This window comes from Ensifer sp. CCNWLY38 (assembly GCF_037120565.1).
Lineage (GTDB): Bacteria > Pseudomonadota > Alphaproteobacteria > Rhizobiales > Rhizobiaceae > Ensifer > Ensifer adhaerens_H.
The window spans coordinates 1-113,108 of the sequence record NZ_JBBBBO010000016.1 but is presented as its reverse complement, the minus strand read 5'-3'; the positions used below and the strand labels follow the sequence as shown (position 1 = coordinate 113,108).

110 protein-coding genes (1 of these 110 running past the window's edge) are annotated in these 113,108 nt (G+C 62.5%); 42 read left to right on the top strand and 68 right to left on the bottom strand.

Features of this window, described 5'->3' with window-relative positions; genetic code table 11:
• On the top strand, positions 1-395 hold the 3' portion of the coding sequence (locus V7S54_RS28660) for a hypothetical protein (protein WP_065374361.1). The gene continues 37 nt to the left of window position 1, outside the view; only the last 395 of its 432 coding nucleotides appear in the window; the start codon falls outside the window, past its left edge; it ends in the stop codon at positions 393-395.
• A 43-nt stretch (positions 396-438) separates the two neighbouring features.
• Here the strand turns inward: V7S54_RS28660 and V7S54_RS28655 are convergent, their stop codons facing one another.
• From V7S54_RS28655 to V7S54_RS28645, 3 genes are all read right to left on the bottom strand, one after another.
• Positions 439-1,941 carry a sensor histidine kinase gene (locus V7S54_RS28655; RefSeq protein ID WP_065374362.1) on the bottom strand — a complete coding sequence of 501 codons (1,503 nt, stop codon included), beginning with the start codon at positions 1,939-1,941 and terminating at the stop codon, positions 439-441.
• 213 nt (positions 1,942-2,154) lie between these two features.
• Positions 2,155-2,709, bottom strand: a complete 555-nt coding sequence (locus V7S54_RS28650) for an RNA polymerase sigma factor (RefSeq protein ID WP_065374363.1) — start codon at positions 2,707-2,709, stop codon at positions 2,155-2,157.
• A gap of 8 nt (positions 2,710-2,717) precedes the next feature.
• The gene (locus tag V7S54_RS28645) at positions 2,718-2,912 is read right to left on the bottom strand and encodes a NepR family anti-sigma factor (RefSeq protein ID WP_058320782.1); all 195 of its coding nucleotides are present in this window, start codon (positions 2,910-2,912) and stop codon (positions 2,718-2,720) included.
• A 135-nt stretch (positions 2,913-3,047) separates the two neighbouring features.
• On the opposite strand from V7S54_RS28645, the gene V7S54_RS28640 reads away from it, so the two are divergent.
• Positions 3,048-3,842, top strand: coding sequence for a response regulator (locus V7S54_RS28640; protein ID WP_057249067.1), 795 nt, complete (start codon positions 3,048-3,050; stop codon positions 3,840-3,842).
• 477 nt (positions 3,843-4,319) lie between these two features.
• On the opposite strand, the gene V7S54_RS28635 is transcribed toward V7S54_RS28640, so the two are convergent.
• The 9 genes from V7S54_RS28635 to V7S54_RS28595 all read right to left on the bottom strand — a co-directional run bounded on the left by V7S54_RS28635 (position 4,320) and on the right by V7S54_RS28595 (position 14,351).
• Complete coding sequence (locus V7S54_RS28635; RefSeq protein WP_065374364.1) at positions 4,320-5,903, bottom strand: FGGY-family carbohydrate kinase; 1,584 nt, start codon at positions 5,901-5,903, stop codon at positions 4,320-4,322.
• Positions 5,904-5,932: 29 nt separating this feature from the next.
• Entirely contained in the window at positions 5,933-6,601 is a 669-nt protein-coding gene (locus V7S54_RS28630; protein WP_058320780.1) for an HAD family hydrolase, read from the bottom strand.
• Positions 6,602-6,710: 109 nt separating this feature from the next.
• On the bottom strand, positions 6,711-8,195 hold the full coding sequence (locus V7S54_RS28625; RefSeq protein WP_065374365.1) for a mannitol dehydrogenase family protein: 1,485 nt from the start codon (positions 8,193-8,195) through the stop codon (positions 6,711-6,713).
• 39 nt (positions 8,196-8,234) lie between these two features.
• Positions 8,235-9,008 carry an L-iditol 2-dehydrogenase gene (locus V7S54_RS28620; protein ID WP_058320778.1) on the bottom strand — a complete coding sequence of 258 codons (774 nt, stop codon included), beginning with the start codon at positions 9,006-9,008 and terminating at the stop codon, positions 8,235-8,237.
• Positions 9,005-10,006, bottom strand: a complete 1,002-nt coding sequence (locus V7S54_RS28615; protein ID WP_065374366.1) for an ABC transporter ATP-binding protein — start codon at positions 10,004-10,006, stop codon at positions 9,005-9,007. The genes V7S54_RS28620 and V7S54_RS28615 overlap by 4 nt, the downstream gene beginning before the upstream one ends.
• 11 nt (positions 10,007-10,017) lie before the next feature.
• A complete protein-coding gene (locus V7S54_RS28610; protein WP_065374367.1) occupies positions 10,018-10,848 on the bottom strand; it encodes a carbohydrate ABC transporter permease in 831 nt (276 codons plus the stop codon).
• A 5-nt stretch (positions 10,849-10,853) separates the two neighbouring features.
• Positions 10,854-11,726 (bottom strand): carbohydrate ABC transporter permease, encoded by an 873-nt coding sequence (locus tag V7S54_RS28605; RefSeq protein ID WP_065374368.1) that lies wholly within the window; start codon positions 11,724-11,726, stop codon positions 10,854-10,856.
• 162 nt (positions 11,727-11,888) lie between these two features.
• Positions 11,889-13,199, bottom strand: coding sequence for an ABC transporter substrate-binding protein (locus V7S54_RS28600; RefSeq protein ID WP_065374369.1), 1,311 nt, complete (start codon positions 13,197-13,199; stop codon positions 11,889-11,891).
• Between the two features lie 198 nt (positions 13,200-13,397).
• Positions 13,398-14,351, bottom strand: coding sequence for a sugar-binding transcriptional regulator (locus V7S54_RS28595; protein ID WP_065374370.1), 954 nt, complete (start codon positions 14,349-14,351; stop codon positions 13,398-13,400).
• A 313-nt stretch (positions 14,352-14,664) separates the two neighbouring features.
• Between V7S54_RS28595 and V7S54_RS28590 the strand changes: the two genes are divergently transcribed.
• Positions 14,665-16,026: an NAD(P)-dependent oxidoreductase gene (locus V7S54_RS28590; RefSeq protein ID WP_065374371.1), complete on the top strand. Its 1,362-nt coding sequence runs from the start codon at positions 14,665-14,667 to the stop codon at positions 16,024-16,026.
• Positions 16,027-16,046: 20 nt separating this feature from the next.
• Positions 16,047-17,360, top strand: a complete 1,314-nt coding sequence (gene preA, locus V7S54_RS28585) for an NAD-dependent dihydropyrimidine dehydrogenase subunit PreA (RefSeq protein WP_065374372.1) — start codon at positions 16,047-16,049, stop codon at positions 17,358-17,360.
• Positions 17,361-17,439: 79 nt separating this feature from the next.
• Here preA and V7S54_RS28580 read toward each other — a convergent pair whose 3' ends face one another.
• On the bottom strand, positions 17,440-18,462 hold the full coding sequence (locus tag V7S54_RS28580; protein ID WP_065374373.1) for a zinc-dependent alcohol dehydrogenase family protein: 1,023 nt from the start codon (positions 18,460-18,462) through the stop codon (positions 17,440-17,442).
• Between the two features lie 106 nt (positions 18,463-18,568).
• Here V7S54_RS28580 and V7S54_RS28575 point away from each other — a divergent pair, with 106 nt between their 5' ends.
• The 3 genes from V7S54_RS28575 (at position 18,569) to V7S54_RS28565 (ending at position 22,507) form a co-directional block, all read left to right on the top strand.
• Complete coding sequence (locus V7S54_RS28575) at positions 18,569-19,468, top strand: LysR family transcriptional regulator (RefSeq protein WP_065374374.1); 900 nt, start codon at positions 18,569-18,571, stop codon at positions 19,466-19,468.
• 306 nt (positions 19,469-19,774) lie between these two features.
• On the top strand, positions 19,775-21,451 hold the full coding sequence (locus V7S54_RS28570; protein WP_065374465.1) for an adenylate/guanylate cyclase domain-containing protein: 1,677 nt from the start codon (positions 19,775-19,777) through the stop codon (positions 21,449-21,451).
• Between the two features lie 126 nt (positions 21,452-21,577).
• Complete coding sequence (locus V7S54_RS28565) at positions 21,578-22,507, top strand: DMT family transporter (RefSeq protein WP_065374375.1); 930 nt, start codon at positions 21,578-21,580, stop codon at positions 22,505-22,507.
• Positions 22,508-22,522: 15 nt separating this feature from the next.
• Here V7S54_RS28565 and rutR read toward each other — a convergent pair whose 3' ends face one another.
• Positions 22,523-23,176, bottom strand: coding sequence for an HTH-type transcriptional regulator RutR (gene rutR / locus V7S54_RS28560; protein ID WP_065374376.1), 654 nt, complete (start codon positions 23,174-23,176; stop codon positions 22,523-22,525).
• Positions 23,177-23,459: 283 nt separating this feature from the next.
• Between rutR and V7S54_RS28555 the strand changes: the two genes are divergently transcribed.
• Positions 23,460-24,710, top strand: coding sequence for a Zn-dependent hydrolase (locus tag V7S54_RS28555; RefSeq protein ID WP_141679393.1), 1,251 nt, complete (start codon positions 23,460-23,462; stop codon positions 24,708-24,710).
• A 185-nt stretch (positions 24,711-24,895) separates the two neighbouring features.
• Positions 24,896-26,350 (top strand): dihydropyrimidinase, encoded by a 1,455-nt coding sequence (hydA, locus tag V7S54_RS28550; protein ID WP_065374377.1) that lies wholly within the window; start codon positions 24,896-24,898, stop codon positions 26,348-26,350.
• A 93-nt stretch (positions 26,351-26,443) separates the two neighbouring features.
• Here the strand turns inward: hydA and V7S54_RS28545 are convergent, their stop codons facing one another.
• Complete coding sequence (locus V7S54_RS28545; RefSeq protein ID WP_065374378.1) at positions 26,444-26,857, bottom strand: cupin domain-containing protein; 414 nt, start codon at positions 26,855-26,857, stop codon at positions 26,444-26,446.
• 121 nt (positions 26,858-26,978) lie between these two features.
• Here V7S54_RS28545 and V7S54_RS28540 point away from each other — a divergent pair, with 121 nt between their 5' ends.
• The 9 genes from V7S54_RS28540 to V7S54_RS28500 all read left to right on the top strand — a co-directional run bounded on the left by V7S54_RS28540 (position 26,979) and on the right by V7S54_RS28500 (position 37,279).
• The gene (locus tag V7S54_RS28540; protein WP_065374467.1) at positions 26,979-27,770 is read left to right on the top strand and encodes an ABC transporter ATP-binding protein; all 792 of its coding nucleotides are present in this window, start codon (positions 26,979-26,981) and stop codon (positions 27,768-27,770) included.
• A complete protein-coding gene (locus V7S54_RS28535; protein WP_065374379.1) occupies positions 27,760-28,224 on the top strand; it encodes a GNAT family N-acetyltransferase in 465 nt (154 codons plus the stop codon). The genes V7S54_RS28540 and V7S54_RS28535 overlap by 11 nt, the downstream gene beginning before the upstream one ends.
• Positions 28,221-28,556, top strand: a complete 336-nt coding sequence (locus V7S54_RS28530; RefSeq protein WP_065374380.1) for a hypothetical protein — start codon at positions 28,221-28,223, stop codon at positions 28,554-28,556. Before V7S54_RS28535 ends, V7S54_RS28530 begins: the two co-directional genes overlap by 4 nt.
• 2 nt (positions 28,557-28,558) lie before the next feature.
• Positions 28,559-29,443: an ABC transporter permease gene (locus V7S54_RS28525; protein WP_065374381.1), complete on the top strand. Its 885-nt coding sequence runs from the start codon at positions 28,559-28,561 to the stop codon at positions 29,441-29,443.
• Positions 29,440-30,309, top strand: a complete 870-nt coding sequence (locus V7S54_RS28520; RefSeq protein WP_065374382.1) for an ABC transporter permease — start codon at positions 29,440-29,442, stop codon at positions 30,307-30,309. Before V7S54_RS28525 ends, V7S54_RS28520 begins: the two co-directional genes overlap by 4 nt.
• Positions 30,310-30,408: 99 nt before the next feature.
• Positions 30,409-31,401 carry an ABC transporter substrate-binding protein gene (locus V7S54_RS28515; RefSeq protein WP_057249043.1) on the top strand — a complete coding sequence of 331 codons (993 nt, stop codon included), beginning with the start codon at positions 30,409-30,411 and terminating at the stop codon, positions 31,399-31,401.
• Between the two features lie 517 nt (positions 31,402-31,918).
• The gene (locus V7S54_RS28510; protein ID WP_065374468.1) at positions 31,919-33,106 is read left to right on the top strand and encodes an efflux RND transporter periplasmic adaptor subunit; all 1,188 of its coding nucleotides are present in this window, start codon (positions 31,919-31,921) and stop codon (positions 33,104-33,106) included.
• A 14-nt stretch (positions 33,107-33,120) separates the two neighbouring features.
• A complete protein-coding gene (locus V7S54_RS28505; RefSeq protein ID WP_065374383.1) occupies positions 33,121-36,438 on the top strand; it encodes an efflux RND transporter permease subunit in 3,318 nt (1,105 codons plus the stop codon).
• A gap of 160 nt (positions 36,439-36,598) precedes the next feature.
• Positions 36,599-37,279 carry a Crp/Fnr family transcriptional regulator gene (locus tag V7S54_RS28500; RefSeq protein ID WP_065374384.1) on the top strand — a complete coding sequence of 227 codons (681 nt, stop codon included), beginning with the start codon at positions 36,599-36,601 and terminating at the stop codon, positions 37,277-37,279.
• Positions 37,280-37,318: 39 nt separating this feature from the next.
• Here the strand turns inward: V7S54_RS28500 and ureG are convergent, their stop codons facing one another.
• The 15 genes from ureG to V7S54_RS28425 all read right to left on the bottom strand — a co-directional run bounded on the left by ureG (position 37,319) and on the right by V7S54_RS28425 (position 48,061).
• Positions 37,319-37,930 (bottom strand): urease accessory protein UreG, encoded by a 612-nt coding sequence (gene ureG, locus V7S54_RS28495; protein WP_065374385.1) that lies wholly within the window; start codon positions 37,928-37,930, stop codon positions 37,319-37,321.
• Positions 37,931-37,958: 28 nt separating this feature from the next.
• A complete protein-coding gene (locus tag V7S54_RS28490) occupies positions 37,959-38,630 on the bottom strand; it encodes an urease accessory protein UreF (RefSeq protein ID WP_065374469.1) in 672 nt (223 codons plus the stop codon).
• Positions 38,623-39,093, bottom strand: coding sequence for an urease accessory protein UreE (ureE, locus tag V7S54_RS28485; protein WP_065374386.1), 471 nt, complete (start codon positions 39,091-39,093; stop codon positions 38,623-38,625). The genes V7S54_RS28490 and ureE overlap by 8 nt, the downstream gene beginning before the upstream one ends.
• Positions 39,094-39,095: 2 nt before the next feature.
• Positions 39,096-39,392, bottom strand: a complete 297-nt coding sequence (locus V7S54_RS28480; RefSeq protein WP_065374387.1) for a putative quinol monooxygenase — start codon at positions 39,390-39,392, stop codon at positions 39,096-39,098.
• A 169-nt stretch (positions 39,393-39,561) separates the two neighbouring features.
• Complete coding sequence (locus tag V7S54_RS28475; protein ID WP_065374388.1) at positions 39,562-40,101, bottom strand: peroxiredoxin; 540 nt, start codon at positions 40,099-40,101, stop codon at positions 39,562-39,564.
• Positions 40,102-40,393: 292 nt separating this feature from the next.
• Positions 40,394-41,065, bottom strand: coding sequence for a TIGR02117 family protein (locus tag V7S54_RS28470; RefSeq protein ID WP_065374389.1), 672 nt, complete (start codon positions 41,063-41,065; stop codon positions 40,394-40,396).
• Positions 41,066-41,082: 17 nt separating this feature from the next.
• Complete coding sequence (gene ureC / locus V7S54_RS28465; protein ID WP_065374390.1) at positions 41,083-42,795, bottom strand: urease subunit alpha; 1,713 nt, start codon at positions 42,793-42,795, stop codon at positions 41,083-41,085.
• Between the two features lie 3 nt (positions 42,796-42,798).
• Positions 42,799-43,443: a Urease operon accessory protein gene (locus V7S54_RS28460; protein WP_141679394.1), complete on the bottom strand. Its 645-nt coding sequence runs from the start codon at positions 43,441-43,443 to the stop codon at positions 42,799-42,801.
• 3 nt (positions 43,444-43,446) lie between these two features.
• A complete protein-coding gene (locus tag V7S54_RS28455) occupies positions 43,447-43,866 on the bottom strand; it encodes a lysozyme inhibitor LprI family protein (protein WP_065374391.1) in 420 nt (139 codons plus the stop codon).
• Positions 43,863-44,168, bottom strand: coding sequence for an urease subunit beta (locus V7S54_RS28450; RefSeq protein WP_065374392.1), 306 nt, complete (start codon positions 44,166-44,168; stop codon positions 43,863-43,865). The genes V7S54_RS28455 and V7S54_RS28450 overlap by 4 nt, the downstream gene beginning before the upstream one ends.
• A 10-nt stretch (positions 44,169-44,178) precedes the next feature.
• On the bottom strand, positions 44,179-44,433 hold the full coding sequence (locus V7S54_RS28445) for a DUF1272 domain-containing protein (protein ID WP_065374393.1): 255 nt from the start codon (positions 44,431-44,433) through the stop codon (positions 44,179-44,181).
• Positions 44,434-44,493: 60 nt separating this feature from the next.
• Complete coding sequence (locus V7S54_RS28440; RefSeq protein ID WP_057249031.1) at positions 44,494-44,796, bottom strand: urease subunit gamma; 303 nt, start codon at positions 44,794-44,796, stop codon at positions 44,494-44,496.
• A gap of 122 nt (positions 44,797-44,918) precedes the next feature.
• A complete protein-coding gene (locus V7S54_RS28435) occupies positions 44,919-45,752 on the bottom strand; it encodes an urease accessory protein UreD (RefSeq protein ID WP_065374394.1) in 834 nt (277 codons plus the stop codon).
• A gap of 176 nt (positions 45,753-45,928) precedes the next feature.
• Positions 45,929-46,903 (bottom strand): 2-hydroxyacid dehydrogenase, encoded by a 975-nt coding sequence (locus V7S54_RS28430; protein WP_065374395.1) that lies wholly within the window; start codon positions 46,901-46,903, stop codon positions 45,929-45,931.
• Between the two features lie 141 nt (positions 46,904-47,044).
• A complete protein-coding gene (locus tag V7S54_RS28425) occupies positions 47,045-48,061 on the bottom strand; it encodes an alpha/beta fold hydrolase (RefSeq protein ID WP_065374396.1) in 1,017 nt (338 codons plus the stop codon).
• 196 nt (positions 48,062-48,257) lie between these two features.
• On the opposite strand from V7S54_RS28425, the gene V7S54_RS28420 reads away from it, so the two are divergent.
• Entirely contained in the window at positions 48,258-48,710 is a 453-nt protein-coding gene (locus V7S54_RS28420; protein WP_057249027.1) for a MarR family winged helix-turn-helix transcriptional regulator, read from the top strand.
• Positions 48,711-49,059: 349 nt separating this feature from the next.
• Here the strand turns inward: V7S54_RS28420 and V7S54_RS28415 are convergent, their stop codons facing one another.
• The 11 genes from V7S54_RS28415 to V7S54_RS28365 all read right to left on the bottom strand — a co-directional run bounded on the left by V7S54_RS28415 (position 49,060) and on the right by V7S54_RS28365 (position 62,660).
• The gene (locus tag V7S54_RS28415; protein WP_057249026.1) at positions 49,060-50,178 is read right to left on the bottom strand and encodes a branched-chain amino acid ABC transporter substrate-binding protein; all 1,119 of its coding nucleotides are present in this window, start codon (positions 50,176-50,178) and stop codon (positions 49,060-49,062) included.
• A 116-nt stretch (positions 50,179-50,294) separates the two neighbouring features.
• Positions 50,295-50,639, bottom strand: a complete 345-nt coding sequence (locus V7S54_RS28410; RefSeq protein WP_065374397.1) for a DUF6867 family protein — start codon at positions 50,637-50,639, stop codon at positions 50,295-50,297.
• A gap of 24 nt (positions 50,640-50,663) precedes the next feature.
• Entirely contained in the window at positions 50,664-51,389 is a 726-nt protein-coding gene (locus tag V7S54_RS28405) for an ABC transporter ATP-binding protein (RefSeq protein ID WP_057249024.1), read from the bottom strand.
• Positions 51,386-52,279: an ABC transporter ATP-binding protein gene (locus V7S54_RS28400; protein ID WP_065374398.1), complete on the bottom strand. Its 894-nt coding sequence runs from the start codon at positions 52,277-52,279 to the stop codon at positions 51,386-51,388. Before V7S54_RS28400 ends, V7S54_RS28405 begins: the two co-directional genes overlap by 4 nt.
• Complete coding sequence (gene livM, locus V7S54_RS28395; protein ID WP_057249022.1) at positions 52,279-53,664, bottom strand: high-affinity branched-chain amino acid ABC transporter permease LivM; 1,386 nt, start codon at positions 53,662-53,664, stop codon at positions 52,279-52,281. The genes V7S54_RS28400 and livM overlap by 1 nt, the downstream gene beginning before the upstream one ends.
• A 4-nt stretch (positions 53,665-53,668) precedes the next feature.
• Positions 53,669-54,571, bottom strand: a complete 903-nt coding sequence (locus V7S54_RS28390) for a branched-chain amino acid ABC transporter permease (protein ID WP_065374399.1) — start codon at positions 54,569-54,571, stop codon at positions 53,669-53,671.
• Positions 54,572-54,860: 289 nt separating this feature from the next.
• Positions 54,861-57,287, bottom strand: a complete 2,427-nt coding sequence (locus V7S54_RS28385; RefSeq protein WP_336409428.1) for a GcvT family protein — start codon at positions 57,285-57,287, stop codon at positions 54,861-54,863.
• 252 nt (positions 57,288-57,539) lie between these two features.
• Positions 57,540-58,094: a sarcosine oxidase subunit gamma gene (locus V7S54_RS28380; protein ID WP_065374401.1), complete on the bottom strand. Its 555-nt coding sequence runs from the start codon at positions 58,092-58,094 to the stop codon at positions 57,540-57,542.
• A gap of 10 nt (positions 58,095-58,104) precedes the next feature.
• A complete protein-coding gene (locus V7S54_RS28375; RefSeq protein WP_065374402.1) occupies positions 58,105-61,062 on the bottom strand; it encodes a sarcosine oxidase subunit alpha family protein in 2,958 nt (985 codons plus the stop codon).
• Positions 61,059-61,337 (bottom strand): sarcosine oxidase subunit delta, encoded by a 279-nt coding sequence (locus V7S54_RS28370; protein WP_065374403.1) that lies wholly within the window; start codon positions 61,335-61,337, stop codon positions 61,059-61,061. The genes V7S54_RS28375 and V7S54_RS28370 overlap by 4 nt, the downstream gene beginning before the upstream one ends.
• Before the next feature lie 72 nt (positions 61,338-61,409).
• Positions 61,410-62,660 (bottom strand): sarcosine oxidase subunit beta family protein, encoded by a 1,251-nt coding sequence (locus tag V7S54_RS28365; RefSeq protein WP_065374404.1) that lies wholly within the window; start codon positions 62,658-62,660, stop codon positions 61,410-61,412.
• A 231-nt stretch (positions 62,661-62,891) separates the two neighbouring features.
• Here V7S54_RS28365 and cysQ point away from each other — a divergent pair, with 231 nt between their 5' ends.
• Complete coding sequence (cysQ, locus tag V7S54_RS28360) at positions 62,892-63,668, top strand: 3'(2'),5'-bisphosphate nucleotidase CysQ (RefSeq protein ID WP_065374405.1); 777 nt, start codon at positions 62,892-62,894, stop codon at positions 63,666-63,668.
• Between the two features lie 19 nt (positions 63,669-63,687).
• Here the strand turns inward: cysQ and V7S54_RS28355 are convergent, their stop codons facing one another.
• Together V7S54_RS28355 and V7S54_RS28350 are read right to left on the bottom strand one after the other, a co-directional pair.
• The gene (locus V7S54_RS28355; protein WP_065374406.1) at positions 63,688-64,062 is read right to left on the bottom strand and encodes a response regulator; all 375 of its coding nucleotides are present in this window, start codon (positions 64,060-64,062) and stop codon (positions 63,688-63,690) included.
• 191 nt (positions 64,063-64,253) lie between these two features.
• Entirely contained in the window at positions 64,254-65,000 is a 747-nt protein-coding gene (locus V7S54_RS28350; protein WP_065374407.1) for a Crp/Fnr family transcriptional regulator, read from the bottom strand.
• Positions 65,001-65,201: 201 nt separating this feature from the next.
• Here V7S54_RS28350 and V7S54_RS28345 point away from each other — a divergent pair, with 201 nt between their 5' ends.
• The gene (locus V7S54_RS28345; protein ID WP_065374408.1) at positions 65,202-66,059 is read left to right on the top strand and encodes an SDR family NAD(P)-dependent oxidoreductase; all 858 of its coding nucleotides are present in this window, start codon (positions 65,202-65,204) and stop codon (positions 66,057-66,059) included.
• A gap of 92 nt (positions 66,060-66,151) precedes the next feature.
• Entirely contained in the window at positions 66,152-67,708 is a 1,557-nt protein-coding gene (locus tag V7S54_RS28340; protein WP_065374409.1) for a VOC family protein, read from the top strand.
• A gap of 148 nt (positions 67,709-67,856) precedes the next feature.
• Here the strand turns inward: V7S54_RS28340 and V7S54_RS28335 are convergent, their stop codons facing one another.
• The 11 genes from V7S54_RS28335 to speB form a co-directional block, all read right to left on the bottom strand.
• Positions 67,857-68,420 (bottom strand): NADPH-dependent FMN reductase, encoded by a 564-nt coding sequence (locus tag V7S54_RS28335; RefSeq protein ID WP_336409427.1) that lies wholly within the window; start codon positions 68,418-68,420, stop codon positions 67,857-67,859.
• A 192-nt stretch (positions 68,421-68,612) separates the two neighbouring features.
• A complete protein-coding gene (locus V7S54_RS28330; RefSeq protein WP_065374411.1) occupies positions 68,613-69,566 on the bottom strand; it encodes a ring-cleaving dioxygenase in 954 nt (317 codons plus the stop codon).
• A 178-nt stretch (positions 69,567-69,744) separates the two neighbouring features.
• Positions 69,745-70,524: a carbon-nitrogen hydrolase family protein gene (locus V7S54_RS28325; RefSeq protein ID WP_065374412.1), complete on the bottom strand. Its 780-nt coding sequence runs from the start codon at positions 70,522-70,524 to the stop codon at positions 69,745-69,747.
• Positions 70,521-71,321 carry an ABC transporter permease gene (locus tag V7S54_RS28320; RefSeq protein ID WP_034798857.1) on the bottom strand — a complete coding sequence of 267 codons (801 nt, stop codon included), beginning with the start codon at positions 71,319-71,321 and terminating at the stop codon, positions 70,521-70,523. Before V7S54_RS28320 ends, V7S54_RS28325 begins: the two co-directional genes overlap by 4 nt.
• Complete coding sequence (locus V7S54_RS28315) at positions 71,318-72,172, bottom strand: ABC transporter permease (RefSeq protein ID WP_057249007.1); 855 nt, start codon at positions 72,170-72,172, stop codon at positions 71,318-71,320. The genes V7S54_RS28320 and V7S54_RS28315 overlap by 4 nt, the downstream gene beginning before the upstream one ends.
• On the bottom strand, positions 72,169-73,206 hold the full coding sequence (locus tag V7S54_RS28310) for an ABC transporter ATP-binding protein (RefSeq protein WP_065374413.1): 1,038 nt from the start codon (positions 73,204-73,206) through the stop codon (positions 72,169-72,171). The genes V7S54_RS28315 and V7S54_RS28310 overlap by 4 nt, the downstream gene beginning before the upstream one ends.
• A gap of 119 nt (positions 73,207-73,325) precedes the next feature.
• Positions 73,326-74,405, bottom strand: coding sequence for an ABC transporter substrate-binding protein (locus V7S54_RS28305; RefSeq protein ID WP_058326474.1), 1,080 nt, complete (start codon positions 74,403-74,405; stop codon positions 73,326-73,328).
• Between the two features lie 110 nt (positions 74,406-74,515).
• Positions 74,516-75,163, bottom strand: coding sequence for an amino acid ABC transporter permease (locus V7S54_RS28300; RefSeq protein WP_057249004.1), 648 nt, complete (start codon positions 75,161-75,163; stop codon positions 74,516-74,518).
• Entirely contained in the window at positions 75,160-75,828 is a 669-nt protein-coding gene (locus V7S54_RS28295; protein WP_065374414.1) for an amino acid ABC transporter permease, read from the bottom strand. The genes V7S54_RS28300 and V7S54_RS28295 overlap by 4 nt, the downstream gene beginning before the upstream one ends.
• 61 nt (positions 75,829-75,889) lie before the next feature.
• Complete coding sequence (locus V7S54_RS28290) at positions 75,890-76,684, bottom strand: transporter substrate-binding domain-containing protein (RefSeq protein ID WP_065374415.1); 795 nt, start codon at positions 76,682-76,684, stop codon at positions 75,890-75,892.
• Positions 76,685-76,770: 86 nt separating this feature from the next.
• A complete protein-coding gene (speB, locus tag V7S54_RS28285) occupies positions 76,771-77,832 on the bottom strand; it encodes an agmatinase (RefSeq protein WP_065374416.1) in 1,062 nt (353 codons plus the stop codon).
• Positions 77,833-78,054: 222 nt separating this feature from the next.
• Between speB and V7S54_RS28280 the strand changes: the two genes are divergently transcribed.
• Together V7S54_RS28280 and V7S54_RS28275 are read left to right on the top strand one after the other, a co-directional pair.
• Positions 78,055-79,101, top strand: coding sequence for a LysR substrate-binding domain-containing protein (locus V7S54_RS28280; RefSeq protein ID WP_065374471.1), 1,047 nt, complete (start codon positions 78,055-78,057; stop codon positions 79,099-79,101).
• An 81-nt stretch (positions 79,102-79,182) separates the two neighbouring features.
• Positions 79,183-80,361, top strand: coding sequence for an aminotransferase (locus V7S54_RS28275; protein WP_065374417.1), 1,179 nt, complete (start codon positions 79,183-79,185; stop codon positions 80,359-80,361).
• Between the two features lie 24 nt (positions 80,362-80,385).
• Here the strand turns inward: V7S54_RS28275 and V7S54_RS28270 are convergent, their stop codons facing one another.
• From V7S54_RS28270 to V7S54_RS28240, 7 genes are all read right to left on the bottom strand, one after another.
• Complete coding sequence (locus V7S54_RS28270) at positions 80,386-81,273, bottom strand: DMT family transporter (protein ID WP_065374418.1); 888 nt, start codon at positions 81,271-81,273, stop codon at positions 80,386-80,388.
• Between the two features lie 157 nt (positions 81,274-81,430).
• Positions 81,431-82,864, bottom strand: a complete 1,434-nt coding sequence (locus V7S54_RS28265; RefSeq protein ID WP_065374419.1) for an aldehyde dehydrogenase family protein — start codon at positions 82,862-82,864, stop codon at positions 81,431-81,433.
• A gap of 16 nt (positions 82,865-82,880) precedes the next feature.
• The gene (locus tag V7S54_RS28260; protein ID WP_065374420.1) at positions 82,881-83,615 is read right to left on the bottom strand and encodes an MBL fold metallo-hydrolase; all 735 of its coding nucleotides are present in this window, start codon (positions 83,613-83,615) and stop codon (positions 82,881-82,883) included.
• 4 nt (positions 83,616-83,619) lie between these two features.
• Positions 83,620-84,720 (bottom strand): ABC transporter ATP-binding protein, encoded by a 1,101-nt coding sequence (locus tag V7S54_RS28255; RefSeq protein WP_065374421.1) that lies wholly within the window; start codon positions 84,718-84,720, stop codon positions 83,620-83,622.
• Positions 84,717-85,508, bottom strand: a complete 792-nt coding sequence (locus V7S54_RS28250; protein ID WP_065374422.1) for an ABC transporter permease — start codon at positions 85,506-85,508, stop codon at positions 84,717-84,719. The genes V7S54_RS28255 and V7S54_RS28250 overlap by 4 nt, the downstream gene beginning before the upstream one ends.
• Before the next feature lie 2 nt (positions 85,509-85,510).
• Positions 85,511-86,395, bottom strand: coding sequence for an ABC transporter permease (locus V7S54_RS28245; RefSeq protein WP_065374423.1), 885 nt, complete (start codon positions 86,393-86,395; stop codon positions 85,511-85,513).
• A 104-nt stretch (positions 86,396-86,499) separates the two neighbouring features.
• Positions 86,500-87,594: an ABC transporter substrate-binding protein gene (locus tag V7S54_RS28240; protein ID WP_065374472.1), complete on the bottom strand. Its 1,095-nt coding sequence runs from the start codon at positions 87,592-87,594 to the stop codon at positions 86,500-86,502.
• A 119-nt stretch (positions 87,595-87,713) separates the two neighbouring features.
• Between V7S54_RS28240 and V7S54_RS28235 the strand changes: the two genes are divergently transcribed.
• Entirely contained in the window at positions 87,714-88,331 is a 618-nt protein-coding gene (locus tag V7S54_RS28235; protein ID WP_065374424.1) for a TetR/AcrR family transcriptional regulator, read from the top strand.
• A 55-nt stretch (positions 88,332-88,386) separates the two neighbouring features.
• Positions 88,387-88,779 carry a YybH family protein gene (locus tag V7S54_RS28230; RefSeq protein WP_065374425.1) on the top strand — a complete coding sequence of 131 codons (393 nt, stop codon included), beginning with the start codon at positions 88,387-88,389 and terminating at the stop codon, positions 88,777-88,779.
• A gap of 11 nt (positions 88,780-88,790) precedes the next feature.
• On the opposite strand, the gene V7S54_RS28225 is transcribed toward V7S54_RS28230, so the two are convergent.
• The 4 genes from V7S54_RS28225 to V7S54_RS28210 form a co-directional block, all read right to left on the bottom strand.
• Positions 88,791-88,940 carry a hypothetical protein gene (locus V7S54_RS28225; protein WP_034798890.1) on the bottom strand — a complete coding sequence of 50 codons (150 nt, stop codon included), beginning with the start codon at positions 88,938-88,940 and terminating at the stop codon, positions 88,791-88,793.
• Between the two features lie 134 nt (positions 88,941-89,074).
• Positions 89,075-89,989 carry a transglutaminase-like domain-containing protein gene (locus V7S54_RS28220; RefSeq protein ID WP_065374426.1) on the bottom strand — a complete coding sequence of 305 codons (915 nt, stop codon included), beginning with the start codon at positions 89,987-89,989 and terminating at the stop codon, positions 89,075-89,077.
• Between the two features lie 300 nt (positions 89,990-90,289).
• The gene (locus V7S54_RS28215) at positions 90,290-91,603 is read right to left on the bottom strand and encodes an NAD(P)/FAD-dependent oxidoreductase (RefSeq protein ID WP_065374427.1); all 1,314 of its coding nucleotides are present in this window, start codon (positions 91,601-91,603) and stop codon (positions 90,290-90,292) included.
• The gene (locus tag V7S54_RS28210; RefSeq protein WP_065374428.1) at positions 91,600-92,967 is read right to left on the bottom strand and encodes a glutamine synthetase family protein; all 1,368 of its coding nucleotides are present in this window, start codon (positions 92,965-92,967) and stop codon (positions 91,600-91,602) included. The genes V7S54_RS28215 and V7S54_RS28210 overlap by 4 nt, the downstream gene beginning before the upstream one ends.
• Before the next feature lie 222 nt (positions 92,968-93,189).
• Here V7S54_RS28210 and V7S54_RS28205 point away from each other — a divergent pair, with 222 nt between their 5' ends.
• Positions 93,190-93,882: a GntR family transcriptional regulator gene (locus tag V7S54_RS28205; protein WP_065374429.1), complete on the top strand. Its 693-nt coding sequence runs from the start codon at positions 93,190-93,192 to the stop codon at positions 93,880-93,882.
• A gap of 335 nt (positions 93,883-94,217) precedes the next feature.
• Complete coding sequence (locus tag V7S54_RS28200; RefSeq protein ID WP_065374430.1) at positions 94,218-95,321, top strand: M24 family metallopeptidase; 1,104 nt, start codon at positions 94,218-94,220, stop codon at positions 95,319-95,321.
• Positions 95,322-95,401: 80 nt separating this feature from the next.
• Here V7S54_RS28200 and V7S54_RS28195 read toward each other — a convergent pair whose 3' ends face one another.
• On the bottom strand, positions 95,402-95,662 hold the full coding sequence (locus V7S54_RS28195) for a hypothetical protein (RefSeq protein WP_141679396.1): 261 nt from the start codon (positions 95,660-95,662) through the stop codon (positions 95,402-95,404).
• Positions 95,663-95,807: 145 nt separating this feature from the next.
• On the opposite strand from V7S54_RS28195, the gene V7S54_RS28190 reads away from it, so the two are divergent.
• The 13 genes from V7S54_RS28190 (at position 95,808) to V7S54_RS28130 (ending at position 110,217) form a co-directional block, all read left to right on the top strand.
• Positions 95,808-96,524, top strand: a complete 717-nt coding sequence (locus tag V7S54_RS28190; protein ID WP_065374432.1) for a FadR/GntR family transcriptional regulator — start codon at positions 95,808-95,810, stop codon at positions 96,522-96,524.
• Complete coding sequence (locus V7S54_RS28185) at positions 96,521-97,693, top strand: PLP-dependent transferase (protein ID WP_065374433.1); 1,173 nt, start codon at positions 96,521-96,523, stop codon at positions 97,691-97,693. Before V7S54_RS28190 ends, V7S54_RS28185 begins: the two co-directional genes overlap by 4 nt.
• A 42-nt stretch (positions 97,694-97,735) precedes the next feature.
• Positions 97,736-98,998, top strand: coding sequence for an ABC transporter substrate-binding protein (locus tag V7S54_RS28180; RefSeq protein WP_065374434.1), 1,263 nt, complete (start codon positions 97,736-97,738; stop codon positions 98,996-98,998).
• 148 nt (positions 98,999-99,146) lie between these two features.
• Positions 99,147-100,082 carry a carbohydrate ABC transporter permease gene (locus V7S54_RS28175; protein WP_065374435.1) on the top strand — a complete coding sequence of 312 codons (936 nt, stop codon included), beginning with the start codon at positions 99,147-99,149 and terminating at the stop codon, positions 100,080-100,082.
• A 5-nt stretch (positions 100,083-100,087) separates the two neighbouring features.
• Positions 100,088-100,921 (top strand): carbohydrate ABC transporter permease, encoded by an 834-nt coding sequence (locus V7S54_RS28170; RefSeq protein ID WP_057248981.1) that lies wholly within the window; start codon positions 100,088-100,090, stop codon positions 100,919-100,921.
• Between the two features lie 11 nt (positions 100,922-100,932).
• Entirely contained in the window at positions 100,933-102,000 is a 1,068-nt protein-coding gene (locus V7S54_RS28165) for an ABC transporter ATP-binding protein (RefSeq protein ID WP_065374436.1), read from the top strand.
• 206 nt (positions 102,001-102,206) lie between these two features.
• Positions 102,207-102,593: a c-type cytochrome gene (locus V7S54_RS28160; RefSeq protein ID WP_065374437.1), complete on the top strand. Its 387-nt coding sequence runs from the start codon at positions 102,207-102,209 to the stop codon at positions 102,591-102,593.
• 139 nt (positions 102,594-102,732) lie between these two features.
• A complete protein-coding gene (locus V7S54_RS28155; RefSeq protein WP_065374438.1) occupies positions 102,733-103,575 on the top strand; it encodes a cytochrome c oxidase subunit II in 843 nt (280 codons plus the stop codon).
• 156 nt (positions 103,576-103,731) lie between these two features.
• Positions 103,732-105,507, top strand: a complete 1,776-nt coding sequence (gene ctaD, locus V7S54_RS28150) for a cytochrome c oxidase subunit I (protein WP_065374439.1) — start codon at positions 103,732-103,734, stop codon at positions 105,505-105,507.
• A complete protein-coding gene (locus V7S54_RS28145) occupies positions 105,504-106,208 on the top strand; it encodes a cytochrome c oxidase subunit 3 (protein ID WP_065374440.1) in 705 nt (234 codons plus the stop codon). The genes ctaD and V7S54_RS28145 overlap by 4 nt, the downstream gene beginning before the upstream one ends.
• Before the next feature lie 11 nt (positions 106,209-106,219).
• On the top strand, positions 106,220-106,942 hold the full coding sequence (locus V7S54_RS28140) for a heme-copper oxidase subunit III family protein (RefSeq protein WP_065374441.1): 723 nt from the start codon (positions 106,220-106,222) through the stop codon (positions 106,940-106,942).
• 9 nt (positions 106,943-106,951) lie between these two features.
• Positions 106,952-107,326, top strand: a complete 375-nt coding sequence (locus V7S54_RS28135; protein WP_065374442.1) for a cytochrome C oxidase subunit IV family protein — start codon at positions 106,952-106,954, stop codon at positions 107,324-107,326.
• Between the two features lie 329 nt (positions 107,327-107,655).
• Positions 107,656-110,217 carry a GcvT family protein gene (locus tag V7S54_RS28130; protein WP_065374443.1) on the top strand — a complete coding sequence of 854 codons (2,562 nt, stop codon included), beginning with the start codon at positions 107,656-107,658 and terminating at the stop codon, positions 110,215-110,217.
• 83 nt (positions 110,218-110,300) lie between these two features.
• Here V7S54_RS28130 and V7S54_RS28125 read toward each other — a convergent pair whose 3' ends face one another.
• Together V7S54_RS28125 and V7S54_RS28120 are read right to left on the bottom strand one after the other, a co-directional pair.
• A complete protein-coding gene (locus V7S54_RS28125; protein ID WP_065374444.1) occupies positions 110,301-111,230 on the bottom strand; it encodes an aldo/keto reductase in 930 nt (309 codons plus the stop codon).
• 253 nt (positions 111,231-111,483) lie between these two features.
• On the bottom strand, positions 111,484-112,272 hold the full coding sequence (locus tag V7S54_RS28120) for an SDR family NAD(P)-dependent oxidoreductase (RefSeq protein WP_065374445.1): 789 nt from the start codon (positions 112,270-112,272) through the stop codon (positions 111,484-111,486).
• 96 nt (positions 112,273-112,368) lie between these two features.
• Here V7S54_RS28120 and V7S54_RS28115 point away from each other — a divergent pair, with 96 nt between their 5' ends.
• Positions 112,369-112,944 (top strand): TetR/AcrR family transcriptional regulator, encoded by a 576-nt coding sequence (locus V7S54_RS28115; protein ID WP_065374446.1) that lies wholly within the window; start codon positions 112,369-112,371, stop codon positions 112,942-112,944.
• The last annotated feature ends 164 nt before the right edge of the window (positions 112,945-113,108 follow it).

Genomic DNA, 113,108 nt, shown 5'->3' with positions numbered 1-113,108 from the left:
CCGCCGATATCGGCGCCGCCGCCTCTCGTGTGAAGCGCAATGCAGCCCTATGGAGCGTCATAGGGCTGTTGCTCGTCACCGCCTATGTCTTCGCGCTCGCCGCCGCCTTTCTTTATCTCAGCGCGCGCTATTCCCCGGTCGCGGCCGCGGCTGCAATCGCCGGCGCCTTGGTCGTCACCGCGCTGGTGCTGGTTGGCATCCTCGTCTCTCTGCAGAATCGTGACCGGCGGCGCCAGGAAGAACGCCGCCGTCGCACGCAAATGCAGACCAATCTGACCCTGCTCGCAGCAGCCGGCATCCTGCGCAAACAGCCGCTTCTCGCCGTCGCGACGGCTGTTGCGATCGGCGCGCTTCTCGGCACCGGCAAGCGACGCCGACGCAAACACGACGACTGATGCACGCAGCAAGCCAGTCGTCTCGATGGCGGGTGAGGTCCCGTTAGAGCGGCAACCGGATCAGCGCCGTCACCCCGGCGGGGAGATACTCCACCTTCACCGAACTGCCCAGCACCTTGTCGAGGCTGCGCTCGATGAGGATGGAGCCGAAGCCGCGCCGCTTTGGCTCGCGCACCGGCGGCCCACCGACCTCGGTCCAGGTGAGATGAAGAACGGTGTCGCCGTCTTCGACGACGTTTCGCGCCGTCAATACGACCTTGCCTTTCGGCACCGACAGCGATCCGTACTTCACGGCGTTGGTTGCAAGCTCGTGCAGGACCAGCCCGAGACCGACGGCCTGGTCGGGACCGAGCGACACTTCGTCCTTGTGCAGTTCGATCTGGTCCGCATAGGCGCTCACATGCGGCAGCAGTTGCTTGGCGATCAGGTCGGCAAGACGGATGGTGCCCCACTCATGATCGGAGAGCAAACCATGCGCCTCGGAGATCGCCTGCAAGCGGCCGGCAAACGCCGTCATGAATTCGGCCGGGTCGCTCGTCTGGCGAAGCGTCTGGCGCGCAAGCGATTGCAGCATGGCCAATGTGTTCTTGACCCGGTGATTGAGCTCCTTGAGCAGGAGCCGGGTGCGCTGCGCCGAAGCCTGCTGGTCGGTAACATCGATCGTCACCCCGATGAAGGTAAGCGGATTGCCCTTGCCGTCCCGGTCGTGCACGCGGCCGCGGCCAAGCAGCCAGCGACCGGTATCGCCAATGCGGAACATGCCGTCATATTCATCGTCAGCCTTCATCGCCTGGCGAAGCTTGGCGAAAGTCGCGCCGCGATCGTCGACGTGGATCGCGCCGAAGATGTCCCGGGCACCGACCGAACGCTCGGCCGAAAGTCCGAACATGCGTTTCAATGCGCTGTTGCAGGCGATCGCACCTGAGCGGATATCCCAAAGCCAGCTGCCGATATTCGCCGCTTCGAGCGCCATCGCGTGCCGCTGCTCCTCACGCGACAACGCCGCCTCCTTTAGCGCGCGCCGACGGGCTTCGTCCTTCACCTTGAAGAGCGAGGCTGCGAGCGCGGCAAGCCGGCACAATTGGTGAATGAGCGGTTGCGACACCTCGGCACGCGGCTTGTCGTCGAACACACAAACCGTGCCCACCGCCTGCCCCTCGAGCACGATCGGCGCACCGGCATAGAAACGCAGAAATGGCGGCCCCTTGACCTGTCGATGGCGCGCGAACCGCGGATCGGTGGAAGCGTCGAGCACGACGAGGCTGGCGTCGGCCGCCGCGGTCACATGCGGACAAAACGCCTCTTCGGATGGGGCACGGGTCTCGGCGGTGCCGACGGCCGCCTTGAACCACTGCCATTCGCGGTCGATCAGCGTCACCAGTGCGATCTGAGCGTCGAAAAGCCCGGCAGCAATTTCGACGATCCCGTCGAAATCCCGGTCCGGAACGGCCATGTCGGGCACGGTCGCATGCAGAACGCCAAGACGCTCGGGCGCGTCGAGCAGCCTCGTCACGGGCGGGTCCGTTTTCTCTGTCCTCACGTGCATACGGTCTCAATTCTCAATCTGAACGAGATGAGGAAGCCCTGGCGATCTACCCGCATCCCGCTCGATTCTGAAGCGTCTCGCCCCAAAATCGTCATCACTGCGCATTCGTCAGTCGATGCCAGCCGTCACGGCATGTCCCCTGTGGGCTCAAGCCGCCAGTGAAAGCAGGACACCGCCACTTTTGCAACGGTGTCCTGCCCGAAATTCCTTCGCTCAGGAGATGAAGGCCCGCGACGTGATCGGAGCCGAGGTTTCATCCGGCCCGTAGTCGTTTTCACCCTTCACCTGCAGGATATCCTGCAGCCGCTGACGCGCGCGGTTGACCCGGCTCTTGATCGTGCCAAGGGCACAGCCGCAGATCGTCGCCGCCTCCTCGTAGGAGAAACCGGAAGCTCCGACCAGGATGATCGCTTCGCGCTGGTCCGGCGGCAGCATGTCGAGCGCGCGCCGGAAATCCTGCAGGTCGAGCGAGCCGTATTGCTCGGGATGATGGGCCAGCGACTCGGTGAAGTGGCCGTCGGTATCCTGCACCTCGCGCCCGCGCTTGCGCATCTGGCTGTAGAGCTCGTTGCGCAGGATCGTGAAGAGCCAGGCCTTCATATTGGTGCCCATCTCGAAATGGTCCTGCTTCGCCCAGGCCTTCATGATCGTGTCCTGCACCAGATCGTCGGCACGGTCGTGGCGACCGATCAACGACATGGCGAAGGCACGCAGGCTCGGCAAGGCGGCAAGCATCTCTCGCTTGAAATCATTTTTTTCGGACGACATTCTGGCACTTACTCCCTGCCCTGCAGCGCAGATTGCTGCTCGGCTGCGTCGAGCTTTTCCAGAAGATCGAGAAAACGCGCGGGTATCGCCTCTTCCTGCACGGACTGATAAAGCGCTTTCAGCTTTGCTGCGATCTGCGCATTTGGGTCTTCTGTCCATAAGGTCGTGCCGGTAGTCCGCCCTGCCCCTGTTTTATATTTCATTGTCAAACTGTCGCTTTCGAGTGTCCATAGCCGCCATAACGCAGCGGAAAATTGAAATGTTCCCTCGCGGAACCTTTTTTTACGTCCGGCGTTCTCGCAACGTCACCGTAGAAAGATACTCGAGGGAGTTCCCCTATGACATTGTCCACGCGGATCGCACCGCTTCTGCCGTATCTGCGCCGTTATTCGCGCGCGCTGACCGGCTCGCAGACATCAGGCGACGCCTATGTCGCTGCCGTTCTCGAAGCGCTGATCGCCGACACGTCGATTTTCCCGGAAGCGAGCAATGATCGCGTTGGCCTGTTCCGGCTCTTCACCTCACTTTTCGGTTCCTCGTCCGTGCTTGTGCCGGAACCGATCTCGCCTTTTGCCTGGGAACAGCGCGCATCGATCAATCTCGCAACCGTTTCGCCCCTTGCCCGCCAGGCCTTCCTGCTGGTCTCGGTCGAAGGTTTTCGTCCCGAGGAAGCCGCCGAGGTTCTCGACGTGTCCACCGATAAGGTCGGCAGCCTGCTCGACCGCGCCTCGCAGGAAATTTCGCGCCAGGTCGCGACCGATATCATGATCATCGAGGACGAACCGCTGATCGCCATCGATATCGAACAGATGGTCGAGAGCCTCGGCCATCGGGTCACCGGCATCGCCCGGACGCGCGACGAAGCGATCGCCCTCTACAAGAGGACGCGGCCAAGCATGGTGCTTGCCGATATCCAGCTCGCCGACGGCAGCTCGGGCATCGACGCGGTCAACGACATCCTGAAGACGAGCGCCATTCCGGTGATCTTCATCACCGCCTTCCCGGAACGGCTCCTGACCGGCGAGCGGCCGGAACCGACCTTCCTGGTCACCAAGCCGTTCAACCCGGATATGGTCAAGGCACTGATCAGCCAGGCGTTGTTCTTCAACGAATCGACCAAGGCGGCGGCCTGAGTGCAACCTGCATGTTTCCTTTGATCGCAGCCGGTCAAAGGCAAGAACATGCAGGTCATTCAAAGTGCTACAGCGTCGCGCGTCACAAAGGGCCGCGACGCCGTAGTCCATTTTGCCGTTTCGTCGAAGCGGCGAAATGACCGGGTTTCCCGAAATCAGCCATTCCTGACATTGCGCCAGCTCCCGATATTCGCGCGAAGGCACACTCGCCGGCACGACTTCATGTCAACCGGCCTCATCCCGCCGTTTCACATTTCCCGCAGCATCTCTTTGGCTTACCCCGGAAACACGACAGCCAGTGCCGAGGGAAGGCACTGGCTGGTATGTGCAACTCACTCGGGGAGTGTGAGTTGTAGGCCGGCGGTCTGCCTCCGGCGCGGCATTGGGGGCTATGCGCGCCACCGTCCGGTCGCAAGCAGAATGCGCGACGGGGCAAAAGGTTCCAAGCGCCCGCCCTGACCGTTTCGGCCTACCGCTTCACTGCATCTTGTCGAGTTCATCACGATGGCGGTAGAGCGCCAGGAAGCGGCGGTAATCGCGGTCATAGGTGCCGCGAACACTTGTATTCGGCAGGCGCTCGTGCCCCTCCGACGCCATTCCTGCCCCTGCGGCGGCGAGATCCCGGTGGATGCCGCCGGCAACCGCAGCCGCCATCGCCGTGCCGAGCAACACCGCGTCCGGCGCCTGCGGCGCAACCACACGGCATCCGGTGACATCGCAGTAGAGCTCCATCAGAAGCGCGTTGCGCACGTGGCCGCCGGTGACGTGGAGCGTGTCGAGCTGGTAGCCGACCTCCCGCATCATTTCCAGGATGTGACGGATGCCGAGCGCGATCGCGACGCAACTGCGCCAATAGAGACGGCAGAGCGCATCGAAGGAGGAATCGAGCGGCAAGCCGCTGATAACCCCGAGCCCATGCGGGTCGGCGAGCGGCGAACGGTTGCCATGGAAATCGGGAAGCACGTGCAGGCGATCGGCGAAAGCGGCGCCCTGCTCGGCGCGCAGTTCCTGCACCCGGGCGATGATCCGGCCGTGCGTCTCTGCCGTTGGTTCAAGGCCGCCGCCATGCAGCCGCACGATATGGTCGAGCAGCGCACCTGTCGCCGATTGCCCGCCCTCGATCAGCCAGGCGCCCGGAAGAACCGCTTCGTAATAGGGGCCCCACATGCCGAAGCCCGGCTTCATGTCCTTGGAAAAGGCGACGATGCAGCTCGATGTACCGGCGATCAGCGCGAGTTGTTTTTCAAGCTTCTCCGGCTTCCCGATGAACCCGCCGACGACGCCGAGCGCACCGGCATAGGCGTCGATCAGACCCGGCGCCACCTGGCAGGCTTCGTCGAGCCCAAGCTCTGCGGCGGCCGCAGCGCTCAAATGACCGATCGAGCCTCCGATCGGCAGCGTTTCTTCCGGCAGCCCGCCGCGTTCGATGAGATCTTCAAGCCCGATCTTTTCGAGATAGTCCGGCTGCCAGCCGCGCTTCTCATGCGCCAGATAATTCCACTTCGCCGTCAGCGTGCAGCGCGAACGCGCAGCGCTCCCCGTCGCCCGCCAGGAAAGATAGTCGGCCAGATCGAAGAAGAAACCCGCCTTCTGCCATTGTTGCGGCAGATTGCGCTTCAGCCACATCAGCTTCGGCATTTCCATTTCCGGCGACATCACGCGGCCGGAGAAGTCAAGCACCGGATGGCCGGTCGCCGTGCAGAAATCTGCCTCGGCGAGCGCCCGATGGTCGAGCCAGACGATCGTGTCCCACCGCGCCTCGCCCTTGCGGTTGACAGATAGCGGCTCGCCTTCGCGGTCGCGCACCACCAACGAGCAGGTGGCGTCGAAGCCGATCGCGGCAACGCTTACAGCGGCGATCCCGGCCTTGCTCTTGGCCGCCTGGACCGCGCCGCAGACGGCGCGCCAGATATCTTCGGAATCATGTTCGGCGTGGTTTTCTTCCGGCCGGTTCATAGTGATGGGCAAATCGGCACGCGCAAGCAGCGTGCCCTTCCGGTCAAAGATACCGGCGCGCGCACTGCCGGTGCCGACATCGACCGCAACGACGAATTCACGCATCAATGAAAGTCCCGCCCCTCTTGTCCCTGCTATCGGCGGACAAACTGTAACAATTCGCCCATGTCGTCAAACAGCACGTCGGGACCGAGATTCGCGAGACTTTGGCGGTGCCTGTCGGATCGGGCATGGCTGCCGCCGGCAAAGGCGAAGACCCGCATGCCCGCCGCCTTCGCCGCTTCTATACCCGCCGGACTATCCTCGACGACGACGCAATCCCTGGGCGCGAAACCCATTTCGCGGCTCGCATGCAGGAAGAGATCAGGCGCCGGCTTGCCGTGTTTCACCATGGTGGCGGAGAAGATATTGGGCTCGAAGAGATCAATGAGCCCGGTGACGGTCAGCGACAGGCGGATGCGTTCCGGCTGGCTGGACGAGGCGACGCAGCACGCGCCCTCGAGCCCTTCGACCGCTTCGCGAATACCTGCAATCGGCTGCAATTCGGTGCGAAAGCGCTGATAAAGACGAAGGCGCATGCCCTCGAGGAAGGCATCGTCGGTGGCGAGGCCATATTCGTCGTGGAGGATCGCCGACATGCTTTTCAGGCTGCGCCCGAGGAATCGTTCCGTCGCTTCCTCGGCGGTCATCGGGACCCCGGCGGCCGAGAGCACGTCCACCAGCACTTCCAGCGAGATCGGCTCGCTATCGACAAGCACGCCGTCGCAATCGAAAATCACCAGCCTGGACGCAGCGTCCGCCATCGCACCCTACCCCTTACAGCGCCACGCGACATTCAAGGCGCGCCAAGGTCGCTGTAACGCTTTGAATTGGCGCATAATCTCGTCCCTGGGTCGATTTGATCCAGGGGAATTATGCGGTGAGCTTGTCGTCCAGATAAAGCTGGAGCGTAGCGCGCGTACCCTTTTCCCAGAGGGTTTTCAATGCATGGCTGAAACGGCGGCGGAAGACATCGGAGCGCGCGACATCGCCGAAGATATCGCCGAGCTCCAGGAAGGCCACCGGATCGTTCTTGGCAGCAAGCGCCGCCTTGTTCAGCCGGTCGGCGCTCTGGTCGTTGAAGACAATCGCCTTGCCGCTGTCGGACGTGCCGGCGAAGTAGCGGCACCAGAGTGCCGAAACCAGCGACAGGCCGACGACATCCTCACCGCGCGCTAGGCGATCGGCCGTCGACGGCAGGATGAATTTCGGCTGCCGGTTGGAACCGTCCTGCGCCAGACGCGGGATCGTGTCGCCGATCTTCGGATTGGCAAAGCGCGTCTCGATCAGCTTGTAGTAATCACCGAGATCGGTGTTCGGCACGGGCGGAATGACCGGAATGATCTCGTCATGTTCAAGCTTGGCAAGGAAGGCCCGGATCAGCGGCTCTTCCATCGCCTCATGCACGAAATGAATGTCGAGCAGAGCCGCCGGATAGGCGATCGTCGCATGACCGCCGTTGAGGATGCGGATCTTCATGTGTTCGTACGGCGCGACGTCGGGCACGAACTGGACGCCGACCTTCTCCAGCGCCGGACGGCCGAGAGGGAAATGGTCTTCAAGCACCCATTGCTTGAATTCCTCGCAGAACACCGGCCAGGCGTCCTCTATGCCGTAGTCGTCGGCGACAATGCCGATTTCACGCGTGCCGGTTGCCGGCGTGATCCGGTCCACCATGCCGTTCGGGAAAGCGACATTGGCATCGATCCAATCGGCAAAAGCCGGATCGACGAGCCGCGCGAGACCCGCAACCGCCGCATGGGTGACTTCGCCATTGCCGGGGATGTTGTCGCAGGACATCACGGTGAAGGGCGGAACGTTCTTGTCGCGGCGCGCTTTCAGGCCGGCGACGATCAGTCCGAACACGGTCTTCGGAGCAGCCGGGTTCTGCGCGTCGGCGACGATTGCCGGATGGGTCGGGTTGAATACACCCGACGCCGGATCGATGAAATAACCGCCTTCGGTGATCGTCAGCGACACGATGCGGATCGCCGGATCGGTCAGCCTCGCGATGATCGCCGGGATGTCGCCTGGTTCCAGGTAGTCGATCATCGCGCCGGTGATATGGGCGCCGGTGCGGTTGTTGTCCTGCTCGACGACCGTCGTCAGGAAATCCTGCGCCGCGAGTTTCGCCCGCATCGTTGCATCGGAGGCAAGTACGCCGGCACCGATGATGGCCCAATCCCGGTCGTGGCCGGCATTGAAGAGATCGTCGAGATAGACGGCCTGGTGCGCCCTGTGGAAGTTGCCGACGCCGAAATGCACGATGCCCGCCGTCAATTGCGACCGGTCGTACTTCGGCACGCCGGCCTTGGCCTTGATCGTGTCGAGGGCGGCAAGTGAGAGTTTGGTCGTCATGATCCCGTATCCTTTCGAGGCTTCACCGGCTGCGCAGGCTCAGCTCATCCAGTTGCCGCCGTCGACGTTGTAGGTCTGCGAGACGACGTAGTCGCTCTCGGCTGACGCGAGGAAGATCGCCATTCCGGTCAGGTCCTCGGCCGTTCCCATGCGGCCGAAGGGCACCTCCGCGCCAACCAGCTTCTTCTTTTCGCCGAGCGGGCGGTTCTCGTATTTCGCAAACAGCGCATCGACGCCGTCCCAGTGCTCGCCGTCGACCACACCGGGCGCGATAGCGTTGACGTTGATGCCATGCTTGATGAGGTTGAGGCCGGCCGATTGGGTAAGGCTGATGACCGCCGCCTTGGTGGCGCAATAGATCGCGACCAACGCTTCGCCGCGGCGTCCCGCCTGGCTCGCCATGTTGATGATCTTGCCGCCCCTGCCCTGGGCGATCATCTGCTTTGCGGCCGCCTGCAGCGCGAACAGCGTGCCGGCAACATTGATCGAAAACAGCCGGTCATAGCTTTCGCGGGTGATTTCGACGATCGGCGCAAGGTCGAAGAGTGCTGCATTGTTGACGAGGATATCGAGGCCGCCCGCTTGCCTGACGACCGCCGCGATCGCAGCATCGATCGATGCCTGCTGCGTCACGTCCATCTCGACCGCGTAGGCGCCGGCACCGATCTCGGAGGCCGTCTGCCGTGCCCGTTCGATATTGATGTCGGCGATCGCGACCGTGGCGCCTTCGCGGATATAAGCCTCGGCGAAGGCACGACCGATCCCCCGCGCAGACCCGGTGATCAGCGCGCTTTTACCTTCGAGCCTTCTCATCGCACTGCCAGCCCCTTGTCGTCGAACCTGTGGACGCGCTGGGGGTCGGGAGTCAGGAACACCCGGTCGCCATGGGTGACAGCGAAATCACCACTGACGCGCGCGGTCATCGTTCCGATATTGTCGACATTGACATGCAGGAACGTGTCCGAGCCAAGGTGCTCTGCAACGCCGACCGTGCCGGCCCAGGTGCCGTTTTCCTTGGAGAGAACCAGGTGCTCGGGGCGGATGCCTACGGTGTGCGCCTGATAGGCGGCAGCGGGCGCACCGTTGACGAAGTTCATGCGTGGCGATCCAATGAAGCCCGCGACGAAGAGATTGTCCGGCTTATGATAGAGATCGAGCGGCGAGCCGACCTGTTCAATGCGGCCGCGATTGAGCACCACGATCTTGTCGGCCATGGTCATGGCCTCCACCTGGTCGTGGGTGACATAGACCATCGTCGTCTTCAGGTCCTGATGCAATTGGCTGATCTCCAGCCGCATGTTGACGCGCAAGGCGGCGTCGAGGTTCGACAGAGGCTCGTCGAACAGGAAGGCCTTCGGCTGGCGCACGATCGCCCGGCCGATCGCGACGCGCTGGCGCTGGCCACCCGAGAGCTGCCGGGGCTTGCGGTCGAGATAGTCGGTCAGGTTGAGCACGCGCGCTGCGTCCGCCACTTTCTTGTCGATGACCGCCTTGTCCTCGTTCGCCATCTTCAACGGAAAGCCGATGTTCGAGCGCACGCTCATATGCGGGTAGAGCGCATAGGACTGGAACACCATCGACAACCCGCGTTGTGCCGGAGGCAGCTCGGTGGCGTTCTTGCCGTCGATGACGATCTCGCCATCACTGACATCCTCAAGCCCGGCGATCAGCCTGAGCAGCGTCGACTTTCCGCAACCGGACGGCCCGACGAAGACGACGAACTCGCCATTGTTGATGTCGAGGTCGATCGAGGGGATGACGGCATGGGCGCCGAAGACCTTCGAAACCTTGCTGAGTGTAATGCTTCCCATTGTCGTATCCCTTATTTGACCGCGCCGAAGGTGAGGCCGCGTACGAGCTGTTTCTGCGAGAACCAGCCGAGTATGAGGATGGGGGCGATCGCCATGGTCGAGGCGGCCGAGAGCTTGGCGTAGAACAGGCCTTCGGGGCTCGAATAGGAGGCGATGAAGGCCGTCAGCGGCGCGGCTTTCGCGGCACTGAGGTTCAGCGTCCAGAACGCCTCGTTCCAGGCGAGGATGATGTTGAGCAGAAGCGTCGAGGCGATGCCGGGGATCGCCATCGGCGTCAGCACATAGATGATCTCCTTGGAGAGCGAGGCGCCGTCCATGCGGGCGGCCTCCAGGATCTCGCCAGGAATCTCCTTGAAGTAGGTGTAGAGCATCCAGATGATGATCGGCAGGTTGATCAGCGTCAGCACGATGACGAGGCCGGTGCGCGTATCGAGCAGGCCGGTGTTGCGGAACAACAGATACATCGGCACCAGCACACCGACCGAAGGCATCATCTTGGTGGAGAGCATCCACATCAGGACGTCCTTGGTGCGCTTGGTCGGCGAGAACGCCATCGCCCAGGCGGACGGAATGGCGATGATCAGGCCGATCAGCGTCGAGCCGAAGGAAACGACCACCGAGTTCATGAAGTGCAGGAAGTAGTTCGATCGGCTCTGCACCTCATGATAGTTCTCCGTCGTCCAGTCGAAGAACAACAGCGACGGCGGCGAAGCGATCGCCTCGGCCTCGGTCTTGAAGCTCGTCAGGAACGTCCAGAGGATCGGGAAGAAGATCAGGATGCCGATCGTCCAGGCGACGACGGTAACGACGATCTTTCTTTGGGTGGAGACGTTGCGTGCCATGGTTCTCAAGCCTCCAGCGTCTTGCCGATCATGCGCATCAGGAAGAATGCGACGATGTTGGCGAGGATGACCGCGATGATGCCGCCGGCGGATGCGCCGCCCACGTCGAATTGCAGCAGTGCCTGCGCATAGACGAGGAAGGTCAGGTTGGTGCTCTGCGTGCCCGGGCCGCCATTCGTCGTCACCAGGATTTCCGCGAAGACCGAGAGCAGGAAGATCGTTTGGATGAGGATGACCACGGTGATGGCGCGGGAAAGATGCGGCAGCACCAGATAGATGAAGCGGCTCCAGGCGCCGGCGCCGTCCATCTGCGCGGCTTCCTTCTGCTCCTCATCGAGCGACTGCAGGGCGGTCAGAAGGATCAGCGTCGCAAAGGGCAGCCATTGCCAGGCGACGATCAGGATCACCGACATCAGCGGTGCATTGGCGAGAAAGTCGAAAGGCTGCAGCCCGAACAGCTTGGCAATCCAGGCAAAGAGCCCGTTGACCGGGTTCATGAACATGTTCTTCCAGACGAGCGCTGCCACCGTCGGCATGATCAGGAAGGGCGCGATCACCAGGATGCGCACGATCCCCTGTCCGAACATCGGCTGATCAAGCAGCAGCGCCAGCGCGATGCCGCCGACGACGGTGATGAAGAGCACCCCGAGCACGATCGCCAGTGTGTTGAAGATCGCCTGGAAGAAGGCTGGATCGGTCAGGAAGTAACTGTAGTTCGAAAAGCCCGCGAACTCTTCCATTCCCGGCATCAAGAGATTGTAGCGCAGGAACGAGAAGTAGATCGTCATGGCCAGGGGAACGATCATCCAGGCCAGAAGCAAAAGCACCGAGGGCGCGATCATCAGCCGCGCGGCGGAGCGGGTGTGCAAGGTCGCCATGGCGTCCCCCTAAATGACGGAATTCAACGCTTTGTCGAGAGCTCGGACCGGGCGCGCACGGGTCACCGCGCGCGCCGCGGAACATCCTCCGGGAGAGCGACCCGGAGGAGAATTACCGGGGCGCCCGCCATTTGCGGCCGGCACCCCGGGCCCTTGGGAGCCTTACTTAATGTAGCCGGCCTTGGTCATTTCGCGTTCGGTCAGCTTCTGAGCGCTGGCAAGCGCATCGTCGACGCTCATCTGCCCGGCAAGAGCCGCCGAGAATTGCTGGCCGACCGCCGTGCCGAGGCCCTGGAACTCAGGGATCGCCACGAACTGCACGCCGACATAGGGCACCGGCTTGACCGCCGGGTTCTTCGGATCGGCCGCGTTGATCGAGTCCAGCGTCATCTTCGCGAACGGCGCCGCCTTCTGGTACTCGGGGTTGGCGTAGAGCGAGGTGCGCGTGCCCGGAGGTACGTTCGCCCAGCCTTCCTTGTCAGCCACGAGCTTCAGATAGTCCTTGCCGGTGGCCCAGGCGATGAACTTCTCGGCCGAGGCGACCTTCTGCGAGCCGGCGGGGATCGCGAGGTTCCAGGCCCAGAGCCAGTTGCCGCGCTTGCCGAGGCCGGTGTCCGGAGCGAGCGCGAAGCCGACCTTGTCGGCAACGGTCGATTCCTTCGGGTTGGTGACGAAGGAGGCCGCAACCGTCGCATCGATCCACATGCCGCACTTGCCGGTCTGGAACAGCGACAGGTTTTCGTTGAAGCCGTTCGAGGAAGCGCCGGGCGGTCCGGCGTCGTTCATCAGCTTGACGTAGAAGTCGAGCGCGTTCTTCCATTCCGGCTGATCGAACTGCGGCTTCCAGTTCTCGTCGAACCAGCGGGCGCCGAAGGCGTTCGCGGTCGCCGTCAGGAAGGCCATGTTCTCGCCCCAGCCGGCCTTGCCGCGCAGGCAGATGCCATAGATTTCGTTGTTCTTGTCGGTGATCTTGCGCGCCGCGTCGGCGATGAATTCCCAGGTCGGCGCGTCGGGCATGGTGAGCCCGGCCTTCTCGAACAGGTCCTTGCGGTACATCACCATCGAGCTTTCGCCGTAGAACGGCGCGGCATAGAGCTTGCCGTCGATGGTCAGACCGGAGCGGATTGCCGGCAGGAGGTCGTCGACATCGTAGTCGGCGCCGAGATTGTCGAGCGGCAGCAACCAGCCCTGCTTCGCCCAGATCGGCACTTCATAGGTGCCGATCGTCATGATGTCGTACTGGCCGCCCTTGGTGGCGATGTCGGTCGTCACGCGCTGGCGCAGCACGTTTTCCTCGAGCGTCACCCACTCGAGTTGAATGTCCGGATTCTTGGACGTGAAATCCTCCGTCAGCTTCTGCATCCGGATCATGTCGCCGTTGTTCACGGTCGCGATCGTCAGGGTTTCTGCTTGGGCCAGACCCGACAGCGCGACTGCCGAGCACGTGCCCAGCAGGATAGTTCTCAAGTTCATCGACTTCCTCCCAGAAGAAATGAGCATTTGCCTCGCTCATGGGCAATTACTCACTTCCCGTGACAAAATGTCAATGCGTAATCGTTGCTGCGCTGCACACAGGAACATTAGAGGATTGTTTTGATTGCCGTTTTTTTCCTTACGCAAATGCGAAAGGCCGGCACATCGGCCGGCCTTTTCAAACGTTTCGCATTGCGATCAGGCGTTGAGCAGATAGCTCGCCGTCGCCTCATCGGTGATAAGACCGTTGATGATTCCGCCCTTCACGGCCGCGCTCAGCGCTTCGTACTTGCGCCTGCCCTTGGCAAGACCGATGACCGACGCCTTGTCCCGCGAGGGAAGCGGCACCGAAGCGACGCGTTCGTTGAAGCTGCCGGAGAGCAATACGCCGTCATGGTCGAACATCCAGCCGCAGATCTCGCCGGCCGCGCCAGCTCTGGTAAGACCGGCCATCTCGTCCTGTGCCAGGAACCCGTCCTGGCAGAGCGGCGCGTCCGGGCCGAGCTCGCCGACGCCGACGAAGGCGACATTGGCTTCGGCCCCGAGTTTCAGCGCCACCTGCACCAAGCTCTGGCTGTGCAGCACCTCCCGCTCCTCCGGCGAGGCGGCGAGCACGGGCAGCGGCATCGGAAAATGCCGCGCCTTGACCGCATCCGCCATGCTGAAGATGACGTTGTAATAGGCGGCTGAGCCGTCGAGGCCGATATTGCCGGTCAGCGAAACGATGCGGTGCTGCGGACATTCCATCGGCGGCAACTGGTCGACCGCCGCTTTCAACGTGCGGCCGGTACCGATCGCCAGCACCTGCGGCTCCGGCAACTTCAACCAGCGCTCGATTTCGGCAGCACCCGCCTCGGCAATGCCGACGGTCGTCGAGGTCGAACCGGGATCGCTCGGCACGACCTCCACATGCTTCAGCCCGTATCTGTCGCGCAGGCCCGCCGCCGCCTCCAGACATGCGGCGATCGGATGGTCGAGCCGAACCTTGATCAGCCGCTCGGACATGGCGAGAGAAACGAGCCGCTGCGCCGATTGGCGCGAAATCCCCATGACGGTGGCGATCTCGTCCTGGGTGCGGCCGGCGACATAGTATAGCCAGCCCGCCCGGGCGGCATCATCAAGCCTGTTGTTCGCCTCGCCCCTGCGCGCCATGCCTGTTCTCCGTTCCCCCGGATCACGATGTTTTGGATCGAACTGCCCCAAAGACATCGTGATCGATTCTCGTAAGTTTAGAGCGGGGTGCGGCCGAAAAACCGCAAAAACTTTTCCTCATCCCGCTCTAATTTGCTGCCACTATTTGCCCTGCCCTGTCAAACATCGGCCAAGAACAATGGCTTGGCGCGCCGGCAGAAAAGCCCGGGATCACAAGGCTTTCCGGTCGTTTCGACTTCAAACTTTTACCGTTTGATAAAAAAATAAAGCGTGTTACCGTTCCACCATCCTGAGAAAACATTGGGAGCCAAAAATGGGAACGACACAATCTGGGATCCTCGGCGGCCGCCTGCCGCTCGGGGAGTACGAGAGCAATTTCTCCGACCTCCATCCGCCGCTCGACAAGCACGAGGCCCTCGTCGCTTCCGACCGCTGTTATTTCTGTCATGATGCGCCGTGCATGACGGCCTGTCCCACCTCCATCGATATCCCGCTGTTCATTCGGCAGATATCGACCGGAAACCCGATCGGATCGGCCAAGACGATCTTCGATCAGAACATCCTGGGCGGCATGTGTGCCCGCGTCTGTCCCACCGAAACGCTCTGCGAACAGGCCTGCGTTCGCAACACCGCCGAGGAACGGCCCGTCGAGATCGGCCGCCTGCAGCGCTATGCGACCGACGTGGCGATGATGGAGAACAAGCAGTTCTACACCCGCGCCGCTTCCTCCGGCCGTAAGGTCGCCGTCGTCGGCGCCGGACCGGCGGGACTGGCGGCGGCGCATCGGCTCGCCGTCAAGGGCCACGACGTCGTAATATACGACGCCCGTCCGAAGTCGGGCGGCCTCAACGAATACGGCATCGCCGCCTACAAGTCGGTCGACGACTTCGCCCAAAAGGAAGTCGACTATGTGCTGTCGATCGGCGGCATCGAGGTTCGCCACGGCCAGGCACTCGGCCGGGAGTTCAGCCTTGCCGATCTCTCCGAGCAGTATGACGCCGTCTTCCTCGGTCTCGGCCTCGTCGGCGTCAATGCCCTGCGCATGGAAGGCGAAAACGCCGAGGGCGTCGAGGATGCCGTCGACTTCATCGCAGCACTGCGTCAGTCGAAGACGAAGGCCGACATCGCCGTCGGGCGCCGTGTCGTCGTCCTCGGCGGCGGCATGACCGCGATCGACGCCGCCGTCCAGGCAAAGCTGCTCGGCGCCGAAGAGGTGACGATCTGTTATCGCCGCGGCAAGGAGCACATGAACGCCTCCGAGTTCGAGCAGGATCTCGCCACCTCCAAGGGCGTCACCATCCGCCATTGGCTGCAGCCGAAGCGCATTGCCGAAAAGGACGGCAAGGTCGCAGGCATCGAGCTGGAATACACCACGCTTGAAGACGGAAAGCTGACGGCGACCGGCGAAACGGGTATCATTGCCGCCGACCAGATCTTCAAGGCAATCGGCCAGAGCTTCCTCGGAAGCGGCCTTGGCGCGCTGCAGCTCGAAGGCGGCCGTATCGTCACCGATGCCGAAGGGCGAACCTCGATCGACAACGTCTGGGCCGGTGGCGACTGCGTGCTCGGCGGCGAAGACCTCACCGTCTCGGCCGTCGCCATGGGCCGCGATGCGGCTGAATCGATCAACCAGGCCCTCGCTGCGGCAGCTCCGCACGCGAGCGCAGTTGCCTAAAGGATCGGGAGGAGAAACCAATGGCTGATCTTCGCAATAATTTCGTCGGCATCAAATCCCCGAACCCGTTCTGGCTGGCATCCGCCCCGCCGACGGACAAGGCCTATAACGTCGAGCGCGCCTTCAAGGCTGGCTGGGGCGGCGTCGTCTGGAAAACGCTCGGCGAAGAAGGACCGCCGGTCGTCAACGTCAACGGACCGCGCTACGGCGCGATCTGGGGTGCCGACCGCCGGCTGCTGGGCTTCAACAATATCGAGCTCATCACCGACCGCGACCTTTATGTGAACCTGCGCGAAATGAAGCAGGTCAAGATGAACTGGCCGGACCGGGCCCTGATCGCCTCGATCATGGTGCCCTGCGAGGAAGAGGCGTGGAAGGCGATCCTGCCGCTGGTGGAAGAAACCGGCGCCGACGGCATCGAGCTCAACTTCGGCTGTCCGCACGGCATGTCCGAGCGCGGCATGGGCGCTGCGGTCGGCCAGGTGCCGGAATATATCGAGATGGTCGTGCGCTGGTGCAAGCAGTACACGCGCATGCCTGTCATCACCAAGCTGACGCCTAATATCACTGACATCCGCAAGCCGGCGCGCGCCGCCAAGGCCGGCGGCACCGACGCCGTGTCGCTGATCAACACGATCAACTCGATCGTGTCGGTCGATCTCGACAACTTCGCCCCGAACCCGACGGTCGGCGGCAAGGGCACCCATGGCGGCTATTGCGGCCCGGCGGTCAAGCCGATCGCGCTCAACATGGTCGCCGAAATCGCCCGCGATCCCGAAACCTACGGCCTGCCGATCTCCGGCATCGGTGGCATAACCACCTGGCGCGATGCGGCCGAGTTCCTGGTGCTTGGCGCCGGCAACGTGCAGGTCTGCACCGCGGCGATGACCTACGGCTTCAAGATTGTCCAGGAAATGATCTCGGGCCTTTCGGACTGGATGGATGCGAAGGGTCACCGTGACCTCGACGACATCACCGGCCGCGCAGTGCCGAATGTCACCGACTGGCAGTACCTCAACCTCAACTACATCGCCAAGGCCAAGATCGATCAGGATGCCTGCATCAAATGCGGCCGCTGTCACATCGTCTGCGAAGACACCTCGCACCAGGCGATCACCCAGTTCGTCAACGGCGTACGCCACTTCGAGGTAATGGAAGACGAGTGCGTCGGCTGCAATCTCTGCGTCAGCGTCTGTCCCGTCGAAAACTGCATCACCATGGAAGAACTGCCGGCCGGCACAATCGACCAGCGCACCGGCAAGCCTGTCGACCCGAACTACGCCAACTGGACGACCCATCCCAATAACCCGATGGCCCGCCAGGCCGCGGAGTAAGGGCGCCCACAGGGGTTCGCCCGTGATCGCATCAAGCAAAGCCGCCGGAAAATCCATCCGGCGGCTTTGTCTTTCAACCCTAGAACTCGACAACCACCTTGCCGAACGGCCCGCGATCGAGATGCGCCAGCGCCTCGGGCAACTCTGCGAACCGGTAGCGGGCATCGATGACCGGCTTGATCCCGGTCCGATCGATGGCACCGACCAGATCCTCCAGTGCCCGGCGATGGCCGACGCCGATGCCCTGGATGACCGGCGACTTCAACAGCACGAATGGCGCCGGCGCCGAAATCTCGCCGCCTTCGAGCACGCCGATGACAGAGATCCGCCCCTGCATTGCCACCGCCTGCAGCGACTTGCCGAGATTGGCGCCGCCGGCAAGCTCGAGGATATGGTCCGCACCATGATCGCCAGTAATCTCGAGAACACGCTCCGCCCAGTCTTCCGACAGCCGGTTTACGCCATGATCGGCTCCAAGCGCGCGCGCACGTTCGAGTTTTTCCTGACTGGCTGATGTCACGATCACTTCGGCTCCGTGCGCCTTGGCGATCTGCAGCCCGAACAGTGAAACACCGCCGGTGCCCTGCACGACGACGCGGTCGCCGGCCTTCGGATGCCCCTTCTCGACCAGCGCGAACCAGGCGGTCAGCCCGGCACAGGGCAAGGTGCTCGCCTCGCCATCGTCGAGGCTCTCGGGCGCCTTCACGAACCAGTTCTCGGGGAAGGCGACATATTCGGAAGCGACGCCTGGGTTGGGGCCGCCGAGTGCAAACGACGTCGGATGTCGGGCGGTCCCTGGTTTTTGACCGTCAACCCAGGTTGGGTCGAATACGGAGATGACGCGATCGCCCGGCTGAAACCGTGTGACGTCACGGCCGACCGTTTCGACCACGCCGGCCATGTCGGATCCCGGGACGAAGGGGAAGACGAGCGGCATGCCCATGCCGTTTTCCAGCACCAGCTTGTCGCGAAAGTTGAGCGACAAGGCGGTGGTGCGAACGAGCACCTCGCCCGCACCCGGCTCAGGAACGCGCCGCTCGGTGACCTTCAGGTTCGAGGCGCCGAATGTATCGATCGTCCATTCCTTCATCAGTCTTGCCATGATCTTTCCTTTCATCGGTTTGCTCTGATGAAGAAACCATAGCGTTGAATTTATCTCTCCAGTTGCGATATGATTTCGCCATATTGGTTCCACCAGGGATACAAATATGAGCTACCTGAACGGAGTTTCGGTGTTCGTGGAAGCGGCCGACGCCGGCGGCTTTTCTGCAGCGGCCGAAAGGCTCAACCTGTCGCGCTCGGCAGTCGGCAAAACGGTCGCCAAGCTGGAACAGAGGCTGGGCGTTCGCCTCTTCCATCGCACCACCCGCACCCAGAGCCTGACCGACGAAGGCCAGCTCTTCTACGAAAACTGCCTGAGGGCGCTCGGCGAAATCAGGGCCGGCGAGGCGCTGCTGGAATCGGGAAAACAGGAGATCCAGGGCCGCCTGCGCCTGTCGATGCCTGTGCATTTCGGCCGCCAATGCATCATGCCGCTGCTGTCGGAACTGCTGCGGCTGCACCCTCGCCTGGAATTCGACCTCAACTTCAGCGATCGCAACGTCGATCTCGTCGAGGACGGCTTCGATCTTGCCATCCGCACCGGTCCACTGCGCAGCGAACCCGAATTGATGACGCGAAAGATCGCCGACCAGCGGATGACCGTGTGCGCCTCACCTGCCTATCTTGAAGCAAACGGCACGCCTGAAACGATCGATGACCTGATGTCGCATCAGGCGATCCTCTATCGGCGCAGCGGACAGCCGCTCGCCTGGTCCTTTCCAGTAAAGACCGGTCAGGTACGGACCATCACGCCGCCGGCGCGGCTGCGGCTCGACGATCTGACGTCGATCGCCGATGCGGCAGCCGACGGCTTCGGCATCGCCTGGCTGCCATGCTGGCTCGTGGGCAATCGCATCACCTCAGGCTCGCTCGTGCGGATTCTCGCCGATGCGCCGGCGCTCTCCTATGGCACCTACGTCGTCTGGCCGAAAACCCAATACATGCCGCCAAAGCTGCGCCTGCTCATCGATACGCTTGCGGCGCGCCTGCCGGCCATGATGGAATGAAGCAAGCGGTAGCCGCTGTTTCCGGCGCTGCCATCACAAGCCAAAACCATGGAGAGTTCGACATGCAGGCCAACCCGATCGAACTCTGGCACCGAACCCCGCTGAATAGCGTTCCCCGCCGATAACGAACAGGACACGAAAACGAAACAGATTGTGTAAAAATGGTAAGTTGTCGGCCCGCGCGATCTGGATAATAAGGGAGAACTCACACGGGGGTGCGCGACGTTCGATCAGGGATCGGTGACGCAGCTTCCGACGGTTTTGAAACTGCGGCCGGACAAAGCTCCGGCAGAGCCGGACTTTTGCTTGACGATCATTTCGGCCAACCGACGCAAGCGAATGCACCTCGTCTCCGGGGCGATACTCGGTTCGTTCGTGCTGGCCCATTTCTTCAACCATTCGCTCGGTCTCATTTCCATCGAAGCGATGGAAACCGCCCGCAAGGCCTTCAATCTCATCTGGCACAGCGTTCCCGGCACGGTGCTCCTCTACGGCGCCCTTCTGCTGCATTTCGCCATGGCGCTCGAAAGCATCTACCGCCGGCAGACGCTCAGAATGCCGGCGCGGGAAGCGCTGAAGATCATCTTCGGTCTCAGCCTGCCGTTTCTGCTGATCGGCCATGTCACCGCCGCGCGCGTCGAACCGCTCTTCACAGGCGTCGATACGGATTACCCGGACATGCTCCGGATTCTCTGGTCGAATTCGGTCAATGCTATCCGGCAATCGGTCGCCCTCTTGCTCGTCTGGGGCCATGGCTGCCTCGGCGCCTGGTTCTGGATGCGCGGTCGCCCCTGGTTCCCGCGCTATGAAATCCTGCTCTACACGGCCGCGATCCTCGTGCCGATCTTCGCGCTGCTCGGCTTCGTCAGCGGCGCCCGCTCGATCGAGAGCAATTATGAAGAACACGGTGGCTACGGCGACAGGGCCTACACCAAGCCGGCGGTCGATCTCACACTTCTCGAGGACATCCGCCTCGGCCTCTATCTCGGTTTCGGCGGTCTGATCGGTGGCACCTTCCTGCTGCGGGCGATGCCGAAGGGCGGCCGCATTCGCGTCCGTTATCCCGATGGCCGGACCGCAACCGTCAATCTCGGCTTCAGCGTTCTGGAAGCAAGCCGCGCCGCCGGCATCCCGCATGTCTCGGTCTGCGGCGGCCGCGGGCGTTGCTCGACCTGCCGCGTCCGCGTCATCCAGGGATTGGAAGACCAGCCTGCCCCTGAGGACGCCGAGCTTGCGACGCTGACCCGTATCGGCGCGCCCGACAATGTCCGTCTCGCCTGCCAGTTCCGCCCTGTGCACAACGTGACCGTCGTGCCGATCCTCGACAGCGACAGCCTCGGCATCAAGAAACAGATCGGACGCGAGGGCGGCGAAGGTCGGGAGAGACGCATCGCCGTGCTCTTCTGCGACATGCGCGGTTTCACCAGCATTGCCGAACACAAGCTGCCCTTCGACACCGTGTTCCTGCTCAACCGCTACTTCGAGATGGTGGGCGAAGCGGTCGAGGATTCCGGCGGCGTCATCGACAAGTTCATCGGCGACGGCGCGCTCGCGATCTTCGGGCTCAAGAGCTCCTACACCGAGGCCTGCCGGCAGTCGCTCGCCGCCGCCATGCGGATCTCCAAGGGCATCGAGACGCTCAATCAGACCTTCCGCGGCGAACTCGACGAACCGCTGCGCATCGCGATGGGGCTGCACTCCGGCCCCGCCATCATCGGTGAGATCGGCTATGGCCAGGCGACGTCGCTGACGGCGGTCGGCGACACGATCAACACCGCCAGCCGCTTGGAGGGCCTCGCCAAAGAGCACGACGTGCAACTCGCGGTCTCCGCCGAACTCGTCAACCGGGCGGGTCTCGTGATCGAAGGACACGAGCGGCTGGACATCGGCCTGCGCGGCCGGCAGGCGACGCTCGAAACCTGGATCGTCGAGGACGCCTCGCGAATCTCCGCGGCCTTGCAACCAACGCCGTCAAACGCTTAGTCTACAGCACCGCGCGTCTTTCAGAATGCGCCAGATCGCTGTAACACCTTGAACTGCTGCATAACTTTGTCCTTGAATCGTAAGGATCGTGCAGCAGGCCCACCCTCGGACTCCCCGGAATCGTGAATGAAGCAGGACGTATCCCCGAAAACGCCCCACCAGGTTCACGCCATAGGCATCGAGAAGCTGAGGGCGCATCTGGCGATGCTGAGCTTTGCCATTTTGATCGCCGGTTCCTTCTCTTTCGGTGGCCTTGCGACCCAGCACATGGGCGCCGGACCGCTGACGCTCTGGCGCTATCTGCTGACCGTCGTCGTGCTGGGGCTGATGACCTTCGGCTATGCGCGCGTGCCTTTTCACTTCCCGAAGCAATGGTGGCGCTTCGTGATCCTCGGCGGCCTGATCGCCGTCTACATGCTGACGATGTTCAAGGCGCTGGAATTCACCAACCCGGTTTCGACCGGCGCGGTCTTCACCCTGATGCCGTTGCTCAGCGCCGGTTTCGCCTATCTGCTGCTCGGCCAGCGCACGCGCCCAGGCGTGCTCGCGGGCCTCATCATCGCAGCGCTCGGCGCCGTCTGGGTGATCTTCCGCGCCGATATCGGGGCGATCCTTGCCTTCGACATCGGCCAGGGCGAATTGATCTTCTTCGTCGGCGTCGTCTGCCACGCGGTCTATGTGCCGCTGATCCGCAAGTTCGGCCGCGAGGAAAGCCCTTTCGCCTTCGGCTTCTGGGTCGCCGTCTTCACCCTGCCCTGGCTGCTGGTGCCCGGCGGCATCGGCCTCGTCACCACCGATTTTGCGGCGCTTCCCGCGATCGTCTGGATCGCCGTCCTCTATCTCGCCGTCGTCACCACCGCGATCACCTTCCTGCTGCTGCAATATGCCTCGATGCGGCTGCCAGCATCCAAGGTGCTCGGCTATGGCTATCTGACGCCGAGCTTCATCATCCTGCTGGAAGGTCTGCTCGGCCACGGCTGGACCAGCCTGCCGGTTCTGGCGGGCGCGCTCACCACCGCCTGTGGTCTGCTCCTGATGGCGCTTTTGCCCGATTGAAGATGTGAGGGCGGCTCAGGCCGCCGGCTGCTCGCTGACCTGCAGCCCATCGACGAAGAGCCGTTCGAGAAAGCGCGCCGCGTCTTCGAAACGTCCCTCGCCGGCATTGCCCTGGCCAAGCACGGCGCGCACCTGCACGTCGAAGTCGGCATAATGCTGGGTGGTCGACCAGATCGCAAAGATCAGGTGGTAGGGGTCGCATTTGGCGATCTTGCCAGCTTTCGCCCAGGCGCGGATCACCTCGGCCTTCTCGTCGACGAGCGTCTTCAGGGGACCTTTGAGCTCGTCTTCGATATGCGGAGCACCCTGCAGCACCTCGTTGGCGAAGAGCCGGCTTTCGCGCGGATAGTCGCGGGCCATTTCGAGCTTGCGTCGGATATAGCTGCGAATCTCGGCGACCGGATTTCCCTCGGCATTGAACTCGCGCAGGGGATCGAGCCAGGTATCGAGCACCCGGTCGATCAGCGCCCGGTGCATTGCTTCCTTCGTGCGGAAATAATAGAGCAAATTGGGCTTCGACATGCCCGCCACTTCGGCGATCTGATCGACGGTCGCGCCGCGGAAACCATTGGCGGAGAAGACTTCAAGCGCAGCTTCCAGGATGCGCTCTTCCTTCTCCTCCTGGATGCGTGTCCGCCTCTGGGTCCTGGCCGCTCTCGGTAGTACCATCTGTCCCCCTGGCGATCCCCGCGCGCCTCGGCGCGCAAGAACCGATCTGCCCAATTTCCGGCCTCGCCATCTTCTTGGGCAACAACTTCGTTTTTTTGTTTTTCCGGCTTGAGTGCCGCAATGGAAGTTGTAATGTTTACCAACCGGTCAAATTATCAGCCAGTTCACCACCAAAGGCAACGGCTGATCGAAGGGCACCAGAAAAAACCAAGCCTGGATTTGACCACGGGAACAGGAGGGCTCGCCATCCAAGGCAAGGCCCTGAAAAGATGAGGAGACCGCCGTGGCTGCACCTGGCGAGAACATGCGCGTCAATGCCGACCGCCTGTGGGATTCACTTATGGAAATGGCCAAGATCGGCCCTGGTGTCGCGGGCGGCAACAACCGCCAGACGCTGACCGACGCGGACGCAGAAGGGCGCCGGTTGTTCGAGTCCTGGTGCGAGACGGCCGGCCTCACCATGGGCGTCGATAGTATGGGCAACATGTTCTTCACCCGCGCCGGCACCGACCCGGACGCTCTGCCCGTCTATGTCGGCTCGCATCTCGACACCCAGCCGACCGGCGGCAAATTCGACGGCGTGCTGGGCGTGCTCTCCGGCCTCGAAGTCGTTCGCTCGATGAACGACCTCGGCATCAAGACCAAGCACCCGGTCGTCGTCACCAACTGGACGAACGAGGAAGGCGCGCGCTTCGCGCCGGCCATGCTTGCCTCCGGCGTCTTTGCCGGCGTGCACAGCCAGGACTTCGCCTATGGCCGCAAGGATCCGGAAGGAAAGACCTTCGGCGATGAATTGCAACGCATCGGCTGGGTCGGCGACGAAGAGGTCGGCGCCCGCAGGATGCACGCCTATTTCGAATATCACATCGAGCAGGGCCCGATCCTCGAAGCCGAGGGCAAGGACATCGGCGTCGTCACCCATTGTCAGGGCCTCTGGTGGCTGGAGTTCACGCTGACAGGACGCGAAGCCCATACCGGCTCGACACCGATGAACATGCGCGTCAATGCCGGCCTTGCCATGGCCCGCATCCTGGAAATGGTGCAGGGCGTCGCCATGGAAAACCAGCCGGGCGCCGTCGGCGGTGTCGGCCAGGTGTTCTTCTCGCCCAATTCCCGCAACGTCCTGCCGGGCAAGGTGGTCTTCACCGTCGATATCCGCTCGCCCGACAAGGCCAAGCTCGACCGCATGCGCGCGAAGATCGAGGCCGAGGCGCCAAATATCACCGAACCGCTCGGCGTCGGCTGTTCCATCGAGGCTATCGGCCATTTCGAGCCGGTCACCTTCGATCCGAAGCTCGTCAACGCCGTGCGCAATGCCGCCGAACATCTCGGCTATAGCCACATGAACATCATTTCGGGCGCCGGCCACGACGCCTGCTGGGCCGCCAAGGTGGCGCCGACGACGATGATTATGTGCCCCTGCGTCGGTGGCCTCAGCCACAACGAGGCGGAGGATATCTCCAAGGAGTGGGCCAGCGCCGGCGCCGACGTCCTCTTCCACGCCGTCGTCGAAACGGCCGAAATCGTCGAATGAGTTTGCGGGCGGGACGAAAGTTCCGCCCTTTTTCGTGGCGGCCGCCTACTGCATAATTCCTTAAATCGGGATCGATTTAAGGGGAAATTATGCAGCAAATCTAAAATGCTACAGCGACCTTAGCGCGTATTAAGACACGCGCGGCGCTGTAGGCGCCGGAAGCGCAATCGCGAGGATCAAGAACCATGAGCACTGTCATCAAGGGTGGAACCATCGTCACGGCCGACCTGACCTACAAGGCGGACGTCAAGATCGAGGGCGACAGGATCGTCGAGATCGGCCCCAATCTTTCCGGTGACGAGACGCTGGATGCGAGCGGCTGTTTCATCATGCCGGGCGGCATCGACCCGCATACCCATCTCGAAATGCCCTTCATGGGCACCTATTCCTCGGACGATTTCGAAAGCGGCACGCGCGCGGCGCTCGCCGGCGGCACGACCATGGTGGTCGATTTCGCGCTGCCCTCCCCCAACCAGTCGCTGCTCGAAGCGCTCACCATGTGGGACAACAAGTCCACCCGCGCCAACTGCGACTATTCCTTCCACATGGCGATCACCTGGTGGAGCGAGCAGGTCTTCAACGAGATGGAGACCATCGTCAAGGACAAGGGGATCAACACTTTCAAGCACTTCATGGCCTATAAGGGCGCGCTGATGGTCGACGACGACGAGATGTTCTCGTCCTTCCAGCGCTGCGCCGCCCTTGGCGCTCTGCCGCTGGTGCACGCCGAAAACGGCGACGTCGTCGCCCAGCTGCAGGCAAAGCTGCTAGCCGAAGGCAACAACGGACCGGAAGCGCACGCCTATTCACGGCCCGCCGAAGTCGAGGGTGAAGCCACCAACCGCGCCATCATGATCGCCGACATGGCCGGCTGCCCCGTCTACATCGTGCACACCTCCTGCGAACAGGCACACGAGGCGATCCGCCGCGCCCGCTCCAAGGGCATGCGCGTCTTCGGCGAGCCGCTGATCCAGCATCTGACGCTCGACGAAACCGAGTATTTCAACAAGGACTGGGATCATGCGGCCCGCCGCGTGATGTCGCCACCCTTCCGCAACAAGCTGCATCAGGACTCACTCTGGGCGGGCCTCGCCTCGGGTTCGCTGCAGGTGGTGGCAACCGACCATTGCGCCTTCACCAGCGAACAGAAACGCTCCGGCCTCGGCGACTTCACCAAAATCCCGAACGGCACCGGCGGGCTCGAAGACCGCATGCCGATGCTGTGGACCCATGGCGTCAACACCGGCCGCATCACCATGAACGAGTTCGTGGCTGTGACCTCGACCAACATCGCCAAGATCCTCAACATCTATCCGAAGAAGGGCGCGATCCTCGTCGGCGCCGATGCCGATCTGGTCGTCTGGGACCCGAAGCGCACCAAGACGATCTCCGCGAAATCCCAGCAGTCGGCGATCGACTACAACGTCTTCGAGGGCAAGGAAGTGAAGGGCCTGCCACGCTTTACTCTGACCCGCGGCGTCGTCGCGATCGAGGAAAGCACGATCAAGACCCGCGAGGGCCACGGCGAATTCGTCCGCCGCGATCCCTTCCCGGCGGTCAGCTCAGCCCTTTCCACCTGGAAGGAAGTCACCGCCCCCCGCGCCGTTCAACGCACCGGCATTCCGGCGACCGGCGTCTGAGGTCTCATGTTTCGTGGCTTGCATTTCTTCGCGCCGCTCTGTCCCACCGGACATGTCCTGCCAGATCGGCGGGGCATTTCGGCGCGGGTAGCGTCAGGCAGGCACGAGCGCGTCGAGATCGGGCAGAAGCACGACGCTTTCCATCTGCTTCGGATCTGTGCGCGCAATGACGGCCGAACAGGGCGCGTCCGAACGGTTCTCCGGCAGGTGCGGCATGCCGGCGGGAATGTAGACCATGTCGCCGGCCCGCGCCACGACGTGCTCTTCAAGCCGCTCTCCGAACCAGGTCCAGGCCTCACCCGAAAGCACGTAGATCGCCGTCTCGTGGCTTTCGTGCAGATGCGCCTTGGCGCGTGCGCCGGGCGGGATCGTGACGATATGCATGCAGAGGCCAGTCGCCCCGACCGTCTCGGCCGCAATGCCCTCGAAATAGTTGAGCCCCTGCTGGCCGGCCTGCACGCCTTCAGGACGAACCACGCGACAGCCCGGATTGGATGATCGAGACATGACTGTTCTCCAGAATTCCCTGAAAAACCAGCAACAAACGGCTCCGCATCCAAATCCGCGATTGCATGTTGCCGGTCCGGATAGCAGTCTGACACAGACCAGCCAGAACGAGTATTCGCCGATGACGTCCAATACCGCATCCGTGGTTTCGGCCCGGGACCTCTGCCTGACTTTCGAAACCGCCGATGGACCGGTGCATGCGCTGACCGGCGTCAATCTGGACGTCGCCAAGGGTGACTTCGTTTCCTTCATCGGCCCATCCGGCTGCGGCAAGACGACGTTCCTCCGCGTCATCGCCGATCTCGAAAAGGCGAGCTCGGGCAAGATCAACGTCAACGGCATGACGCCCGAGGAAGCGCGCAAGCAACGCGCCTATGGCTACGTGTTTCAGGCGGCGGCGCTTTATCCCTGGCGCACGATCGAGAACAATATCGCCCTGCCGCTGGAGATCATGGGCTATTCCAAGGAAGAGAAGAAGGCGCGCATCGAGCGCACGCTCGACCTCGTCAACCTCACGGGCTTCGGCAAGAAATATCCCTGGCAGCTTTCGGGCGGCATGCAGCAGCGCGCCTCGATCGCCCGCGCACTCGCCTTCGATGCCGATCTGCTTTTGATGGACGAACCCTTCGGCGCGCTCGACGAGATCGTCCGCGATCACCTGAACGAACAGCTCCTTAAACTCTGGGCCCGCACCAACAAGACAATCTGTTTCGTCACCCATTCGATCCCCGAGGCCGTCTATCTCTCGACCAGGATCGTGGTGATGAGCCCACGCCCCGGCCGGGTCACCGACGTGATCGAATCGACGCTGCCGCGCGAGCGCCCACTCGGCATTCGCGAAACGCCGGAGTTCCTGGAGATCGCCCATCGCGTCCGCGAAGGCCTGCGCGCGGGACACAGCTATGACGAATAGCGCCGTGATCCGCCCGGCCGAACGGACCGACATGGCCGCCTGCGCCGGCATCCTCAACCGCTGGATCGACGCCACGCCGTGGATACCGCGCGTGCACAACCATGCCGATGTCGAGCGCTACTACGCCGATATAGTGTTTGCCGAACGCAGGGTAATCGTCGCGGAGCGGAAGAACGATGTCGCCGGCTTCCTTGCCCTTTCCGACGACCGCTATGTCACTGCGCTCTACATCGATGCGCCTCACCGCGGCACCGGCATCGGCTCGCAGCTCGTGGGGGCCGCCAAGGACTTGTCTCCGGAAGAGCTCAACCTCTGGACCTTCGAACACAATCGTGATGCCCAGCGCTTCTACCAGCACCAGGGCTTCGAAGTCGTGCGGCGTACGGACGGCGACAACGAGGAGCAGTTGCCGGATATTCTCTATCGCTGGCAGGCCAGGGAGATGCAGGCATGAACCTCGCCTATGGCCTCTGGATGCTGCTGGCAACGACGATCTTCCTCGGCGGCGCGACCGCCTCGCGCGCCTATGTTTCGAACAATCACCTCGGCATGCTCTTCCTCGCGCTTGGGCTCTACGTGATCGGCAATATCATCATGGTGAAGCTGATGCGCGAAGGTGGTCTCGGCCTTGCAATCTCGCTTTCGGCGATCGTACAGCTCGTGCTCGTCAACATCATCGCCTTTGCGGTCTTTGGTGAACGGTTGAGCCTCACACAGGCCGCCGGTGTCCTTCTCGGCATCCTGGCCATGGGCCTGATGTTGTTGCCCGCAAGCGGAAAGGCGTGACGATGCAGGAACCAAGCTTTCTCAGGGACAAGTTGCTGCCGGTCGGCACCGTCGTCGTGCTGCTGATCGCGCTCTGGTACGTCGCAGTCGTCTTCCTGAACGCGCCCTTCGAGCGCGACACGGCCGCGCGCAACGGCACCGAAATCACCTTCTCCGAGATCATGCGCAACACCATGGCGCAGGAGCGACCGGTGCTGCCGGCGCCGCACCAGGTGATCGCCGAGATCTGGGACACGACGTTCAACAAGGCAATCACGTCGAAACGCAGCCTCGTCTACCACGCCTGGATCACGCTCTCGGCAACCCTGCTCGGCTTCGGCATCGGCGCAGCGCTCGGCATCCTGCTCGCGGTCGGCATCGTGCACAACCGCGCCATGGACCGCTCGCTGATGCCGTGGGTGATCGCCAGCCAGACGATCCCGATCCTCGCCATCGCGCCGATGATCATCGTCGTCTTGAACGCCATCGGCATCTCCGGCCTGCTGCCTAAGGCGCTGATTTCCACTTACCTTTCCTTCTTCCCGGTCGTCGTCGGCATGGTGAAGGGGCTACGCAGCCCGGAAACGATCCAGCTCGATCTGATGCACACCTATTACGCCTCATCGGCGCAGACCTTCTGGAAGCTGCGCTGGCCGTCGTCGATGCCCTATCTCTTCACCTCGCTGAAGGTCGCCGTCGCCATCTCGCTGGTCGGCGCGATCGTCGGTGAGCTGCCGACCGGCGCCGTCGCGGGCCTCGGCGCCCGCCTGCTCGCCGGTTCCTATTACGGCCAGACCGTGCAGATCTGGGCGGCGCTCTTCATGGCGGCAGCACTCGCCGCGGTCCTCGTCATGATCGTCGGCTTTGCCCATACGGCCGTCCTGAAGCGCATGGGAGCCAAGCCATGAATCTTCCCGTCCTTGCCGCTGCGATCATCTTCTGGCTGGCTGCCTGGGCCTTCAACGAATGGCTGGTGCGCCAGAACTTCCAGAGCCAGGCCGCCAGGAGCGCCGCGCGCTTTGCCGTGCCGCTGATCTTCGGCATCACCATCCTGGTCCTCTGGGAAGGCATCGTCCGCGGCTTCCAGGTCCCCTCGGTGCTACTGCCAGCGCCGTCGATGATCTGGCAGAAGCTGATCAACTCGCTGCCGACGCTCGGCGCCGACTTCCGCCAGACCTTCCTGAAGGCGGTGCTGATCGGCTATGCGCTCGGCTGCGGCCTCGGCTTTGCCGTCGCGATCCTCATCGACCGCTCGCCCTTCCTGCAGAAGGGCCTCCTGCCGCTCGGCAACTTCGTCTCGGCCCTTCCTGTGATTGGCGTCGCACCAATCATGGTCATGTGGTTCGGCTTCGACTGGCAGTCGAAGGTTGCGGTTGTCGTCATCATGACCTTCTTCCCGATGCTGGTGAACACGGTCGCCGGCCTTGCCGCCGCCAGCCACATGGAGCGTGACCTGATGCGCACCTATGCGGCGTCCTGGTGGCAGACGCTCGTGAAGCTGCGCCTGCCGGCCGCCTGGCCGTTCATCTTCACCGCGCTCAAGATCAATTCGACGCTGGCGCTGATCGGCGCCATCGTCGCGGAGTTCTTCGGGACCCCCATCGTCGGCATGGGGTTCCGGATTTCCACGGAAGTGGGACGCATGAATGTCGACATGGTCTGGGCCGAGATCGCCGTCGCGGCGGTTGCAGGCTCCGCCTTCTACGGGGTGGTCGCGCTCATCGAGCGTGCTGTCACCTTCTGGCATCCTTCCATCCGCGGAGGGCGCGCCTGACGCATACTGCCTGAGCAATTCCAGGAAAAGTGTGAAACGGTTTTCCGTCCGGAATTGCGCAGTTGAAAGAAAATGAAACAAAAACAAGAGGGAACTGACATGAACAAAAGACTTGCATCGCTTCTCGCCGCAGGCGTCTTTTCGCTGGCAGCGTTCCAGGCTGAGGCCGCCGAGAAGGTGACACTGCAGCTGAAATGGGTGACCCAGGCGCAATTCGCCGGCTACTACGTCGCCAAGGACAAGGGCTATTACGAGGAGGAAGGTCTCGACGTCGACATCAAGCCCGGCGGTCCTGATATCGCACCGGCACAGGTGATCGCCGGCGGCGGCGCCGATGTGATCGTCGACTGGATGCCCTCAGCGCTCGCCACCCGCGAAAAGGGTGTAGCGCTCGTCAACATCGCCCAGCCCTTCAAGAAATCGGGCATGATGCTGACCTGCCTCAAGGAAACCGGCGTCACCAGCCCTGACAAGTTCAAGGGCCAGACCCTCGGCGTCTGGTTCTTCGGCAACGAGTATCCGTTCCTCTCCTGGATGGCGCATCTGAAGATCCCGACGGATGGCGGCCCGAACGGCGTCACGGTCCTGAAACAGGGCTTCAACGTCGACCCGTTGATCCAGAAGCAGGCCGCCTGCATCTCGACTATGACCTACAACGAGTATTGGCAGGTCATCGACGCCGGCATCAAGCCGGATGACCTCGTTACGTTCAAATATGAAGACCAGGGCGTGGCGACGCTCGAAGACGGTCTCTACGTGCTTGAAGACAAGCTCAAGGATGCAGCCTTCAAGGAAAAGATGGTCAAGTTCGTGCGCGCCTCGATGAAGGGCTGGAAATTCGCCGAAGAGAACCCGGACGAAGCCGCAGGCATCGTCCTTGAAAACGACTCTACCGGCGCGCAGACGGAAAAGCACCAGAAGCGTATGATGGGTGAAGTGGCCAAGCTCACCGCCGGCTCGAACGGCGCGCTTGACGAGGCCGACTACAAGCGCACGGTGCAATCGCTGCTCGCGGGCGGCTCCGATCCCGTGATCTCCAAGGAGCCGGAAGGCGCCTGGACGCACGAGATCACCGATGCCGCACTGAAGTAAACGATCGCCAAATCGTCAGAAGAGGGTCGCACGATCGTGCGGCCCTCTTCCGTTTTCTCGGCGGCCGTTCGCATCCGCCAAATTGCTGCCGGGTACCGGGCGTGGGGGTGGCAACCCTGCGAGCAACGGCGCTACCCTTGCTTGCCATTGTCAAGATCGTGTCAAGATCGCAACCATAACCGCAGAACGTGTCGAATATTGAGGCACCATCGCTTCATGCGCACTTGTAAGCGTCGAAGGCCGAGATTACATAGGCCCCGATGTTTGTTGGAGGCAGGCATGGTGGAGGGCACCCTTTTCCCGATGTCTTGCCTGCGGTAACCGGTCCCAGTTCCGCCCGCGTCTACGGTCTGATACCGTGCACGCGGAGCGCGAAATGAGGAAAGCGCAGTCTCCTGTCCCCGCGCAATCCGCCGGGGCGAGATGTCGGCGTGATAAAATCGCCTGATTGCCCGTGGATCCTGCATCGAGCGGTGATCCGCTCGATGTTGTTTCCATTGCCGGGACTGTGAAGCCGATGGCTCTAAAAGTACTGCCCGTTCTCAGCGTGTGCGCTGCGATGACCTTTGGTTCGCTTTCGTCCGCCTGGGCGGAGGAAGCGACGCAACCGAAGCCGACGCAAAACCTCCCCTCCATCGTTGTCACCACAGCGGTCGACCAGTCGATCAGCGACCGCGTCGTTGCGACCGGCACCATCCAGGCGGTCGAGCAGGTCTATGTCGCCCCCATGGTCGATGGCCTCTCCATCCGGACGCTCAATGTCGATGTCGGCGACAAGGTCGAAGCCGGCAGCGTGCTCGTGGTCCTAAACGACGACGCCCTTCGCCTGCAAAAGAGCGAACTCGAAGCGTCGCTTGCCAAGGCCGAGGCCGGGCTTGCTCAACTGAACGCGCAACTCAGCGAAACCAGGGCGAACGCAGACGAGGCCAAACGCGTCAGCGACCGCGCTGCGGGACTTTCGAAGAACGGCACGGTTTCGACGGCTGAGGCCGACCGGGTGCGGGCGCTCGCGATTGCGACGCAGGCACGCGTCCTTTCGGCGGAGCAGGCCGTCGCCGTCGCCAATGCCGACATCAAGGTGGCCGAAGCGCAGATCGACGACATCGACCTTCGCCTCGCCCGCACCGAGGTCAAGGCGCCCGTCGCCGGCGTGATCTCCGCCAAGAACGCCAAGGTCGGCGCGATCGCCACCGGCAATAGCGAACCGCTTTTCGCCATGATCCGCGATGGCGCGATCGAGATGAAGGCAGACGTCGCCGAAGCCGACATCATCAAGCTCGCTTTGGGCCAGCCGGCAACCGTGACGCTCGCCGGCGGCAACACCAAGGTCGAGGGCACCATCCGCCTGATCGCCCCGACCGTCGATCCTGTCAGCCGCCTCGGAACCGTCTTCATCAGCCTGGCGGATACCGAGAAGGCACGCGCCGGCATGTATGCAAGCGCGCTGATCACCGCCCAACAGAAGCAGACAGTGGTCCTGCCGCAAACGGCCGTTACCAATGAGAACGGCCGCACGATCGTCCGCAAGGTCGAAAACGGCGTCATCCGCATCCTGCCAGTCAAGACAGGGATTTCCGACGGCAAGTTCATCGAAGTCCTCGAAGGCTTGAAGGCTGGCGAGGAAGTGGTGGCGAGGGCCGGAGCCTATGTCCGCGACGGCGACCGCATCAACCCCGTCAAGTCCGCTGAACCAGCGACCAACTGACAGGAACCGTGACCATGAACTTCTCAGCCTGGTCCATACGCAATCCGATCGCACCGATCCTCTTCTTCGTCGTTCTGATGGTGCTCGGCTATCAGTCCTTCGTATCGCTGCCGATCACCCGTTTCCCCAACATCGATGTGCCGATCGTCTCGATCAACGTGACGCAGAGCGGCGCATCGCCGGCCGAGCTTGAAACGCAGGTCACCAAGGAAATCGAGGACGCGGTCGCGAGCGTCACCGGCGTCGACCATATCCAGTCGACGATCAATGACGGCACGTCGACGACCGCCGTCATCTTCCGCATGGAAGTGCCGACGACCCAGGCGGTGCAGGACGTCAAGGACGCGATCGACCGCATCCGCAGCGATCTCCCCACCTCGATCGAGGAGCCGATCGTCTCCAAGGTCGACGTCGAGGGCCAGGCAATCCAGACCTTCTCCGTCTCCGCCCCCGGCATGTCGCTGGAAGAGCTCTCCTGGTTCGTGGATGACGTCATCAAGCGCGAGATCCAGGGCAAGAAGGGCATCGGCCGTGTCGACCGCTATGGTGGCGCCGACCGCGAGGTTCGGGTCGAGCTCAACGAAGACAAGCTGAATTCGCTCGGCATCACTGCCGCCGACGTCAACGGCCAGCTCCGCCGCATGAACATGGACCTCGGCTCCGGCCGCGGCCAAGTCGGCGGCAGCGAGCAGGCCATCCGTACCCTCGGCGACACCCGCAACGTCGACCAGCTCGCCAACACGATGATCTCGGTGCCGAGCGGTCGCTTCGTGCGCCTTTCCGATCTCGGCACGGTCACCGACACCTATGAGGAGCCACGCTCCTTCTCGCGCTTCAACGGTAATCCCGGCGTGACCTTCGCGGTCTTCCGCGCCAAGGGCGCCAGCGAAGTGAGCGTCGCGGAGACCGTCGCCAAATCGCTCGAAAAGATCCGTGCTGCCAATCCCGATGTCACCATCGAGATGGTCGACGATTCCGTCTACTTCACCTACGGCAACTACGAAGCGGCGCTGCACACGCTGATGGAAGGCGCACTGCTCGCCGTCATCGTCGTCATGCTGTTCTTGCGCAATTGGCGCGCCACGCTGATCTCGGCGGTGGCGCTGCCGCTCTCGGCGATCCCGACCTTCTGGATCATGGATCTGCTCGGCTTCTCGCTGAACCTCGTCAGCTTCCTCGCGATGACGCTCGCAACCGGTATCCTCGTCGATGACGCGATCGTCGAGATCGAGAACATCGAGCGGCACATCCATATGGGCAAGTCGCCCTATCGCGCGTCGATCGAGGCGGCGGATGAGATCGGTCTGGCGGTTATCGCGACGACTTTCACGATCATCGCCGTCTTCGTGCCTGTGTCCTTCATGCCGGGCATTCCGGGCCAGTACTTCATCCAGTTCGGTCTGACGGTTGCCGTTGCGGTGTTCTTCTCGCTGCTCGTCGCCCGCCTGATCACGCCGGTCATGGCGGCCTACCTGATGCGTCCCTCGGACGCAGGCGGCGGTCACCACGACGAAGACGGCTTCATGATGCGCAACTACACGCGTCTCGTGCGCGCCACGACGCACTACTGGTACACGCGCTACTTGACGCTGCTTGCCGCGATCGCCTTCTCCGTTGGGTCGGTATTCGCGCTGATCCTCTATGTGCCCGGCAGTTTCCTGCCGCCGGAAGACGCCTCGCGCGTCAGCCTGTCGATCGAGCTGCCGCCGGACGCCATGCTCGAGGACACCGACCGCACGACCACGGAGATCTACAACCGGGTCAAGAATATCGAAGGGGTCGACAACGTATTCGTCCTTGGCGGCGCCTCGCCGAAGGGCGACCTGGAATTGCGCCGCGCGACCGTGACCGTGCTTCTGAAAAAGCTCGACCATTCGCTCCTGAACAAGATCGTCAACGACGTCATCGGCCGGACGCCGCTGATCGGCCCCTACCTGCCGAAGATGGCCCCCGCTGGTCGCATCATCCCGCAGTCACAGATCGAGAAGGAAATCTTCGCCCGCGTCCGTGACATACCGGACGTCCGGGTCATCAAGCTCAACGACCGCGGTGAGCGCGATCTCTCATTCAACCTGCTCTCCAACAACGAGGCCGATCTCGACCAGGCGGTGGCGACGTTGGAAGGCAAGCTGCGGAGCGACCCGCTGCTGGCCAATGTCAGCCCGGACGGGGCGCTTCCGCGCCCGGAACTGCAGATCCGCCCACGTGACGAGCAGATGTCGCGTCTCGGCATCACCACGGCGCAGATCTCCGAAGTGATCCGTGTGGCCACCATCGGCGATATCGATGCGGCTTTGACCAAGATCGCGCTCGACGGCCGCCTGATCCCGATCCGCGTTCAGATCAACCGCGATTTCCGCACGGATATCGCCGCCATCCGCAACCTGAAGATCACCACCGCTTCGGGCGCCACGGTGCCGCTCTCGAGTGTTGCCGACATCAACTATTCGGAGGGCCCGAGCTCGATCAAGCGATACGACCGCAACCGCGTCGTGACGCTTGGGGCGGACCTGCCGGTCGGCGTCGCACTGAATACCGCCTCGGACCGCTTCAAAGAGATCGCCGGCCAGGCCGGTTTGCCGAAGTCCGTCGAGTTCCTCGAAAGCGGTGACGCTGAGGTTCAGGCGGAGATGCAACAGAGCTTCGGCAATGCCATGCTGCTTGGCCTGATGCTGGTGCTGGTGGTGCTGATCCTGCTCTTCAAGGACGTGATCCAGCCGTTCACCATCCTGTTCTCGCTGCCACTCGCCATCGGCGGCGTTGCTGCGGCGCTGATCCTGACGCAGAACGCGCTGTCGATGCCGGTTCTGATCGGCATCCTGATGCTGATGGGCATCGTCACCAAGAATGCAATCCTGCTCGTCGATTTCGGCATCGAGATGATGCACCACGGCATGGACCGCCAGATGGCCATGATCGAGGCTGGCCGCAAGCGTGCCCGTCCGATCATCATGACCTCGATCGCCATGTCGGCGGGCATGCTGCCCTCAGCGCTCGGCGTCGGCGAAGGCGGCTCGTTCCGCGCGCCTATGGCGACCGCCGTGATCGGCGGCATCATCGTTTCGACGGTGCTGAGCCTGGTGATCGTGCCGTCGTTCTTCCTGATCATGGACGACCTCTCGCGGCTACTCGCCCGCATCTTCGGGAGCTTCGTCGGCCAGAAGGACGAGGAAAACCTTCCGCTCGATCGCGAAGCCCTGACGGGCCTGGTGCACGAGCAGAGCAAGACGATCGAAGGCCTGGAAGACCGGCTGAAGACGCTGGAATCGGACCAGAGCAAGGGACGACCCGGAGGCAAGGTCATCAACCATCCGGCACTCGCCGCCGAATAGGCCAGGTCCCGAAGCGGCGCTTCGCCCGGAACTGTCACAATCCAAGAACGAGCCCGCGCCCTGAAGCGCGGGCTTTTTGTCATTTTTATTTGATCGAGGTCAAACCACCTTCCGCCAAGCTTTATTACCTTGCGCTTGGATCTTACTCAGGACGGGTGTGATGAAGACGTTGCGATTGAACTCGAACGATAGGGCGGTGCTGCTCGGTTCTTGCTTCTTCGGGAAGCTGCCGATGGCGGCAACGAACGCAATACTGGACGATGTGGTCGTTTCAACCCACGAGGAGCACGACATCCTCTTTGGCCAGGGCGAGCCGCTCGATCACGTCTTTTTCGTTCTTTCCGGCCTGGTGCGTCTCTACCGGCTGGGCAAGGACGGGCGCGAGGCGGATATCGCCGTGTTTCCGAGAGGCGAGCTATTCGGTGAAAGCGCCATGTTCCTCGGCAACCGCGCCACAGCCAACGCCCAGACGATCGAGACGACGATGCTCGCCCGCATCGACAGCCGCAAGCTGCGCAAACTCGCCGAGCAAACGCCCGAAGTCGCCGACGCGTTGATGCAGCTCCTGTGCCGGCACGCGCAAATGGCGGAAGATTGCCTGGCGGAAGACCGGCTGCTGACGGCCCCGCAGCGGGTCGCCAGCTATATTCTCGGGAACTGCCCGGACGGCATCACGAACTTTTCCTTCCGCCTGCCCTTCCAGAAGAATGTGCTGGCCGGCAAGCTGGGCCTTGCACCGGAGGCCCTGTCGCGGGCTTTTTCGGCACTTCGCCGCTCGGGCGTCACGGTCAAGGGCCGCGTGATCGAGATCCACGACCGGCAGGCGCTCGAACGCTTCTGACGTGCCGACCAAGGTTCAGCCGTCAGAAGCCTGGCGGCATCACAGCCCGCCGTGCAGCGCCAGGAAATCGACTATCCGGTTGATGCCGTCGCCACGTTTCATGTCCGTGAACACGAAGGGCTTTTCCGCTCGCATCCGCGTCGCATCCCGCTGCATGACGTCGAGATCGGCCCCGACATAGGGAGCCAGATCCTTCTTGTTGATGACGAGCAGATCGGACTTCGTGATGCCCGGCCCGCCCTTGCGCGGGATCTCCTCGCCCTGGCAGACGGAAATGACATAGATCGTCAGATCGGCAAGGTCGGGCGAAAAGGTCGCCGCGAGATTGTCGCCGCCGGATTCGATGAAGACGACATCGAGGTCGGGAATGCGCCGGTTAAGGTCAGCGATTGCCTGCAGATTGATCGTGGCGTCCTCGCGGATCGCCGTATGCGGGCAGCCACCGGTTTCCACCCCGACGATGCGATCGGACGGCAGCGCCTGCATGCGCACGAGCGCCTCCGCATCCTCCTTGGTGTAAATGTCGTTGGTCACCACGGCGACCGAGTACTTCTCCCGCATCGCCTTGCAGAGCTTGTCGGTCAGGGCCGTTTTGCCTGAGCCTACCGGCCCGCCGATGCCGATGCGAAGGGGGCCGTTCTTCGATGCCATCTGGATGTCCTTTCAAAGGGGCCTCTTCCTAGGATCGGAAGAGCCGAGAATGCAGGGTTTCGTGTTTCAAAGCCGAAATATCCGCCATGATCGTGGCCGAGCCCAGATCGTCGAGCGAGGCGCTGGCCGCTTTGCCTGCCGCCGCCGCGATGATCGGTTCGAGCGCCGCGATCACGCCGACGCCATCCCGCTGGCCGGTGACGCCGCAGCGGATCGCCACTGAAACGGCGTTCGAGACCGTGGCGTTGAGATAGGCGGCAAGCGCCGGCTCGAGGCCCGTTTCGTGGGCGCCCGCCACGGCACCGACCGCCACCGAATAGGCGACAGTCTCCGGGAGAGCATCAAGAACCGGGTGCGGCCACGACCGCGCAGCCGCCAGAAACGCCTGGCCCTGCAGCATGGTTTCCGTATGCCGCTCGCGGCTTCCCGCCAGAGCTTCGGCAAGGTCTGCGACCGCAGCCAGCCGGACGCTGTCATTGACAGCACGATAGCTCTCGGCAAAAAGCAGCGCATCGTTCCAGCCGGAGCCGTGGCAGAGGACTGTCTCCAACCAGGAGCGAAGCTCCATCGCGTCGGTCACCAAGCGATCATGAACCGCCTGTTCAAGCCCGCTGGAATAGGAGAAGGCACCGACCGGGAAGGCCGGGGACATCCAGGTCACCAGGCGAAGCAGAGCCTGCGTATCGACCCGCTCAGCCATGATGGTGATGGCTATGGCCATGGTTGAGGCCGGCGGCATGGTAGGCACCGCGCAGCGGATGGAAGCGTTCCGAAACCTCGGTCACCTCCGCGCCCAGGCCTTCGAGCATCTGGCGGATGACCGGATCGCGGGTAATCAGGATGCGGTTCGGCTCGATCTGCGCAGGCAGATGGCGATTGCCGAGATGCCAGGCGAGTTCGATCAGATGCAGGGGATCGCGCGGCCGGATCTCGTAAAGCGCCTCGGGTGCAGCAACGATGCGGATATAGCCACCGCCTTCAAGAACCAGCAGGTCGCCATCGGCCAACATCACCGCTTCCTTGAGGTCGAGCATCACGACGTCGTCTTCGAGATGCAGCAACTTGCGGCGAAGATGACGGGCGTCGTGCGCAAGCGTCACGCTGTGAAGCGGAGTCGTGCCGGCTGGGCCCGGCGAAAGCACCTGGGTGGAGCGGTACGGCATCTTCAGAGCACCTCGACCTTTTCCGGCGACACAAGCTCTATGCGGGACTCGATGAGCAGGTCGGCCATCGCCGCCTGGAAGGCCTTCAGATGCGGTTCCGCGAAATGCGCTTCGACGGCCGCCTTGTCCTTCCAGGTCTCGACAAACACCAGCGTGTCGGGATCGGCCGGCTTGCAGAAAAGTTCATAGGCGATGCAGCCGGCCTCGCGCCGCGTGGCTTCGATCAGCGGTGCAGCCAGCGACACCACTTCGCTTCCCTTGCCCGGATGCGCGCTCAGATAGGCGATAATGTAAACCATTGAACCCTCGATATCTTTTGTATCCGCTAGTCTAACAAGAAATAGTCTCGGCGCCAGCCATGAGACCCGTTGTCAACCATCCGGCATGCACCGGCCAAACAACAAAAAGCCCGAAGACCGGATCCGATCTTCGGGCTCTTGAGTTACAAAGTCGAGCGTTGGGCGCGCATCAGGCAGCCAGCTTCTGAGACTTCAGCGCCTCGAGAATGTTCTGCGGCGAGGAAACGCCGTAGGGGTCGCTATCGCAATTGTCGGAATAGCCTTCTTCCTCGAACCACTGCTCCACCATGCCGTTGTTGACAACGGCGGCGTAGCGCCAGGAGCGCATGCCGAAGCCGAGATTGTCCTTGGCAACGAGCATGCCCATCTTGCGGGTGAATTCACCCGAACCGTCCGGGATCAGCTTGACGTTTTCGAGGCCCTGGGACTTGCCCCAGGCATTCATGACGAAGGCGTCGTTGACCGAGATGCAGTAGATTTCGTCAATGCCTTCGGCGCGGAAGTCGGCCGTCAGCTTTTCGAAATCAGGCAACTGGTAGGTCGAGCAGGTCGGCGTGAACGCGCCCGGCAGCGAGAACAGCACGACGCGCTTGCCGGCGAAGTAATCGTCGGAGGACACGTCCTCCCAGCGGAACGGATTCGGGCCGCCAACGGCCTCGTCGCGAACGCGGGTGCGGAACGTTACAGCGGGTACTTTTCTGCCAAGCATCGTCATCTCCTTTGGATCACGATAAATTTGGACCGGCTCGACCCAAAACCATGAACGTGATCAGATCCACTAAGTTGGAGCGGGATGCTGGCGGAAAACCGCAAGCACGTTTTCTCATCCCGCTCTCGTTCGGCTCTCGGTCGGCAGGTCTTGGGAGGATTTCTGACAACCGGGAACGATCAGCCACTTTCCTATCGGATATTGCGCTGCGGTGCAGCACGAAAGGCCTCGATTCACATGCAGGCATGGCAGCCATGCGATGACCGCATGGCTGCTGTTCACGGCGCGACACTCAATTGTGGATGCGCAAGGATAGTCCGAGGCTCGGCGGAACCGGGTTCCACAGGCCGGTTCTCAACCCCGCCTCACGCAACGCCCGCGCTGTCCATGTGTTGCAGCCGACGAGCGCGTTGAAACGGCCCTCGGCTTCGAAGAAGCGGTCATTGCCATTGTAGGAGAAGCCGTCGACCGGAACGACAGCCCCGGCGTCGCGTATGAAACTCTCGGCAATGAAGCCAAGCAGTCGTTCATATCCCGCCGCGTCCAGTTCGAAGCTGGCAACGGAGGGTTGCGGCTCGACGATCCGGCCGGCGATATCCACATGCATGACCGAGCGGTCGAGCGTCAGCGCCTTGAAGACCGGCATGGCCTTCAGCTCCGACCAGGTCGGCGTTTCCAGATAGAAGGAACGCCCGCCCCAGCCGAAGATCAGCCATTGTGCCTGCGGATGCGCCAGCGGCACGCCGGCCGCTTCGATGAAGCCGAACCGCGCCCTCGTTTCCTCCGTCAAGGGCACGGCGATATCCGTGTGGATGGGGCCCGAAAGCACCAGGATGCGCGTCGCCCCTGCCCCCGCCGCAGAGGCTGAAACCGGCAAGAGCGGCCGCGGCAGCAGTGTTCCGAGAACAACCGCAAGTACCGCAGCGAGCAGGCCGAAGAAAGCCCATTTCAGGCCGCGTTTCATCCTTTGCCTCTGCTTCCTCAGAACAGGAAATAGCGCTGCGCCATCGGCACGATCGTCGCCGGCTCGCATGTCAGGAGCTCGCCGTCGGCACGCACCTCGTAGGTCTCCGGATCGATCTCGATGTTGGGCGTCAGGCTGTTGTGGATCATCGACGCCTTGCCGATGCCGCCGCGGGTGTTCCGGACCGCCACGAGCTGCTTGGCGACGCCAAGCTTGGCGGCGAGTCCCGCGTCGAGCGAGGCCTGCGACACGAAGGTGACGGACGAGTTCGTGCGGTTCTTGCCATAGGCGGCAAACATCGGTCGGTAGTGCACCGGCTGCGGTGTCGGGATGGACGCGTTCGGATCACCCATCGGCGCCATGGCGATCGAACCGCCGAGCAGCACGAAGTCCGGCTTCACGCCGAAAAAGGCCGAGTTCCAGATGACGAGATCGGCGCGCTTGCCAACCTCCAGCGAACCGATCTCGTGGCTGAGCCCGTGGGCAATCGCCGGATTGATCGTGTACTTGGCGATATAGCGTTTCACCCGGAAATTGTCGTTGTCGCCGGTTTCCTGCGGCAGAGGCCCACGCTGGCGCTTCATCTTGTCGGCGGTCTGCCAGGTGCGGATCGCCACTTCGCCGACGCGGCCCATGGCCTGGCTGTCGGAGGAGATGATCGAGAAGGCACCAATGTCGTGCAAGATGTCTTCGGCGGCGATCGTTTCCTTGCGGATCCGGCTTTCGGCAAAGGCGATATCCTCGGGGATCGACGGCGACAGGTGGTGGCAGACCATCAGCATGTCCAGATGCTCGGCGAGCGTATTCTTGGTGTAGGGCCGCGTCGGATTGGTCGAGGACGGAATGACGTTCGGCTGGCCGCAGATCTGGATAATGTCGGGCGCGTGACCGCCGCCCGCCCCTTCCGTGTGGAAGGCATGGATCGTGCGGCCCTTGATCGCCGCGATCGTGTCCTCGACGAAACCGCTCTCGTTGAGCGTATCCGTATGGATCATCACCTGCACGTCGTATTCGTCGGCAACGCCGAGGCAGCAATCGATCGCCGCCGGTGTCGACCCCCAATCCTCGTGCAGCTTCAGCGCGGTGGCACCGGCGAGCACCATCTCGACAAGAGCGCCGGGCCGCGAGGCGTTGCCCTTGCCGGCGAATGCGATGTTCATCGGGAAACCATCGGCCGCCTCGATCATGCGGGCGAGATGCCACGGGCCCGAGGTGCAGGTGGTGGCAAGCGTGCCGTGCCCCGGGCCGGCGCCGCCGCCGAGCATGCAGGTCAGCCCGCTCACCAGCGCTTCTTCGATCTGCTGCGGGCAGATGTAGTGGATGTGGCTGTCCATGCCGCCGGCGGTGACGATCTTGCCCTCACCCGCGATCACTTCGGTCCCGGGACCGACGACGATGGTGACACCCGGCTGCGTATCCGGATTGCCGGCCTTGCCGATCCCCGCAATCCGCCCGTCCTTGAGGCCGATGTCCGCTTTCACGATGCCCCAGTGGTCGACGATCAGCGCATTGGTGATGACCGTGTCGACCGCACCTTCGGCGCGTGTCGCCTGGCTCTGCCCCATGCCGTCGCGAATGACTTTGCCGCCGCCGAACTTCACCTCCTCGCCATAGGTGGTGAAGTCCTTCTCCACCTCGATGAAGAGTTCCGTATCGGCGAGCCGCACCTTGTCGCCAACCGTCGGGCCGAACATGTTGGCATAGGCCGCGCGCGACATCTTGTAGGGCATGGTTCAGGCTCCTTGAGACGAAGAAGAAATGGGGTGGAGGCGGCGAAGGCGGCCGCTCGCTGCCAGCACGTCGACATAGCGGCGCTCGGCAGCGAAGGGATGCCATTGCCACCCGACATGGCCGAAGCCGGCAAGAACGACATCGTCATCGGCCATCGCGATATTGGACAGGATATCGGCAATGACGATCAGGCCGCTGGACGGAACGACGTAGGGATCGGGTGAGAAACCGGCGAGATCGTGATCCAGCTGGTCATGCACCGCGGCCGGAACCACGCGAAAACCGCGGTTGGTCGAGCGGCTGAAGCTCTCGAAACCGACGGTGTAGTCGTCACAGAAATCGTCGAGATCCGGATATGTTTCGGCGAGTCCGGCCCGCATCGCGGCGAACTTCGCGCCGGAGCGGACGCACCAGATTTCGCGCGCCTGGCGCACCGCCGAACTCGTCTTCCAGCGGCCGCCGCCGAGCATGGAGAGACCGGGGCGCCCGGTGTTGCAGACGGCGACGATGTCGGTCTTGTGGCCACCGGGGCCGACGGAGCGGCAATCGTTGAAACGCACGACGATATCGGCGGCATCGATCACCGTGCCAGCTCCGTCAGGCACTTCGCCGTTGCCCACGATCATGATGATGCGGCCGCCGCTCAAGGTCTAGTTTCCGTCAGGCTCGACAATGGCCTGGAGTTCCTTCGTCCGGGCCCTGGTCAACGCAGCGAGGCAACTGGAGACGAGCATCGGCTCCATCGAGCCCCCACGGGCTTCGAAGCCCGAAAGCTCGCATTGGCCGTCACGGTAACCGATCCAGGCGCGCTGCGCCTTCTTCAGTGCCTCTTCCGCGCCAACGTAGTTCGCATCGATCTCGGCAAGCTCCTTGTCCTGCGCCTTTGTCGCTGCCAGTGCCAGCTTGTAGACCTTGTTCAGTTCCGTGTCGGCCGCCTCGTAGTCCTTGTTGGCGCAGATGTTCATGTCCACCTGCGTCACCGCATTCTGGCAGTCGACCTTGTCTTCCTGCGCCAGAGCCGGCGCAAACGGCAAGACGAGAGCGATGGCAAGTACAGCAAGGCGGTTCATAGCTTGCCCATCACTTGCTGGCGGAAACCATAGACCTCGCGCTTGCCGGAAAGAGGGATCAGCGTCACCTGGCGCGTCTGCCCCGGCTCGAACCGCACGGCGGTGCCCGCGGGAATATCCAGACGCCGACCGTAGGCTGCCTTCCGGTCAAACTGCAGCCCGGCATTGGTTTCGGCGAAATGGTAGTGGCTGCCGACCTGGATCGGGCGGTCACCGGTATTGGCAACCTCGATCGTTGTCGTGTCGAGGCCGGCATTGAGCTCGATCTCTCCGGCAGCCGCAATAATTTCTCCTGGGATCATGGTTCTCTCCTCAAGCCGCCTTCGAACCGGCGCAGCCCTGCGGCTTCAGCACCCGCTCGGTGGAGGCCGGATATTTTTCAAGCAGGGCTGCCGGGCGCACCGGGCGGCGAGTGAATTCGCCGCCGCAATTCGGACAGGTGCCACCGAGCTTTCCATCGACACAATCGACGCAGAAGGTACATTCGAACGTACAGATCATCGCCTCGCGGCTATCCGGCGGCAGATCCTTGTCGCAGCACTCGCAGTTGGGGCGCAAAGCCAGCATGCTTGCCTCCTGAGATCAGGGGTTGGAGGGATACGGCGGAAAGGACCGCGTTTCCTTTGTTTAGCGGATCGGTTCGTGAACCGTGACGAGCTTGGTGCCGTCGGGGAACGTCGCTTCGACCTGGATGTCGTGAATCATCTCGGGGATGCCCTCCATCACCTGATCGCGCGTCAGCACCTGGGCACCCGCTTCCATCAGCTCGGCAACCGAGCGCCCGTCGCGGGCACCTTCGACGACGAAATCGGTGATCAGCGCGATCGCCTCGGGATGGTTGAGTTTCACGCCGCGCTCCAGGCGTCGGCGCGCGACCATCGCCGCCATGGAAATCAGCAATTTGTCCTTTTCGCGCGGGGTAAGATTCATGCGTCGCCACCGGTTGTTCGTGAAGCAATTCCCAGGAAATCTGCGAAGCGGTTTTCCGCCAGGAATTACAAAGTTTCAACGTGTTAGATCATTTCACTGTTTCAATAAAAATGTGAAATGACCTAGAGAACCCAGACTTTCGGCACAGTCTTCTGCTTGCGCAAGTGCGAAATAACGGGGATGAGGATTTTTCTGAGCGCGAACCCATCCGGCGCCACGAAACGGGCGACCAGCTTGTCGCGGCCATCGACCTGAAAATGGCTGATGCCGACGCCAGCCTCGCCGTCATTGAGCGATCGAAGACGCGGCAACAAGGGCTCGCAATCGGGGCCGACATAGAGGAGCGTGGCAAAGGCGGCTGCGCCATCGAGCACCGCCCGGCGCTGGCCGAGACTGGCGATCTCTCCGGCAAGCGCCAGATTGTCCGCATGCAGCAGCTTGCCCTCGGCGCGGATGCGCCAGCGATCGCGGAAGAGCCCGGTTTGCACCACCTCGCCCCTCGCCTTGCGGCCGAGCAGAACGGCCTCCACCGCCAGGAAAGTCGCGTCCGCGGCAAGCTCCACCTCCAGCGAACGCGACAGGGAGGCGCGGTCGAAGAGGATCGTCTCCTGTGGCAGCCAGTCGACGCGCGCGCCGGCGGCAACCTCGATACGCGTGGCCACCTCGACCGTATCGGCGCTCGCCTTATAGATCTTCTCGCAGGCCTGCGTCGTCACCGTCACATCGGTTCCGGCCCTTGCCGCAACCTCCCAGACCATGCGGTCGCCGCCGGTGAGGCCGCCGGAGGAATTGATCAGCACCGCTTCCATGGAGGCGTCGAAGGTCTTCGGCAGCCGGATCTTGGCGCAGCCTTCCTGATAGAGCTCGGCAATGCGGCTTTGGCCGAGCGCCGTCTTGGCGACCAGCCGCCCCTTCCCCCAGGCCCGTTGCGGAGCGATGCTTGCTGCCTTGTTCATGTTTCGACCGCCGAGCGGTGTCCTTCAATTCCTGGCGCTGCACCCATTGGGTCGGTCGCCTTGCCTTCGCGCTATCGTCCGCATGGCGGCACGACAAGTCAAGTTATTGTTTTGCAAAGAAAATCACCAGCCTGCCGCATTTCCATGCAGGCTCTGTGCAGAAAACAGGCAGCCGCTTACGCCACGCGATCGGGCGGCTCGCGGCCCTCGAAGAAAGCGGTGACGTTGTCGACCACCTTCATACCCATGGCAACCCGCGTTTCCTCCGTGGCACTGCCGAGATGCGGGAGCAGCACGACATTTTCGAGCCTGCGCAGACGCTCCGGCACATTCGGCTCCGCCTCGAAGACATCGAGGCCGGCACCGCGAATGACGCCCTTTTCGAGAGCGGCAACCAAGGCCGCTTCATCGATGACATCGCCGCGCGCCGTATTGACGAGGTAGGCGCCCGGTTTCATCAGCGCCAAGCGTTCCGCATTGATCAGATGCCGATTTTCGCCACCACCGGGGCAGTGCAGCGAGACGAAGTCCGAAGCTTTCAGTACATCCTCGACGGTGTCCAATTGACGGGCGCCGTAGCGGCTCGCTTCCGCCGGGTCGATGCGCGAACGGTTGTAGAAGACGACATCCATGTCGAAGCCGAAGTGGCAGCGTTTGGCCATCGCCTTGCCGATGCGGCCAAAGCCGATGATCCCGAGCGTCTTACCGGTGACCTTGCCGCCGATCATGTGGGTCGGGCGCCATCCGGTCCATTCGCCGGCGCGTACCTGGCGTTCGCCCTCACCCGCCCGGCGCGCGACAGTAAGCAGCAGCGTCATGGCAATGTCGGCGGTGCAATCGGTCAGCACACCCGGTGTGTTGGTCACGACGATCTTGGCGGCCTTGGCGGCAGCGACGTCGATGTGGTTGTAGCCGACGCCATAGTTTCCAAGGATCTTCGCCCGGAGGCCGCCGCCGGCGAAGAGTTCGGCCGGAAGCCGATCGGAAACGGTTGGGAGAACGGCGTCATAGGTCCGGAGCGCATCGGCCAGCCCTTCGGCCGTCATCGGCACGTCCCCTTCGTTCAAGGTGACGTCGAACCGCTCGGCAAGCACCTGTTCCACCGCCCCCGGCCAGCGACGGGTGACGAGAATGCGGGGTTTCGAGCTCATGCCTGCCTCCGGAACAGAATCGTCGAGAGATAGTGCACGAAACGGCGCGACGCGACAGCCATCTCGACACGCGAAACACCTATCACGAAAAGCGAAGAAGAGGCGCCGTTGCAGGCGCCTCTTCCCGTGACTTCAAACGCATCAAGCCTTGGCGAAGGCGAGCAGGTCGGCGTTGAGCTGATCCTTGTGCGTGTCGGTGATACCATGCGGCGCACCGGCATAAACCTTGAGCTCGGCATGCGGGACAAGCGTCTTCGAGGCCCGTGCGGCCGCATCGATCGGCACGATCTGGTCGTCGTCGCCATGGATGATCAGCGTCGGCACGTCGAACTTCTTCAGATCCTCGGTAAAATCGGTCTGCGAGAAGGCGACGATCGAGTCATAGGTGTTCTTGTGACCGCCCATCATGCCCTGCAGCCAGAAACTGTCGATCATGCCTTGAGAGGCAACCGCACCCGGTCGGTTGAAGCCGAAGAACGGGCCCGAGGCGATATCGCGGTAGAGCTTCGAGCGATCCTTGAGGCTTGCCGCCTGCAGGCCATCGAACACCTCCTTCGGCAGGCCGCCGGGGTTCTTGTCGGTCTTGACCATCAGCGGCGGCACCGCCGAGATCAACCCGGCCTTGGCGACACGGCTCGTGCCGTGCCGGCCGATATAGCGGGTGATCTCGCCGCCGCCGGTGGAAAAGCCGGCAAGGAAGATGGCCTTCAGATCCAGCGCGTTGATCAGATCGGCAAGGTCGTCGGCATAGTGATCCATGTCGTTGCCGTCCCAGGGCTGCGACGAGCGGCCATGGCCACGGCGGTCATGGGTGATGACGCGGAGGCCATTGTTGGCGAGGTGGAAGGCCTGCGCTTCCCAGCTGTCCGACGACAGCGGCCAGCCGTGGCTGAGCACGACGACCGGACCATCCTTCGGGCCCCAGTCCTTGTAATAGATCTCGACGCCATCGCGGGTGATGATGCGGCTGCCCGAAATCCCCCCACCTTGCGAACCGGCGCTCGACTGGTTGTTACTTGCCGCTGACACGTCGGCGGCCTTGGCCGGGCTGTTGACGGCCGATACGGCTGCAGCGGTCGCCGCAGCGCCGAAAGCGGCCGAGAGGACATCACGGCGGGAGATGCTGCTGGTTTCGGTCCTGCTGACTGCCTTGCTCATGGAGACGCTCCTTCTTCCCTGCGGTCATGCCGCGTTGCCGATAAATAATTAACGATTAGATCGTGCGCGATATATTCGAACTTAAATCGCCATCGATTAGATCGTGCACAAAGCTTTATAATGCGGTCGCACACCTGTCAATGCCTTGCGATTATATCGCGAACGATTTATTTTGAGGAAATGACAGGAGAGAACGATGACTGGCACCGAACTCAAAGATGACGATGCGATGCTGACTCTCGATAGTTTCCTCTGCTTTGCGGTCTATTCCGCAAACCACGCCTTAACGCGCATCTACAAGCCTCTGCTGGAGGAACTCGACCTCACCTACCCGCAATATCTCGTGATGGTGCTGTTGTGGGAAAAGGACGACCAGACCGTCGGCAGCCTCGGCGAACGACTCTTCCTGGAATCGAGCACACTCACCCCGATGCTGAAGCGCCTCGAAGCCGCCGGCTACATCGCCCGCGTGCGGGATAAGACAGACGAGCGGCAGGTCCGGGTACAATTGACCGATATGGGCAAGGCACTGCGCCGGAAGGCGGTCGATGTGCCGCGCGGCCTCACTGAGGCAACCAAACTCGGCGCCGATGATCTCGAGCGGTTGCGCGCCGAAGTCTCGTCACTGCGAGACACCTTGCTGAAGTAGCCAATCGCTGCGCCAAAGCCCCATCGCTAGTCTAGATGAACGCAGAAGGGATGCTTGGCCTTTGTTTCTAGAGCGCCGAGCGTTCAGACGAACGCACAAAGGACGCTCCACAGCGCCGCGCGTCTTATCAGACGCGCAAAGGTCGCTGCAGCACTTTGAATTGCTGCATGTTTTTGTCCTTTAATCGGATACGATTAAAGGAAACATGCAGTAGCACTTTGATTGTAGAGCATCTTTCCGCCTCCAGCGGCTCCACTTGAAGGCGGGTTTCTCTCGGCATCGCCAAAAAGAAAAGCCCGGCGATCGCTCGCCGGGCCTAACAGATCGGACGCGAGGTCCGAAATCAGAACTACTCGTTCTGGAAGTAGGTGTACTTGCCGTCGTCGCCCTTCTTCCAAGTGTACATGACGTAGTCCGGGCGGGTGATGTCGCCCTTTTCGTCATAGCCGAGCTCGCCGATCGCGGTCTTGAACGGACCCTTGGCCTTGATCGCTTCGGCAACCGCCTGCGCATCGGTCGTGCCGCCAGCCTTCGCAGCTTCTGCGATGACCTGGAGAGCGGCGTAGGAATAGAGCGTATAGGCTTCCGGCTCGAAGCCGGCAGCACGGAACTTCTCGACGAGTTCCTTGGAAGCGGGGTTCTTGCGCGGATCCGGCGCGAAGGTCATCAGCGTGCCGTCGACGGCGTCGCCGGCGATCGAGGCCAGTTCGTTCGAAACGATACCGTCACCCGACATCATCGTTGCCTTCAGGCCCTGGTCCTTCATCTGGCGCATGATCAGGCCGGCCTCGGTGTGCAGACCGCCCCAGTAGACGACCGAAACGCCGGCTTCCTTCATCTTGGCGATCAGAGCCGAGAAGTCCTTGTCGCCGATGTTGACACCTTCATAGAGAGCTTCGGTGAGGCCGGCTTCGTTCATCGCCTTCTTGGTTTCATCAGCAAGACCCTGACCATAGGGGGTCTTGTCATGAATGACGGCGATCTTCGCGTCTTTATGGTTGGCGGCGAGGAAGGCGCCGGCAACTGCGCCCTGCTGGTCGTCACGGCCGCAGGTGCGGAACGTGTTCCACATACCGCGCTCGGTGAACTGCGGGTTGGTCGCAGACGGCGTGATCTCCAGGATGCCGTTTTCGGCATAGACTTCCGATGCCGGGATCGACACACCGGAGTTGAAGTGACCAACGACGAACTTCACACCGTCAGCGACGAACTTGTTGGCGACCGAGATGCCCTGCTTCGGGTCCGAAACGTCGTCGCCGAGCACAAGCTTGATCTGTTCCCCGTTGATACCGCCAGCGGCGTTGATGTCGGCAGCGGCCTGTTCGGCACCTTTCTGGAGCTGCGCACCGAAGGCGGCGTTCGGGCCAGTCAGCGGGCCGGCGACACCAACGAGAATATCAGCCCAGGCCGTGCCGCTGAAGGCGACCATTGCCGTCAGCGCAACGGCCGACAGAAGAGATTTTTTCATTCTTGTTACTCCCAAATATTCGAGCGGGTCTCGTTATCAACCTGCGCAATGCCCACCATAGTTGCGCCGGTGTTTCCTTCGCACCGGCCGCGGCGGACCGGCACGCGCTGTTCCCTTTATTTGGTTTTCCAGGAGAAGGGTGAAGCCTTCTCGTAGAGCCAGTAGTAGATTTTGGTCATTTGCTTGGTCCGGTAGTACCGGAAAGCTGCGGTAGCAAACAACAAAAGCACGATCGTGTCCACGATATAGTATTGCAGGCTGAACATCGTGCCGCCGAAGAGGGCGTGATGGATGAAACGGATCGCCAGCCCGAGCAACGCCACGTAGAGCAACAGGCGCGGCATGCCTTCCCAGCTTTCGGCCACGCTCTTGCCCGTGCGCCAGGCGGTCCAGCCGCCAAGCACGCAGCTTATGAAAAGAAACTGCCAGATCGACGCTTCTTCGTAGAGAATTCCCTGCATGTCACTTGCTCCAGATGCGGCCGATCAATGACGGCCGCCTTCGAGATAGGCCGCGCGCACTTCCGGATTGGCGAGCAGATCCCTGCCGCTGCCGCTCATCGTCACCCGTCCGTTGACCATCACATAGCCGCGGTCCGAAAGCTTGAGCGCGCCGAAAGCGTTCTGCTCGACGAGGAAGACGGTCAGGCCTTCCTCCTTGTTGAGTTTCTTGATCGCTTCGAAGATGCCCTTGACGATCAGCGGCGCGAGACCAAGCGACGGCTCGTCGAGAAGCAACAGTTTTGGCCGTGCCATCAGCGCGCGGCCGATCGAGAGCATCTGCTGCTCGCCGCCTGACAGCGTGCCGCCGCGCTGCGCCTTACGCTCCTTGAGCCGGGGAAAGAGCCTGAAGATCTTTTCCACGTCCTCGTCGAAATGCTTCAGGTTGTCGAGGCTCGCCCCCATCTGCAGGTTTTCGAAAACCGTCATGCGCGGGAAGATGCGGCGGCCTTCCGGCGACTGGGCAATCCTCATACGCGCGATTTCGTGGGTCGGCAGGCGCGTGATGTCATGGCCGTCGAACATCACCGTGCCGGTGCGCGCCTGCGGGCTGCCGCAGATCGTCATCATCAATGTCGACTTGCCCGCGCCGTTGGCACCGATCAGCGAAACGATTTCTCCGCGATGGACCTCGACATCGACGCCGCTCAGCGCCCGAATGTTGCCGTAGTAGGTTTCGACGGCTTTCACTTGCAGCAGCGGCGCAGTCATTGCTTGGTGCCTCCCTGCCCGCCTTCGATTTCCTCGATTTGTTCGATCACCTGTTCAACCTCTTCATCCTCGACACCTAGATAGGCCGCGATGACCCTTGGATCGTTCTTCACGAAATTCGGGGTGCCGTCGGAGATCTTCTGCCCATATTCGAGCACGACGACATGGTCCGATATCTCCATGACCACGGACATGTCATGCTCGATCAGCAGGATGGAGGTGCCGGTGTCGCTGCGGATGCCCTGCAACAGTTCATTGAGGGCATGCGATTCGCGCGGATTGAGGCCAGCCGCAGGCTCATCGAGGCACAGCAACTCCGGTCCCGTGCACATGGCACGAGCAATCTCCAACCGCCGCTGCGCGCCGTAGGGCAAGTCCCCGGCCGGGTCGTCTGCCCGGTCGATCAGCGATGCCTTTTCGAGCCAATGCTTGGCGAGTTCAGTTGCCTCCCTGGAGGCCTGCCGGTAGGCAGGAAATCCAAGGAGCCCGAGCACGGTATAGCCCGACGCCAGCATCAGTTTGTTGTGCTGCGCGACCAGCAGGTTCTCGAGCACGGTCATGCCGGAGAACATCCGGATGTTCTGGAACGTACGCGCCACCTTTGCATGCTTGGTGATCTCGAAGTCCGGCAGCCGCTCGAGGAGATACTCCTTTCCGGACTTCTGCTTCATCGTGATCATACCCATCGTCGGCTTGTAGAAACCGGTGATGCAGTTGAATACCGTCGTCTTACCTGCCCCGTTCGGGCCGATCAGCGCGGTGATGTCGCCGCGATAGGCCTCGAAAGAGAAGTCGTTGATGGCCATCAGACCGCCGAAGCGCATCGACAGGTGCTCAACCTTGAGAATGGGGTCTTGTGTCATTGTCATCGTCGTGGTCTCGAGGGCCATCAGCCATGCCCTTCCTTGGTAAAGCTGCCGGAGACGGCCTTGCGTTCGCGCAGGAACGCGGTCGGTTCACGCGATCCAACGAAGCCGCGCGGCTTCCAGACCATGACGACGACCATGGCCAGGCCAAAGATCAGCATGCGGTAGAGTTCCGGCGTGAAATTCGGTCCGAAGACGGCCTTCAGGAAGTCAAGCTCACGCAGAATTTCGGTACCGCCGATCATGACGATCGCTGCGATCGCAATGCCGGTCAGCGACCCCATGCCGCCGAGGACGACGATCGCGAGGATCACTGCGGATTCGAGGAACACGAAGGATTCGGGCGACACGAAGCCCTGGCGTACCGCGAAGAAGGACCCGGCGATGCCGCCGAACATGGCGCCCATGGCGAAAGCCGTCAGCTTGGTGGTAACCGTGTTGATGCCAAGCGACTTGCAAGCGATCTCATCTTCGCGCAGCGCTTCCCAGGCGCGCCCGATCGGCATCCGACGCATGCGGATCGTCACGAAGGCCGTGATCAAGCAAAGACCGAGGATCAGGTAGAATAGGAAGATCTTGTAGTAGACCGACGAGATCGGCAGCCCCATCAATGCGGCAAAGCCATCCTTGGAGGCATCGAACTTGATGCCGAACAGCGTTGCCTTGGCAATGCCGGACACGCCGAACGTACCTTTGGTGACCTCGGTCCAGTTGATCAGGACAAGACGGATGATTTCGCCGAAGGCGAGCGTGACGATCGCCAGATAGTCTCCGCGCAGACGAAGCACCGGGAAGCCGAGGACCACGCCCCAGCAGGCGGCGAGGAGGCCGGCCACCGGCAACAACACCCAGAAGGACAGGCCCAGATAGGTGGAGAGCAGCGCGTAGGAATAGGCACCGACTGCGTAGAAAGCGACGTAACCGAGGTCCAGCAGGCCGGCGAGGCCGACGACGATGTTCAGGCCCCAGGCGAGCATCACATAGATCAGGATCTGGATGCCGAAATTGTCCACCCATTTCAGCGAGCCCTGAACACCGGTTAGGGCGACGATGACCGGCGGATAAAGGATCAAGGCAAGTATCGCAATCGTCGAGAAATTGCGGCTGAAGAAGCTTTCCTCCTTGGCAACTTCCGGCGCCGCCGCTTTGGCAGCCTTTCGCTGGGCAAGCCGAGGTTGGACATAGGCGACCATGAGGAAGCGGCCAACCATGGCGATGATCACGAAGATCGCCAGCAGGCCCCAACGTTGTGTCAGGATCAGCTCGTTGCGGATGTTCTGGTCGGTCTTGAGGCCGACGAACAGCACGAACAGTCCGAGCGTGATGAGGCCCGCGAAGACAGACTCGCGCAGGGCCCGCGCCGTCACCTCAGTGCCGGCGCTTGCAGTTGTAGAAGCAATGTTTGCCATTGAATTATACCTTCTCGACTTCCGGTCGTCCGAGAATACCCGACGGCTTGAAGATCAGAACGATTGCGAGAATGGAGAATGTCGCAACGTCCTTGTAGTCGATGGTGAAATAGGCCGACCACAGGGACTCGATCAGGCCGATCAGAAGTCCGCCCAAAACAGCGCCCGGCAGCGAGCCAATGCCTCCGAGAACGGCGGCGGTGAATGCCTTGACCCCGGGAACGAAGCCGTCGGTAAAAACGACCACGCCGTAATACATCAGGTACATGGTTCCCGCGACAGCAGCGAGTGCCGCACCCATGATGAAGGTCACCGAGATCGTACGATCGACGTCGACGCCGAGCAGAGCCGCCATCTTGCGATCCTGCTCGGTGGCGCGCTGTGCACGACCAAGCGGCGTCCTGTTGACGATGTACCAGAAGACGGAAAGCAGGATCGCCGTGATGATGATGATGATGATCTGCTTCAGCGAAATGGAGATGCCGAAAACGTCATAGACGGACGAGACGAGCGGCGGGATCGGCTTGTTGCGCGGTCCCTGCGTCACCTGGATGAAGTTCGACAACACGATCGACATGCCGATTGCGGTGATCAGCGGCGCCAGCCGGAATGACCCGCGCAGTGGCCGGTAGGCCACCTTCTCGATCGTCCAGTTCCACAGCGACGCCGCGAGCATAGCCACGATCATCATAAGCAAAAGCGCAAGTACAACCGGCACGCCTGCTATAAATGAGGTAAGAAGCAGAAAGACAATCAAAGCAGCAAAGCCGCCGAGCATGAAAATATCGCCGTGGGCGAAGTTGATCATGCCAATGATGCCGTAGACCATGGTATAACCGATTGCGATCATACCATAAATAGACCCAAGAGTCAGCCCGTTGACGAGCTGCTGGACGAAATACTCCATCAATCTTCCCCTGGACCAGATCCTTGAAGGTCCGGTCTCTTGTTTTTTGAGCTCATTTTGAGCGCTGTGTTTGATCGATTCCATACCTTTTTCAAACAAAAAGGAAAGCTAAAAAACGCAACTTCGGCAAAATCTTCCTCGATAAAATCGATTTGACGCTTTTAGAGCCAGAAAAACCAAAACTTCCGCAGCTTTCGCCCGCAAAATCATCAACTTTAGTCGTAGATTCCCGGGGATTCGCCTGGCGGCCTGGCCACCAAACGGCCAAGCCGGTGCACTGTTTCGCGGCTCACGTGCGCATCCGCTGCCCGTTTGCGTCGAACAAGGGATTCGGCTGGAGGCGTGCCGGCAGAATCTCGCCCAGGAGTTCGATCGACCAGCCATCGCTGCGATCGGCGATCTCCTTCGGTACGTAACCCATGGCCACCGAAACGCCGCTCGTGTGCGCATAACCGCCCGATGTCACCCATCCGCGCACGACGCCGTCGAGATAGATCGGCTCGTCGCCGATGACGTCGGCATCCCTGGCCTCGAGGACGAAGGTCCTGAGACGCAGCGCGCCGCCGTCCGCCTTCTCCTTCATTGCAGCCGCCTTGCCGATAAAGTCCGCGTCCTTGCCGGTCGCGATGAAGCGGCCGAGGCCGGCCTCGACCGGGCCATAGAGCGGCCGGTACTCGCGCGCCCAGCTGCCGAAGGATTTCTCGACGCGCAGCGCATTCAGCGCCCTGAGGCCGAACAGCCGGATCCCGGACGCTGCCCCCTTCTCCATCAGCAGCTCGAAGAGATAGCGCTGGTACTCGGGCTTCATCCAGATCTCGTAGCCGAGATCGCCGGTGTAGCTCACACGGCCGACGATCACGGACGCCATGCCGAGATCCATCCGGCGGATGTCCAGGAATGGAAAAACGGCGTCGGAGACGTCGAGATGAGTGAGGCCGGCGAGCACGTCGCGCGCCTTCGGCCCGGCGATCGACAGGCCAACCAGTTCCAGCTTCAGCGCCTTCAGCGAAACCGAGCCGTCCTCAGGCAGATGGGCCTCGAACCAGCGCATGTGGTAATCCTCGGCAATGCCCGAGCCGACCAATAGGAAGTCTTCCTCCCCGAGCTTTGCCAGCGTGAAGTCGCCGATCAGCTTGCCGTCGTCCTTCAGCATCGGCGCCAGCGTCATGCGCCCCACCTGCGGGATTCGGCAGGCGAGTATCCGGTCGAGCCAGGCTTCACCGCCCTCGCCCGTGATCGCATATTTGGCAAAGCCCGACGTCTCCATCAGGCCGACGCCCTCACGCACGGCGCGCGCTTCCGCGCCAACCGTGTCGAAATCCGTCGAGCGCCGCCAGGAAAAGGCGTCCTTCACCCCTTCAGGCGCGAACCACAGCGGCGTTTCGAGCCCATAGGACGCACCGAAGACCGCGCCGGCCGCCTTCAGCCTGTCGTAGATCGGCGTCGTCAGCAGCGGCCGCGCACCCGGCAGTTCCTCGTTCGGATAGCGGATCGAGAAGCGGCGTGAATAGTTTTCTCGCACCTTGGCATTGGTATAGGCGAGCGTGGCGAAATCGCCGTAGCGGGAAACGTCCATGGCAAAGACGTCAAAACCGGGGTCGCCATGGATCATCCAGTTGGCGAGCGCCAGCCCGACGCCGCCGCCCTGGCTGAAGCCGGCCATGACGGCGCAGGCCGACCAGAAGTTCCTGAGACCACGCACGGGACCGACAAGCGGATTGCCGTCCGGCGAGAAGGTGAAGGGGCCGTTGATGATTTTCTTGATACCGGCCCTGTTGAAGGCGGGGAAATGCCGGAACCCGACTTCGAGTTCCGGCGAGATGCGATCGATGTCTTCGGCAAGCAGTTCGTGGCCGAAGTCCCAGGGCGTGGAGATCGGCGACCATGGGCGGCAGGCCTTCTCATAGGTGCCCATCAGCATGCCGTTGCGCTCCTGGCGCAGATAAATCTCGCCGTCGAAATCGACGCAGTGCATCAGCTCCTTGCCGCGCGCCTGGTTGAATTCGACCACCTCGGGCATGTCCTCGGTGATGAGATACATGTGCTCCATCGCAAGCACCGGCAGCTCGAGGCCGACCATGCGACCGACCTCGCGCGCCCAGAGACCGGCAGCGTTGACGACATGTTCGGCGACGATTTCGCCCTGGTTGGTGATCACCCGCCAGGAGCCGTCCTCCCGCTGCACCAGGTCCTCGACCTTGGTGTGCAGGTAGATCTCGGCGCCGTTCTTCTTCGCCGATTTGGCGTAGGCATGCGTCGTGCCATAGGGATCGAGATGGCCCTCGACCGGATCGAAAACCGCGCCGACGAACTGGTCGGGATCGAGCAACGGCATCAGGTCGTGCGCTTCCTTGGGCGTCAGCAGCTCGGCCTCGAGCCCCATGTAACGCCCCTTGGCGAGGATCGACTTCATCCAATCGAAGCGCTCCTTGGTGGCCGCCAGCATCATGCCCGACGTCATGTGCAGGCCGACGTCCTGACCGGAATACTCCTCAATCTCCTTGTAGAGCTCGACCGTATATTTCTGCAGCTTGGCGACGTTCGGGTCACCGTTGATCGTGTGCATGCCGCCGGCCGCATGCCAGGTGGATCCGGACGTGAGCTCCGATCGTTCGAGCAGGACAGCATCGGTCCAGCCGAACTTCGTCAGGTGATAAAGCACCGAGCAACCGACGACACCGCCTCCGATAACGACGACCTTGGCATGGCTTTTCATGCGTACACTCCGTCTTCCCATGCTCCTGCCGAGGCATGGCCAAATTGTCAGGAAGAAAATCAAGCACGGCGACCGCTTACCTTCCGGACAGAAGCACAGGCGGCGAATGATGGCAGCCTAGTCAGAAAGGCGGCGCCGATAAAGACACGGCTGCGAAGGACGCTTGTCCATTTCCGCCGTTTGCTGGCGGATGGGCGACCCGTTTGCGGCATTCGATGCCGCATTTGCTTTCAGCCTCTCGAAAGTGGCCGTTCAGTCTGAAAAAGCGGCGGTGAGATCGAAAGCCCGCCCCATCCGCATCAGGTCGTCGAAGAGCGATTCGGCGTAGCTCCGCGGCACGATCAGTTCAAACGTATCCTCGTCCGTCCGGGCGAGATTGACCGGGATATGGCCGCACAGAACATTGGCACTCCCCCCAAGCGAGAAGGTCGCGGGATGAACGTCGAGGCCGATACCTTTGGCAAGGATGCTGCGCGCGTTCGGGCCGGTGAGGCGGAAGACGACGCGCCCGTCGCTTTGGTCGACGACATAGGCGCCCCCGTCGCAGAGCTCTTCGAGGCGACGCACGAGCCCGCTCGGCGCTTCGACCTCGGAGACTACCAGCCATTCCCCAGGGCCAGAGAAACGCAGCGACAGTTCGGGCACCGAAGCAATCGCCTGCTGCACTGCCTCCGCCTGCCCGGCACGGGCGAGCACCGTCGCCATCGCACGCCAATGGCCGACCATCAGGTGATCGGCGGCCGCGGGCCTCGGTGCGGAGCGCAGTTTCTGTTCCAGTGCGTGGCGGTTGTTGTAGTCGCGAACCATCACCGCCTCCTCAGGCCTTCAGCTTTGCGTTTTGCGGATCGACGAAGACCGGATCGCAGACCTCGGCAACGATCTCCTGATCGCGCAGCTTGTCAAAGACGATGACCTTCTCGCCATATCGCTCACGCCCGGATTTCAAGAAGGCGAGCGCAATGGCGTGCCCGAGTACGGGCGAGAAGCCGGCCGAGCTTACCCAGCCCTGATCGTTCAGCGTCGAGGGCTTCGTACCTTCCTTGAGCAGATGGGCGCCGGCGCGCATGTCCTTGTCCGTATCGACCGGTTTCAACCCGACGAGCTGCATGCGGTCGGCCGCCGTCAGCCCGTAGCGCGTCGACAGCCGCTTGCCGATGAAGTCGACTTTCTGCATCGACAGCATGCGGCCGAGACCGGCGTCGTCGGGCGTCACGCGACCATCGAATTCGGCGTGCGTCAGCAGTCCCTTCTCCAGCCGCAGCACGTTGAGCGCCTCGACGCCATAGGCGCAGATATCGTGGGGCCGACCGGCCTCCATGATCTGGTCCGCCACCGCTTCGCCGTAACCGGCCGGCACGGCCAGTTCGAAGGCGAGTTCCCCGGAGAAGGAGATGCGGAAGAGCCGCGCGGACACGCCGCTTTTCAGAACGATCTTCCGAGCGGACAGGAACGGAAATGCGTCGTCGGAAATGTCGCCGTCGACAATCTGCTGCAACACCGCGCGCGCCTTCGGGCCGGCAATCGCCATCTGCGCCCATTGGTCGGTCAACGACGTGAAACGGACTTCGAGGTCCGGCCACAGCGTCTGGACGCAATATTCCATGTGCGCCATGACCGGGCCGGCCATCGCCGTCGTTGTGGTCACGAAGAAATGCGCCTCGTCGAACCGGCTCACCGTGCCGTCGTCGAAAACGAACCCGTCCTCGCGCAGCATCAGGCCATAGCGCGCCTTGCCAACAGGCAGCTTCAAGACCGGGTTGCAGTAGAGCCGGTTGAGGAACTCCGCGGCGTCAGGGCCGAAAACCTCGATCTTGCCGAGCGTCGAGACGTCGCAGAGGCCGACATTGGCTCGCACGTTCAGCACTTCGCGATCGACGCTTTCGCGCCAGGTCTTCTCGCCGGCGCGCGGGAACCACGCCGATCGATGCCAGAGCCCCGCCTCGACGAAGGTCGCACCGTTTTTCATCGCCCAGCCATGCAGCGGCGATTTCCGCGCCGGCGCCGCGTGTTCGTCGCGTGCCGTCCCCGCAAGCGCACCGAAGGAGACTGGCGTGTAGAAAGGCCGGAAGGTCGTGGTGCCGACCTCCGCCGGGCTGACACCGCGCATGCCCGCGAGTATGCCGACGGCGTTGATGTTGGAAAGCTTGCCCTGGTCGGTCGCCATGCCGTTGGTGGTGTAGCGCTTGGCGTGCTCCACATGACCGAAGCCTTCACGAAGCGCGAGGCCAAGATCCTTCGCATGCACGTCGTTCTGGAAATCGACGAAGGCCGTCGACTTGGCGCCCGGTACGTACCAGAGCGCAGCAAAGGAAGAGGCTTCTTCAGCATCGACGACGGGAACGGCGGCCGAAACAGCGTTGAAACCGAGATCCACCGCAATCGTTGCGGCCTTGTCCGCACCATCGGATAGGCAGCCGGCGAGCGTATAGATACCGTTGGCAGCACCGACGGGGCGCAGACCAGCGCCGACATCGGGAGCGGCGAATGCCTTCAACTCCTCCGACCAGACCGGTCTTGCGCCACGCTGGCAGGCAAGATGCACGACCGGGCTCCAGCCGCCGGACATGCCGAGCGCATCACAGGCGATCAGTTCCTCGAAGCCGGAGCGTTCGACGACGATGCCCTTGAGACGTTGCCTGCCCTTGGTGTCGACGACGGAGGCCGAACGGATGACCCTGATGCCATCGGGCGCCTGATCGCCGGATTCCGCTCGGGCATCGACGATCGCTGCGATCGCGACGCCTTTCGCAGACAGCGCCCGCGCCGTGCGATAGCCGGCACTGCCGCTGGTGAAGAGCGCGACCGTCTTGCCTGCGGCCACACCGTAGCGTTCGGCATAGGTGGCCATGGCACCGGCCATCATCACGCCCGGGCGATCATTGCCGCCGAAGACCAGCGCGCGTTCCTCGGCACCGGTTGCGAGCAGCGCGCGCTTGGCAACGATGCGCCAGACGCGCTCGCTCACAAACTTCGACGACGGCTCGGCGACGTGCTTCTGCACGCGTTCGACCGCGCCGAAGACGTTGTCGTCGTACCAGCCGAAAACCGTGGTGCGCGACAGCAGGGTGACGTTGGGCAGCGATTGCAGTTCGGCGACCGTTCGGTCGGCGAAGACGGATGCCGGGGCGCCGTCGATCGTCTCGCTGGTCGAAAGCAGGGAACCGCCGAGCCGGAAATCCTCGTCTGCAACGATGACGCGGAGGCCGGCGCGGCCGGCCGTCAGCGCCGCCATCAATCCGGAGGGACCGGCGCCGACGACGAGCAGGTCGCAGAAAGCCCAGGATTTCTCGTAGGTCTCGGGGTCGCGCTCGAGCACCGCCCGGCCGAGGCCGGCAGCACGGCGAATGACGGGCTCGTAGACCCGCTCCCAGAACTGCTTCGGCCACATGAAGGTCTTGTAGTAGAAGCCAGCGCCGAGGAAGGGCGACAGCGCGCCGTTGACTGCCCCGACATCGAAGCCGAGCGACGGCCAACGGTTCTGGCTTCGCGCCGTCAGCCCGCCATAGAGCTCGGCGACGGTCGCCTTGGTGTTCGCATCGGTGCGGGCACCGGAGCCGATGGTGACGAGCGCGTTCGGCTCAGAGGGCCCGGCGCTGACGATGCCGCGCGGCCGATGGTACTTGAAGCTGCGGCCGACGAGCATCTGGTCGTTGGCAAGGAGCGCCGAGGCCAGCGTATCGCCCGCAAAGCCGCGCAATGGACTGCCGTCGAAGGTGAAGCTCAGCGTTTTGCTGCGATCGATCAGACCGCCGGAGGAGAGACGATAGCCGGTCATCGCTCAACCCTCCGCGCAAACTCGGCGGCATCGACGACGGAATAGACCTCGTGTGTGGCCGTATCACGCTCGACGACCAGGAAGCGGCGACAGCCGGCAACGTGATGCCAGTGCTCGAAGGTCCGGCCGCGCGGGTTGGCACGCACATAGACATAGTCGTGCCAGGCTTCGTCAGAGTCCATCGGTTCGGGGCGGCCGCGCGAGGCATCGCCGCGGATCGCGAATTCTTCCTTCGGTCGAACCCCGCAATGCGGGCAGGTAATCAGGCTTGCCATTGTCTTCCGTATCCTGAAGCCGACCTCGGCCCTCGTTCATTCCGTACTGCCGGGCGGGCCGGCAAAGTGCTGTCAGTGAAGGTTGGGCTGCGGGCCGGCGCCGGCCTCGTCGACGGCATAGCCGCGGGCGAAGCGATCGAGCCTGAGAGCGCGCGCCACCGGATGAGTGTCGTTCTTGGCGATCAGGTGGGCGAAACAGTAACCGGAGGCCGGCGTCGCCTTGAAGCCGCCGTAGCACCAGCCGCAGTTCAGGTAGAGATTGTCGATCGATGTACGGTCGATGATGGGCGAGCCGTCCATGCTCATGTCCATGACGCCGCCCCAGGCGCGCAGCACCCGCACTCGCGACAGGCCGGGGATCATCGTCACCCCCTCCTCCATCACATGCTCGGCGGTCGCAAGATTGCCGCGCTGAGCATAGGAGGAATAGCCGTCGATCTCGGCACCGAAGACGAGGCCACCCTTATCCGACTGAGAGATGTAGAAGTGGCCGCCGCCGTAGACGATCACATGGTCGATGCAGGGCTTCAGCCCCTCGGTCACGAAGGCCTGCAGCACATGGCTTTCAAGCGGCAACTTGAGGTCCGCCATCTCGCCGACGCGCGAGGAGTTGCCGGCCGCAGCCAGCGCCAGCTTGCCGCAGCCGATGAAGCCCTTGGTCGTTTCGACGCCTGTGACGACACCGTTCTCGCGGCGGATGCCGGTCACTTCGCAATGTTCAATGATGTCGACGCCATGCCGGTCGGCACCGCGCGCATAGCCCCAGGCGACCGCATCGTGTCTCGCCGTGCCGGCACGCCGCTGCAACAGGCCGCCGAGGATCGGATAACGGGCGTGGTCGTAATTGAGAAAGGGGATCATCTTCTTCAATTGTTCACGCTCGATGAGCTCGGCCGCCACGCCTTCCATCCACATTGCGTTGCCGCGCCGGACATAGGCGTCGCGCTGGGCGTCGCTGTGGTAGAGCATGATGACGCCGCGTTGCGACAGCATCACATTGTAGTTGAGATCCTGCTCCAGCCCTTCCCAGAGCTTCATCGAGAACTCGTAGAACGGCTCATTGCCCGGCAGCATGTAGTTGGAGCGCACGATCGTCGTGTTGCGCCCGACATTGCCCGAGCCGAGATACCCCTTCTCCAGCACCGCGACGTTCTTCACACCGAATTCCTTGGCGAGGTAGTAGGCGGTCGAAAGACCGTGCCCGCCGCCGCCGACGATGATCACGTCGTAATGCGGTTTCGGCTGGGGCTGGCGCCATTGCGGCTTCCAATTCAGGTTTCCGGAAAGGGCGTTCCTGACGAGCGAGAAGGCGGAATAACGCATGAAGGCATCCAGGTGAGTTGCGTCGGCACATTTGCACAGCCGTGAGGCGGAAGCCAAGACGCAAGCCTGTCGCAGGTGCAAAAAACCGTTCGCTGCCTCATCGTGCACCTCACTGCGCGGCGGAATGGATCGATGTTCGTCTCCAATCGAATGCGCCTACCGCCAAAAGCACGGGTACCATCCTGTTCCCGATATGCTATGGGCTTGGTGATGGACGGAAAGTAGGGGCGAATGCTGGAGATACTGCAACAATCGGCGATAGCAGCGGGTCGGGCCATTCTCGACATCTACAACGCTGGCCCGACGGTCACCTACAAGCAGGACTGTTCGCCGGTCACCGACGCCGATGCCTGCGCCGAGCGCATCATCCTGGCTGACCTCGCCCGCGCCTTTCCGGAGATTCCCGTTGTCGCCGAAGAGGCCGTCGCCGCCGGCTTCGTGCCTGACATCGCCGGCAAGTCCTTCTTCCTTGTCGATCCTCTCGATGGCACGAAGGAATTCATCGGCCGACACGACGACTTTACCGTCAACATCGCGTTGATCGAGAACGGCGCGCCCGTGGCCGGCGTCGTCTACGCACCGGCGCTCGGCATCCTCTATGCGGCGAACCACGGCAAGGCGGTGAAGGCAGTCATCGACGAGACCTTTCGCCTCGACCATGAAACGATCATTGGCTGCCGCAGTTGCGGCGATCGCATGGTGGGTCTAGCCAGCCGTTCGCACAACAGCGCCGAGACGATCGCCTACCTCGCCGAGCACGGCATAGCCGACTACAGAGCGGTCGGATCGTCGCTCAAGTTCTGCCTTCTCGCCGAGGGGCTCGCCGACGTCTATCCACGCTTTAGCCGTACGATGGAATGGGACACGGCCGCGGGCGATGCCATCCTCCGGGCAGCCGGCGGCGAAACGCTGACGATGGACGGTGCGCCGCTCACCTACGGCAAGCGCAACCAGAAGGACGACAGCGACTTCGCCAACCCCTGGTTCGTTTCGCGCGGCAAGCCGTAAGTATCCCGCCGGGAACCCGTCACTCTTGCCGAATTCCGGCCGCGATCAGCTGGCCGAGCGTCCTCTCGTTGAACGGCTTGTCTATCCGCGGGACGTCCCGCAGATGTCTTGGGAAAAGCTCCACGTCGCTGTAGCCGCTGGTGAACCCAAACGGCATGCCGCGCGCGAGCATCTCATCGGCAACGCCGAAGCTCGTATGGTTATCGAGACGGACGTCGAGGATTGCAAAGTCAAAGCTCTGTCGAGACAGGATCTCCATCGCCTCGTCCGCATTCGCCGCGATCGTCACCTCGGCAATACCGAGCGACGTCAGAATTTCTTCGGCATCCGATGCAATGAGGAAATTGTCTTCGAGAACAAGAACGGCCCGGACATGCGGCGGAACTTCGTCCATCCAGCTTACTCCACCTTTTGCGCGCACCGACAGGGCATTTGCGCCGATAAGAGCAAGCTATAGGCGCCTCGAGGCGGCCCGGCATTTAAATAAGACATGTAGCGCCGATTGGGGCCAAGCGCGGAACAACCGACCGTTACCGACGTTCAACACCGGTACGCGGCGGCGGCGCCGCATCCGTCTTTCCACTCTCAAATGAACGGACGCTTGGTTTCTCGGTATCCGTCCCACCCGGAGATCGCCAGCAAGCCCTTGATATCGCCGACGTTGCAGCCTTTTTCCGCCCAACGGATGACACCGCGCGCCGCAAGCTTCTTCAATGTCTTGTTGGTATGCACGATCGAAAGCCCAAGCGTGTCCGCCACGTGCTGCTGGGTGATCGGAATGGCGACGCGGTTGCCATCGAACAGGTTGAGCGCCTCCGCTCTCTGATAGAGGAAGGCAAGCAGGTACGCGGCTCTCTCAAGGGCCGACCGGCGGCCGATGCTCAACAGGTTCTCGTCGAGGATTCGCTCCTCGCGCGCCGCGATCCAGGTGAGGTCATACGCAAGTTCCGGGTAGCTCTTGTAGAGCGCATTGAGCTTGTTCCGCTCAAAGACGCAGAGCGTAACGGGAGACAAGGCTTCGATGGAGTGCTGCATCTCGCCCAGCAGTGATCCCTGCAGGCCGACGAGATCACCGGGCATGACGTAGTTCAGGATCTGGCGGCGGCCATCATCGAGCGTCTTGTAGCGAAATCCCCAACCTGAAAGCACAGTGAAGAGATGCGCGCTCTGGGCGCCCTCGACGAGGATCGTCGCACCCGCATCGACTGCGAGTTCACCGATCTTGAAGCGCGAGACATAGGCGAGCTCGTCACTCGTGAAGGCGCGAAAGTGATCAAGCTTCCGCAGGGGACAGTTCTCACAAGGGGTACGCTTTTCGCTCCGCCCATTCATCTTTTTCCGTTGCCTCCACTCGCTTGCCTGGGTGCTCGATACAAAGCTGCAGGTAGCGCCAGTGTTCCCTGGGGCAAGGATTGCTTTGAAAATAAACGGTTTTCGGTGTCTCACCTGCCGTCAGCTTTAACACGCGGCAATAGACAGGCGGCGGCGAGCGCCCTATCTCTTGCATTCGATCCCACCGCTGGAGCTTCCGCCATGCTGCACCCCGCCTTCGCCCCCAACAATGTTGCCGTCGTCACCGGCGCCGCCTCCGGCATTGGATTGGCAGCATCGCGCCATTTCGCCTCGCTCGGCCTGCGCGTCGTGCTCGCCGATCTCGCAGGCGAGAGATTGGACAAAGCGGCCGCCGAGGTCGCTGCCGTCGCGCCGGCGGGTGCGCAGCATGTCGTTGCGATCCCGACTGATGTCTCGCGGCTCGAAGATCTGGAAGCGCTCGAACGCGAGACGCGTCAGCGGTTCGGCGAGGTGCACGTGCTGATGAACAATGCCGGTATCCAGCCCGGCAGCGCCATGCTCGGTGCGTTGGCAGCCTGGGAGGCGACGATCGGCGTCAATCTCTGGGGTGTGATCAACGGCGCACGCGTTTTCGCGTCAGGAATGATCGCCCACGGCAAGTCGGCGGTCATCATCAACACCGGCTCGAAACAAGGCATCACCACCCCGCCGGGCGACCCGGCCTACAATGTCTCCAAGGCGGGTGTGAAGGTCTTCACCGAAGCGCTGGAACACGAGTTGCGCAACACGGCCGGCAGCCAGGTTCATGCTCATCTCTTGATCCCCGGCTTCGTCTATACGTCGCTGACGGCCCATGGCCGCACCGAGAAGCCCGCCGGCGCCTGGACGGCCGAGCAGACCGTCGACTTCATGATGGAAAGCCTCGCCCGCGGCGATTTCTACATCCTCTGCCCCGACAACGACGTCCCCCGCGCCACCGACGAGCGACGTATTCTCTGGGCTGCCGGCGACATCGTCGAAAACCGACCGCCGCTCTCCCGCTGGCATCCGAAATACGGGGAAGCGTTCAAGGCGTTCCTCGAAAAGGATCGCGACTGATCCTCGGACGTAAACACAGCGTTCGCCGCAGCGCTTCTGGTGCCGGCGCCGCGCTTCGTGTTTTGTGAGCAGAGACCAATGAGGAATCAAGAATGACGAGCGGCATCCACCACATCACCCTGATTGCCCGGAAGGTTCAGGCAAACGTCGATTTCTATGTGGGCTTCCTGGGTTTGCGCCTCGTCAAGCGGACGGGCGGCTACGAAGACGCCAACCAGCTGCACCTCTTTTATGGTGACGCCGAGGGCTCGCCCGGATCGCTCGTCACCTTCCTGATGTGGGAGGACGGCGGTCGCGGCCGGGTCGGTCACAGCCAGCCGAGCGAGATCGCCTTCGCCATCCGGCCGGAGAGCATCGGCTTCTGGCTGACCCGGGCGCTGCAATTCAACATCGCCACCTCAGGACCGTCGCAGGAGTTCGGCGAGCCGGTTCTGCGCATCAAGGATCCGGACGGCGTGATCGTCAAGCTCGTCGGCACCGAGGCGGTTTCGGCCACGGCTCCCTGGAGCACGCGCGATATCCCGGAGGAAGATGCGATCCGACGCCTGCGCGGCGCCACGATCCTTACCGAGAAGCCGGCTGAATCCGTTCGCTTCCTGAAAACGCACTTCGGCTACGGTGAAACGGCCTCCAGCGACACGATCCGTCGCCTCACCTCCGCCTCCGGCGACGTCATCGACGTGCGCGACGCAACCGGCTTCTGGACGTCTGCTCCCGGAACCGGGACGATCGACCACGTTGCTTTCCGCGCGCCGGATCGGGCTGCCGTGGAACAAGTGGGGGCCGACCTGCGGCGCGATGGCGCCGGCGCCATCAACGCGCATGATCGCAAATACTTCTATTCGCTCTACGTGCGCGAGCCCGGCGGCTCGCTCTACGAACTGGCAAGCGACGTGCCCGGCTTCACCGTCGACGAACCCGAGGAAACCCTCGGCACCGAACTCTTCGTCCCCGCGCATTTCGGCGCTGCCAGGGAAGAACTGCTGCTCGCCATGCCGCAGTTCGCACTGCCGGGAGAACCGCGCCTGACGCAAAGGGATCTGCCCTTCGTGCACCGTTTCTACCATCCGGAGCAACTGAACGACCGCACCTTCATGCTGCTTCACGGTAGCGGCGCCAACGAGACGCAGCTTCTCCATCTTGCGCACCAGGTCGACCGTGAAGCGACACTCATCGGCATTCGCGGCCGGGCGAATGAAGAGGGTTTGCCGCGCTGGTTCCGCCGCTATTCGCCGACGACCTTCGACCAGAAGGACGTGCGCGCGGAGGCAGACGCTTTCGCTGCCTTCGTCGAAGGGGCCGAAGACGGCTACCGCATCGATCTCGAGAAGACCGTCTTTATCGGCTACTCCAACGGCGCCAACCTGCTGGTCGCGCTGATGCTCCTGCATCCGGGACTGCTCCGCAACGTCGTGCTGATGCGCTCGATGCTCGTCCTTGACGACGTGCCGCCGCCGGATTTGACCGGGACGAACATCCTGCTGCTGACAGGACAGCACGACAGCTACGGAGAATTCGCGCCTCGCCTGAAGGAAGAGCTTTCCCGGACCGGCGCCGATCTGACGACGGCCGAACTCGATATGGGTCACGAAATCGGCGCGCCGGACATTGCAGCGATCCAACAATGGCTGAAGGAGAAGGGGCTGTAAGGCCCCGCCCCGCCTCCGACTATCGGGCACCCCCCTCTGCTCGGGCTTGACCGGAGCATCCATTGCCAAGCCGGTGCCGCATCGTGGATCTCGGGTCGAAGCCGAGGATGACGAGACGAGAGCGTCGCGTTACGACGATGTCAGCCGCCTACGCTTCTTTTTCCGCCCCGGCATAATCCGCAAACGCCTTGACGAAGGCCTTGAGCCGATCGCGCGCGGCCTCATCCGTCAGCGTCCCCTCGTCATCGAAAAGCGTGTCCGCCTTGGGCAGCATCAGCCGCTTGCCCGACCAGAGCTCGGCACCGAGCGTGCGCATGACGGGCAGCCAGGCATTCTGGCTGAGAATGGTGCCGAAATTGCCGGGCGAGGCGCCGGCGAGCGCGAAAGGCCGGTTGCGAAACACCTTGGCGATATCGGCCGATGGCCGGCTCAACCAGTCGATCGCGTTCTTGAACACGCCGGGAATGGAGTTGTTGTATTCAGGCGTGAACAGGATGACGCCATCGGCGGCCATCACCTGCTGCTTAAGCGCCGTCACAGCCGGCGGAATACCGCTCTCTTTTTCGATATCGCCATTATAGAGCGGAATACCGTGCAGGGTCGCGGTGTCGAATTTGACGTCATCCGGCAGATTTTCCGCGGCCGCCCGCATCAGGCCGGTGTTGAACGACGCTTTGCGCAGGCTCCCGGATATGCCGAGGATTTTCGTCATGAGATCTGATCCTTCCTACTCTACAGGCGGGATGCGGGCCGAAAGCCGCACATTTTTTTCCTCACCCCGCTCTGTTTCAGAACGCAGCAGCCGTCATGATGGGTCCGTGCGAGGCCGATGTCCAACAGGACCGGAGGGATAGAGACAAAAAAGCCGGGGACGAAACCCCGGCTTGTCGTTCGGACCAGACTGTTAGACCAGCGGCTTCAGCCGTGCCTCGATCTGGGCGCGCTTCGGCTCCAGGAACGGCGGCAGCGACAGGCTCTCGCCGAGCGTTTCCATCGGCTCGTCGACGGCGAAACCGGGACCGTCGGTCGCGATCTCGAAGAGAACGCCATTCGGCTCGCGGAAATAGAGCGAGCGGAAATAGAAGCGCTCGACCTCGCCGCTGGACGGCAGGCGGAAGCCATTGAGACGTTCGGTCCATTCCGTCAGCGCCGCATTGTCGGGCGCCCGGAAGGCGACGTGATGCACCGCACCGGCACCCTGCCGGGCAATCGGCAGACCCGGCTGGACCGCGACATGCAGTTCCGCCGCAGGACCGCCTTCGCCCATCGTGAAGACATGGACCTCACCCTCACCATCCGGCGACGGATAGGTCCGCGCCGCGCTCATGTTCATCACATGAGTCAAAACCAGTTCTGTGTTGGTGATGTCGGGCACGCTGATCGTGATCGGCCCGAGGCCCTTGATCTGATGTTCGGCCGGAACCGGACTCTTTTCCCAGGGATGCGAGGGCTGAAGTCCACCGTCGTCGATCAGCCGGAAGCGCTGGCCTTCGCCGTCCTCGAAATCAAGCGAGATGCGGCCATCGATCTCGATGACGTCTCCGGCCGTAACCTTGAGTTCGTCGAAACGACGCTTCCACCAGCGCACGCTTTCCGCGCTACCAACCCGCAGACCCGTGCGCGAAATGCTGTGTGTGCCGCGGCCTTCGGGCCCGACCGGCCAGTCGAAGAAGGTCAGGTCCGTTCCGGGCGTGGCACGGCCGTCAGCGTAGAAAAGGTGATAGGCGGTGGTATCGTCCTGGTTGACGGTCTTCTTGACCAGCCGCAGCCCGAGCGTCTCGGTGTAGAAGCGCAGGTTCTCCGGCGCGTTCGCGGTGATCGCCGTCAGGTGATGGATCCCAGTCAGTTGCAAGCTCATGATTGCCTCCAATGCGTGGCATTTCTGTTGAGCACCATATGGGATGTCGGATCGTTTCCGACAGTGGATCAATAAAGAACGGAACGTTCCCTCACGGTGAACAATCACCCCCGCGTCGTCGCTGAAAAAGCACCGACTTCATGGTTGCCACCAGCGAGATCGGGCGTAACCGGCACCCTCAGCGTCGATTGAGATCGCCGAGATAGGTGTTTTCAAGGCGGGAGATTGCATAGGCCTGCGGGTCGATGTCGACTAGCAGCATGGTTTCCTGTCCCGCCCCCGCCTTGGCGAGCAACTGCCCGTCGGGTGCGGCGATGCGCGACAGGCCGGCGAAGGAAAACAGCGGATCCGAGCCGTGATGATTGATGTAGGCGACGAACACCTGGTTTTCGAAGGCGCGCGTCTGGATCATGTGCTCCGCGATGAAATCTCCGGACCAGCCGGCGGGCAGTGCCGTCGGCACCAGCACGGCCTCGGCACCGGCCAGAGCCAGTCGCCGGACGTTCTCCGGAAACTCGACGTCGTAGCAGATCAGCATGCCGCAGGTGACGCCGCGGTGGACGAAGAGCCGGGTCGACGGTTCCGGCGCCCTGAAAATCGCGCGTTCGTAATCGCCGTAGAGATGGGACTTGCGGTAGACGACAGGTGTCGCCGCGCCGTCGACATAGACGGCGCTGTTGTAGACGTCCTTGCCATCCCGCTCGGCAAAGCCCGCGATGAGCGCGATACCCGTCTCCGTCGAAATCGCCTGGAGACGCTCGACGATCGCACCGTCTGCGGGCTCGGCGAGCGAAGTCAGCGCTTCACCGGCGCCGTAGCCGGTGATACCGAGCTCCGGCGTCAGCAGCAGCGTCGCCCCTTCTGCCGCGGCGTCCGCCGCAGCACGTGCGATCCGGTCGAGATTGGCGGCGACGTCACCCGCCACCGATTGCATCTGGAGGGCGGCGAGCTTCATCATTTTCCGTCCGACGACATGGCGCCAAGCAGCTTCGGCAGGTCGCCAAAACGGGCGACAAGGCTGAAGATCACCGCGGCCGTCGTGACGAAGAGCACGGTCACCGACGCCATGGTCGGCGTATAGCCGTAGCGAAGCGCGTTGAAGATCTTGATCGGCAGCGTTTCCACGGTGAAGCCGACCGTCATATAGGCAACGATGTATTCGTTGAGCGACAGCACGAAGGCGAAAGCATAGCCGGAAACGATATAGGGCAGGATCAGCGGCAGCACGACAGTGCGGAAGATCGTGCGCTCGTCAGCGCCCATGGTCGAGGCTGCCTCAACCAGGGAACGGTCGATCGAGGTGAAGCCGAGCGACAATGTCACCAGCGGCAGCGTCACGAAGAAGATCGCGTGGCTGACCACGGCTGTCCAGGGCTGACCGTAGAAGCCGACCGTCGCCCAGAAGGTGAGCATGCCGAGCGCGGTGATAACAGGCGGCAGCGTAAAGGGTGCGACGCCGAGAAGCTGGAAGATGTTCGCCCAGGGCGCAATACGCCGCCACAGGAACCAGGAGAGCGGCAGCGCGATCGCAACCGCAAGCGCTGCCGAAAGCACAGCGAGCGTCACCGAGGCAAAAAGGGCGTTCCGCCATTCCGGATTGAGAAAGATCTCGCCGTACCAGGAGAGCGAAAAGCCCTGGGGTGGAAAGGCGAGCGTCTGCTTCTGATTGACCGAGACGCCGGCAACGACGATCAGCGGCAACGACAGGAACAGGCCAATCAGGAAGAAGTAGGCCTTGCGGAAGATCGAGGTCATGCCGCTTCTCCCTTGCGTCCGGCAATCACGGTGAGTGCCACGAGGCCGAGCGTCACGAGCACGAGGAAAACGGCCATGGCGGCGGCGAACGGCATGTTCGACTGGTAGATCGCCTGGTCGGTGATCAGCACCGACAACGTCCAGTGCTGCGGCCGGCCGAGAAGCTGCGGCAACAGGTAGGAGCCGAGCGCGAAGATGAAGACCATGATCAAGGTGGCGGTGATGGTGTTGCGCAGCGCCGGCACGACCACGGTGAAGAAGGCTTTGAGCGGCGAGGCGCCGAGCGTGCGCGCCGCTTCCGTCAGGGTCGGATCGAGACGCACGAGCGCCGGGAAAAGCACCAGCACCGTATAGGGGAAGGCCTGATAGACCATGCCCGTCAGAACGGCACCAAAACTCGGCGTCAACGCCTTGGCCTCGGCCATGATGCCGAGCGCGACCAGGATATTGGTGATGCCGGCGGTGCGCGAAAACAGCGTCGACCAGGCAAAGCCGATGATGACTTCCGACAGCGACAGGATCGAGAGAAGCGCCACCAGCCAGACGACCTGCACCTTCCGCGCCATGCGCGTCAGCATGTAGGTGAAGGGCAAGGCCAGCACGACGCAGCAGATCGCCACGATGATGGCGAGCATCAGCGAGAAGCCGAGCACGCCGCCGAAGAAGACCGAGAGGAAGCGGGCGTAATTGTCGAAGACGAAGGCCGGCGTATAGAAGCCGCCCTGCTGGCGCTGGAAGAAGCTGACGGCGATCATCGTGCCGAAGGGCACGACGAAGAAGATCGTCAGCATCGCCGCAGGAAAGAGAAGCGGCAGGTAGTCACCGAGGGTCTGGGGCGGTTCGCGTCTCATTTCTTCAGCACCACGCAGACATCGGGAGTAAGCGCGATACCGACCTCCTGGCCGACGGTGACGTCGGGCCGGGCGCGCGGCGTGGAGACGGCGACGATCTGGTGTCCGGCGATGTCGACGAAGGTTTCGATCGTGCCGCCGAGATCACGCACGAAAGTGACCTTGCCGGTGAGCGCGCCGGCGCCGGGCGCTGTCAGGTGCACATCTTCCGGGCGCACCGACAGGGTGCCCTTGGCGGCACCGGCCGGCAATTCAAGGCCGGGGATCGCCTGGCCGAGAACGACGGCGCGGCCAGAGCTGTCGCCCGTAACATCGAGCAGGTTCGTCTGGCCGATGAAGTCGGCGACGAAGCTGTCGGCTGGTCGGCGATAAATCTCGATCGGCGAAGCGGCCTGGCGGATTTCGCCGCCGCTCATGACGACGACGGTATCGGCCATGGTCATCGCTTCGCGCTGGTCGTGGGTAACGACGATGGTGGTGATGCCGAGCTTCTGCTGCAACTGACGCAATTCCACCTGCATCGCCTCGCGCAGCTTCGCGTCGAGTGCCGACAGCGGTTCGTCGAGCAGGAACAGTTTCGGCGAAATCGACAGTGCGCGCGCGATCGCCACGCGCTGGCGCTGGCCGCCCGAGAGCTTGGCGACGGGACGGTCGGCATAGCCGGTGAGATGGATCATCGACAGCAACTCGTCGACGCGCTTCTTCTGGTCTTCTTTTGCCGCACCGCGGATGCGCAAGGGATAGGCGATGTTCTCGCCGACGGTCAGGTGCGGAAACAGCGCCAGCGACTGGAACACCATGCCGAGATTGCGCTTGTGTGTCGGTACCCGGGTAATGTCCTCGCCGTCGAGCCGGATCGCCCCGCCGGTCGGCAGATCGAGACCGGCGATCATCCTTAAGAGCGTAGTCTTGCCGCAGCCGGACGGTCCGAGCATGCAGACGAAGGTGCCGTGCGGCACCGTCAGGTCGACATTGTTGACGGCCCTGAAGGTTCCGAATTCCTTGACGACGTTTTGAAGGGCAAGTCCGGACATTGTTTCTCCGCGGAATGGTCCCCTCCTCCTCATGGGAGGGGTTCAGGCGGGAAGCGGCCGGCAGCCCCTCCCCGTCGTTAGGTCGGTGTTTCTCCCCGATGACCGGAGAGCAGGCAGGATCAGCCGACGATCAGCTCGGTCCACTTCTGGTTCAGCCAATCCGATTTCGTCTGGTAGAGATCGTAGCGCGGAACGATCGGCTCGATGTCGGACGAAACGGCTGCGAATTCCTTGTCGGTGAGATCCGTGACTTCGCGCTTGACGGTCGGCGATGTGCCGACCTTACGCGACAGCGTCGCCTGGATCGAGGGTTGGCACATATAGTCGATGAAGATATGGGCCTCTTCCGACTTCTGCGAGGCGCGCGACAGCGCCCAGCAACCGGAATCCTGAATGCCGCCTTCCTTCGGGAAGGTCGAACGAACAGGATGACCGTCGGCGGCGGCAAGGCCGGTCACGTCGTGATAGTACTGGCCCATCGGGATTTCGCCCGACTTCAGCGACTGTTCGAACTGCGCCTCGTCGCGATACCACAGGCGGACGTTCGGCTTCACTTCGGCAAGCTTGTCGAATGCCTTGAGCAAGCCTTCTTCCGTGTCGAGCGCGTTGGTGCCGCCCATGAAGGTCTTGGCCGTCACTTCGAGCAGGAACGAGTTGGAAACGAGCGCCAGAAGGCCGAGCTTGTCGGCATTCGCCGGATCCCAGAAGGCGGACCAGGAAGTCGGCGCTTCCTTGTAGACGTCGGTGTTGGTCACCAGCGTGATGTACCAGGAGACGGCGCCGATGCCGGCAATGCGGCCGTCCGGATACTTGTTGACGAAGCGATCGAGCAGGTCCGATGCGTTCTTGATCTTCGCCGTATCGATCGGCGTCCAGAGATCGGTCGACTGGCCTTTCAGCATTGCCACCTGCGACATCATCGAGACGTCGGCCGGCGCCTGGCCGGCGCGGGCGGCCTGTTCGAGCTGGACCAGCCAGGCTTCACCGGTCGGTTCGGCGATCGATTCAACCGCGATGCCGGTCGCCTTGGTGAATTCCGGGAAGATGTTCTTGTCGAACGAATCCTTGAAGTAGCCGCCATAGACGCCGACCTTCAGCGACTTGTCCTGCGCCCGCAGGATCGACGGCATCGCCAGCATGGAAGCGCCGGCAAGACCGGCGCCAAGCAGCGTGCGGCGCTTGATGGGAGTGGTGATCATTCTCGTTCTCCTTTTTGTTTCGGCGTTGCCCGCCTCGTTCCCTGTTGTATTTGATTCCTTACATGTTTTCAGTCCGGGGCGCGATCAGGATGCGTCCCAAAATCCGTGGCCTAATGCGCCGGCGCCCTCCGCTCGAGCATGCGCGCATATTGCGTCAGCGGATAACACAGCACGAAGAAGATCACCGCAACCAGGCCATAGACCGTGAAAGGTTCGAAGGTTGCATTATTGATCGCATTGGCGGTTCTGAGAAGCTCCTCGAAGCCGATGATCGAGGTGAGCGCCGTGCTCTTGATCAACTGCACGAGGAAGCCGACGGCGGCCGGTCGGGTAATGGCAAAGGCCTGCGGCAGGATCACGAGGCGCAGTTCCTGAAGCCGATGCAGCCCGAGGCTTGCACCGGCATCCCACTGACCACGCGGCAATGCTTCCACGCCGCCGCGCCAGATCTCGGCAAGATAGGCGCTGGCATAGAAGGTCAGCCCGAGGGCGGCCGCCGTCCAGGGTTCGATGCGGAATCCCAGCATCGGCAGGCCGAAGAACATGAGGAAGAGCTGCATCAGGAGCGGCGTGCCCTGGAAGAGCGCGATGTAGCCCGAACCGAAGCGGCGCAGCCACGGGCGTTCGGAGATGCGGGCCGCTAGGATCGCGAGCCCGACCGCGGCACCGCCGGCGAAGGCGACGGCCGACAGAAGAGCGGTCCAGCGGGTGGCGAAGATCAGGTTGCGCAGGATGTCCCAGAAGGTGAATTCGATCATGACACGCCGGCTCCCAGCACACGCCGGCCGCCGGCAACGAAGAGACGCCGGACGGCCATCGAGAGGGCGAGGTAAATCAGCGTGACGACGAAATAGGTCTCGAACGAGCGGAAGGTACGCGCCTGCAGGAGATCCGCTTCGTGCGCCAGTTCCCGCACCGCGATCTGCGAGACGACCGCCGATTCCAGCATCATGATGATGACCTGGCTGGTGAGCGCCGGGAAGATCACCCTCAGCGCCTGCGGCAGGATGATCTTGATGAAGACCTGTCGCGGTTTCAGCCCGAGCGCAAATGCCGCCTCGCTCTGCCCCTTCGGCACCGCGTCGAGCCCGGCGCCGACGATCTCGGTCGTATAGGCCGCCATGTTGAGCGTCATCGCGACGATTGCCGCGACGATCGGGTCGAGCCGGATGCCGAGGCTCGGCAGGCCGAAGTAGATGAAGAACAGCTGCACCAGGAACGGCGTGTTCCTGACGACTTCGACATAGACGGCCACGGCCTTGCGCAGTACACCGTAACGGCTGCGGCGGGCGGCCGCGAAGAGAATGCTGATCAGGATGCCGAGCACCGTGGTGCAGGCGATCAGGAACACGGTCATGGCCGCGCCATGGGCGATTGCGCCCGCGGCGTCCTTGAGCCAACCGAAGCTGAGGCCGTAGCCCATCGTCGCAACCTTTCCAACAGGTCCGCGAGAAGCAGGGCTCCTCGCGGCCATCAGGCTCTAGTTAGTCCTTGAGGTTGTCGGGGTTGAGCGGCGTCTTCAGCCAGGACTCGGAGCTCGCGTTCAGCTTGCCATCGGCAAGCATCTTGGCGACCACGTCGTTAACCGCCTTCTTCAGGCCATCTTCGTTCTTGTTGAGGCCGATATGCGACGGCGAGGTCAAAAGCTGGAACTTCTGCTCCGGCTTCAGCGCCTCCTGGCGCGCCAGCACCTGGGCGCCGACGTCGTTGCCGACGACCATCAGCTGAGCCTGGCCGGAGATGAAGGCCTGGATCACGGCATTGTAGTTGTCGAAGCGCTGGATGTCGGCGTTGGCGGGAGCCGCCTCGGTGAGCGAGGTGTCTTCGAGCGTGCCGCGGTTGACGGCGATGGTCTTCTCGGCGAGGTCTTCCTTGCCGGCAACCTTCAGTTCGGCCGGACCGATGACGGCGATGTAATAGGGCGCGTAAGCCGCGGCGAAGTCGATCACCTCGGCGCGTTCCTTGGAGAAGCCGACGCTCATCAGGATGTCGACGCGCTTGTCGTTGAGATAGGGAATGCGGTTCTGGCCGGTGACGCTGACGAGGTTGAGCTTGACGCCGAGGTCGTCGGCGATCTGCTGCGCGACGTCGACGTCATAGCCCTTGATGCTCATGTCGGCGCTGGCCGAGGAGAAGGGCGGGAAGTCGGAGAAGATGCCGACATTGATCTGGCCGGCGGACTTGATATCGGCAAGTGCATCAGCCTTGGCGATGCCGGCGGCCGCACCGAGCATCAGGGCGGCAGCGAATGCTGTCTTCAGTTTCGAATGGATCGTCATGGTTATTCCCCTACCCGGAAGCTTTGTGATTGTGCAGTCTGGCGGTCGGCCGCCGTTTCCGGTCCGGCAGCCGACAAACGTTTGTGTCAGGCGGACTTGCCGGTAATGGCCGGGCTATAGACCATCAGGCTCAAGATCTCGAAAAGCACCTGGGCGCCGGCATGGGCCGTGTTGGTCGTCGAATCGTATTGCGGCGCCACTTCGACGACGTCGCCGCCGACGAGATTGATGCCCTTGAGGCCGCGGATCAGTTCCAGCACCTCGCGGGTCGTGAGACCACCCACTTCCGGCGTGCCCGTGCCCGGCGCAAAGCTCGGATCGAGGCTGTCGATGTCGAAGGAGAGATAGGTCGGGCCGTCGCCGACGATCTTCTTCGCCTTTTCGATGATTGCGGGAATGCCGAGGCCTGTGACTTCCTCCGCATGGATGACGGTCATGCCGGACTCGTAGGAGAACTCCCAGAGATATTCGGCCGAGCCGCGAATGCCGATCTGCACGACGCGGGTCGGGTCGAGCACGCCGTCGAGAACGGCGTTGCGGAACGGGCCGCCATGGTGGAACTTGGTGAGGTCGTAGGCGCCGCCGGTGTCGCAATGGGCGTCGATGTGGATCATGCCGACCGGACGCTTCTTGCCGACCGCCTTCAGGATCGGATGGGTGATCGAGTGGTCGCCGCCGACCGAAAGCGGAAGAACGCCGGCATCGACGATCTGGTTGATGCGCTTTTCGATATCCTCATGGCTGAGCTCCAGCCGGTAGCGGCTCTGAAACGGCACGTCGCCGATATCGGCAACACGCAGTTCCTGCACCGGCGTGCAGCCGAGCACATGGTTATAGGGACCGATGCGCTCGATCGAACGCAGCGCCCGCGGTCCAAAGCGGGAGCCCGGGCGGTTGGTGACGCCGAGATCCATGGGGATGCCGACGATCGCCACCTGAAGATTGCCGAAATCCGGGTTTTCCGCATCGACGGGCATATGCGGCGCGGTCAGGAAGGTCGGGATGCCGGAATAGGGAGCAAGGCGCGTGCCGCTCTTGTTGAAGATCTTGTCGGCAACCTTGCGGAAAGTGGGGTCGAAGAGCTCGCCGCCATGGCTTTCGCCGTATTTCGCCTTCAGTTCGGCAAGCTTGTTATCGTCCCAGGCCATCGGTTCAATCCTCCGTCATCCATAGCCCAGGGCATGCGCGCGAGGCGCCACAGATTTTGTCTGCGGATGGGGCCGGCTCGTCCGGCGCAATCATGTTCCCCAGGCTTTTTCGCCTTTGTTGATGATTATTAGGCGGCAATTCCCCTAGAAAATCAATTGACATTGTTATAGCGTTTCGTGTGAGAAAAATTCACATAACAGCAATTGCCGGAACCGCTCGATTTGTCCAGCCGCCTGCCGCCTTTGAACCCTTTGCGCGCCTTCGAAGCGACGGCGCGACGGGGCTCCGTATCGGCTGCCGCGCGTGAGCTGAACGTCACTCACGGTGCGATCAGCCACCAGATCCGCGCGCTTGAACTCTCGGTCAAGGCGGCCCTGTTCGAACGGGGCGGCAAGCGGTTGAAGCTGACGCCGCAGGGCGCGCTGCTGCTGCCGGCCGTCACCCATGCCTTTGCCGAGATCGCCGCGGCGACGGCGGCGATGACGCGTCCGACGACGAGCGGCGAACTGCGCATCACCTGCGTCCCGGCGCTGCTTTCCTTCTGGCTGATCCCGCGGCTGCATCTCTTCACCGAACAGTATCCGGACGTGCGCCTGACGCTGATCGCCTCCAATGACGAGACCTATCTGCATTCGCCCGACGTCGACGTCTGCCTGATCTATGGCGATGGCAACTGGTCGGGCGCCTGGGCCAAGCTCTGGAGCCGGCTGGAACTGTTCCCGGTGGTGAGCCCGACACTGCTCAACATGCGGCCACTGCGCTCTGTGCGGGACCTGCGCGACCACGTGATGCTGCATGGCGACGACGGCCGCGAATGGAACACCTGGCTCGCCGCAGCCGACGCCAGCGACCTGCAGCGCGGGCGGCAGCATTTCATGAGCGACGCGCGGCTTTCGACAGAAGCGGCCTTGCACAATCAGGGTGTGGCGCTGGGCGACACCATCACCGCCGGCAGCCTGATCGCGCGCGGCGAGCTGATTGCGCCATTCGACCTGACCGTGCCCGCCAACGACGCCTTCTTCGTCGCCTGCCGCAACGAGGTGCTGGCGGCCCCGATCGTGCGCATCTTCATCGACTGGATGTTTTCAACGCTCGAAAGCGACCCTATGCCGGAACTGCAGACTTCGGCCCGCACGATTATTCGCAGCCGGGCCTCGAAATTGGAGCCAACAGATCGTAAATCGGGCAAGGACAGCTTTCAGCCGGTCTCGGCGCCGAGCCGCGCCCGCCGCGCCGATCGCCCGCAGAAACGTAAAGCCAAGGCCTGAGGCAGGATGAGGAAAAATGTACGCGGTTTTCCGCCCGCATCATGCTTCAAACCATCGTGATCTAACGCAGGAACACCCGCCATGCCGCATTTCAACCCGCTCGTCGAAAAGCTCTCGCCGCCGCCCGTGCCCTCGGTGTTGGCCTGGGCGAAGTCCTACGACGGCTCCCGTGGCCCGCTGATCGACCTGTCGCAGGCCGTGCCCGGCTATCCCGCGCATCCGGACATGTTGGCCTGGCTTGGCGAGGCTGCCGCCTCCACCGCCTATACCGGCTATGGCGCGATCGAAGGCGAAGCGGTGCTGCGCGAGGCGTATGCCGCCCATGTCGCCGCGCTCTACGATGCTGCGGTCACCGCCGACAACATCCATATCACCTCGGGCTGTAACCAGGCCTTCATCTGCACGGCGATGGCCATTGCCGGCGCAGGCGATACGATCCTGATGACCAACCCCTATTACTTCAACCAGGAAACGACGCTTTCGATGCTCGGCATCAATGTCGAGCTCGTGCCCTGTGACGCCGGCGCTGGCTTCCTGCCCGAGGTCGACGCGATTACTGCAGCGCTTCGCCCCGGCATCCGGGCACTTGCGCTCGTCTCGCCCAACAACCCGACCGGCGCCGTCTATCCGCCGGACCTGCTCGCCCGGATCCACGAGGCCTGCCGCGCCAAGGGCGTCTGGCTGATCCTCGATGAGACCTATCGCGACTTCCTGCCCGACGCGTCCGTCGCGCCGCACGGCCTGTTGGCAAGCGAGGGCTGGCAGGAGAGCTTCATCGGCCTCTACAGCTTCTCCAAGTCCTTCTGCATTCCCGGCCATCGCCTCGGTGCCATCACGGCCGGCCCTGCTGTCATCGAGCAGGTGACGAAGATCATGGACAACCTGCAGATCTGTGCGCCGCGCTCCGCCCAAGCCGCGGTTGCTCGGGCGATTCCAGCGCTCACCGACTGGCGCCAGGCGAACCGCGCCGAGATCGCCGCGCGCGCCGATGCGCTGCGGGACGTCATGAGCCGCCTGCCGAAATGGAAGCTGCAGGCGGTCGGCGCCTATTTCGCCTATGTCCGCCACCCCTTCCCCGATATCGACTCGCAGTTCATCGCCGAGAAGCTGGCAAAGCTCGCCGGCGTCGTCTGCCTACCGGGCGATTATTTCGGCGAAGGCCAGGAGAACTACCTGCGCTTCGCCTTTGCCAATGCGGACGCAGAGACGATCCGCAAGCTCGAAGAGCGGCTGGCAAATTTCACACCGCCCGGTCTCTGATCGGAGCCGTGAAGGCGCGCGGCGTTACCCGCGCCGCGCGATTAAAATGCCAATGAGCACGATCGCCCCACCGATCGCCTGCATCAGGCCGACTGGCTCGGCAAGCAGGATCCAGGCGAGGATCGCCGCCACGACCGGCTGCAAGAGCAGGGTCAGCGAAGAAAAAGCAGGCGGCAGATAGGCGAGCGCATAGGTGATCGCCACCTGCCCGCCGGCATGGCTGACGAAGGCGAGGCCGAACAGCATCGCCCAACCGAAAGCGGTCACCGGAAAGAGCGACTGTTCGAAGAGGGCAGCCATCGGCAGCATGCAGATTGCCGCTGAAGCGGTGCTCCAGATCATGATGCGCACGGTGCCGAACAGGCTGCGTAGCCGACCGATCGCCAAGATGTAACCGGCATAGAACATGGCCGCGACGACGGCGATGCCGTCGCCCAGCAAATTGCCGTCGCCGAGCGCCATCGGTCCGCCCTTCAGGATCACGACGCCCGCGACCGCGGTTGCGAGGCCGATTGCGAAAATGGTGCTGATGCGCGCGCGAAACAAAAGCCAGCTCGCAAGCGTCACGAAGACTGGCGCAAGGTTGGCCAGCAGCGTGGCGTTGGCGACCGAGGTCTTCGTCAGCGCGTAGTGCCAGGCGGCCAGATCGATCGCGAGAAACACACCGGGCAGGATCAGCAGCGCATATTCCGAGAGCTTCTCCGGGCGCCGGTCATTGGCGCCCTCCCCGCGAAACCAGCTCCAGGCGAGAAGCGGGATCAGCGCCAGCGCCACCCGCCAGAAGGCGGTCGCCATCGGCCCCACCTCCGACAGCCGCACGAAGATCGGCGAGCCGCCGATCGCAGCGCCGCCGATCAGAAGCGCCGCCATGGCGACGCGATTGTGGGCCGAGGTATGAGATGCTTGGGTCACGGGAGACATCCGGAAGGGCAGTCGTCGGGGCAGGAGCCGACGAGCTAGCAGATGCGCGGTGCCGACGACAGCCCCTGTATGCCGGTTGCCCGAAAGAAAAACGGCCGCCGCAGGATGCGACGGCCGGCTTTCAATGCTTGGCGTTCTGCGTCGCGGCTCAGGCAGCGTCCGGAACGTGCACGGTCTTCACTTCGAGAAAGTCTTCAAGACCGAACATGCCGCCCTCACGACCATTGCCCGACTGCTTGTAGCCGCCGAAGGGGCTGCCATAGCGGTGCGGACCGCCGTTGATATGCACCATGCCGGCGCGAAGGCGAGCTGCGACGCGCTCCGCTCGTTTCGGGTCACCCGTCTGCACATAGGCTGCAAGGCCGTAATTGGTGTCATTGGCAACGGCGATCGCTTCCTCCTCAGTGTCGAAGGGGATAATCGCAAGCACCGGACCGAAGACCTCTTCGCGGGCAATGCGCATGTCGTTGTTGACGTCGGCAAAGATCGTCGGCTTGACGAAGTAGCCTGTCTCGAACCCCTCGGGCTTGCCGGCACCGCCGACGAGCAGACGCGCGCCTTCGGCAATGCCCGCCTCGATCAGCGCCTGCACCCGGCCGAACTGGACGTGGCTGACGAGCGGACCGATATGGCTGCCTTCCTGCGTCGGGTCACCGACCTTCGCCTCGCGGCCGACGCGCTTGGCGATCTCGACCACCTGGTCGTAGACGCTGCGCTCCACCAGCATGCGGGTCGGCGCGTCGCAGGACTGGCCGGAATTGTTGAAGCATTCGAGCACGCTGCCGGTGACGCGGTCTTCGAGATCGGCATCGGCAAAGACGATGTTCGGCGACTTGCCGCCAAGCTCCAGCGTCACGCGCTTGACGGTCTCGGCCGCATCCTTGCTGACGGCGATGCCGGCGCGCGTCGACCCGGTAAACGACATCATGTCGATGTCGCGGTGCTTGGAAAGGGCAGCGCCCGCATTGATGCCGTCGCCGTTGACGAGGTTGAAGACGCCCGCGGGGAAGCCCGCCTCATCGATCATCTCGGCATAGAGCATGGCGTTGAGCGGCGTGAATTCGCTCGGCTTCAGGACGCAGGTCGAACCGGTCGCAAGCGCCGGCACAACTTTCAGTGCGATCTGGTTGATCGGCCAGTTCCAGGGCGTGATCAGGCCGCAGACGCCGATCGGCTCGCGCAGGATCACGTCGCCGTTCGGCAGCCGGTCGCGGCTCTTCAGGCGCTTCAGCGCGTCGATGAAGCCCTGGAGATGACCGACGCCGACATCGGCCTGCTGCTCTCGGGTCATGGTCTTTGGCGCACCAAGTTCCATGGTGATGGTGTCGACCATCTCGTCGTAGCGGCGCTTATAGACGCTAAGCAGCTTTTCGAGCAGCGCCAGCCGCTCCTCGACGCTGGTCAGGCTATAGGTGGCAAAGGCCTTCTTGGCGGCGGCGACGGCCCGGTCGATATCTTCGGCCGTTCCCATCGAGATCACCGCTACAGGCTTCTCCGTCGCCGGGTTCAGGACCTCGAGATCGTTGGCGACGATGGGATCCACCCATGTGCCGTTGATGTAGAACTTACGTTTGTCGAGCATTCGCTCCTCCTTCCCGTCAGTTTGTCTTTTGTTTTTCAGCAAGCCAATTGCGGATTAGCGCTCGATAGCGCTCACCCGAAAAGCTCGGAAAATGTCCGCCGTGAACGATACGCGCGGGTATCGTGAGCAGCCGTTCCATCGACGCCAGGTAGTCGTCGGCATTGGAATGATAGGTGTCCTCGATCAGCGGACCATCGTAGAGGATGTCGCCGGAGAACAGGATACCGGTCTTTGCCTCGAAGAGTGCGATACCGCCGGGCGAATGGCCGGGCGTATGGATCACCTCGAAGACCCGGTCGCCGAGATCGATATGGTCGCCATCCTCCAGCAGCCGCGTCGCCGGTGCCGCCTTCACCGCATAGGTGGTGGAGGCATAGGGCTCAGGCGGCAGCGCGTCGAAGATTTCGTCAGCGACGTAAGGATCGGCCAGCGTGTTCTTGCGCGTCGGGTGCGCCAGAAGTTCCGCCTCGGCAACGTGCACACAGCGGCAGGCAAACTCATGATGGCAGCCGATATGATCGAAATGGGTGTGGCTTGCGACGGCATCCAAGGCGCGCTCGGTCACCACCGGCACCCATTCCCTGAGCGACACGACGCCCATGCCGCTATCAACAAGCATGTCGCGGTCGCGTCCGCGCACATGCCAGATGTTGCAGCGATAGAATTCCTGGATATAGGGCTCATCGATGGCGGTGACATCGTCGTCGAGCCGCCGCACGCGATACCAGTCCTGAGGTGCAATTCTCTGCATGGTGTTACGCGTGTCCGCCAGTCGCGGGCAAGGCTACGACGTCGGCTGCGCGTACCGCAAGTGGCACGATCTCGCCTTCGCGCACGCTGGCAGATTGCGGCAGATGCGCCACCAGCGCCCTGGTGTCCGTGGCACAGGGTTGCAGATGGCAGCGATAATGCGTGCCGAAGAAGGCACTGCCGGCAACGCGTGCCTCGCCGAGCGCCACCGTCGGTCCTTCCGCCTTGTCATCGGCGCGGAAATGTTCCGGTCGGATGGTGAGGGTGATGCGGTCGCCCGCCTTCGGCGAGGATGCGGTGAAATTCTGAGCAGGCAGTGCCAGGCTGCCAAGCGCGGTCTCGACCCGGGCGGAACTCGCGTCCGCCGCCGCGACGCGACCGGAGACGAAATTGACTTCGCCCATGAAGCCCGCCGAAAACAGCGAGCGCGGCCGCATGTAGATCTCCGACGGCGGACCGAAATCCTCGATCCGCCCCTGGTTCATCACCACGATGCGATCGGCGATCGCCATCGCCTCCTCCTGGTCGTGGGTCACATGCACGAAGGTCGTGCCCACCCGCTTCTGGATCGCCTTCAGTTCATCCTGCATCTGGCGGCGGAGCTTGAGATCCAGCGCGCCGAGTGGTTCATCGAGCAGAAGTACATCCGGATCGACGGCCAGTGCACGGGCAAGTGCCACGCGCTGGCGTTGGCCGCCGGAAAGCTCATGCGGCCGCTTGCCGGCCGATGCCTTCAGACCGACCAGATCGAGGAAACCGAGCGCCTTTTCGTCGCGCTCGGCCTTACCAAGGCCGCGCATCCTGAGCCCGAAGCCGACATTGTCGACGAGGCGCATATGCGGAAACAGCGCGTAGTCCTGGAACATCGTCGTCGTCGGGCGCTTGGCCGGCGCCACATAGGTCATGTCCTGCCCGGCGATCGTCACGCGGCCCGCGCTTGGCGACTGAAAGCCACCGAGGATCGAGAGCAGCGTGGTCTTGCCGCAGCCCGACGGCCCGAGCAACACGATGAACTCGCCCGCCCGGATATCCAGCGACACGTTGTCCAGCGCCGTGAAGGCACCGAAGATCTTGCTGACGTTTTCGATCGTGACGGAAGCGGTCATTGTTTTTTCGTCCTTCCGAACAGGGAAAGCTCAAGGATCAGGAGCACGGCGACAGAGGCCAGGAACACCAGCGAGCCGATGGCATTGGTCTTGGGGTTGAGGCCGGAGCGCAGCATGCTCCAGATCTCGACCGGCAGCGTCACATCGAAGCGCGACAGCAGGAAGGCGATGATGAATTCGTCCCAGCTGAAGGTGACAGAGAGGAAGAAGGCAGCGAGGATCGACGGCATCAGCATCGGTGCGGTCACCAACGCCATCACCTTGAAATCGTTGGCGCCGAGATCACGCGCTGCTCGCTCGATATTGATGTGATGATCGCCCATCGAGGCATAGATGATGGCAAAGCAGAGCGGCAGGTTGATCACCACATGACCGATCCCGACCGTCATCAGCGACAAGGGAACGTGCAGTGCATTGAGCAGTGACAGCAACCCAAGCGCGATGATCAGGTAGCTGACCGTCATGGGCGCGATCAGCAAGCCGCGCTGCAGCGCCGATCCCGGCAGCTTGTAGCGCGCCAGCGCATAGGCCGCGAGGAAGCCGAGCAGCACCGAGATGACCGAGGAGACGAGCGCCACAATCATCGAGTTGCCGAGCGCTGCCATCAGCTTGCGGTCGGCGAAAACCGCCTCGTACCATTGCAGCGAAAAGCCGTTGAAGGGCGGCACCGGCAGGCGGCCATCCTGGAACGAGAACAGCACCAGCACGGCGACCGGCAGGAAGATGAAGGCGTAGACGAGGACGAGATAGGTCCACGAGAGGACGCTTGCTGAGATCTGGCGCAGCATCGTCAGGCCCTCTCGATCTTCAGCCAACGGGCGCAGAGCACGTAGGCGACGGTGACCGCGAGCATCAGCACGATCGACAGCGCCGCCGCCATCGGGAAATCCGCCCTGCGCCCGAGCTGCAGCATGATGATCTGTGGCAGCACCAACTCGTTGTTGCCGCCGAGAATCTGCGGCGTGACATAGTCGCCGATGCAGAGAACGAAGGTGAGGAAAGCGCCGGTCATGATGCCAGGCAGTGTCAGCGGCAGCACCACGTGCCAGAAGGTCTGGAAGGCATTGGCGCCGAGGTCGGCGGCAGCGCGGCGGTAGTTCGGCGACAGCTGGATCAGGTTCGAATAGATCGTCAGCGTCAAAAGCATGACGAAGAAATGCACGAAGCCGATCACTGTCGCCGTGCGGGTGCTCGCAAGCTCCAGCGGCTCGGAAATCAAACCGATGCTCATGAACATCTGGTTGATCACGCCGTTCTTCGAGAGCACCAGCAGCCAGGAATAGGAGCGCACGACGTAGGAGGTCCAGAATGGCAGGATGGCCAGGATCAGCGCCATGCGCTGCAGCCGCTTCGGCACGCGTTCGGCGATGATCCAGGCCAGCGGATAGGCAAGCAGCACGGAGATCACCGTCACGATGATGGTGATCTCCAGCGAGTTGATAAGCCCCTGGAACAGCGCGTTCTCGGAAAAGAAGCGTGCGTAGTTGTCGAAGTTCCAGACGCGGACGAGGTCCCGACCTTCCCGCTTCCAGAGGCTCATGGCGGCCATGAAGGCGAAGGGCACGACGAAGAAAGCGACGGTCCAAAGCAGCGCCAGTGCAACGAAACCCCAGGCCTTGCGCCGGTCCGCGTCTTCGAGCGCTGTCGCTGTTGTCAAGGTACCGGCGTCTGCCATGGCTATCCCTGGGCTCAAGGGTTGCGGGCATGGTTTGCCCTTGTGCCGCCGCCAAGGCGGCGGTGATCAGGCGAACGCGATGTCGATCGCGTCCGCCCTTGTCATTACTGCTGCAGCATCTCCGTCCAGGCATCCTGGAACTGCTGGTCGAGTTCGGCCGACGGGATCGGGTAGAGCTGGGTTTTCTTCAGGTATTCGGCCTGCTCGTTGAAGCGCAGCGCCGTCTTCTGCTGGTCGTTCAGGAATTCGCCCGCCTTGGCGTTGGCCGGCATCGCCCAGTAGCAGGACGAGGTCGCAAGCCGCGCCTGGCCCTCCGGACTCAAGATGTATTGAACGAATTTCAGCGCCAGATCCTGCTTGGTCGAATCCTTCATGACGCCGATCGACTGCGCCCAGCGCACGGCGCCCTGCTCGGGAATGGTCCAGTCGAGGCTCGGCTTGTCGGCGGAAAGAACCGCGGTGATCCATTCGCCGCCGCCGACGAGGATATCGACTTCGCCGGTCGCAAGCGCCGTCTGCGAGGAGACGACGTCGCTCACCTGCTTCGAGGCCGCACGCATCGCCGCGAGCTTTTCCTTGATCGCCGGCATGTCCGCTTCGGTAAGTTCGGAGGTCTTCTTGCCGAGGCCGAGGCCGACAAGGCCGATCATCGGCAGATAGTAGTCATAGAGCGCGATGCGGCCCTTGTACTTGTCCGACCAGATGACCGACAGGTCCTGCATGTCCTTCGGGTCGACCTTGGTCTTGTCGTAGGAAATCGTGTTGTAGCCGAACTTCTCGGTGACGGCGTAGGTCTTGCCGTCCTTGGTGTTGTTCGCCTCCATGCGCACTTCCGGAAAGATGTCGGCGGTCGGCAGCGCATCGGCGGGCATTTCGGCGAGAAGATCGAGATCGATGGCGCGGTGAACGTCGACGCCGTCGATGACGAGCACGTCCCAGTCGCCGGGCTGCGATTGGTCGAGGATCGAGAGCCCTGCCCCAGTGCCCTCATAGACCTTGACGTTGACCTTGACGTCATTGGCCTTCTCGAACGGCTCGAGCAGCGCCGGATCGGTGTGGTCGCACCAGACGAGCGCATTGAGCTCTTCTTGAGCAAAGACCGGCGCCGGGGCTGCGACCGTCGACAGCGCCGCAATCGCGATGGCGGCGGTGGAGGAGAAAAAACGGCGCAGGCGCGCACCGTCACGAACTGACTGCATCATGCTGTTGCCCTCATGGTTTTGACGCTCGTTTCGGCGTCTTCAAAAAAAGATTGAATGAATTCATTTTTTAAGTCAATCTCAATTTTGAACCAATTCATAATTCGGGGAAACACCAGATGACGGGACTGCGCGCACGGCAAAAAGCCGATAGGAACCGGCGGATTCTTGACGCCGCCGCCGTGCTCTTTCGCGAAGTCGGCTATGACAGCGCGCGCATCGAGGACATCGCCGAGCGCGCCGAAATCTCGGTTGGAACCTTCTATAATTACTACGAAAACAAGGGCGACATCCTGCTTGCCACCGTGTCGATGGAAGTCGAGGAAGTGCTCACTGCCGGCCGGACGATCGTCGACAATCCGCCGCTCTCCGTGATGGGCGCATTGGACGCGCTGATCGGCGAATATTACGACCACTCGCTCTTCTATCTCAGCAAGGAGATGTGGCGCACCGCCATGGCGATCGCCATCCAGCAGCCGGAAAGTCCGTTCAGCAAGCGCTATACGGAACTCGACCGCCGGCTCTGCGATCAGATATCGACCCTTATCCTCAAGCTGAAGGCCAAGGGCGTCGTTGCGCTCGATATCGACGCCGAAGCGGTTGGCGAGATGTTCTTCAACAATCTCAACATGATGTTCACCGAATTCGCCAAGCGAGAGACGATGTCGCTTGACGATCTGAAGGCTCGCGTTTCCCGCCAGAACCGGCCGCTCGCGACACTGATCGCGGCCCGCTGACCATCACAAAAACACGACCGGAGCAAATCTGCGCCCGGATAAAAGAGGAAACACGATGCAGGATCTCGAACAGTCGGTGCTTTCGGCCGCCGACCGGCTGGTTGCCGCCTTCGCGCGGCACGACCGCGCTTCCTATTTTTCGGCTTTCGCGCCGGATGCCACCTTCATCTTCCACACGCTGGAGCAGCCGCTTCTGAGCCGCGCCGCCTACGAGGCGGAATGGGCGCTATGGGAGGAACGGGACGGTTTTCGGGTGCGCGGCTGCCGATCGAGCGAACGTCATGTCCAGGCGGTGGGTGATGTCGCGGTCTTCACGCACCGCGTCGAGACCGAACTGGAATTCAATGGCGAGCCGGCCAAAGCGGACGAGCGGGAGACGATCGTGTTCCGGCGGGCATCGTCAGGCGATTGGATCGCCGTGCACGAACATCTGTCGCGCCAGAGCTGAATCGAGAAAGATCAGAAAGCGCCCACGACGACGGCGCTGACGAAGGAGAATGCGGCCACGATCGCAATTGCGTGGGGAACGAGATGAACATGTGAGCGGCGTTGCGGTGTGGTCCCGTAGAGTGCGTAGCGGGACTGGATCATCGGTTTCGCTGCGTTCATCGCGTCTCTCCGTTCCTGCGAGGGCCATGGCCCATCGACTGTCTTGTTCTCCTATATTCTCGATTGAGTTTATAGATATCATTTTCCGCTAAATGCGCATGTCGTAAAAAATCGGTTCGGCGAAACCGCCGTCGTCAATGCCGATTGCGGTCACGTTCCTGCAGATGCTTCGACCAGGTTTCGCTGAACCACGGATTCAGCAACGAAACATCGGAGCCGTGATGCGAGCGCGTGAGCGCACTGTCGGTCTCGACACAGGTCCAGACGGTGAAGGCCGTCAGTTCGTGTTTGCCGAAAGTCTGGATCAGCGGAATGTCGGCCGCGTCACGGCCGCGAGCGACCGCGATCCGTCCTGCCCGTCGCTGATTGTTCTTGGCGTCGAACGTATGCCAGCGATCTCCAAGAAAGACTTCAAACCACGCGTTGAAATCCATCGGCGCCGGACGATCGCTCTTCGGGATGTCGGCCATGTAGCCGTTCACATAGCGCGCCGGCATGTTCATGCAGCGGCAGAAGGTGATCGCCAGATGCGCATAGTCGCGGCTGACGCCAACGCGATCCTCATGGGCTTCGAGCGCGGTGCGCATCGCCTGGGCATAGCCGTAGCTGAAGACCAGGCGCTCATGCACATAGTCGCAAATCGCCTGCACGCGCTGCCAACCGGCAGGCACATCTCCGAACAGCCGCCACGCGAGCGCACCGAGCCGATCGGTTTCGCAGTAACGGCTGGCCGCGAGATAGGGTAGCCAAGCGGCCGGCAGACTTTCGACCGGCACAGCATCCGCCAGCGGATCGGAGGCATCGAGCCTGCCGTCATCCTCGATCACCGCGTCATAGGAGAGCTTGAAGTCGCCTTCGGGCACGGTCATCCGCATGCATGTGTTGCCATGCGGATCGGTGATCTGCTCCATCTTCACTAGCGGCGAAGACACCGGCCCATGTTCGCGCCGAAGAGTTGCGCGCCGTTCCGGCACGACGGAAAGATAGGTCATCATCGGGGTCGGCTGCGGGCAACGAATGCCGATTTCATAGCCAAAGCGCACGAACATCTCGAGGCCTCCCAGGAAATCAATCGGGAGTCATATGCTCCCCGCCTGCCTTGCCCGCAGAAATGCGGGCCCTCCTTGGTATCCGTTTGCATGCGAACGCCGCTCCCACGGACTGGCCGCATGCCAGAGATGCAACCGGCCCTTCGAACGGGCGAGCCGATGCCACATAGGATTAATACTAGCGCATCAGCCGCCAAGGCGGAATTACACTCCGCGGGAAATCGACCATTCGACTCGCGCACAAGAGGCGTGGCCTGTCTCCACGGCGAGCCACCCCAAAGGCAAGCATCGGTGTTTTTTCTACAATCCGACCGCGTCCTTGAACTGGTACCACCAGGAACCGATCGTCGAATATTGGGCGCGGAACATGCGCCCGCCCGGGAACGGATACCAGGGCAGCTTTTCGAAGACGTCGTAGCGCGTGGTATCGCCGTCGATCGCCTCGGCGAGCGTACGGCCGAAGAGATGCGATCCGGTCACCCCATGGCCGCTGTAGCCGTGGGCGAAATAGGTGTTGGAGCCGATCCGGCCCATCTGCGGCACGCGCGTGAAGGAGAGTGCGAAATTGCCGCTCCAGGCATAGTCGATCTTCACGCCCTTGAGCTCAGGGAACACCTTTTCGAGATTGGGCTTCAGCTTGGCGACCACGTCGGCCGGATCGGTGCCGCCATAGACGGTGCCGCCGCCGAAGATCATCCGCTTGTCGGCCGACAGGCGGAAATAGTCGAGGATGTAACGCACGTCCTCGACGCACATGTCGCTCGGGATCAGCGAGTGCGCCAACTCCTCGCCGAGCGGCGCCGTCGTGATCATCTGCGTCGAGACAGGCATGACGCGCGAGACGAGCTTCGGCACCGCATCGCCGAGATAGGCGTTACCGCAGAGAACGACGATGCGCGCCGACACCTCGCCGCCTTCGGTATAGACGGTCGGCCGCGCCGCCTCGTGATCGACCCGCGTTACGGGCGACTGTTCAAAAATGGTCCCACCGATGCTTTCGAGCGCGCGCGCCTCGCCGAGCACAAGATTGAGCGGATGCATGTGGCCGCCGGTCGTGTCGAGCATGCCGCCGCAATAGGCATCCGACTTGACGAGCTTGGCAAGCGCGTCACGATCGAGAAGCTGGTGGTCGTCCATGCCGTACTTGCGCCACAGCGCCTGCTTGGCTTCGAGTTCCTTCATGTGCGCCGGCGTATAGGCGGCGTAGATGTTGCCCGGCTTCAGGTCGCAGTCGATCTGGTACTGGCTGACGAGGCGGCGGATGATCTTGCCACCCTCCTGCACCAGCCCGCCGATGAAACGCGCGGCATCGTCGCCATAGCGGCGCTGGATCGTTGCGAGGCTGGCATTGAGACCGTTGACCACCTGACCGCCGTTGCGACCCGAGGCCCCCCAGCCGACCTGGGCGCCTTCGACGACAACCACCTTGTAGCCTTTTTCCGCAAGGTGGATCGCCGTCGACAGGCCGGAGTAACCGGCACCGACGACGCAGACGTCGGTCTCGACCCGGCCTTCAAGTCGGACCGGCGTGCGGATGATGTTGCGGGAAGCGGCGTAATAGCTGGTCGGGTAGCTGCCGTCGCCGGCATAGGAGTTCTGTTTCGTGAGCATCAGACAATTTCCAGATAGGCGCTGAATTCGTAATCCGTGACCTGCTCGGCAAAGCCTGCAATCTCCTGGCGTTTGCAGGCGATCAGCATCGAGCGCAGCACGGGATCGAAAATTTCGGCGGCAATCGGTCCTGCCTCGAAGCTATCGACCGCTTGCCCCCATTCAGAGGGAATTTTGGGCAGTTTCTCCGCTGCATAGGCCCGACCCGAAACCGGCGCCGGTGGCTTCCACTTGTTGCGGATGCCGACGAGGGCAGCGCCAAGGATCGCGGCAATGACGAGATAGGGATTGGCATCCGCTCCTGCGACGCGATGCTCGATGCGGCGCGCGGCCGGATTGCCGCCTGGAATGCGAATTGCCGAGGTGCGGTTCTCATAGCCCCAGCAGACGGCGGTCGGCGCATGCGTGTCCGGCCTGAGCCGCCGATAGGAGTTGAAATGCGGCGCAAACAGCAGCGTCGTCTCAGCCATGCCGCGCAGGAGGCCGGCAACGGCGTTCTTCAGCATGGGCGAGCCTTCGTCGCTGCCGTCGTTGAAGACGTTGTTGCCCTCCTCGTCGAGCAGGCTGAAATGGATATGCATACCGTTGCCCGACCGTGTGCCGTAGGGCTTGGCCATGAAGGTCGCCGCAAGCCCATGCTTGCGCGCGACACCCTTGACGATGCGCTTGAAGAAGATGGCGTCGTCAGCCGCCTTCAGCGGGTCGTCGGTGTGCAGCAGGTTGATCTCGAACTGGCCGATGCCGTTTTCGGCGATCGCCGCGTCCGCCGGCACGTTCTGCCGGGCGCATTCCTTGTAGACGTCCGAGAAGAACTCGCCGAAATCGTCGAGCTCGTCGATCGAGAGGATCGCGTCGGAATCGAGGCGCTTGCCGGTATAGGGCGAGATCGGCGGCACCGCGCTGTCGGGCTCCGGATCGATCAGGTAGAACTCCAGCTCGGTGGCGACGACAGGGCGAAGACCGAGTTCCTGGTATTCGCGTACGACCGCCGCTAAGGCCTGGCGCGGATCGGCGAGGAACGGCTTGCCGTCCTCGAGCTGCAGCCAGAGCGGCACCAGCGCGCTCGGCCGCGAGGTCCAGTTGACCGGCAGCGCGCCGCGGCCGGTGACGCCGCAGATACCGTCGCGGTCGCCGCTGGCGAACACCTGCTCGCTGTTGATGATATCCTCGCCCCAGACATCGACCCCGACGATCGAGAGCGGCATGCGGATGCCGCCGCCGAGCACCTTGCCCGCCTGCTCCACCGGCACGCGCTTGCCACGCATGATGCCGTTGAGGTCGCAGACGACGGCCTGGATGCTTTCGATTGGCCCATTCTGCTCGAGCCATGCCTTGAATGCGCTGGGGTCTTCCGCGTCGAGCGACATATCGCAAATCTCTTTTTGTGATCACATTTTCGGAAAGTTGACATAATTCAGGAATTGGAGTCAAGCATGAGCGATGCTATCAGGCGTTTGAGGTAGAGCGGGATGCGGAAAAGTGTATGCGGATTTCAGCCCGCATTCGCTCGCACCTATGAGTAACGATCACGATGTAACTGGTCGGATCGACCCGAAATCATCGTGATTTGGGCAGAAGGACATGCGCACTTGAAATCCCTTGTTTTGCCGCCCCTTGCACGACCAGAGGGCATGACCACGCATGATTACGCCTTCAACCGACTGCGCCAGGCAATCATGGTCGGCGCCTTTCGCCCCGGCACGTCCGTCACCATCCGAGGCCTCGCCGAAGCGCTCGAAAGCAGCCCGACGCCGGTGCGTGAGGCGCTGCGTCAGCTCACCTCCATCGGCGCGCTGCAGTTCCTCGAAAATCGCCGCATCGTCGTGCCGCAGATCACACCCGCTCGTTTCGAAGAGCTGATCTCGCTCCGCATCCCACTCGAAAGCCATGCCGCACGCCGGGCTGTCGCCCATCTTTCCGAGCGCCAGATTGAGCAGATCGCCGCCATCGATGACAGCATCGAGATGGAAATCCGGAGGGGAGACAAGGTGGCGGCGCTGATCGCCAACCAGGCGTTTCATCGCATGATCTACACCGCCAATCCCGACCCGGTCGCCATGCCGCTGATCGAAAGCGTGTGGCTGCAACTCGGGCCTATCCTCGGCATCGCCATGGAACACGTCACCGAGCTCTATGTGGTCGACCGCCACCGCGAGGCCATCGATGCCCTCAGGCGGCGCGACGAGGAGGCCGTCGCCGATGCGATCGCCGCCGACATCCGGGAGGGGATCGGCGGCTTCGACCAGCAGGCGGTCGCGCGCCTTCTGCGGTTGGCTGCCTGACTCGATGATAAGCTACGGCTCCACAAATTTTAGTGTGACTAAAATTCCGTATTGACAACGCTCGGGCACGGCACCAATGTCGTGCAAATACAGATGCATAGCGACGGCAAGCGACCGGCTTTCCGGCCCTGTGCCCGTGCATTCGAGGGGGGAGGAGTCCGCTTGAAGAGCCAAAGAGCTGCATCCCGGAGCAACACCTGCACCGGCCCCAAGCATTCCCCGTAAACACCACATCGCGCCAATCCACCGCGCACCCCATTCCGTCCGTCGATGAGCGCCACAGTCGCGTGAACGGCGAGCGCATCCCATATCCTCGAACCAGAACAGGGAACCCCATGACTGAAATCACCAAGAGCCGTTTTGCCGCGCTCCGCAAAAAGATGGCCGAAAGCAATGTCGGCCTCGTCGCGCTGGCGCCGGGATCGCATATGGATTGGCTGATCGGCTATCATCCGCATCCCGACGAACGCCCCTGCCTGCTTCTCGTCGGCCCGGAAAAGGAAGCCTTCCTGATGCCGGCGCTCAACGCCGAAGGCACGCGCGAGCACACCGACATCGCCTTCCACAACTGGGCTGATGACGTGGGTCCGACCGATGCTCTGACGTCGGCCCTCGCCGATGTCGGCGCGGCTGCGCCTGGCCGCGTCGTGCTCGATGAAACCATGCGCGCCGATTTCGCACTGCTGCTGATCGATGCGCTACCTGCTGATACCGCCCGCGAATTCACCCCGGCAACGCTTGGAAGCCTGCGCATGCGCAAGGACAAAAGCGAATACGCCCTTTTGAAGATGAATGCCGGCATTGCCGACCGCGCCATGCAGGCGGCGTTTGCCAAGATCCGTCCAGGCATGACCGAGAAGGAACTGGCCGTCGAGATCCGCGGACACTTCTCGTCCGAAGGTGCCGCACCGGCCTTCTCGATCGTCGGCGCCGGCGGCAACGGCGCTTTCCCGCATCATTCGGCGAGCGAACGGGTGATCGAGGAAGGCGATGCCGTCGTCATCGATATCGGCGGCCGCAAGCAGGGCTTCCCGAGCGACATCACCCGCATGGCGATCGTCGGCCGCGCGCCCGAGGGATACGGCCAGATCCACACGATCGTCGAAAGGGCCGTGCAGGCAGCACTGAAGGCGGCACGCCCCGGCGTGCTCGCCAAGGACGTCGACGCGGCCGCCCGCAAGGTGATCAGCGACGCCGGCTACGGCGAATATTTCGTCCATCGCACCGGCCACGGCATGGGCATCGACGGCCATGAGCCGCCTTACATCACCGCGACCTCGGAAACCGTGCTGGAAGAAGGCATGGTCTTCTCGATTGAGCCCGGCATTTATCTGCCCGGCCGCTTCGGCATCCGGCTTGAGGATATCGTCATCCTGCGCGAGGACGGCCCGGAGGTTCTTTCTTCCCTTCCCCGCGACGTACACGTCGCCAAGGCCTGATCAAACAAGGTCTGATCAAAGTTGCGGCGCCCGAGGGCGCCGCTTCTCTTTGTTCGGTTCGCTTGGCAGCACAGCAATGCCTATTGGGTCGGCCGTGTACGGGGTTTCGTCGTCGCGTTACCGGCCGGACCATCCTTGCCGGGACGTTGCCTGTAGGCCGGCTCCCGTTGCTCTACCGGCGGCCAGATCCAGTAATAGCCATAGGGCTTGCGCTGGATCCCCTCGTAATATTCGAACTTTCTGGTGCGCATCTGCGCTACCGCATCGACTGTGACCGCCATCAAGGCGACGAGCGCGCCAGCCACAGCGGCGACCACCCACACATATCCCGATTTCGTCATCTTCAAGCTCCTTGCCTCCTGTCTACGCCGGAAGCGCGCGAGGTCAACCACCTTCGCGTTCCATCAGTTCCGGCTTGACGACCTCTCGCCTCTTATCCATAGTGCTCAGATGTCAGACCAATTTGGCCTCTGGGGAGGGAGCCGAATGAGTGAACCGGCAAGAGCGGCCCTGATGCCCCTGCCCCCGGCCGACCGGGCCCAGCAGGTGATTGCCGCATTGGCTGACTACGTCCAACATTCAGGCCTGAAACCCGGCGACCGTCTGCCGGCCGAGCGCGAGCTGATGACGGCGCTCGCCGTCGGCCGTTCCACCATCCGCGAGGTCATCCGCCACTTCCAGGCGCTGGGTGTCGTCGAGGCGCGCAAGGGCAGCGGTACCTATCTCCTGCGCACCATCTCTGGCGCCACCGTGCATATGCCGCTGACCCTCGACACCGCGCATCTGCGCGACGTGCTGTTGATGACGCTCGAAGTGCGCCGCGGGATCGAGGTCGAGGCGAACATGGTCGCCGCGCGCCGGCGAACCGATGAAGACCTTAAGATCATCGAAATCAAGCTCAACGAGATGGAGCGGGTGCATATCGCCAGGGGCACCTCGGGTCCGGAAGACCTCGCCTTCCATCTGGCGATCTACGACGCCACGCACAATCCCTTGTTCCGGCAGTTGCTCGAACAAATGCGCGAGGCGTTCGAGCGCTTCTGGGACCATCCTTTCGATCGCACGGACTTCGCTCGCCGCTCCTTCCCGTTCCACCGCACGCTCTTCAACGCGATCGCCGCTCAGGACCCCGACACCGCGCGCGAAGAAACACTGAAAATCCTCGCGATCGTCGAGGAAGACATCAAGGAAATGTCCAAATGACCAACGGCCTCGATCCGTTCGACCATGCCTCACTGATCGTCGCGCATGACGAAGGCCACGCCTTCGATGCCGTCGTGCCGCCGATCGTGCAGACATCGCTCTTCACCTTCAGGGATTACGACGACATGGTCGCGTCCTACCGGGGCGAGCGCGTGCGGCCGATCTATACCCGCGGCCTTAACCCGACCGTGCGCATGTTCGAGGAGATGCTGGCGAAGCTCGAAGGCGGCGAGGACGCGATCGGTTTTGCCAGCGGCATGTCGGCGATCTCGTCGACCGTGCTCTCCTTCGTCGAGCCGGGCGACCGCATCGTCGCCGTCAACCATGTCTATCCCGACGCCTTCCGCCTCTTCGGCACGCATCTGAAACGCATGAAGATCGAGGTGACCTATGTCGACGGCCGCGACGAGGAAGCGGTCGCGAAAGCCCTGCCCGGCGCAAAACTGTTTTACATGGAGAGCCCTACGAGCTGGGTGATGGACACCCACGACGTGGCTTCCCTTGCCCGCCTTGCCAGGGATCAGGGCATCATCACCGCCATCGACAACAGCTGGGCGAGCCCGATCTTCCAGCAGCCGATCTCGCTCGGCGTCGATCTCGTCATCCATTCGGCGTCGAAATATCTCGGCGGCCACTCGGACGTCGTCGCAGGTGTCGTCACCGGTTCGAAGGAACTGATCGGCCGCATCCGCTCGGAGGCCTATCCCTACCTCGGTGGCAAGCTCTCGCCTTTCGATGCCTGGCTGCTGATCCGGGGACTGCGCACCCTGCCGATCCGCATGAAGTCGCACGAGCGCTCGGCGCTTGACGTCGCGCGGCGGCTGCAGGCCCATCCGCTGGTCGAGACCGTCTGCCACCCCGGTCTCGGCAACACGCTGCCGCCGGGTCTTTCCGGCACGTCCGGGCTCTTCTCCTTCATCTTCCGCGAGGGCGTCGACGTCAGGCGCTTCGCGGATCATCTCGAACTCTTCAAGCTCGGCGTTTCCTGGGGCGGACATGAAAGCCTCATCGTGCCGGGCGAAGTCGTGCTGTCGCAGAAAGCCCAGCCCAATTCCGCGGCCGCCTTCGGCATCTCGCCGCGGTCGGTACGGCTCCATGTCGGCCTGGAGGGGACGGAGGCCCTCTGGAGCGACCTCGAAGCGGCGCTCGCCGTCGCTTCGACTGGCTGACGAAACTTCGAACCAAACCAACGAAGAAAAGAGGGAACAAAAATGAAGAAACTGATCACTGCCACGCTTCTTGCCAGCCTGATGGCCGGAAGCGCGCTCGCCGACACCAAGCTGAAACTGGTCGAGGTCATCACCAGCCCCGAGCGCACCGAGACGCTGAAGTCGATCGTCGCCAAGTTCGAGGCCGCCAACCCCGGCACGACCGTCGAGATCATCTCCTTGCCCTGGGGCGAAGCTTTCCAGAAGTTCGCGACCATGGTTTCGGCCGGCGAATTGCCTGATGTGATGGAAATGCCCGACACCTGGCTGTCGCTCTATGCCAACAACGGCATGCTCGAAAGCCTGGAGCCCTACCTCGCCAAGTGGGAGCACACGGGCGGCCTGACGGAACGCGCGCTCGAACTCGGCCGCGACGTCAACGACACCGCCTATATGCTGCCCTACGGCTTCTATCTGCGCGCGATGTTCTACAACAAGAAGCTCTTGTCGGAAGCTGGCGTCAGCGAGCCGCCGAAGACCATGGACGATTTCGTCAAGGCGTCTGAAGCCGTCTCGAAGCTTCCGGGCAAGTCCGGCTACTGCCTGCGCGGCGGCCCGGGTGGCCTCAACGGCTGGGTGATGTTCGGCGCAACCATGGCCGGCAGCAACACCTTCTTCAACGAGGACGGCACCTCGACCATGAACAGCGAAGGCTGGGTCAAGGGCCTGACCTGGGTGATCGACCTTTACAAGAAGGGGCTGGCCCCGAAGGACAGCGTCAACTGGGGCTTTAACGAAATCGTCGCCGGTTTCTACAGCGGCACCTGCGCCTTCCTCGACCAGGATCCGGACGCGCTGATCGCCATTGCCGAGCGCATGAAGTCGGAAGATTTCGGCGTCACCACCATGCCGAAGGGCCCGAGCGGCAAGGCGTTCACCACCATCGGCTTTGCCGGCTGGTCGATGTTGTCGGCAAGCCAGAACAAGGACCTCTCCTGGAAGCTGATCGAGACGCTCGAAGGGCCGGAAGGCAACATCGAGTGGAACAAGCGTACCGGCGCACTGCCGGTGCACAAGTCGGCGGAGAAGGATCCCTTCTATGCCAGCGCACAGTTCAAGGGCTGGTTCGACGAGCTTGCCGACAAGGACGTCGTGTTGACGGTGATGCCGACCTACCTCGAAGAATTCGCCTTCTTCAAGGATTCGCTCGCCATCAAGACGACGCAGGAAGCCCTGCTCGGCGACATCACGCCGGAAGAGCTCGCCAACCAGTGGGCCGACTACCTGACCAAGGCGCAGCAGAAGTTCCTCGCCAGCAAGAAATAAGCCTTCGGCCGGCGGCGGCTCGCCGTCGCCGGCCCTCATGATCTTGAGCGGAATGACGTGTGCGTGGTCTCCGTCCGCATCCCGCTCCAACTGAACGAAAACGCGGCACGTCGAAAAAACCGGCGGCCACACAGGGGAATTTCGATCGATGGACCATGTCGCCCGCCAAAGCGGCCTGCCGGCAAGCCGGACGCCGCTGAAGAAGCGCATCGCCGATGGCGCCGCGCCCTATCTCTATAGCGCGCCGGCGCTGATCCTGATCGTCACCGTGATGCTGGTGCCGCTGGTGCTTGGCGTCTCCTACGCCTTCCGCGATATCCAGCTTCTGAACCCGTTCTCCGGTGCCTATATCGGGCTTGATCATTTCCGGGCGCTGTCCGAAGACCAGGCCTTCTATCGGGCGCTGCGCAATACGCTGTGGTGGACCGGCGCTTCGGTCTTCTTCCAGTTCGTCTTCGGCCTGATCCTGGCGCTGCTGCTCGACAAGCCCTTCTATGGCCGCGGCCTTGCCCAGGCGCTCGTCTTCCTGCCCTGGGCGGTGCCGAGCTTTCTTGCCGGCCTCAACTGGGCCTGGCTGTTCAACCCGGTCGTCGGCCCCTTGCCGCATTGGCTCTTTGGCCTCGGCATCATGAGCGAGCCGAACAACATTCTCTCCGATCCGCAGCTTGCGATGTGGGGCCCGATCATCGCCAATGTCTGGTGGGGCATTCCCTTCTTCGCCATCACGCTGCTCGCAGCGCTTCAGGCGATCCCGCGCGACCTCTATGAGGCCGCCAGCATCGATGGCGCCGGCCCGGTGCAGCGTTTTCTCTCGATCACGCTGCCCTTCCTGGCGCCGACGATTGCCATCACCATCCTCTTGCGCACCGTCTGGATCTCGAACTTCGCCGATCTGATCATCGTCATGACCAATGGCGGACCGGCCGACCGCACCCAGATCGTCGCCAGCTATATCTTCACCCAGGCCTTCAAGCGGCTGGATTTCGGTTACGCCTCGGCGATCGCGCTCGTGCTTCTGGCACTGCTGCTCGCCTATTCGATGCTGATCGTCATCCTGCGGCAATGGCTGTTGAGCAAGGATTGAGACCGATGCGCGCCAAACCGCTTTTCCTCATGATCGCGCACCGATCGGCAATCCTTGCCTACATCGCCTTCGCGCTCTTCCCGCTCTATTGGCTGCTGAAGGTTGCAGTCACGCCCAACGACCTGCTCTACTCGGAAGGCATTCGAATGTGGCCGTCGCGCGCCAGCCTCGAGCATTTCGATTTCGTGCTCCGCCACAGCGCCTTTCCGGTGTTCTTCAAGAACAGCCTGATCGTCTCCGGCTCCACCGCCGTTATCGTCACCATCCTCGCCTCGCTCTCGGGCTATGCGCTGTCGCGCTTCAATTTCCGCGGCAAATACTGGCTGGTGGCGCTGATGCTGCTGACCCAGATGTTCCCGCTGGTGATGCTGGTGGCGCCGATCTTCAAGATCCTCTCGCCGCTCGGCCTCACCAACAGCCTGACCGGGCTCGTCATCGTCTACACCGCCTTCAACGTGCCGTTTGCCACCTTCCTGATGCAGTCCTTCTTCGATGGCATTCCGAAGGACCTGGAAGAGGCGGCGATGATCGACGGCGCCACCCAATTCGTCGCCTTCCGCCAGATCATCCTGCCGCTGACGCTGCCCGGCATTGCCGCAACCCTCGGCTTCGTCTTCACCGCCGCCTGGAGCGAACTTCTGTTCTCGCTGATGCTGATCTCCGGCAACGACCAGGCGACTTTCCCCGTTGGATTGCTGTCCTTCGTGTCGAAGTTCTCCGTCGACTTCGGGCAGATGATGGCGGCCGGCGTGCTCGCACTCATCCCCGCCTGCCTCTTCTTCCTGCTCATTCAACGTTATCTCGTCCAGGGCCTCACGGCCGGCGCGGTCAAAGGCTGAGGATTGCTCTCATGGCTTCCATCGATATCGCCAACATCCAGAAATCCTACGGCATCCACCCGGTCCTGCACGATGTCGACCTGAAGATCGGCGACGGCGAATTCGTCGTGCTCGTCGGCCCCTCCGGCTGCGGCAAGTCTACGCTTCTGCGTATGATCGCCGGGCTTGAAAGCGTCACCTCGGGCGAGATCCGCATCGCGGGAAAACGCGTCAACGAGCTGGCGCCGAAGGACCGCGACATCGCCATGGTGTTCCAGTCCTATGCGCTCTATCCGCATATGTCCGTCGCCAAGAACATGAGCTATAGCCTCAGGCTCCGGAAGACGGCCAAGGAGAAGATCGCGAGCATCGTTTCAGGGGCCGCCGCCAAGCTCGGCCTGGATCCGCTGCTCGAACGCCGGCCGCGCGCACTCTCCGGCGGCCAGCGCCAGCGCGTCGCCATGGGCCGGGCCATCGTGCGCGAGCCCAAGGCCTTTTTGTTCGACGAGCCGCTGTCGAACCTCGATGCGCGCCTGCGCGAACAGATGCGGGCCGAGATCAAGAAGCTGCACAAGGATCTCGGCGCGACCTCGATCTACGTCACCCACGACCAGATCGAAGCAATGACGCTCGCCGACCGCATCGTCGCCATGAACGGCGGCTTCGTGCAGCAGGTCGGCAGCCCGCTTGATCTCTACGATCGGCCCGCCAACCTCTTCGTCGCCGGCTTCATCGGCTCGCCCGGCATGAACTTCTTCGAAGGCACCTACCGCAACGGCACCGCCCCGCGCTTCGAGACGGAAGGCGGCGTCACCATCCCGGCACAGCCGCATCCGGCTCTGGCGGACGGCGCCCGCGCCACCCTCGGCATCCGGCCGGAACACGTGGAGATCGGCGTCGAAGGACCCGACGTGCTGAAGGCCAACGTCGATCTGGTCGAGCCGACCGGCTTCGGCATCATCCTGCATCTTTCCTTCGGCCACGCCGGCTTCAAGGCCTTTACCAACGACCGCAGGTTCCTGAACGCCTCAGGCACGCTTCCCGTGCGTCTGCCGGTCGAACGGTTGCACTTCTTCAACGCCGACGGCAATCGCGTCTGATTGCCTGCACCTATCATGGTGAGAATTTAGGCGGAGCCGGCGAACTGGCCGGCTCCGCCGGTTGACTTCCTGAGGACGAGGCGTACCGTTTCGGTGTCGCAAGTATCAACCGCCCGTGGCGCCAACTTAAGAGAAGCAAGCACCGCCAAGACGACAGATTGACGATAGCCTTCCTTGCCTGCGCCCGGCGATTTTGAGGAAGTGTCATGCGAGTTTTTGTTGTTGCCCTTGCCTTTTCGACAACGATGCTCTGTCCGTTCGCAGCCCTCTCGCAAGAGGGCGATGCCGCAGCCGGAGCCACAGTCTTCAAGAAATGCGCTGTCTGTCATGTTGCTGACAGCGATACCAACAAGGTTGGGCCATCACTCAACCACCTGTTCGGGCGAACGGCCGGCACCCATGCCGACTTCAGCTACTCCCCGGCGATGATCGATGCCGGCAAGGGTGGGCTCGTCTGGGACGAGGCGCATCTGCGCGACTATCTGCACAATCCCCGGACCAAGATAAAGGGCACGAAGATGGCCTTTGCCGGACTGAAGGACGACACGGACATCTCGAACCTCATTGCCTATCTCAAGCAGTATTCGCAATAGCCGGGAAAGATGAGACCCAAGCGCAGTTCGTCGCCACACGCCGAATTGCGACTATTTCACGTTCGTGTAATAATTGCAGTGAGAGCTCTACGGATTGCGTATTCATTCCCACAGCCGCCAGCGGCAAGGAGGGACAGAAATGGCCGTGGTAGTTATTCTGGTTTTGTTGGCCGTCGGGTCGGTGTTGTTCCATCTGTTGAGCCCTTGGTGGTGGACGCCGATCGCGTCCAACTGGAATTACATAGACAATACGCTCATCATCACCTTCTGGATTACCGGCGTCGTCTTCGTCGCCGTCGTGCTTTTCATGGCCTATTGCGTTCTCCGTTTTCGGCATCGCCCGGGAAACCGGGCGGCCTATGAACCGGAAAACAGGAAGCTCGAAGGGTGGCTTGCCGGCGGCACGACGCTCGGCGTCGCCGCCATGCTCACCCCCGGTCTTTTCGTCTGGCACCAGTTCGTGACCGTGCCCGACGGTGCAGCCGAGGTCGAGGTCATCGGCCAGCAATGGTTGTGGAGCTTCCGGCTCCCAGGCACCGACGGCAAGCTCGGCACCTCCGAGACCCGCGACATCACGCCGGAAAATTCGCTCGGCCTCAACCGCAATGACGCAGCGGCGCTTGACGATGTCGTCATCGAAGGCGGTGAGCTGCATCTGGAAATCGGCAAGCCGGTCAAGATCCTCTTGCGCTCCGTCGATGTACTGCATGATTTCTACGTGCCGGAGTTCCGCGCCAAGATGGACATGGTGCCGGGCATGGTCACCTATTTCTGGCTGACACCGACCCGCACAGGCACCTTCGAGGTGCTTTGTGCAGAACTCTGCGGCGTCGGTCACCCGCAGATGCGCGGCACCGTCGTCGTCGACAGTGCCGCCGACTACCAGGCCTGGCTTTCACAGCAGCAGACCTTCTCGCAGCTGCAGGCAAAGGCAGGGACGAAAGAAACGGCGCAGGCAGGAAATGCCGCCCCGGCGCAGTAAGAAGCGCCCCGACGGCGAGAGCGGGATGAGGAAAAGTGGTTGCGGTTTTCCGCCCGCATCCCGCCCGTGAGCGAAAGCAATTCCAGCGTTGGTGTCCGGAATTGCGTGGTTCAAAGCGTTGGATCGAAATGATCCGGTGTTGGGAGGTTTTCGCAGATGGTCGACATCAGGCATGGCACGGGCGAACAAATTGGCCCCGCGGAAGTGGAGGACGTCGAGCTCTATCATCCCCATAGCTGGTGGACACGCTACGTCTTCAGCCAGGATGCCAAGATCATCGCCGTGCAATATGCCTCGACCGCGATCGCCATCGGCATGGTCGCCCTGGTGCTTTCGTGGCTGATGCGGCTGCAGCTCGGCTTCCCGGGCGCCTTCGCCTTCATCGATGCCGAGCGCTATTACCAGTTCATCACAATGCACGGCATGATCATGGTGATCTACCTCCTGACCGCCCTCTTCCTCGGCGGCTTTGGCAACTACCTGATCCCGCTGATGCTCGGCGCGCGCGACATGGTGTTCCCCTATGCCAACATGCTGAGCTACTGGCTCTATCTGCTCGCCGTGCTCGTCCTCGTCGCCAGCTTCTTCGCACCCGGAGGGCCGACCGGCGCCGGCTGGACGCTCTACCCGCCCCAGGCGGTTCTCTCGGGCACGCCCGGAGGCAAGGACTGGGGCATCATCCTGATGCTCTCCTCGCTCATCCTCTTCATCATCGGCTTCACCATGGGCGGCCTCAACTATGTCGTCACCGTGCTGCAGGGGCGCACGCGCGGCATGACGTTGATGCGCATGCCGCTCACCGTCTGGGGCATCTTCACCGCGACGGTCATGGCGTTGCTTGCCTTCCCGGCTCTCTTCGTCGCCTGCGTCATGATGCTGTTCGACCGGGTGCTCGGCACCAGCTTCTTCATGCCGGCGATCGTCGAGATGGGCGAGCAGCTGCAGCACGGCGGCGGCAGCCCGATCCTGTTCCAGCACCTCTTCTGGTTCTTCGGCCACCCGGAAGTCTATATCGTCGCGCTGCCCGCCTTCGGCATCGTGTCTGATCTCATCAGCACCCACGCCCGCAAGAACATCTTCGGCTACCGCATGATGGTCTGGGCGATCGTCATCATCGGTGCGCTCTCCTTCATCGTCTGGGCGCACCACATGTATGTCAGCGGCATGAACCCCTATTTCGGCTTCTTCTTCGCGACGACCACGCTGATCATCGCGGTGCCGACGGCGATCAAGGTCTATAACTGGGTGCTGACGCTCTGGCGCGGCGACATCCACCTGACGCTGCCGATGCTGTTTGCACTCGCCTTCATCGTCACCTTCGTCAATGGCGGGCTGACCGGCCTCTTCCTCGGCAACGTCGTCGTCGACGTGCCTCTCTCCGACACGATGTTCGTCGTTGCGCATTTCCATATGGTCATGGGCGTGGCGCCGATCCTCGTCATCTTCGGCGCGATCTATCATTGGTATCCGAAGATCACCGGCCGCATGCTCAACGAGATAATGGGGCAGATCCATTTCTGGGTCACCTTCGTCGGCGCTTATCTGATCTTCTTCCCGATGCACTATCTCGGCCTCATCGGGATGCCGCGCCGGTATCACGAGATGGGCGAAACCGCCTTCGTTCCGGCCTCCGCCCACACACTGAACGAATTCATCACCATCATGGCCCTGATCGTCGGCGCCGCGCAGATTGTCTTCCTCTTCAACCTCGTTTGGAGCATCCGCCACGGACGCGAGGCCGGCGGCAACCCTTGGCGAGCAACGACGCTCGAATGGCAGACGCCGGAGACGCCGCCGCGCCACGGCAACTGGAAGGAGCTGCCGGTCGTCTACCGTTGGGCGTATGATTACAGCGTGCCCGGAGCGGCCGAGGACTTCATCCCGCAGAACCAGCCGGGTTCGGCAGGTCATGTACCGGAGGGCGCCTCATGAACGTCGCCTTGATCCTGCTGGCCGTGGTTCTCACAATCGCCGGCTGGTGGCTCAGCCGTCAGCGGCTCTTCTCAAAACCCTGGCTGGAGGTCGGTCACGCCTTTGACCCGCGTCCAGATGGCCGGCCTTCGATCCCACCCGCAAAAATAGGCCTAGGCGTCTTTCTCGCCGTCGTCGCCGCGCTCTTCTCGCTTTTCATCAGCGCCTATTTCATGCGCATGGCCTCCACCGACTGGTGGTCGACGCCGATGCCGAAGATCCTGTGGCTGAACACAGCCATCCTCGGTCTCGGAAGCCTGCTGCTCCACGCTGCACGGGTGACGGCCGAACACCACCGTGACGAAGCGAGCCGCACGGCCGTGATCGCCGCGCTTGCCGCGGGGCTGGCCTTCCTCGCCGGCCAGGTCTTCGCCTGGCGCGAACTGACGGACGCCGGCTTTCTGCTCGCCGACAACCCGGCCAACAGCTTCTTCTACATGATCACAGGCATGCATGGCCTGCACATCCTCGGCGGGCTCTTCGCAGTCAGCCGCGTGATCTTGAAGACGCGCGGAGCACCGCTCGGCGAAAGGGCGGTGCTGTCGATCACGCTCTGCGCCACCTACTGGCATTTCATGCTGGCCGTATGGCTGGTACTTTTCGCGCTCTTTTCCGGCTGGGCCAACGACTTCGTCGAGCTCTGCCGGCAACTCTTGACCTAAGGAGTCAAGGCATGTCCGTCGAGACACACTCGCCTGTCAGAGAGCCGCTCCACCGCCCGGCGGGACTTGCCGGTTTCGCCGCCGACTGGGCCTCCGACCAGCGGACGTTCAAGAACGTCTCCTGGGGTAAGGCCATGATGTGGATCTTTCTCCTGAGCGACACCTTCATCTTCGGTTGTTTCCTCATCGCCTACATGTCGGCGCGCATGTCGACTGCCGTTCCCTGGCCCAATCCGAGCGAGGTCTTCGCGCTGCACATCGGCGGCTCCGATGTGCCGCTGATCCTCATCGCCATCATGACCTTCGTGCTGATCACCTCGAGCGGCACCATGGCCATGGCCGTCAATTTCGGCTACCGGCGTGATCGCAGGAAGACGGCACTCCTCATGGTGTTGACCGCCCTTTTCGGCGCCACCTTCGTCGGCATGCAGGCCTTCGAGTGGACCAAGCTGATCACCGAGGGCGTGCGCCCCTGGGGCAACCCGTGGGGAGCTCCCCAATTCGGCTCGACCTTCTTCATGATCACCGGTTTCCACGGCACCCACGTCACCATCGGCGTCATCTTCCTGCTGATCATCGCCCGCAAGGTCTGGCGCGGCGACTTCGACACGGAACGACGCGGCTTCTTCACGAGCCGAAGAGGTCAATACGAGATCGTCGAGATCACTGGCCTTTACTGGCACTTCGTCGACCTCGTCTGGGTGTTCATCTTTGCATTCTTTTATCTGTGGTGAGGCATAGCCATGGCTGAAACGACGATACACACGGAGACGGCACCGACGGCAAAGGCGGAAGGCCACGCACAGACGCATCAGCAGCATCCGATCGGCCTCTATCTGGTCGTCTGGTTGCTCCTCTTCGTGCTCAGCACCTTTTCCTATCTCGTCGATTATGTCGGGCTGCAGGGCTATCTCAGATGGTCGCTGATCATGATCTTCATGATGCTGAAGGCAGGCCTCATCGTGGCGATCTTCATGCACATGGCTTGGGAGCGGCTGGCACTGATCTACGCGATCCTGCTGCCGCCGCTGCTGGTGCTGGTCTTCGTTGCCCTGATGGTCTCGGAATCAAACTACGTGCTCTTCAGTCGCCTGACCTTCTTCGGCGCCGCACCGTGATCGCCAGGTCGCAGAGGATGCGGGGACACCCCAGGTAGATCACCTGCACCGGAGGCGGCGGCGGCGCCGCAAGACCGACATTCGTGCCCCACGCGATGACGCATTCGAATGCGCCCGCTTCTTCTGTATGCTAAGAGAAATCGCTTCAATGCTCCTCGGCGCTTTTTCTCACGAAATCAGTGGCATGACCGTCCCGCTAGCTCTCGTTCGACGATCCACAGATTGCTCGGCTCTGGTCGTGCAGTTTGATGATTATGTCGTAGACAGGCTCTAGTCGTGGCGTATCAAGCCCTAAAATCCGGCATCCAATCCAACTAGGGTCGCAATCAATGGCAGAGTTTCCGCAAAAGGCGAAAGTCGTAATCATCGGGCTGGGTGGCATCGTGGGTGCCTCGATCGCGCATCACCTGATCGAGCGCGGCTGGGACGATATCGTCGGCATCGACAAGTCGGGCGTCCCGACCGATATCGGCTCGACCGCGCACGCCTCGGACTTCTGCTACACCACCAGCCACGATTATCTCTCGGTCTGGACGACGCAGTATTCGATCGACTTCTTCGAAAAGATGGGCCACTACGCCCGCATCGGCGGCCTCGAAGTTGCGCGCACCGGTGACGACGTCTGGATGGAGGAGATCAAGCGCAAGCTGTCTTCCGCCAAGGCCTTCGGCACCCGCGCGCACTATGTCTCGCCGGCCGAAATCAAGAAGATGTTCCCGCTGATCGAAGAAGATCAGGTCATGGGCGGCATGTTCGACCCGGATGCCGGCCTCGTCATCCCGCGCTCGCAGACGGTTGCCGGCAAGCTCGTCGATGCGGCCGAAAAATCCGGCAAGCTGCAGGTCTTCGGCAATACGCCGGCAAAGTCGCTGATTGTCGAGAACGGCCGCATCAAGGGTGTCGTCACCCATCGCGGCACGATCATGGCCGACCACGTCATCGTCTGCGCCGGCATCTGGGGCCGCCTGATCGCCGAAATGGTCGGCGAGGACCTGCCCGTCATGCCCGTCGACCATCCCCTCACCTTCTTCGGCCCGTACAACGAATTCGAAGGCACCGGCAAGGAAATCGGCTTTCCGCTTTTGCGCGACCAGGGCAACTCCGCCTATATGCGCGACACCGGCGACCCGAAGACCACCGAGGGCGGCCAGATCGAGTGGGGCTATTACGAGACCACCAATCCGCGCCTGTGCCATCCCCGGCACATTCTCGAAAAGCACGAGGCACGCCTGTCGCCCTCCCAGCGCGATCTCGAGATGGAGCAGATTATCGAGCCGCTCGAGCGCGCGATGGAACTGACGCCGATCCTCGGCGAGCTCGGCTACAACGAGAGCCACTCCTTCAACGGCCTGTTGCAGGTATCGGCCGCCGGCGGCCCCTCCTGCGGCGAGAGCCAGAAGGTGCGCGGCCTCTGGTACTGCGTCGCCATCTGGGTGAAGGATGGTCCCGGCTATGGCAAGCTGATCGCCGACTGGATGACGGACGGGCGCACCGAGATCGACCATGCGTCGATCGATTATTCCCGCTTCTATCCGCACCAGCTCGAGGAGACGTTCATCGAGGGCCGCTGCTTCGAGGCGGCGCAGAAGATCTACTACCCGGCCGTGCACACGCGCGAGCCCTATGCCAGCGGCCGCAATGTCAAGCGCTCGCCCTTCTACGAGCGCGAGAAGGAGCTCGGCGGCTACTTCATGGAGCTCGGCGGCTGGGAGCGTGCCCACGGCTACGCCGCCAACGAACATCTGCTGGAAAAATATGGCGACCGCGTTCCGGTGCGCGAAAACGAGTGGGACAGCCGCCATTTCTGGCGCGTTTCCAACGCCGAGCATCTGGCGATGAGCGAGGACTGCGGCATCGTCAACCTCTCGCATTTCCACATGGTCGACATCGAAGGTCCTGACCATGTCGAGCTTTTGGAATGGCTTTGTGCCGCAAAGATCGGCGGCGACGGCAATATCGGCAAGGGCATCTACACCCACTTCCTCGACGATGAGGGCATGGTGCGGGCTGACTTCACCGTCTTCCGCATGGCAGACCGCTGCCGCCTCGTGAACGGCGCCGATGCCGGCCCGCGCGACTTCCAGTACATGCGCCGTGTCGCAGAGGATCGGCGCCTCGACGTCACAATCACCGACGTCTCGGAAAAATTCATCACCATCGGCATCTGGGGGCCGAACGCCCGTCAGACGCTGAAGAAAGTGGTGGCCGATCCCTCGGGCCTCGATATCGAGAACTTCCCCTTCGCTGCCATCAAGCCGATCGAGATCGCCGGCAAAAAAGTCACGGCCTTCCGCATCTCCTATGTCGGCGAACAGGGCTGGGAACTGCACATGAAGTACGAGGACGGCCTCGCCGTCTGGGACGCGCTGCGCTCGACCGGCGTCATGGCCTTCGGCGTCGAGACCTATGCCAACTCGCGCCGTATGGAAAAGAGCCTGCGCCTGCAGAACGCCGATCTTCTCACCCAGTACAACCTGATTGAGGCTGACCTTGCCCGTCCGAAGGTCAAGGACGTCGACTTCCGCGGCAGGGCCAAGCATCTGGAATACAAGGCGCGCGAGCATCAGCCGGCCATGCTCTGCACGCTGGTCCTGACTGAGAACACCGACAGGAACGGCGTGAAGCGCTATCCGGTCGGCACCCTGCCGGTCATGGAGCCGGAAACCGGCAAGGTGCTGATCGACGAACTCGGCCGCCGCTCCTACACCACCTCGATCGCCTATGGTCCGACGATCGGCAAGAACATCGCACTCGCCTATCTGCCCTGGTCCCATTGCCAGGTCGGCCGCAAGCTGAACGTCGAGTATTTTGCCGAGACCTATCCGGTCGAAGTCGTCGGTATCGGCTACAAGCCGCTCTACGATCCGGAAAACCTGAAGCCGCGCAGCTGATCGACCTGCGCGTGGCGTTCAAAAAAGAAAGGCCCGCTCGGATCCGAGCGGGCCTTTTGCATGTTCTGTATACCTGATCGGGATCAGGGGAGCACGTGCCCGGCTGCGGTGAAGAGGCGATACCAGTCCTCGCGCGACAGCGTGATACCCGCGCCGGGCGCGATGTCGGCCAGCCGTTCCGGGCTCGTCGTTCCCAGGACCACCTGGATATTGGCCGGATGCCGCGCAATCCACGCATAGGCAATCGCCGACGGCGACACCGCATATTTGCCGGAGAGTTCGTCGAGCACCCGGTTGAGCTCCGGGAAGTTCTTTTCGTCGCCGACGAAGACGCCGCCGAAGAAACCCTGCTGGAACGGTGACCAGGCCTGCAGCGTCATGCGGTTGATGCGCGAATAGACGACGACCTCGCCGTCACGATCGATCGACTGCTCCAAGCCCGCCATGTTGGCGGCAATACCGAAGGCGACCGATGGCGCATGCGCGATGCTGAGCTGGATTTGATTGGCGACGATCGGCTGGCGCACGGCGGTTTTCAGAAGATCGATCTGCCGCGGAGTGTGATTGGATACGCCGAAGTGCCGAACCTTGCCGGCCGCCTGCAACCGCCCGAAGGCATCGGCCACTTCTTCCGGTTCCACCAGGGCATCCGGGCGATGCAGCAGAAGGAGATCGAGATAGTCGGTCTTGAGCGCGGCAAGCGACCGATCGACGGATTGGAGAATATGGTCGCGGGAGAAATCGAAATAGCCGCGGCGGATCCCGCACTTGCTCTGGATAACGATCTGTTCGCGCTCGGCAGGCTTCAGCTGGAGCGCATCGCCGAAGCGACGCTCGCAGGCGTGCAGCTCGCCGCCATAAATGTCGGCGTGATCGAAGACGTTGATGCCGACGTCCCGCGCCTTGCCATAGAGCCGGGCAATGGCGTCGTCACTGAGATCGGCGATCCGCATCAGGCCGAGAACGGCGGATGAAACGGAGAGATCGGTTGTTCCCAGGTTGAATTTTTTCATCGGATTACGCTCGCACGGTCAACATTGTTTCGAAGGAGGATTTCCGCCCGCAGGCGCAACTGGCTGCGGTAGCGAATCTTTGATCCTCAATCTCTACCAGCCCGAGGGCACTTGGCAAACGTCCGGGCATTGTCGACGAGCGTGCGAAGCGGGTAGCGAAGACGAGCAATGCGCCGGGTCGCCCGCCAGCGCTTCGCTGTCCTATTGTCGTGGGAGCCGACAGGGTCGTCCGCTCCCACGTCCAGCGGTTTGATCAGGCAGCCGACCGATAACGCTCAGCCGGCTCGGATTGTGCGAAATTCGGCAGCATCGCCTGGCGCGCGGCGTCGAACGTATGCCACTGGCCGGCGTCCGGCAGCGGCGGGATCGTCACCAACTCGCGGCGATCAAAGCCGACCAGTGCCGCATCGACGAGATCGCCGACCTCCATCACGCCCGCAAGCGTTTCGACATCGACGCCCGCGTGATCCCAGATCTCGGTGCGCGTCGCAGCCGGCAGCACCGCCTGCACATAGACGCCCTTGGGCGCCAGCTCGATGTTCAGCCCCTGGGAAAGGAACAGCACGAATGCCTTCGTCGCGCCATAGACTGTGGCGCCCATCTCAGGCGCAAGGCCGACGACGGAAGCGATGTTGACGATCGCCCCCTCACCCCTCTCGGCAAAATGCGGCGCTACGGCATGGGCCAGCCTGGTGACGGCAGTAATATTGAGCGAGATGAGCTTCGAAATGTCCTCGCCCTTTTGCTGAAGGAAGCCGCGCGGGATCGATGTGCCGGCATTGTTGACCAGAACACCAATACGCTCATCCTCGCGCAGGCGCTGCTCGACCTTGGCCATATCCTGTTCGTCCGTCAGGTCGGCGGGGAGAACGTCGACATTGACACCGGTTTCGCTCCGCAGCCGCTCGGCAAGCTCTGCCATGCGCAGCGCATTGCGTGCGACCAGAATGAGATCGTGACCGCGGCGCGCAAATCGCTCCGCGTAGACGGCGCCGATACCGGTGGAAGCACCGGTTACGAGGACTGCAGACTTCTTGCTCATCGGGTGTGCTCCTTTGATTTATTCATGATGGTCATCATGTATTTGGATATATGACGGCCATCATGTATAATGTCAATCGAAATTTAGGAGACGGTGATGCGCGTGAGCCGACAGCAGGTCGAAGACAACAAGCGAACCATTCTGGAGGCGGCTGGCCGGCTTTTCCGGGAGCGTGGTTTCGAGTCTGTCACAGTGACGGACGTCATGAAATCGGCCGGCCTCACCCATGGCGGTTTCTACGGCTATTTCAAATCCAAGGATGATCTGATTGCCCAGACCCTGGCCGAACTCCGGGGAGAAGCCGAGCCAAAGTCGACGGATTTGGCCGCGGTCGCACAGCGCTATCTTTCAGCGGAGCATCGAGACGATTTCGGACATGGCTGCCCGCTTGCCGCCCTGGCGACGGAAGTAAGCCGACAACCCCAGGGAGCACGCACGGAAATGACAGCGTTTCTCAAACGTCAATTCGAGCGCCTGGGTAAAATAGCGCCGGGCTTGGACGAAAAGCAGAAGCGCCGCGCCGCGATCGGCAACTCGGCGAGCATGATCGGCGCGCTGATCCTGGCCAGGATGACCGACGATGCGGCCCTGTCGAACGAGATCCTCGAGGCGACCCGCAGCTGGCTTTCGGCGCAGGATCACGAAGGGGCGAAGGCGGCCGACGTCGCCTGATATTCGCGGTGCTTCGTACCCTCGCCCGTTCGCGCTGTGTCTAGAACGCCAAAAGCCCGGCGGATTTCTCCGCGCGGGCTTTTGAGTATTTGGTTGCGGGGGCAGGATTTGAACCTGCGGCCTTCAGGTTATGAGCCTGACGAGCTACCGGGCTGCTCCACCCC

Bases quoted from the DNA above. Each gene is read 5' to 3' on its own strand.
- V7S54_RS28515 (WP_057249043.1), top strand. From the start codon at position 30,409: ATGAACAAAAGACTTGCATCGCTTCTCGCCGCAGGCGTCTTTTCGCTG.
- V7S54_RS28385 (WP_336409428.1), bottom strand. From the start codon at position 57,287: ATGAAAAGCCATGCCAAGGTCGTCGTTATCGGAGGCGGTGTCGTCGGT.
- V7S54_RS28630 (WP_058320780.1), bottom strand. From the start codon at position 6,601: ATGGCGGACGCTGCGTCCAGGCTGGTGATTTTCGATTGCGACGGCGTG.
- V7S54_RS28315 (WP_057249007.1), bottom strand. From the start codon at position 72,172: ATGAGACGCGAACCGCCCCAGACCCTCGGTGACTACCTGCCGCTTCTC.
- V7S54_RS28645 (WP_058320782.1), bottom strand. From the start codon at position 2,912: ATGAAATATAAAACAGGGGCAGGGCGGACTACCGGCACGACCTTATGG.
- V7S54_RS28435 (WP_065374394.1), bottom strand. From the start codon at position 45,752: ATGAACAAGGCAGCAAGCATCGCTCCGCAACGGGCCTGGGGGAAGGGG.
- V7S54_RS28420 (WP_057249027.1), top strand. From the start codon at position 48,258: ATGACTGGCACCGAACTCAAAGATGACGATGCGATGCTGACTCTCGAT.
- V7S54_RS28470 (WP_065374389.1), bottom strand. From the start codon at position 41,065: ATGAAACGCGGCCTGAAATGGGCTTTCTTCGGCCTGCTCGCTGCGGTA.
- V7S54_RS28605 (WP_065374368.1), bottom strand. From the start codon at position 11,726: ATGGCGACCTTGCACACCCGCTCCGCCGCGCGGCTGATGATCGCGCCC.
- V7S54_RS28580 (WP_065374373.1), bottom strand. From the start codon at position 18,462: ATGGCAAGACTGATGAAGGAATGGACGATCGATACATTCGGCGCCTCG.
- V7S54_RS28540 (WP_065374467.1), top strand. From the start codon at position 26,979: ATGACGTCCAATACCGCATCCGTGGTTTCGGCCCGGGACCTCTGCCTG.
- V7S54_RS28345 (WP_065374408.1), top strand. From the start codon at position 65,202: ATGCTGCACCCCGCCTTCGCCCCCAACAATGTTGCCGTCGTCACCGGC.
- ureG (WP_065374385.1), bottom strand. From the start codon at position 37,930: ATGGCATCGAAGAACGGCCCCCTTCGCATCGGCATCGGCGGGCCGGTA.
- speB (WP_065374416.1), bottom strand. From the start codon at position 77,832: ATGGCCTGGGACGATAACAAGCTTGCCGAACTGAAGGCGAAATACGGC.
- V7S54_RS28155 (WP_065374438.1), top strand. From the start codon at position 102,733: ATGGCCGTGGTAGTTATTCTGGTTTTGTTGGCCGTCGGGTCGGTGTTG.
- V7S54_RS28520 (WP_065374382.1), top strand. From the start codon at position 29,440: ATGAATCTTCCCGTCCTTGCCGCTGCGATCATCTTCTGGCTGGCTGCC.
- V7S54_RS28195 (WP_141679396.1), bottom strand. From the start codon at position 95,662: ATGACGAAATCGGGATATGTGTGGGTGGTCGCCGCTGTGGCTGGCGCG.
- V7S54_RS28210 (WP_065374428.1), bottom strand. From the start codon at position 92,967: ATGTCGCTCGACGCGGAAGACCCCAGCGCATTCAAGGCATGGCTCGAG.
- V7S54_RS28575 (WP_065374374.1), top strand. From the start codon at position 18,569: ATGAGCTACCTGAACGGAGTTTCGGTGTTCGTGGAAGCGGCCGACGCC.
- livM (WP_057249022.1), bottom strand. From the start codon at position 53,664: ATGGCAAACATTGCTTCTACAACTGCAAGCGCCGGCACTGAGGTGACG.
- V7S54_RS28615 (WP_065374366.1), bottom strand. From the start codon at position 10,006: ATGGGAAGCATTACACTCAGCAAGGTTTCGAAGGTCTTCGGCGCCCAT.
- V7S54_RS28405 (WP_057249024.1), bottom strand. From the start codon at position 51,389: ATGACTGCGCCGCTGCTGCAAGTGAAAGCCGTCGAAACCTACTACGGC.
- V7S54_RS28380 (WP_065374401.1), bottom strand. From the start codon at position 58,094: ATGGTTCGCGACTACAACAACCGCCACGCACTGGAACAGAAACTGCGC.
- V7S54_RS28235 (WP_065374424.1), top strand. From the start codon at position 87,714: ATGACGGGACTGCGCGCACGGCAAAAAGCCGATAGGAACCGGCGGATT.
- V7S54_RS28230 (WP_065374425.1), top strand. From the start codon at position 88,387: ATGCAGGATCTCGAACAGTCGGTGCTTTCGGCCGCCGACCGGCTGGTT.
- V7S54_RS28430 (WP_065374395.1), bottom strand. From the start codon at position 46,903: ATGAGCTCGAAACCCCGCATTCTCGTCACCCGTCGCTGGCCGGGGGCG.
- V7S54_RS28200 (WP_065374430.1), top strand. From the start codon at position 94,218: ATGACTGAAATCACCAAGAGCCGTTTTGCCGCGCTCCGCAAAAAGATG.
- V7S54_RS28655 (WP_065374362.1), bottom strand. From the start codon at position 1,941: ATGCACGTGAGGACAGAGAAAACGGACCCGCCCGTGACGAGGCTGCTC.
- V7S54_RS28500 (WP_065374384.1), top strand. From the start codon at position 36,599: ATGAAGACGTTGCGATTGAACTCGAACGATAGGGCGGTGCTGCTCGGT.
- V7S54_RS28325 (WP_065374412.1), bottom strand. From the start codon at position 70,524: ATGATGAAGCTCGCCGCCCTCCAGATGCAATCGGTGGCGGGTGACGTC.
- V7S54_RS28220 (WP_065374426.1), bottom strand. From the start codon at position 89,989: ATGTTCGTGCGCTTTGGCTATGAAATCGGCATTCGTTGCCCGCAGCCG.
- V7S54_RS28490 (WP_065374469.1), bottom strand. From the start codon at position 38,630: ATGGCTGAGCGGGTCGATACGCAGGCTCTGCTTCGCCTGGTGACCTGG.
- V7S54_RS28635 (WP_065374364.1), bottom strand. From the start codon at position 5,903: ATGCGTGAATTCGTCGTTGCGGTCGATGTCGGCACCGGCAGTGCGCGC.
- V7S54_RS28255 (WP_065374421.1), bottom strand. From the start codon at position 84,720: ATGACCGCTTCCGTCACGATCGAAAACGTCAGCAAGATCTTCGGTGCC.
- V7S54_RS28120 (WP_065374445.1), bottom strand. From the start codon at position 112,272: ATGAGCAAGAAGTCTGCAGTCCTCGTAACCGGTGCTTCCACCGGTATC.
- V7S54_RS28225 (WP_034798890.1), bottom strand. From the start codon at position 88,940: ATGAACGCAGCGAAACCGATGATCCAGTCCCGCTACGCACTCTACGGG.
- V7S54_RS28115 (WP_065374446.1), top strand. From the start codon at position 112,369: ATGCGCGTGAGCCGACAGCAGGTCGAAGACAACAAGCGAACCATTCTG.
- V7S54_RS28610 (WP_065374367.1), bottom strand. From the start codon at position 10,848: ATGGCACGCAACGTCTCCACCCAAAGAAAGATCGTCGTTACCGTCGTC.
- V7S54_RS28455 (WP_065374391.1), bottom strand. From the start codon at position 43,866: ATGAACCGCCTTGCTGTACTTGCCATCGCTCTCGTCTTGCCGTTTGCG.
- rutR (WP_065374376.1), bottom strand. From the start codon at position 23,176: ATGGTACTACCGAGAGCGGCCAGGACCCAGAGGCGGACACGCATCCAG.
- cysQ (WP_065374405.1), top strand. From the start codon at position 62,892: ATGCTGGAGATACTGCAACAATCGGCGATAGCAGCGGGTCGGGCCATT.
- V7S54_RS28365 (WP_065374404.1), bottom strand. From the start codon at position 62,660: ATGCGTTATTCCGCCTTCTCGCTCGTCAGGAACGCCCTTTCCGGAAAC.
- V7S54_RS28535 (WP_065374379.1), top strand. From the start codon at position 27,760: ATGACGAATAGCGCCGTGATCCGCCCGGCCGAACGGACCGACATGGCC.
- V7S54_RS28475 (WP_065374388.1), bottom strand. From the start codon at position 40,101: ATGCTTGGCAGAAAAGTACCCGCTGTAACGTTCCGCACCCGCGTTCGC.
- V7S54_RS28450 (WP_065374392.1), bottom strand. From the start codon at position 44,168: ATGATCCCAGGAGAAATTATTGCGGCTGCCGGAGAGATCGAGCTCAAT.
- V7S54_RS28440 (WP_057249031.1), bottom strand. From the start codon at position 44,796: ATGAATCTTACCCCGCGCGAAAAGGACAAATTGCTGATTTCCATGGCG.
- V7S54_RS28425 (WP_065374396.1), bottom strand. From the start codon at position 48,061: ATGAGCAAGGCAGTCAGCAGGACCGAAACCAGCAGCATCTCCCGCCGT.
- ctaD (WP_065374439.1), top strand. From the start codon at position 103,732: ATGGTCGACATCAGGCATGGCACGGGCGAACAAATTGGCCCCGCGGAA.
- V7S54_RS28300 (WP_057249004.1), bottom strand. From the start codon at position 75,163: ATGATCGAATTCACCTTCTGGGACATCCTGCGCAACCTGATCTTCGCC.
- V7S54_RS28275 (WP_065374417.1), top strand. From the start codon at position 79,183: ATGCCGCATTTCAACCCGCTCGTCGAAAAGCTCTCGCCGCCGCCCGTG.
- V7S54_RS28355 (WP_065374406.1), bottom strand. From the start codon at position 64,062: ATGGACGAAGTTCCGCCGCATGTCCGGGCCGTTCTTGTTCTCGAAGAC.
- V7S54_RS28170 (WP_057248981.1), top strand. From the start codon at position 100,088: ATGCGCGCCAAACCGCTTTTCCTCATGATCGCGCACCGATCGGCAATC.
- V7S54_RS28330 (WP_065374411.1), bottom strand. From the start codon at position 69,566: ATGAGCTTGCAACTGACTGGGATCCATCACCTGACGGCGATCACCGCG.
- V7S54_RS28180 (WP_065374434.1), top strand. From the start codon at position 97,736: ATGAAGAAACTGATCACTGCCACGCTTCTTGCCAGCCTGATGGCCGGA.
- V7S54_RS28600 (WP_065374369.1), bottom strand. From the start codon at position 13,199: ATGAACTTGAGAACTATCCTGCTGGGCACGTGCTCGGCAGTCGCGCTG.
- V7S54_RS28415 (WP_057249026.1), bottom strand. From the start codon at position 50,178: ATGAAAAAATCTCTTCTGTCGGCCGTTGCGCTGACGGCAATGGTCGCC.
- ureE (WP_065374386.1), bottom strand. From the start codon at position 39,093: ATGCCGTACCGCTCCACCCAGGTGCTTTCGCCGGGCCCAGCCGGCACG.
- V7S54_RS28410 (WP_065374397.1), bottom strand. From the start codon at position 50,639: ATGCAGGGAATTCTCTACGAAGAAGCGTCGATCTGGCAGTTTCTTTTC.
- V7S54_RS28525 (WP_065374381.1), top strand. From the start codon at position 28,559: ATGCAGGAACCAAGCTTTCTCAGGGACAAGTTGCTGCCGGTCGGCACC.
- V7S54_RS28640 (WP_057249067.1), top strand. From the start codon at position 3,048: ATGACATTGTCCACGCGGATCGCACCGCTTCTGCCGTATCTGCGCCGT.
- V7S54_RS28620 (WP_058320778.1), bottom strand. From the start codon at position 9,008: ATGAGAAGGCTCGAAGGTAAAAGCGCGCTGATCACCGGGTCTGCGCGG.
- V7S54_RS28505 (WP_065374383.1), top strand. From the start codon at position 33,121: ATGAACTTCTCAGCCTGGTCCATACGCAATCCGATCGCACCGATCCTC.
- ureC (WP_065374390.1), bottom strand. From the start codon at position 42,795: ATGCCCTACAAGATGTCGCGCGCGGCCTATGCCAACATGTTCGGCCCG.
- V7S54_RS28125 (WP_065374444.1), bottom strand. From the start codon at position 111,230: ATGAAAAAATTCAACCTGGGAACAACCGATCTCTCCGTTTCATCCGCC.
- V7S54_RS28335 (WP_336409427.1), bottom strand. From the start codon at position 68,420: ATGACGAAAATCCTCGGCATATCCGGGAGCCTGCGCAAAGCGTCGTTC.
- V7S54_RS28240 (WP_065374472.1), bottom strand. From the start codon at position 87,594: ATGCAGTCAGTTCGTGACGGTGCGCGCCTGCGCCGTTTTTTCTCCTCC.
- V7S54_RS28265 (WP_065374419.1), bottom strand. From the start codon at position 82,864: ATGCTCGACAAACGTAAGTTCTACATCAACGGCACATGGGTGGATCCC.
- V7S54_RS28595 (WP_065374370.1), bottom strand. From the start codon at position 14,351: ATGGCGCGCAGGGGCGAGGCGAACAACAGGCTTGATGATGCCGCCCGG.
- V7S54_RS28530 (WP_065374380.1), top strand. From the start codon at position 28,221: ATGAACCTCGCCTATGGCCTCTGGATGCTGCTGGCAACGACGATCTTC.
- V7S54_RS28375 (WP_065374402.1), bottom strand. From the start codon at position 61,062: ATGACCGGCTATCGTCTCTCCTCCGGCGGTCTGATCGATCGCAGCAAA.
- preA (WP_065374372.1), top strand. From the start codon at position 16,047: ATGGCTGATCTTCGCAATAATTTCGTCGGCATCAAATCCCCGAACCCG.
- V7S54_RS28350 (WP_065374407.1), bottom strand. From the start codon at position 65,000: ATGAATGGGCGGAGCGAAAAGCGTACCCCTTGTGAGAACTGTCCCCTG.
- V7S54_RS28390 (WP_065374399.1), bottom strand. From the start codon at position 54,571: ATGGAGTATTTCGTCCAGCAGCTCGTCAACGGGCTGACTCTTGGGTCT.
- V7S54_RS28565 (WP_065374375.1), top strand. From the start codon at position 21,578: ATGAAGCAGGACGTATCCCCGAAAACGCCCCACCAGGTTCACGCCATA.
- V7S54_RS28340 (WP_065374409.1), top strand. From the start codon at position 66,152: ATGACGAGCGGCATCCACCACATCACCCTGATTGCCCGGAAGGTTCAG.
- V7S54_RS28190 (WP_065374432.1), top strand. From the start codon at position 95,808: ATGAGTGAACCGGCAAGAGCGGCCCTGATGCCCCTGCCCCCGGCCGAC.
- V7S54_RS28545 (WP_065374378.1), bottom strand. From the start codon at position 26,857: ATGTCTCGATCATCCAATCCGGGCTGTCGCGTGGTTCGTCCTGAAGGC.
- V7S54_RS28295 (WP_065374414.1), bottom strand. From the start codon at position 75,828: ATGGGCTACGGCCTCAGCTTCGGTTGGCTCAAGGACGCCGCGGGCGCA.
- V7S54_RS28510 (WP_065374468.1), top strand. From the start codon at position 31,919: ATGGCTCTAAAAGTACTGCCCGTTCTCAGCGTGTGCGCTGCGATGACC.
- V7S54_RS28650 (WP_065374363.1), bottom strand. From the start codon at position 2,709: ATGTCGTCCGAAAAAAATGATTTCAAGCGAGAGATGCTTGCCGCCTTG.
- V7S54_RS28625 (WP_065374365.1), bottom strand. From the start codon at position 8,195: ATGACGACCAAACTCTCACTTGCCGCCCTCGACACGATCAAGGCCAAG.
- V7S54_RS28400 (WP_065374398.1), bottom strand. From the start codon at position 52,279: ATGGCCCTCGAGACCACGACGATGACAATGACACAAGACCCCATTCTC.
- V7S54_RS28320 (WP_034798857.1), bottom strand. From the start codon at position 71,321: ATGACCTCGATCTTCCGCAAGGCCTACTTCTTCCTGATTGGCCTGTTC.
- V7S54_RS28165 (WP_065374436.1), top strand. From the start codon at position 100,933: ATGGCTTCCATCGATATCGCCAACATCCAGAAATCCTACGGCATCCAC.
- V7S54_RS28135 (WP_065374442.1), top strand. From the start codon at position 106,952: ATGGCTGAAACGACGATACACACGGAGACGGCACCGACGGCAAAGGCG.
- hydA (WP_065374377.1), top strand. From the start codon at position 24,896: ATGAGCACTGTCATCAAGGGTGGAACCATCGTCACGGCCGACCTGACC.
- V7S54_RS28260 (WP_065374420.1), bottom strand. From the start codon at position 83,615: ATGCAGAGAATTGCACCTCAGGACTGGTATCGCGTGCGGCGGCTCGAC.
- V7S54_RS28445 (WP_065374393.1), bottom strand. From the start codon at position 44,433: ATGCTGGCTTTGCGCCCCAACTGCGAGTGCTGCGACAAGGATCTGCCG.
- V7S54_RS28130 (WP_065374443.1), top strand. From the start codon at position 107,656: ATGGCAGAGTTTCCGCAAAAGGCGAAAGTCGTAATCATCGGGCTGGGT.
- V7S54_RS28290 (WP_065374415.1), bottom strand. From the start codon at position 76,684: ATGACGATCCATTCGAAACTGAAGACAGCATTCGCTGCCGCCCTGATG.
- V7S54_RS28140 (WP_065374441.1), top strand. From the start codon at position 106,220: ATGTCCGTCGAGACACACTCGCCTGTCAGAGAGCCGCTCCACCGCCCG.
- V7S54_RS28245 (WP_065374423.1), bottom strand. From the start codon at position 86,395: ATGGCAGACGCCGGTACCTTGACAACAGCGACAGCGCTCGAAGACGCG.
- V7S54_RS28145 (WP_065374440.1), top strand. From the start codon at position 105,504: ATGAACGTCGCCTTGATCCTGCTGGCCGTGGTTCTCACAATCGCCGGC.
- V7S54_RS28175 (WP_065374435.1), top strand. From the start codon at position 99,147: ATGGACCATGTCGCCCGCCAAAGCGGCCTGCCGGCAAGCCGGACGCCG.
- V7S54_RS28305 (WP_058326474.1), bottom strand. From the start codon at position 74,405: ATGATCACCACTCCCATCAAGCGCCGCACGCTGCTTGGCGCCGGTCTT.
- V7S54_RS28185 (WP_065374433.1), top strand. From the start codon at position 96,521: ATGACCAACGGCCTCGATCCGTTCGACCATGCCTCACTGATCGTCGCG.
- V7S54_RS28590 (WP_065374371.1), top strand. From the start codon at position 14,665: ATGGGAACGACACAATCTGGGATCCTCGGCGGCCGCCTGCCGCTCGGG.
- V7S54_RS28370 (WP_065374403.1), bottom strand. From the start codon at position 61,337: ATGGCAAGCCTGATTACCTGCCCGCATTGCGGGGTTCGACCGAAGGAA.
- V7S54_RS28480 (WP_065374387.1), bottom strand. From the start codon at position 39,392: ATGGTTTACATTATCGCCTATCTGAGCGCGCATCCGGGCAAGGGAAGC.
- V7S54_RS28250 (WP_065374422.1), bottom strand. From the start codon at position 85,508: ATGCTGCGCCAGATCTCAGCAAGCGTCCTCTCGTGGACCTATCTCGTC.
- V7S54_RS28160 (WP_065374437.1), top strand. From the start codon at position 102,207: ATGCGAGTTTTTGTTGTTGCCCTTGCCTTTTCGACAACGATGCTCTGT.
- V7S54_RS28310 (WP_065374413.1), bottom strand. From the start codon at position 73,206: ATGTCCGGACTTGCCCTTCAAAACGTCGTCAAGGAATTCGGAACCTTC.